Genomic DNA, 90,791 nt, shown 5'->3' with positions numbered 1-90,791 from the left:
TAGTATCTCTTACTGTTATAACTTGAGTATACGAAATTGAATTTCCTCCGCAGTCACTTGTTGTCCATGTACGAGTTAAGGTATATTCTGTACCACATTCGTTTTTAACATCACTTTTAACTTCTTTGAAAACAATTGGCAAGTTTCCATTACAATTGTCAGAAGCTTCCATATTAAATGGTTCTGGAACGGCATCACAAGAAACAGTACTATCTGATGGCAGATCACCAACCAAAGTTGTTATGAAAAAAAGTTTACTTGCATTACTTTGTGTCTTTTCTTTATTAGAAGCAAAAGCACAAGATTCCAGTTGGGTATATAACTTTGGCGTTACCGCCTCAGCACCATATACATCTACAACTTATAGTTCGACCTATTTACCCGCGCCAATGGCAGGCGGCGGCAATGCCAGTGTAAAAGCTTCATCGGCTGCTGAAGGTGCTGTTGAACTCACCTCTTCTAATTTTGCGGGAGGTACAGGAGCCGAACTTAAAATAAATGGCGGCACTACTGTAACAGGTGCTAAATTTGCGCTGGCTCCTTTTACAGCTTCTAACGTTGCTGCTTTTGAATGTAAAATCAATATCAGCTCAGGAACTAATGGCAGGTTCTTATTATATTTTGGTAATGGCAGTAATTTTAATAATAGCAGCGGAATAAGTTTACCGCAAACATTTGCTGCTTTGAGATTATCTCCTGCAGCAACTACTGTCAACCTCGATTGGCTCTCTTCAGCTGCAAGTCCAAATTATACAACAACCGGGCTTTCTCAAACGACAATTAACAAAAACCAAGTTTACATCTTAAAGTTTTTTATGAATAACAGTAATAGTACTGCATCATACGTAACTGGAAGTGGTGCAAACATGGTAACTCATAACCTTCTGGCGGGTACTTATGATATTTGGATTGATACTATAAAAGTACTTACTAATGCAGATCCTGGAACTGGTTTACTTCCTCAGGGAACTAACATCAGCGGAATGAATTTACTGAATGTGGGCGCAGGATCATCGGCTCCTATAATGTATATTGATGATATCAGTTATTCTAACTTTTTAACCGCTGTACCTCCAACACCTCCTGCCACGATTACCAATACGCTTGTTAATGTTGATTACGAAAGTGGTACAGTAAACTCTGGTATTCCAAATTTAACGACAACGCATGCCACTGCTGCTGACGCAGAATACTTAGTAAGCCCTGGTCGTACTGGCAATTATGCTATTGCTCACCGCGTAACGATAGGAGACGAAGGTTATTTTTCTGATAACCATTGGCGCAGTGAAGCAGCTACTGCTCAAATGTTTGCTGATGGAAAATACTACCCTGGAGATGAACGCCGTTTTGAAGTGAGTCTGCAACTAAAAGATTGGGAACCTTATACATCGGGTATGGCTCAAAGCGGGGATATTATTTTTCAAGGTAAACAAAGTGGAGGCGAAAACCCTGCTTGGTATCTAAGTGCGAAACGTAATAGTATTACTTTCCGTATACCTAATGATAATATTGAGCCTTCTATAATAGGTGATTTTCGTCTATACATCAATCAGTGGATCGATTTCAGGGTTGACGCAAAAATGACAACTGATGCGACTGGATATTATAAGGTTTATTACAGGTTACCAGGTCAAACTGAATATACTTTGGCTTGGCAGGTGAGTAATTTTAGAACTTTCAATCAGGATGTTCCCGAGACTAACCCTTCTGGATACTTGAAATGGGGATTATACCGCCCTGGACAGTCTATTACTACTGATCCACCCAATGTAACAACACGTATTATTTATCATGATGATATAAAGATTTTTGAACTTAATAATAACAGTGCACCGATACAAATTTGGGGGAATACTTTTACCAGTACTCCTGTTGACTTTACCGCGCCTATTACCACAGGAAATACAACAAATCCTAATATCGCCAGCAATGGAAATGCAACACCCAATTTTTATTATGGCACTAGTGGCGGACTTAATACTGCAGGTCAAATTGGCGGTCGTGTTTTACTAAATGGATGGACTAATAAAACAACTGCTTCGGATCCTACTACTGCTCTAAATCTTAATCAATATTTTGAGTTCAAACTGCAGCCTAATAGTGGTTACAAAATAGATTTTTCTAACCTTAAATTTACAGCAAGAAAAGGAAATGCAGCTGATCCAAGCACATACGTTATGAGATCCAGCGCAGATGATTTCACGAATGACATCACTGCACCTCAAACTTTTACTGGAACTGCTGCTACATCACTTATCTATGATCTAAGCCCTTTATCTAATATAAAAAGCCCAATCACGTTTCGTTTATACTGGTACGGCTCTAACAAAACTTCTGGAAATCCTTTAGTGGGTATCGACGACTTTTCGTTCAACGGTCAAGTTAAACCAACATTTTATGTTCCTGCAAAGTCCGATATTATCACGAGTACGAATACAGGTGTATCTACATATACCGTTCAAGGGAATGAATTTGATATAACAGCATTGAACAACTGCAATACTATTACTTACAGCTATTTACTTACCGGAGCAACTTCGGCTAGTGGCAGCGGTTCATTAGCAAATAAAGTTTTTAACAAAGGGAATACCACTGTTACTTGGACAGCGACCGATGGATGCAACAGCAGTTCTACTTCTTTTATGATTACAGTTAATGATACAGAAAAGCCAATCTTCACTGTACCGACTGCAATAACAGTGAGCAATGATGAAAATCAATGTAGTGTGGCATTGGTATTAACGCAGCCAATAGTTACTGATAATTGTTCTGTAGCAAGTATTACCAATAATGCGCCGACATTATTTCCTCACGGTACAACAACTGTAGTTTGGACTGCTGTTGATGAAAGCGGCAATACAGCTGTGACTACACAAACTGTTACTGTAATTGATACAAAAAGTCCAACAGTAAATTCAATTGCTACTATTGCTCTTTGCTATGAGTCAAACGGTAACTACACTATTCCATCAGCAACAGCATCTGATAATTGCACTATTAATACGGTTACTTACGAAATTACAGGTGCAACTACAAGAAACGGAAGCGGATTGGATGCAAGTGGAAACTTTAATGTAGGAACATCTGATATAATATGGACAGTTACTGATAATGCAGGAAATAGCAGTACAAATACGTCAACTGTAACCATTAACAGCGCACTCTCTGCTAATATTCTTGATGTTTATGCTGTAAATCCCGGAGGAAATGCTAATACAATTTATTTGGGATATGGTCCTTCTTCATTGACATTGACTGCTGCAGCTTCAAACGGAACAGCGCCTTTTTCTTATTTATGGAGTAATGGAGCAACAACAAATAGTATTTCAATAAGCCCTTCGACAGCAGGAATTCACGATTACAGTTTAACCATTACTGACGCACTAACCTGTCAAACCACCATAACAAAACAAATAATAGTAACTGATGTTCGTTGTGCTGACAAAAAAGTAACAGTATGTCATACCAATAATAAAAGTCTTTGTATTTCGACTAATGCTGTTGCGGCTCATTTAGCACATGGCTGTTCTCTTGGTTCATGTGAAAACGCTTCTACTTTAAGTAATACTTCTTTTAAAATTGCAGAACAGCAGATCGATGATTTTATAGTTAGCGGATCTCCAAATCCAACAAAAACCGAATTCCAAATAAACATCACGGGTGGAGACGACAAACAAAACATTGTTATTAATGTGTTTGATCTTTTAGGAAGAAAAATAGATACTGTAAAATCAAGTTACGCATCAGCCATAGCGTTAAAAAGTAATCTAAGTCCGGGAACATATCTTGTAGAAATACGCAATGGAATGAATGCCAAAACAATTAAGCTTGTAAAGCAATAAGTTAAGAACTAAATCGCAAACTTTATAAAAAGAAAGCCATTCGATTAAATTAAGAAAGGGATAATAGATGTACTAATTTAATACATCCGTTATCCCTTTCTTCTTCCAAAAAACAAAAACAAAACTAAATCTCGATGCCGCTAAATCAAAGAAAATTGCGACACCAACCTTAATCTTATTATTTTATTACGATCGTTTTATTCTCAGTTCCAATACCAATTATCTTTAAAGATTTCCATTTTTCAGGAAGTAAACCTTTGTTGAATTTCAATCCATTATCTGTTTGCTCAACGCCTCCAAAACCATAAATAACAGCTTGCAGCATTGCACCTGCTCCGGTAGCAAAATACGGATTGTTACTATTGGCAGATTCTGAGAATACTCCAAATGGCGGACGACTGTTAGGTAAATACGATTTTACAAAATATTCATATGCCTTCTTTTTATCTCCTAAACGTGAATACAGAACTGAGAACACGCCAAAAGTCATTGCCGGCCCGTCTTTTAAATCAACCTTTGCAGCATAATAATCCAAATCTGCTTTGATTTGTTTTTCATCATTTACAACGTGCAAAGGATAGGCTAACAAATTCACATCAGCCTGTTTTGTCGCCTGACCTTTGTATCCTTTATAATTTTGAGTAATTCCGTTTTCATTATGAATTTTTAGTTTGTTTGAAACTTCAACCCACTTTGGATTAATCGGCTCATTCAATATTTCTGCCGCTTTTATGGTATTTTTTAGTGATTCGATCGCAGCTCCATTTGTAAAAGCATTATCATCAACATTTAAAGCATATTCATCAGCTCCAACCACATTCAAAATAGAATAACTATCATCCGCATTTTTTACAACTCTGCTAATCCAGAAATCAGCGGTTTCTTTTATTACATTCCATTCTTCACGCAACCATTTTTTGTCTTGAGTCATTGTATAATAATTCCAAAAAGCTATCGAAACATCAGCCGTAATATGTTGTTCAAAAATACCCATTGACGCACTTGTTGGAGTAGCTTCTTCGCCTGTATCATCAGACTCCCAAGGATACATTGCTCCTTTGTAACCATAAATAAATGCTTTCAATTTTGCTTTCTGCAATCGATCAGATCTGTAGTCTAAACACGATTTTGCCAATTCTGGCTGTAAAGCTAAAAGCGATGGGTACATCCAAAGTTCTGTGTCCCAAAAAATATGTCCGTTGTATCCTTGAGATGATAATCCCATAGGCGAAATACTTTGTCTGCTTCCTTCGCGAATAAAAGAATATAAATTATATAAGGCAAATCGAACTCTTTGCTGCGCGTCTAAATCTCCTTCTATTTGAATATCTCCTGTCTCCCACAAATCAGCCCATGCTTTTTTATGTTTAAAAAGTAAATTATCTATCCCTTCTGAAAAAGCATAAATAGCTTGACGTTCTGCTTCATTTACGGGATCTAAAATATCTTTAGAATTACAAATCCCTCCAGCAATTACAAAACGATATTTTTTTCCTTTCTGTATTTTTTTCGAAAAACCAACTTCAGATCCCTTTTGTGATACTATTTCTGCGTTACCATCAAAAAGAAAAGTAGTAGAAGCTGAAACCGTCCATTTACCAGTATTTGTCTGAGCAACAGTTCTAAAAAGAGGTATTCCATAGTTCTTTTTCTTCATCACTCTAAACTCGCTTTTGACTGTCTTCATTTCTTCTGGAACATTCATATAGTTTGATGCGCTAATTTCAATATCACGCATTGGTACTATCTCGACAACAGCCATTGCTGAATAAGGCAATACTCTATTAGCCAAAATGGTATACTTAATTTGGGCTAGATCTTTAAATTGAAACGAAGTGGTACTTGTTCCTTCTTTCATAGAAACTTGCTGATTCCAATGATCAATGTTAGTACCATCGACCATTTGATTATCAATTGATAAGTGCAAATTTAAAAACTCAATTCCTCTTACCACTTTACTAATTCCGTTCTTAGGATTAGGCTCGTAAACACCATTTAGGATGATTTCTTTTGTTTTTAGAGGTGTATCATCTGTAACAATTCCAATCTTACCATTTGCCATCGCAACTCCAAAATAATTTTCCCTTGAATTTGCAATCAAGTTCCATTCGTCTCCTTTTATCTGCGCAAAAGCAAAAAAATTCACAAATAATAATACTGTCAAAAATTTTATATTCAAATTCATATTCTTGATTTTTAATTTATTGTTAACCTAGTTCACTGCATGTAATTTAATAATTACTTCTCTTTAAATTTTAGATTAAGTTCTAACTCATCGCTAAAAGAACTTCTAAAATCCTAAACTGCTTTTTACTTTTTGTCTTCAAGTATACTTATCGCATAACCACCTCCGGATGCACTTAATTGAGAAAGTTTTGATTTATTTGTTACGGCTATTTTTCGAATCGTGTAAGCTTGCGGATTTGTTTTGTAATTTGCCTCTTTTCCATCAGCATAAATAGTAGCCGTGTACTTTTTTCCTTTTTCTAAAAAATCAAAATTAATGTTGGAAGTTCGAGGCTCAATTCCATTTACATTCCCCACAAACCAGTTATTGGTTCCTTTGGCTTTGCGGGCAACTGTAATATATTGACCAGGTTCAGCTTCTAGATAATTACTTTCACTCCAATCTACCGCCACATCTTTAATAAACTGGAAAGCATCTGAAAATCGATCATAATTTTCGGGTAAATCAGCAGCCATTTGCAATGGACTGTAAAGAGTTACATATAATGCAAGTTGATTTGATAGTGTACAGTTAGCGTGCGATTTATTACGTGGATTAATTTTACTTATATCCATTTCAAAAATCCCTGGAGTATAATCCATTGGTCCGCCAATTAATCGAGTAAAAGGTATTATTGTTACATGATTTGGTTTTGATCCGCCAAAAGCCTCACACTCTCCTCCTCTCGCAGACTCGTTTCCAATTAAATTTGGATACGTTCTGCAAATACCTGTAGGTCTAACTGCTTCATGAGCATTGACCATGATTTTATATTCTGCCGCTTTTTCTACAGCATATTGATAATGATTTACAATCCATTGATTATAATGGTTTTCTCCTCTTGGAAGAATACTGCCTACATAACCGCTCTTTACAGCATCGTACCCATTATCTTTCATAAACTGATAGGCTTTGTCCATATGACGTTCATAGTTACGAACAGATCCAGATGTTTCATGATGCATCATCATTTTTATTCCTTTTGATTTTGCATATTCGTATATTCCTTTTACATCAAAATCAGGATAGGGAGTTACAAAATCAAAAACATAATCTTTCGAGCGGCCCAACCAGTCTTCCCAGCCTTCATTCCAGCCTTCGACTAAAACGGCATCAAAACCATTTCTTGCGGCAAAATCAATATATTTCTTGACATTCTCATTGTTTGCAGCATGTCTTCCGTTTGGTTTCACTTTAGAATAATCTGTGACACCAAGTTGTACAGATGGTAATTCATCTGTATATCTCCATGAACTTTTTCCAGTAATCATTTCCCACCAAACGCCAACATATTTGATTGGTTTTATCCATGAGGTATCTTCTATTTTACAAGGTTCATTTAAATTCAAAGTCATTTTAGAAGCTAAAATTTCTCTGGCATCATCACTTACAATAATGGTACGCCAAGGTGAATTTGCAGGAGCTTGCATATATCCTTTATCGCCATTTGCATCTGGAGTTAACCAAGATTCAAATACCATATTTTTGTCATCCAAATTCAAGTGCATGCAAGAATAATTAATTAATGCTGCTTCATGTAAGTTGATATACAAACCATCGTTTGTTTTTAGCATCAGAGACGTTTGAACTCCGGTTAAAGAAAAAGGAGGCTGAGATAAATTTCTATTTTTTGCTTTTAGAAAAAGTCCCCTTATTTCAGATAACTTAGAAGTAGTATAATCATATTCTTGAGTATCATAATCGCCCGGCATCCAAAAAGCGGTATGATCTCCTGTCATTGCAAATTGCGTTCTTTCTTCTTTTATGACAAAATAGGTGAGATTTTTTTGGGATGGAAATTCATAACGGAAACCTAACCCATCATTAAACAATCGAAAACGAATGATAATCTCTCTATTGGTTTCATTTTGAATTAATGTTATCTCAAGTTCATTGTATTGATTTCGGATTGATGATGCTTCTCCCCAAACAGGCTGCCAAGTTTCATCAAATGAGGAAGTCTTTTTATCTACTATCGCAAAATCATTCAATAAAGATTTTTTGATATTTTTATCTTCTTTAAGTTCAATTCCTAGCTTACTAGGCTTTACAACTGTTTTTCCTTTGTATATTAAATTATAAGTTGGCGTTCCATCATTTTGTAATGCAAACTCCATAATAAAATTCCCGTTGGGAGATTTCAACTGCTGCGAATTCGTAATTTGGAATCCTATAATAAAAAACAGAACTGTGTAAAGTATGTTTTTCATATTGTAAAATTTGAATTAATATTATTTTATTTGGATAGTTTTCTAGAAATGGCTTTATACGGCAAAAAATAATAACCCCAATTACAAAAAATAAATGGGGTTATTTTTTAGACAAAAACCAAACTTTTTATCTTCTATAATCTTAATAATGAATTAGTCTCCAATCTTCGATTATCAAATTAATTAAGAAAACATAATGTGATCAGGACTAGAATTTATCCCAAAATATTCTAGTGTTCATTAAGTCACCACCAATATCACCAGCCGCTTTATTATAATTGGTTTCATTTTTTGTCTGCTCTGCACTAGGATAAAGATAACGTACAGGAACAGTCAAAATACCTCTGTTTACGGCTGCTTTAGGTGATTTTAAAATTGGAAAATCTAATCTTCTATAAGATGTCCATGCTTCAAATCCTCTGTTATAAAGTGCAAACCAAGCTTGATTACCAATTTTTTCTTTATAAGTTGCTCCACTTTGGCTATTTGTGTAAGCTACTTTAGGACTTGCAAGGTAAGTTGTGATAGCGGTCGCAGCTACTCCCCAATCTAACATTGAAGCGGTTATAGCAGCATCATAATATGTTTTAGCTTTTGTAGAACCTCCTGGAATTAAATTTTTCTCAGCTGCTTCCGCCAATAAAAATTGCAATTCAGAATAATCAAATAAAGTTCCTGGAAACACAGGATTATTTAATGTTGCCGTTATATGTGAATAGGTTGAAAAAACATTGGCTTCACCATAAGTCCCTCCTATAAAAGTTCGTCCTGCAGGAAGCGCAGGTGCTGGAGTTGTTGCATTTACAAAATACTTTGTCATTCTTGGATCACCTCCGGGAACTATAGCATCCATTGCGGCAACAAAAGGTTCAGCTGGAATAAAATCGTTTCTATTGCTGGTTACTAATGTATTGTATAATGGATTTTGATTTCCGGTAGTAGTTAAATAATTTAACTTAGTATTATCTGCATTACTTGCCAATGGACCAGCTGTAAGAGCTGCCTGTACTGTAGTCGCAGCAAAAGCAGGATCAACATCTGAAATATTTACGGCCAATTTAATAATTAATGAATTAGCAAATTTTGCCCATTTAGCAGTACTTGCCGCATTTCCGCCATAAACAATATCAGCACTCCCAAAGTTAGCATTAGCTGAATTTGCTTTCAGTATAGCAGAGTCTTTTATTAATCTTGCTATAAGATCCATATAAATAGTTTTAGCGTCATCATAAGCTGGCAAAGGAAAATTCTTAATATCAAGAGCCTGAGAATAAGGCACATTTCCAAAAGTATCTACCAGCATACTGTAGCTGTAAACTTCTAAAACATCAATAAGTGCTAATTTATTCTGCTTTACAGCAATATCAGCTGCAGCAGTTGAAGTTGGCGTATTTTCAATCATTGTTCTTGCAGCAGAAAAGTCTCTTAGCACATCTCTATAAAACACTGTGAAACGCGCATCTGGAATATCTGGAATAACGTATTGACTCGTTGAAGGAATTGTAGTTGATGCCCATTGCTGTGAAAACAATCTAAAAACCTGGCTAGTTGTAACTATCTGATCAACTAATGCTTTTTGAGCACCCGTAAACAAATATTCTGGTTGTGTACTGCTTGGTTTTTTAGGGTCAGTATTCATATCTGTAATATCTGAGCTGCACGAAAAAGATATGCTTACAATAGATAGTAATAAAAGTATTTTTTTCATCATTAAAATTTTAAAGTAAGGTTAAAACCAATGTTTCTAGTTGAAGGAAGTGAACCTCCAGAATAACCTGAAGATAAGTTACCAGCACTAACTCCGCTCTCTGGATCTGCATCAGGAAGATTTTTACTGATTATCCATAAATTAGAGCCAATTAAAGAAACTCTTAAATCTGTCAATTTCATTTTAGATACAAACTGTGATGGGAATGTATAGCTAAGGCTTACTTCTCTTAATTTAACATAACTTGCATCGTATATATACGCCTTTTCCGGATTGGCTTTATATCCATAAATACTTCCAGCAACTTCTGGGCGTGGTGTTCTTGTCGTATTTGGCGTGCCATCTTTATTAACTCCCGGAAGAATAAGTCCGCCTCCATTTGCAAGTGTATTTCTAATAGGATTACCTAATTCGTTGTATCCTGCCGTCGATTCGTATAAACCTGTATGCTGACCGTATGCTTGATCTAGAGAGTAAAGATCTCCTCCATGCTGTACATCAATTAAGAAACCAAACGAAACTTGCTTGTATGTAAATTTGTTACGAAGTCCACCAATCCAATCAGGGGTGATATTACCAATAACATTATTTGTTGTAGTTGTCATTACATAAAGACCATTCTCTGTAACTTTTTGACCATCTGCGGCATACACATAGTCTTTACCCACTATATCTCCATAAGGATGACCCACTTTTGCCACTATACCTATTCCTTGAAATCCTCCTATTGAAAGAGTTTCAATTCCTGATGCTAATGATACAAGCGTATTCTCATTTTTAGACCAGTTTACAAAAATATCCCAATTGAAATCTTTTGTTTGTATAGGAGTCACATTAAATTGTACCTCGATACCTTTGTTTTCAACTGACCCTGCATTTACATATCTTGAAGAGTTACCAGTTGCAGTAGAATAATCTACAGGAAATATTTGGTCGTTACTTAAACTTTTGTAAACACTTACATCAAATCCAACTCTTTTGCGGAAAAACTGCATTTCTAAACCAAGTTCTTGAGATGTGGTTTTTACAGGGCGCAAATGAGGATTATTACTTCTATTTGGTATTGAATAAATTTGATTTGATCCAAATGGATTAAATTTATCATAAACATCTCTTAAAGAGTACAAATCAATGTTCCCTTGTGGATTCTCTGCATAACTTGCTCTTAATTTCCCGAAAGACAACCAATCTGCGTTGATATGGTTTGTAAAAACATAACTCGCAGAAGTAGAGAATGTATTTAATGAATTATTACCTTTTGGTAAAGTAGAAAAGGCATCATTTCTAACAGTTCCTTCTAAATACAAGAAATCTTTGTATCCTAAAGAAACAGAAGCGTAAGAACTGTTTACTGCTGAATTATTTTCGGTTTCTAACGGAAACGGTGAAGGGTTTACTGAATTTGACAATGCAAAAATATCTGGAATTATAAGTCCTCCATCTGTTGAAGCAAGAGTTGAATTCGTTTTTGTTCTTAAAGTATTTAACCCTGCCAAAGCATTTACAGAAAAGTCCTCTCCAATTTTTTTATTAAAAGTTAGGATAAACTGATAGTTTTGCTCAGAAAACGAACCAACATATTTTTGATATCCTGAAGGAACATTTGCTCTGCTTAAACCAAATGATCCATTGATAGATCCTGTAGCTTTTCTTTCTTCACGTAACTCTGAGTAACTATCAATACTTGCTTTTCCAGAAGCTGATAACCAATCTGTAAATTTATAATCCAATTGACCGTAACCAATAAAACGGTTTCTCTCATCAGATTGGTAGTTTTTATATCGCGTAAAATATGGGTTATCCATAGTTTTTGGAGCTGTGTTTCCATTAGCCGGATCTCCCATAAGCCAAGATATATTTTGTCCTCCTGAATTTTCAAAAACCTCTTTTTGTGATTTAAGATCCGCATTAGTACCCCACCATTGACGAAACCAACCCGTAATGTTATCTCCTGTATATCCAGAACTATTTCTACCAATCGTACTTTGTGTCATGTAATTTGCAAAAACACTCGTAGATAGTTTATCTGTAAACTTGTGATTTAACTTGATACTTGCATTGTTTTTCTTTAATTCACTATTTGGCAAAATACCAGTCTCTTTAAAATTATTGTAATTTAAAATAAAGTTGGTTTTGTCATTAGCATCTTCCAGCGATATAGAATTATTGAATGTTGTAGCAGTTTGAAAAAAGGTAATAGGACCATTTTTAGCGGCTTGCCATGGTGATTTCTGTCCATATTTTGAAGAATATGGACTGTATGATTCCCATGTGTAAACAGAAAGATTTGGATCAAAAGCCACACCATAAGAAGCATCATCAGTTGTGGTTACAACTTGATTACCGTTTTTATCTATCGTAAAAAAGGCTCCTGTTGGTCCTACTGGTATTCCTTTTGGATTACCTGCTGCATCATAACTAGGCCCATAACCTTGTCCGTATTTGTTCTGGTAAACAGGAAAAGTTTTTTTATCGATAGAACCTACACTAAATTCACTTGAAATAGTTATTCCCATTCCTTTCGTCGCTTTACCTTTTTTAGTGCTGATCATAATAACACCATTACCGGCCTGCCATCCATATAAAGCGGCAGCTGCTGCACCTTTTAAAACGTTTATTGACTCGATATCATCAGGATTAATATCCATAGCGGCATTACCATAGTCATAAGTGTTTCTTGCTCCTTGGGAAGCTGTACTTGAATTTACCGTTGAATTATTAATAGGAATACCATCAATTACGATAAGCATTTGATTATTTCCTGTAAGACTTTTTACTCCTCTTGAGATTACATTTGTAGAACCTCCAAAATTTGTATTTTTTCTAATATATACCCCCGCAGCTTTTCCAGAAAGATCATTCAGAAAATTTCCGCTTGCAATACCTGCTGTTAAATCGGTTCCTTTAACTTCTTGCGAAGCATAACCTAAAGCTTTTTTTTCTCTCTTTATGCCTAATGCTGTTACCACAATATTATCAAGCTGAGTGGTATTTTCCTTTAATTGCACATTTACAATTACTGAACTGGCTGGTTTTTCTTGAGATACCATTCCGATATAGCTAAATTCTAATATGGCATTATTATTTGCTACTTCTATAACAAATTTACCATTAAAGTCAGTTTGCGTACTGTTCTTAGTTCCTCTTTCGGTAACATTAGCCCCAGGTATAGGTATTCCGGCAATATCTGTAACTGTTCCTGTTATTTTAATTTTTTGTAAAACTGAAGTAACATTCTTAGGCTTTTCCTTAATAATTACGGTATTATTTTTACCTATTACAATATCTATGTTAGCATTTGCAAGACTTTGTTTTAAAAGATCATTAGTTTTTATAGTGCCTTTTTTTAAAGTTACCATAGGAAGTCCTTTAAAAATCCCTTCTTCATAAAAAAACTTATAATCGGTTTGATCCATAATCAAGTCGAAAACTTCATCGATAGACATTTTTTTATTTTCTTTCACCTCAATTTTTGATTGTTGTGACAAAACATTTTCAGGAGTCAGGGCAAAAAGTGTTGTGCAAAATAAGAAGATGAATGTTCGCATAATATTCATTAATAGCCCCTTTCTAAAGTAAAAATGGGGATGCTTAAAATTAATTTTCATAAATTTGTCATTATTTTTTAGTTAAAAAATTTAATTAATTGATAATTTGATAAGGGGATAGAGTTAGTACTTTGGTCGGTTAAACTCTATCCTTCTTTTTTTACTTCATAGGCGATATTTTTATTTTGGTTATAATTAGTTAGTAATTTTATTTATTATTTTCTTCCTTTATTTTATTTAAAACGAACTTCTTTTAGAAAATTAGTACTACTATTTCAAGCGTTTACTTTATCATTAAAGTTTTATCTTTAATTTCATAACTGTCAATTGTAGTTGATTTCATAATTGAAAGAATCTCTTCAAGCGATTGCTTTTTGTCAAGACTGCCTTTAAACTGTACGTTTTCAAGCTTTTTATTTACAAAAATCACATCAACATCGTACCATCTTGATATTACTTTCATGATTTCTTTTAGTGGTTTTCCTTTAAAACTAAAGACGCCGTCTTTCCACGATATTTCGTTATAGGCATTCACCGTTTTAATGGTAGAAGTATTACTTTTAAGATCTAGATTTAATTGTTGATTTGGAGATAATCTTAATTTCTTGTTTCCTGTTTCAACATTCACTTTTCCGTTTACCAGCGTTGTATACACATTTGATTCGTCGTTATACGCCTTGATATTGAATTCAGTTCCTACAACCTCAACTTTCTGATTTTTATTATAAACCTGAAAATGAGCTCCTTTATGTTCCGTACTTTTTGATACCTCAAAATAGGCTTCACCATACACCAACTCTACATCTCTTGATGCTCCTTCGATAAATGCTACAGGAAATTTTAATTGAGAGGCAGAATTTAACCACACTTTTGTACCATCTGATAGTTTTATAACGAATTGACCGCCTCTAGGGATTGTTAAATAATTATAAACCAGTTTTGATGGATTTTGTTTACTGTCTTTGTAAATAATCTCGCCGCCGTTAATGTGCGCATTTTGAGTTTTAATTGGAGTTCCTTTTTCTAATGCTATCTTCGAACCATCACCTAAAGTTAAAGTTGCTTTATCAGTTCCAGGTTTAATATTTTCAATATCATTCTTTACAACAACTGCAGGAATTTCAGTTGATGTACTAAATATTTTGTCCTTGTATAAAAAAGTTACAGCGAGCAAACTTGTCACCATAGCAGCCGCAGCATATTTAAATAAAGGTTTTTTACTTAATCTAAAAACAGGTTTCTTATTCTTTTCTTGATACTTAGCTTCTAATTTTTCCCATGCTTTTTCTGTATCAATTTCTGAGTAAGAATCAATTTTATCTACTAAATTTTTAATTTTAATTTCCTTTACAAACGAGTTTTTTTTAGCAAAATCTTTCAATTCTATTTTCTCAGAATTGGTTAAGACTTTTAACTTTCGTTTGATTAGTAATTTGGAAATTTGAAAAATATCTATCATCCTATTGTTGATTTATTATAGAACAACTGATATCCCAAAAGGTAGTATTGAAAAATTACTTTTTTTTTCAAAAAATTTAAAAAAAATAATTTTCATTTAATATTCTGATTCATTTGCGCCCTTTAATTAAGAGATTAAATCCCTTTAAGTAAACTAATTAAGACCTAAAAAAACTTTTGAAATAAGTAGTTTTAAAAAACATTAAACCAGTAAAAAATAAATTATTGATTCTAAATCTCTAAATTGATCTCTTAGTATTTTATACGATTGACTTTTTAATGTTTTGACCGTTTGAAGTTGTATTCCTAGTTCTTCTGCTATATCAGCATTTTTAAGTCCCTTAAGACTTAGCTTTATAATTTCTTTTTTTCTATCAGGTAAAATTTCAATTGCCTTATACAATTGACACACTATATCTTCTTCAAGAATTTGTTTTAAGAACAAATCATCATCTTCTAAAGACTTAATAGTATTTTCAGCATATTTATTTTTTACCAGATTATGCTTAATAACATTATAACATTTATTGCGAACGGCCTTGTATAGAAAAACCTTCAGATGCAGTTCGTCTTGAAATGCATTCTCTTTTTCCCATATACCTATAAAAATATCCTGAACCAGATCTTCGCATTCATCAATGCTCAGAAAGCGATTTGCAAACTGAACAAGTGATCTATAGTACTGATCAAATATTTTCCTAATAAAAAGTTCGCTGGTATTATTTTCTTCCGTAACCAATGCTTATTCTTCAATAATTGATTATAATTAGGCAAATTAAATAAATTTAATTTAATTTTTCCTAATTAAATAACGTAATCATATCAAGAGAAGACATTGATTTACATTGATTAGAATGAAACAGCTCTATTTATCTTACAATTAATTTAGAGTTGAAAATGATAGCTGCAGCTGGTACCATATTAATGAAATGGAAAATTTTTGCTTTCTTTTTATTTTTTTACCCGAAAACCATATTATGAATGTTAGATTTCAATACCATAATAGAACTTTTACAAAACACTAGAAAGAGAGATAAAAACTAGAAAAGCACACTCACTTTGTGAAGCACAGTATAAAAACTTTACCTCCTTTTTTTGTTGATCTCTTTATTCTTGCATCCCATTTCACGCTAAAACATTAATATAAAGAATTTTACATCTAAAAATGTCCCTCATTTGTCCCCCCTTTATTTTTCTTAAAAAAACTATTTAAGACTAGTTTTGTTATCTGTATGATGGGCATAAAAACCATAAAGGTTCTTGATTATTATAGAATATATAAATTGGGTTGCAAAGTATTTTTATGTCTGATCAGCTTCCTTTTTTTTGATTATAAAAAATTTACTGCAACAATAAAAACACGTAGAATTACCTGCTATTTAAGAATTTATTTACAATAATTTAGCTTATCATTAAAACTAAACCTGATTTTTAATTTAAACTAAATCTTTAATCACAAACACAAACTGATTTTAATAATAAAACATGAAAACCTCAAACACCGTTATAATATGAAAAAAAACTACTTCCTACTCTTTTTATTATTATTTACGAAGCTGCTTTTTGCGCAAGAGCCATATACGGGAGAAATTAGAATTTTTGCAGGGAGTTACGCCCCTGCAGGATGGGCTATCTGCAATGGCAGCTTACTACCTATTAGTGGTTATAATAACTTATACAGCATAATAGGAAAAACTTATGGGGGCAACGGAACAACTACTTTTGCTTTGCCAGATTTGCAAGGAAGAGTTCCTATAGGTTCCGGGCAAGCACCTGGTTTGTCAAATTATGCTTTAGGCGAAAAGAGCGGACAAGAATCCGTTACTTTAACAAATTCTAATATGCCAATCCATGCACATAATGCGGCGGTATTGGTTAATAGTCAGAACACAACAGCTGTACTCCCAAGTAACAATTCGAGTATCGCTACATCTGGAATGTATTCAGGGAGATCCTTTATTCCTTTTTTAACTTACACAACAGCCGCCCCTGATGTAACTCTTCAAACTATTATTACTAATACAACTGGAAATTCAAGTCAGTTGGAATTAACACCTCCACGATTAGTGTCCAATTACATCATTGCACTTGATGCAATATTTCCACAAAGAAAATAATACCTGCAAAATGAAAAAAATATATCTTATTATAGCTATTCAACTGCTTTTAGCACAATCATTACACGCACAGGATCCATATCTTGGTGAAATTAGACTTTTCCCATTTGGTGTTGTACCAAAGGGCTGGGTAAAATGTGACGGACAAATACTAGGAATAAGTCAAAACTCAGCTTTGTTTTCTCTTTTAGGTGTATTTTATGGAGGCAATGGATCCACCAATTTTGCTTTACCCAACCTAAATGGTAAAATTTTGGTTGGTCAAGGACAAGGTCAAGGGTTGTATCCTGTATCTTTAGGACAAAGTGATGGTGTAACCACTGTAGCCTTAAACCAATCAAATTTACCAATTCATTCACATCAAATCTTTGTTAAAGCAAGTACAAGTGTTGGTACAACCAGTACACCATCAGCAGCAACATCTATTGGAGCTCCTGTACAAATTTTCAACGGAAATTCTCGTAATGCAATGATTTACAATCAAGAAGCACCAAATATAACGCTAAACAGCCAGACTATATTGATGCAGCCTATAGGCAGCTCAGTACCAATTCCAACACGACAACCCGTTCTAGCAGGAAATTACTGTATTGCTATATCAGGGGCATATCCACCTCGTAATTAACAAAAAAATGAAGAAAAAAAATATCTTAATTCTAGTGTTATTTTTGTGTACAAAACTACTTTTTGCACAGGATAACTATTTAGGCGAAATTAGAATTTTTGCTGGTAACTATGCTCCTAGAGGTTGGGAAAAATGTGAAGGACAATTACTTTCTATCAGCGAGAACGAAGCCTTGTATACTCTTATAGGAACAACTTATGGAGGTAATGGCGTAACTACATTTGCATTACCCGATTACAGAGGACGTGCTGCAATAGGGACCTCGCCCCAGATTGCGCTTGGCACAATGTTAGGGCAGGAAAAAATTACTTTAACGCAAGCCAATTTACCAACTCATACCCATACTGCTTCTCTAAGAGTAAGTTCTGCTAAAGCAACTGCAACTACACCATCAAATAATTCCTCACTAGCAGCCCCTGCTATGACAGTCAATTCGATCACACGTGATGCATTAGGTTATAGCACTGCGACACCAAATACCCCTTTGCTCCCGACTGTTTCAACTACAGCAGGATCTAGTCTCCAAAGTCCTATAAGTTTAATGCAGCCTTATTTGGTGATAACATACATTATTGCTACAGAAGGTGTTTATCCTACTGGTAATTAAACCTACAAAAAAATGAAAAAACTATACACAATACTTTTTATTGCATTGCTTTGCACTGGATCTATTTTTGCACAACCAACAATAGAAACCTTTGAAACCGAAACTGCTAATAGTACAAGTTTTATGGATAATGGTCAAAACTTCAATATTAGTTCGCAAGCTGGCGGTACCTTTAAAATAACTGATGAGTCAGGATATGGATGGAGCGGCTCAACTATTGATAATAAATACATTGACAATTCAGGTACAGCTGATATAGGGGTTCCTGTTCAGTTTACGATAAAAACTACAGGCGCTTTTACTTTAAAATCAATTTATTTGTTCTTATCTCAATCTAATTTAGGTTCTGGATCAGGCAACTGTACCATTACAGGAAAACTAAACGGTTCGGTAATTTTTACCGCAAAAGCAGCTGCAGATTTTAATTCAAATGTAACCAATAATGGTTATACCTTAATTGATTTAAGTACTTATGGCACGAGTGACAATTCTAATAAAATCATAAACGAATACACCATAACAACAACTGGAGCTTTTGAATATGTCGCATTAGATGCTATGAAGTGGGAAAAAGTACTATGCCCTACTGTTACAGTATTACCTGTTTCCCAGACTAACCTACGTTGTAATGGAATATCTATAGGTGCAGCATCAGTGACAGCTTCTGGCGGAAGTGGTTTTACTTATAATTGGACATCATTAGAAAATCCTACAGAGAATCCTACAGGCAATGGTACTGCTAGTGTCACTGGATTAAGTGCAGGTTCATGGACATGTACTGTAACGAACTCTTGTGGCTATACAGGTCGTACTACTTTTATTATTACGGAGCCATTAGCTTTAACTCTAACACAAGGAACAACTACACCTGTAAAATGTTATGGAGATACAACCGGATCAGCTACCGTAAATGTAACAGGCGGAGCAGGACCTTATTCCTACTCTTGGTCACCATCGGGCGGAACACAAGCAACAGCTTCCGGATTAAGCGTTGGAACTTATACTGTAACTGTAACTGATAACAATTCCTGCACAAAAGATATTAATATTACTATAGGAGGTCCTACAGTGGCTCTTACTGGAACAATTAGTACAACTCCGGTTTCTTGTTTTGGAGGGAGTAATGGTACTGCTACTGTAACTCCAGTTGGAGGAACAGGAACGAAAACCTATCTATGGTCTAACGGAGCTACGACTGCTACCGCTACAGGGCTTACTGCTGGAACTTATAATGTAACAGTTAAAGATGCAAATTTATGTTCTACCACGATAACCGGAATCTCTGTAGGTACACCTGCGGATGCTCTTGGCGGAAATGTTAGTACTACAGCAGTTTCTTGTTTCGGAGGATCTAATGGTACTGCTACAGTTTCTCCCTCAGGAGGAACAGGAACAAAAACTTTTTCTTGGTCTAACGGAGCTAAAACTGCTACAGCTACTGGGCTTATAGCAGGAACTTATAGTGTTACTATCACTGATCAAAATGGTTGTTCGTCTACTATTGGTGATATTGTTGTTAGCCAGCCACCAGCTGCACTTAATGGTACGCCTGCTGTAACAAACATCGCATGTAATGGAGGATCAACTGGTGTAGCTTCTATAACTCCAATAGGAGGAACCAGCCCCTATACTGTCGAATGGAACAATGGAGCTAAAACACAAACGATTACAGGTCTTCTAGCAGGTACTTACAGCGTAACGATCACTGATGCAAATTCATGCACAAGAACCATAAATAATATTATGGTAACACAGCCTCCTGTATTAAATCTAACATCTGCTCAAACAAATGTTTCCTGTCACGGAGGATCAAATGGTGTTGCTGCTGTAACGGCAACTGGAGGAGCTGGAGGCTATACATATTTATGGAATACTGGTGCAAAAACAGCTGCTATTACAGGTCTAACAGCTGGTACGTACAGCGTAACAGTTACTGATGATAACTCTTGTACTAAAACAATAAATAATATCAACATAACACAGCCAGACGTTATAGATGGAACAACATCTACAACATCCGTTTCATGTTTTGGAGGATCTAATGGAAGTGCTTCTGTAACTGCAATTGGAGGAGCTGGAGGATATAGCTACTCTTGGTCACCATCTGGTGGAACTGCGGCTACAGCAACAGGACTTACTGCTGGAAATTACAGTGTTACCATTACCGATGCTAACTCTTGTACCAAAACTATAAATGATATCTTAGTAGGAGGTCCAACTGCTGTTTTAACAGCCACACCATTTTCACAAACTGATATTTTATGTAATGGCAGTGCAACCGGATCTGCAACGGTTACCGCTGTTGGAGGAACAGGAACTTATACTTACGCATGGTCACCCTCAGGAGGAACTGCTGCTACAGCAACAGGACTTACTGCTGGAACCTATACAGTGACAGTTACAGATAGCAAAAGTTGTTCTACTACTCAAAGTTTTACTATTATCGAGCCTGCTGCTTTAGTCGCTAATCCTGTCGCACAAACTAATATTGCTTGTAATGGCGGTGCAACCGGATCTGCAACAGTTTCAGCTACAGGAGGAACTGGAGGTTATACCTATTCTTGGTCACCTTCTGGAGGAACTGCGGCTACAGCTTCTGGATTAACTGCTGGAACTTATACCGTAACAGTTAAAGACAAAAACCTATGTTTTACGACTCAAAGTTTTACTATTACACAGCCAACTGTTTTATCTGCCAGTACAGCTTCAACAGATGTAAGTTGTTTTGGCGGGGCTAATGGATCTGCAAGTGTAACTGTATCAGGAGGAACCCCATCCTATTCTTATTTATGGGCACCTTCAGGTCGCAAAACATCATCTATTTCAGGCCTGCCTGCCGGAAATTATACTTGTACAATTACTGATTCTAACGGATGTACTTTAGTTAAAACTGTTGAAATTAAAAGTCCTGCAGCATTTTCTGCTACTGTTACCCAAACTGATGTTTCCTGTAACGGAGGAAGTAATGGGTCAGCCACTATCACTCCAACTGGTGGTACGTTTCCTTATACTTATACCTGGTCATCTGGCGGAAGTAATGCAACTGCATCAGGATTATCAGCCGGAGATTATACTGTTCTAGTTCAAGATGCTAATACCTGTGTTTATAATGTAACCGTAAAGATAAAGCAACCTGCCGCCCTAACAACATCAATTACTAAAACTGATGTATTATGTAATGGTGGAGCAACGGGAACAGCAACAGTAGTTCCGTTAGGCGGGACTAAACCATATTCTTATGTATGGTCTTCAGGAGGAGGTAATAAAGAAACTGCAACCGGTCTTAAAACAGGAAATTACACGTGTACAATTACTGATGCCAGGGGTTGTTTTCTATTGGCATCAATCACTGTTGATGAACCCGCAGCTTTATCGGCTACAACAAGTCAAATAAATGCAACCTGTTCAACAAGCGGCCAAGCAAGTGTAAATGTTATTGGCGGTACAACTCCTTATTCTTATGCATGGTCAAATGGCGCCACTACACAAATTGTAACAGGATTATCCGCTGGAAGCTATACTTGCACAATTACAGATGGTAACGGATGTACACTTACTAAAAACTTTCTTGTGACTACAAGCAATACTTTAGTTGCTGCTACATCTCAAACTAATATTTTATGTAATGGTGCCAATACAGGTTCTGCTTCGGTACTTCCATCTGGAGCACCAGGCCCTTTTACTTATGTTTGGGCGCCATCTGGTGGTTCTAGTGACACTGCAAGCAACCTTACAGCAGGTAATTATAGTGTAACAATAACTTCTTCAAATGGTTGTTCTATTATAAAAACCTTTACTCTTACAGAACCTTCTGCTTTAGTAGTTACACCATCTCAAACTAATTTATTATGTCATGGTGCAAGTACAGGAACTGCCTCTGTAAATGTTTCAGGCGGAACTGGTTCTTATACGTATAAATGGGCACCTACAGGAGGTACTGATGCAACTGCAACAGGACTTAGTGCTGGTACTTATACGCTAACTATTACAGATGGTAATTCATGTAAAACTACACAATCATTTACAATTACAGAACCTAACCCTATCAAGATAACTATAAATTCTGAAAATGTTAGTTGTAATGGAGAATCTAACGGATCTGCAACGGCAACCGTAATTGGAGGAACTGGTGCCTATACTTATGCATGGTCACCATCTGGCGGCACTGCTGCAACTGCATCAGGACTTAGTCCAGGAAATTATACTGTAACAGTTACTGATGCTAATAATTGCTCAACAACTGAAAGTGTTTTAATAACAGAGCCAAATATATTAACTGCTTCTATTGGAGCTCAAATAGATGCTTCTTGCAATGGATCTAACAACGGATCGGCAACTGTAGCCGTATTAGGAGGTTTTGGCACCTATACATACTCATGGTCACCATCTGGCGGAACTGCTGCAACTGCAACAGGGCTTAGTCCGGGAACTTATACCGCAACAGTAACTGATGCAAATAATTGTACTGCAAAACAAACTTTTACAATTGGAGAACCTGCAGCATTAAAAGTTACAACTACTCAAAAAAATGTTACTTGTTATAACGGTGATAACGGAGAGGCAGCTGTTACGATTTCAGGAGGAATTGCGCCATATTCTTATAAATGGAGTAACTCTGACAGTACTGGTCCAACTACACGAAATCTAGTAAAAGGCGATTATGTTTGTACCATAACAGATAGTAATAATTGCATTATAAATCAGACTTTTACCATTACTGAACCTGCAGCATTAAAAGTTACAACTACTCAAAAAAATGTTACTTGTTATAACGGTGATAACGGAGAGGCAGCTGTCACGATTTCAGGAGGAATTGCACCATATTCTTATAAATGGAGTAACTCTGACAGTACTGGTCCAAATGCACGAAATCTAGTAAAAGGCGATTATGTTTGTACCATAACAGATAGTAATAATTGCATTATAAATCAGACTTTTACCATTACTGAACCTGCAGCATTAAAAGTTACAACTACTCAAAAAAATGTTACTTGTTATAATGCTGATAACGGCGAAGCAACTGTTACAATTTCAGGAGGAATCGCTCCGTATTCTTATAAATGGAGTAACTCTGACAGTACTACCCAAACTGCGCAAAATCTTGTAAAAGGTGATTATGTCTGCACCATAACAGACAGCAACAATTGTATTATAAATCAAACATTTACAATTACAGAACCTGCAGCATTAAAAGTTACAGGTACTCAAAAAAATGTTACTTGTTATAACGCTGATAACGGAGAGGCAACTGTTACAATTTCAGGAGGAATTGCTCCGTATTCTTATAAATGGAGTAACTCTGACAGTACAACTCAAACCGCACAAAATCTTGTAAAAGGCGATTATGTTTGCACCATAACAGATAGTAATAATTGTAGTGTAAATCAAAGCTTTACTATTACACAGCCTTCAAATCCAATAGGTTTAATTACCTCTATCCCAACTGAGTTTACTGCTTCTAGTGTTACTCTAAACGTAAATGCCAGTCAAAATGGAATTGATGGTGATCTGGGAGAATGTACTTCAGAAATAGGACTTGTATTCGCAACTGCTTCTAATCCTAAAATCTCTGATTCTAAAATTGTTCTAGGCAGTAATCCGGGAACATTTACAAAAATTATAGAAGGCTTGTTAGGAAATACCGTTTACTATGTACGAGCCTATTCTATTGGCAAATTTGGCTATGTAAACTACGGAAATGAAATTAGCTTCACTACTCAAAAAAATATTTTAAAAGTTGTGGCAGCTTCAGATCAAACAAAAGTATATGGAAGCACAGAACCAAAACTAACTTACGTGGCAACTGGATTTGTTAATGGTGATAGCAACTCAATTATTACAGGTTTACTTTCTAGAACTGCTGGTGAGAACGCTGGAACTTATCCTATTACACTTGGAACTTTAAGTGCTGGGGCGAACTATACAATTGATTTTAAAACTTCTGATTTTAAAATTACTAAAGCAAATCAGGTAATTGAGTGGAATCAAGACTTCGCCTTTGGATGTAATACGACAGACCAAGTACAACTTACTGCTTCTTCAAATAGTGGACTTCCAGTATCTTATGTTGTAGAAAATTCATCAATTGCGGCTATTCAAAATGATGTATTAAAAGTTAATCGCGCTGGAGCAACAACTATCAAAGTTTCTCAAGAAGGAGATCAAAACCACAATCCAGCTGTACAAATTACAAAATTGGTTGAAGTTAGTCAGTCTGGAAATATAAGCCAATATTGGGAAGATACTTTGTTATTTGATAACTCAACTAAAAACTACTCATCATTTCAATGGTATAAGAACGGAGTGCTTATTCCAGGAGCAACTAGTCAGTATTATAGTGAGAAACCTTTAAAAGGCACTTATTCAGTACAAGCCAAAGATAAAGATGGAAATGTTATCAAATTCTGTCCAATAACAATTGATACGCAAACTTTTTCAAAAGCTTTAAAACTGTATCCTAATCCAGTTCGAAGCTTAAGCGAATTAACAATTGAATCTGATTATTCTACAGAAGACTTAAAAGACTCGCGTATTAATATTTTTGACTTATCTGGAAAATTAGTAACTACCGTAAATAATGTTAGTCCAAAGGTGATTGTTACTGCACCTTCATCAACAGGAATTTATGTAGTTGTTTTGTCATTGGCAAACGGTCAGCATAAAACAATTAATTTATTGGTACGTTAAAAATTAAATATTTAGAAAATGAAAAATCAATATAAACTAACAATACTGTTTTTAACCTTATTTAGTTGTACTGTAAAAGGACAAGAATTTAATATTAAAATTAATGGCGGTCCATCTGGAATTCTTTACGACAGTGCTTTGGGTGATGCTAAACTTAAAACCGGATTTGGAATAGGTTTAGGCTATACGTATTACTTAAGTAAGCATTGGGGAATTGCAACAGGAATAGAAGGACAATACAGTCAGAATTCTTTTAATTTAAACGAAGGAACAACGTTTACTTCGTATGAAGTAGATGATCAAGGATCAGCTTTTGAATACCGTGTAAGTCCAAAGAATTACGCTGAAGACCAAAGTTTTTTCTCTCTTGTTGTGCCTATCCTTTTGCAATATCGAACGGATATATCGGCTAAAACAGGCTTCTATTTAGGAGTTGGGGCAAAAGCTTTATTTCCAGGAAAATTAAAATCCAAAGCCAGTGCTTCTGAAATTCAGATGTCGGGATATTATCCCGATTTAAATCTAGTAATCGATGATTTACCGCCACATGGATTTGGAAAAATCTCTAATTGGGAAGGCAGTACTCGTACAAGCCTCAAAAGCTCTATTTTATTGAGTGGTGAGACTGGCTTAAGTTTTAAACTAAAAGAGAACTTGAACCTTTATACTGGAGTTTACTTCGATTACGGATTAAGTGAATTAGCCAAAAGTAATTCAGATTCTAATTTGGTAACGTATAGTCCTACCGATGTAAATAGTATTGAACCAAATGGAGTAATCAAGAATGGCAAAGTAGTACAAAAAACCAACTATTTAGCGGCAGGAATTCAGGTTAAATTAGGTTTTTCACTTAAAACGAAAAAACAATTACCTGCACCGCCTGAAAGTACTACGACAGCCGTACAAACTACAGCAGAACCAAAAGTAGAACCAAAAGTAGAACCAAAAACAGAAATTGCCGTAGTTCAAACTGCTCCAGAAAAGAAAGAAGTAATTACTGCCGAAAATATAATTTTAATTGAAGAGCCTGTAGGTTTCACAACCGTTGGAAATACTGATTTGTCTCCTGCTGTAATTCCTCATCTTGACGAGATAGCAGTAATTCTGAAAAAAGACAAAACGGCTGTATTAGAGGTAACAGGCTACACTTGTAACATTGGAAGCAATGAAAGAAATCAAGAAATAGGAATGTTAAGAGCTAAATCTGTTGCAGATTATCTTCAAGGAAAAGGAATTGAAAACAGTCGTATACATTTAAAATCGAAAGGGCAAACAGATCCATTAGTACCCAACACTTCTGAAGAAAATAGAATTAAAAACAGAAGAGTTTCGATGGAAGTAATCCAGAATTGATTTAGAATTTCTTTTCTTATTATAAATAAAATAACGAATCATGCTAAAATAAATATTGCAAAAGTTCCTATTTTACAATAAAATGAAAATTCTATAATTGTTTCGTTTACTGTTTTTTAATCTTTAGTAATTTTTTAAAAAAAATAAAAAAAGTAAAACTCGTATATTTTTTTATACTACATTTGCGCTTTACAAATAAAAAATGAACACGCAAACTAACATCTTTATTATTATCAATTCTATTATTATCATTTGATATTAGTAAAGGGATTTTATATAAAGAAGTATACATAATACAATTTTAAAACCTCCCTAAACCGGGAGGTTTTTTTATTTAAAACAAACATGAAAAATTTAACAGCAATAATTATTATCGCAATTATCATTATTTGTCTCTCATGACGAGTTAGGATTATATTGTGTAATACGAAACCTTTCTCCGTCAAACGAGAAAGGTTTTTTTTTGCGCTAAAAAGAAACAACTCTAAAAATTACTAAATAAAAATTCAACTAAATACAGCAGCTGCACAAACAAAATGGAAGAGAAATATACTTTGACAGTTTATACCGAAAATCAACTAGAGCTAATCAATAGAATTGCCGTAATGTTTTTAAGAAAGAAAATTAATATGGTGAGTATGAATATCTCAGAATGTGAAATTGATAAAATGTATCGGTTTACAATTGTTATTAATGCAGCCTCAGAAATAGTACAAAACTTGGTACATCAAATAGAAAAAATCATCGATGTTTTTAGATGTTATTGTAATACTGAAGAGGAAATTTTTTCTACACAAACAGCATTGTACAAGCTGCCAACAGATAGGATGATAAACAATGAAAGTCTTGATCTTTTATTTAAAAAATATAATACCGCTTTTTTATCTATCGAAAAAAAATACACTGTATTTGAAGTTACGGCACAGGAAAATGAAATAGATAATTTAACAACTATTCTTAATCAATATGAACTTGTTGAATTTATAAAAAGTTCGAAAATTGCTTTGATTAAAGGCAGCGACGGGTTTGCTAAAGAATTATCTGAGATGGAAAACTACTAAGTCGAAAAAGCAACACAACGCAAAGATGAATTTATTTAAAGAAATACAGCTTGCTCAGAAACAATTGGCTGCTGTAATTATTCCTACTCCTTTAATAGAAAACTTGAGTCTCTCTAAGCAATATAGTGCCGCTGTTTTATTAAAACGTGAAGACCTTCAAGCGGGTTATTCTTTTAAAATCAGGGGAGTTTATAATAAAATTAATTCTCTGTCTATTACTGAGAAAGAGCGCGGAATTGTTTGTGCCAGCGACGGAAATCATGCACAGGGAGTTGCCTACTGCTGTGAGTTATTAAAAATAATGGGGAAAATATATCTGCCCAAAAACACCTCTAAACAAATACTAGAACAAATTCAGAAATTTGGAAAAGAGTACATCAAAATAATCCTAACTGGAGATGATTTTGAAGATGCTTATTCAATAGCCTTGGGAGATGCCTCGATACATCGTAAATCTTTTATACATCCTTTTGATGATTTAAAAGTAATTGCTGGTCAGGCCACTGCGGGACTTGAAATTCTTGAGGAATATCAAAATCCTATTGATTACGTTTTTGTTCCTTTAGAAGGAGATGGTTTGGCTGCAGGAATTTCCTCTGCATTTAAGATGTTAAGTCCTAATACAAAAATTATTGGAGTCACAACCCAAGAAAGTCCGTCGCTTGAAATTACAAGTGAAAGTGATCATTCTTTTGCTAATAAGAACTGCAATTTAGATACTGCTTCTATTAAAAAACAAGACGATCTAACTTTTAACATCTGTAAAGAAAACCTAACCGATGTAATAAAAATTCCAGAAGGAAAAATCTGCTCTACTATTTTAAAATTAGCCAATAATAAAGATACGAATATAGAACATGAAGGTATATTAAGTATTGCCGCGCTAGATTTTTATGCTGACAAGATAAAAGGAAAAACCGTGGTTTGTATAATAAACGGTGGTCTAAAAAGTATAGAAAAAGAGTCCGAAATAAAAGAACGCTCTTTATTATATGACGGTTTGGTACATTATTTTATGATTCAATCTCCACAGCGAAGCGAAATATTAAAAGGTTTTATAAGTGACATCCTTGGTCCTGATGATGAAATTACACATTTTCAATTTGTTCAAAAAAACAGCTATGAAACACAATCGGTTTTTATACGATTAGAAATCAAAGCACCCAATAATATTGAAACAATAAAAACCAAAATGCAGGCGAAAGAATTTCAATATCAAAACCTCAACGATCGAAATGATTTATTTAGTTCGAATATTAATTTGGAAAACATTTTATGGGAGGAAAAACAGGATAACAATCAATTTATTCTAAGATAAAATTGACCTCGCATCTATCATGAAAAAACAAAAACCAGTGACGTTAAATTCACTGGTTTTATTTTTTATTACACTATTCTAAACGAAGTTAACAGCAGCTATTTTATACTAAGCGCTTTTATTATTCGGCTGTAAATTTCGGTATTTTGATAAACACCCATAAAATTTTGCGCCCCTGCGCCGTATGCAAAAACGGGAACTGGAACTGCAGTATGATCATTTGTACTGAAACTTCCATGCACATATCCTTTCTCAATACTTCCGTCGATTAACGAAAGTCCGCCGGTTTCATGATCAGCTGTTACAATTAATAGTGTTTCAGGATTATTATCTACAAATTCCATTGCCTGCCCTACTAGTTTATCAAAATCAAGCATTTCGCGAACTACATATTCAACATTGTTTCTGTGTCCACCGTAATCAATCTGTGCTCCTTCTGCCATTATAAAAAATGGATTTTTTGATTTTAATAAAGTGCTTGTCGCTTTTGCAAAAGATTTAGTCAGGAAATCTCCTCGTCCGTCTTTCATCGAAACTACTGCAGCATCATCTAAAACTATAAATTTGTTGCTTTTAATTGTATCTAAACTATTGAATTTGTCTAAAAAAGTATATCCTCTTTCAGTCAATATTTTAGATAAATCTATTCCATCCTTTCTCGATTTGAATTCATTTTTTCCCCCGCCAATTAAAATATCTGAAGGATTTGCTAAAAAATCATTTGCAATAGGTCCGCTGTAACTTCTTTCCGGCTGATGCGCATAAAATGCCGCTGGCGTTGCATCTGTCATATTTCCTGCAGAGATAAGAGCCGTTTTATAATTTCTTGCGGCTAATTGCTGCGTGATTAATTCTAATGGCTTTCCGTTTTCATCAACACTTATAAATCTATTATTGGTTTTATGTCCCGTTGCCATTGCAGTTGCTCCGGCAGCCGAATCTGTAATATAACTATTTGAAGCTTTTGTTATAGAAAGTCCTTGTGTTGAAATATTAAAAAGACTTAACTGCCCTTTATTGGCTGTATAACCCGCATAAATCTGCGTCAAACCCATTCCGTCACCAATTAAAAGAATCACATTTTTAGGTTTCTTTTTAGTAAAAATCGAGGTGTTTTTAGGAACGTAAGCTTGGTGAAATTCGGTATTTTGATAAAATGTCGATTTAATGTTATTGATAAAATGCGTCAATTCTGAAACATTATCTGTACCAATAAAATCAACTTTTAAATTCATTAAAGTCATCCAAGTATTTACATTATCCTGCGTTCCCCAGAATCTTATTTTTTTATTTTGGCTGTGTACTTTTTTAATTGTTGACTGAATTTTTTCTAAATCATCTTTTGTCAAAACACCTTTTCCATTCCAAACTGTAAATTCTTTCAAATCTTCACTGATCATTTCTACACGTGCCAATTGGTCGGCAGTATAATTTTCGTTCAGTCTTCCGTCAAAATAAATAAACTCGGGATAATTGGCATATTGAGATGGCAGCGGTCTGTTCCCTGAAATTACGACTTTTATATTTTTGTTCGAAATGATTTCAGGAAAAGTCTTTAATTGTTGCACGATTAATTTCAAAGTCGAATCGGCATCAGATTTTATATCGATCATTAAAATTAATGGTTTATCGCTTTTATAAACTTTTCCTTCTAAACTTTTTAGTTTTGAAGCCAGTGGTTCTAGATATAAACTTTTAAGTGTATTGTGCACCGCAATTTCTTTTAAAGTATGCGATACAAAAAGTTCATTGTTTACTACAAAAACATCGGCTTCAATAACACCAGTTTCGTTAGAATACGCTCCATAAAATGGCAGGGCACTGGCATAATCATTATGCGAATGTATGTTTGATGAACTGTACTCCTGTGCTTGTGCAAAGAGGAAAAAGGAAAGGCAAAAAAGGGTGAATATTTTTTTCATTGAAAATGTTTTTATTCTTTTAAAGCTGTAGGTAACTTTATTAGAAATTAAGTTATTGTAATTTTAAAGTGCATTTTTATCTGATGGAAATAACAAGCTTTACTTAAATACAAACCAGTCTCTTTGGGAAAAGACTGGTTTATACTATTTAAAATTTGATTGTACTTTTTTACAAACTGCAGACTACACAACAAGCCTGCAGTGTAAAAAAACTAATCAAAATGAAACTACTAATTACCAGCCTTGATTTTGGGTCAATGCGCCTTTACTTACTGCAATTTCATCTGGCGGTATTGGCCAAACATGGTGTATTGCAGGATTAAAATTACGTGCAGGATAAATTACACTTCCGTTATAATGGTGCAGCGGTTTTGCATAAGTTTCTTTTGCATCGCCCCAACGTACTAAATCAAAATGACGATCTGTCCATTCTCCTGCTAATTCACAACGTCTTTCTCTTTTTAAATCGACCATTGTAGCACCAGCAATATCTCCAAGTCCCGCACGATGACGAATCAAGTTGATTTCTGTATCTGCATTTTGCCCTTTCATTAATTTGGCTTCTGCCAGCATCAAAAGCACATCTGCATATCGCAAAAGCGGAACGTTAAGTGCCGTTGAAGGTTTGTCTCCATTTGCATTTACATAACGAATATCAATTCCGCCTGAAGTTGTTTTTGGATAACTAAACGGTTCCATATATTTTTTGAACTGATAACCAGTTCTGTTACTAGAACTTACAATATTCTTTCCTTCATTAAAAGTAACTACTTCTCCAAAATAAGTGAATTTATCTCCTTTTTGTAAAATAGTTGCACTGCGTCTTTTGTCTGTTGGAACATAAGTATCAAACAATTCTTTTGTTGGATAAAAATTTCCCCATCCATTGTAAACTCCCCATCCTTTATCTTCCAAACAAACGCCTGGAAAAATAGAACCTAAAGAAGTATTTTCTGAACTTGAAGTTACTGACCAGATGTATTCTGTAGACCAGTTGTTTTTAATTTTAAATACATCTTCAAAATTATCAAGCAGTTTGTGTTTACCGCTTGCAACAATCATATTGGCATATTTTATGGCGTTATCCCAATCTTTTGCATACAAATATGTACGAACTAAATAACCCCAAGCTGCTGTTTTGTGTGCACGACCATAATTATCTGGTGTTAACTCATTAAAATAAGGCAATAAATCTGCCGCTTTAATAAGATCTGCCGCAATGTAAGCGTAGTTTTCGGCTACGTTTTTAGCGCGCGGCACGTATACATTAGTTGGATTTTCTCTGTCCTGAATTGGTATTCCTGCGCGATCATCTCCATAATGATAAGCGAGTTCTAAATGCATCACGGCATGATTAAAGTAAGCTTCACCTAACATTCCGTTTTTTGTTTTTTCATCCAAAGCAATATTCGGAACATTACGAATTACATCGTTACAACGTTTCATAACTTCATAATGCAGTCTCCAAATGTCTTTTGTGTCAGACTCCGCTCCATCAACAATAAAGTTTTTAATACGTTCTGCGTTTTGTCTTGGTTTTGTTCCTATATCATCACTGGCATTATTTAGCCAGAAAAAACCACGACCATACATATTATCATTAGAATACAAATCATAAATGGCATTTACACCCGCTTTTGCATCTGCAGGAGTTTTCCAAAAATTTCCGCTTGACGGTGCTCCTTGTGGTACAAGATCAAGTTCGCTTTCGCAAGCTGAAGTACTTACTAACAGCACAAAACTTAATAATAAAAGACTTAAATTTTTCATTTTGTTATTTTTATTTTTTTAAAAAGTAGCGTTTAGACCAGTCATGTAAATTCGAGAAAGTGGATATTTCCCTAAGTCCATTCCGAAATTTCTAAGACCAACTTCTGGATCCATTCCTGAATAGTTTGTAATGGTAAATAGGTTTTGTCCTGAAACAAAGAATCTTAATTTTGCTTTTCCGTTTAACCAATTTTCTTTGATTGTATAACCAATCGAAAGGTTTCTTAATCTTAAGAAAGAAGCATCTTCAATATAAAAATCAGAAATACGACCGAAGTTATTGTTATTGTCTGTCGATGACAATACCGGTATATTAGTGTCTGTATTAGTTGGTGACCAAGCATTTTTAGATTCGGCTAATAAATTGTAACCTGGAAAAGAACCGTTTAAACCGGTATGTTTTACGGCATTGAAAACACTATTTCCAGCAGCTCCGCTTAAAAAGATATTCATGTCGAAACCTTTATATCTAAAGTTCGTATTTAAACTGAAAGTAGTTTTAGGAAACGGACTTCCAAGCACTACTCTATCGTTGTTATTTATTACTCCATCGCCGTTTACATCTTTAAATTTCATATCGCCAGCAACAGCATTTGGCTGATAAGCAACATTATTAGAGTTTACATATGCTTTTGCTTCGGCATTACTTTGAAATAATCCGTCTGTAGCATATCCGTAAAATGCACCAACCGGACTTCCTACCTGATAAATATTCGCTAAAGGCAAACTACGAACTCGGCTTAAGTTTAAAGGTTCCAGCGAAGTTAAATCGTCTTTAATAGAAACAATTTTATTGCTTAAAAATGCTGCATTTGCTGTAATATCAAACTTAAATTCTCCTCTTGTTTTTTGATAGGTTAAACTTGCTTCGATACCTTTGTTTTCAACATCTCCAGAGTTTACAATTCTTCCTAACGGAGTTCCTGAAACGCCCGGCAGCTGATCACGAACTAACATGTCTTTGTTTGTTTTTACGTAAGCATCTACAGATCCTAATAAGGTATTATTGAACATGGTGAAATCTAAACCTAAATTGGTTTGCTCTGAGCTTTCCCATCTTAAATTCGGGTTTGATAATTCGCTTTCTGCATAACCATAGTTAATGGTTGGAGTTGCTCCTATTAAAGCTTGAGTCTGCGTTAAAGGCACACTAAACTGATATGGCCCAAGATTTCCTAAATTTCCAATTTGTCCCCAGCTTGCACGTAATTTTAAGTTGCTCACGGTTGAACTGATACCTTTCATAAATCCTTCTTCAGAAATTAACCATCCTGCAGAAACTGATGGATATACTTTCCAACGGTTTTCTGATAATAGTTTTGAAGTTCCGTCACGACGAACGATTCCTGATATTAAGTATTTTTGATTGAAGTCGTAATTAATCCTTCCAACATAAGATGAGATGATTTCATCAGATAAACCTGCTCCTGTTTGTTGAATTAATTTTGCGTTTAGCAAATAACGTTGTGATGGATCTTCACTGTCAAAACCTGTTCCTTCAACCGTGTAAAAATCTCTTTTTGTTTCTTGATACGTATATCCTGCTAAGGCTTTAAGATTGTGTTTTCCAAATGATTTTTCGTAAGAAACAGTTTGCTCACTTAGTAAATCAGTAGTTGTTGCTGATTTTTTTGTCAAACGGTTAAAGTCAAAGATTTTTCCCGGTTCAGTAATTTTTGTTGAAAAATCAGTTGCGTTATCTTGAATTCTAGTATAACCCCAATTCGATTTAACTTTTAAACCTGGTACAATTTCCCATTCTGCATACGGGTTTATCAAAATTGTAGAAACAGGATTTCTGTTGTCTAGTCTTTTTAAATACGCTACAGGGTTTATTACGTCTCCGTAAGAACCAATATATTTTTCTGGAACTCCTCCAAATTGCCCAGAACCGTCTTCTCTATAAATAGTTGCATTTGGCGGATAAAATACTGCTGCCAAAATAGCTCCTGTATAAGCATTTGCAGTATTAGCCGTTTGTCCATCAGTTAATGAATAGGATAAATTTTCTCCAATTGTAAAATTGTCTGCGAGTTTAAAAGATGTATTTGCTCTAACAGTATAACGTTCTCCGTAGGTATTTAATAAAACACCTTCATTTTTTCTATAACTTCCTGAAAGAAAGAAATTTGATTTTTCTGTTTTTCCGTTTATCGAAAGTGACAGATCTTGAATTTCTCCTGTACGGAAAATTTCATCCATCCAGTTTGTTTTTGTAGTTCTTGCTGTTGGTTCAAAAGCCGGATCAAAAGCCGGAATTCTTGGTAAACCAGCATTATCTCTAGCAGTATTCATAGCGTCTGCATATTCTGCGGCATTTAAAACATCTAGTTTTTTAGCCACATTCTGAAAACCTCCCTGATAATTTACATTCACATTAATACGATCTGAAATTCCTTTTTTAGAGGTAATTAAGATTACACCGCCAGATGCCCTTGCTCCATAAATCGCTGCCGAAGCTGCATCTTTTAAAACACTGATCGAAGCAATATCATTTGGATTTAAAGTATTTAATGATCCGCTGTAAATAATTCCGTCTAAAACAATTAAAGGAGTTTCAGCGTTCAAAGAACCAATTCCACGAATATTAATTGTTGGCGAAGCAGTTGGATCACCTCCATCATTAATAACGGTAACACCAGCCACAGTTCCTTGTAATAACTCTGCCGCATTATTGTACGTTCTGCTTGAAGTTTCTTTCATCGAAACTGAACCTACTGCTCCAAGAACTTCTTTCTTTTTAACACTTCCATATCCCATTACAACTACTTCCTGAAGTTGTTTTACATCAGATGCTAATTTTACTGTAATGGTTTCGCTTTTGGTTACTTTAACTTCTTTATTGATATAACCAACGTATGAAAAGACTAATAAAGCTTCAGCTGCATTAATTTCCATTTTAAAAGTTCCATCAAAATCTGTTGTTGCTGCTGCACTTGAATTTTTATCTTTAATTCCAACACCCGGCAACGGCATATTATCGTCACCGCTGAAAACGGTTCCAGATACAATAATTTTATTTTGATCTGCAGCTGCTGTTTTTTGTGTTTTCTTGATAACGATATTGTTATTTACAATTTCATATCGAAGCAAAAAATTACTGCAAATTTTATCTAATGCTTGTTCTAAAGTTACATTCGATAGTTTTAAACTAATTTTTTGATTGGCATTAATTTGATTGGATTCGTACATAAAATGCACATCAATTTGATTTTCAATTTTTTGAAAAACATTTTTTATACTTTCATTTTCTACCTTTAATGTTACTCTCTTATTTGTATTGTTATTGTCTGCATTTGCTGTAAAACCTGCAAAAAACAAAGCAATAAGCAGGATTGCTTTTAACCAAGCGGTTTTTTTAATACTTTGAAACTCTACGACGCATCGCATTCGTTTTTCATTCATGACTTGTTGTTTTAGTTGTTTTTGGATTTTTTGTTTCTACGTAGTTTATTTTTAAATCTGATTATTAGTCAGATATTTTCTTTTTACTCAATCTTATATACTCCAGATTCTACTTTGTATTCGGCATTTATAATATTGCACATCAATGCCATTACTTCATTTGCTGACAGTTCTTTGAAATAACCGTTTATTTTAAGTGCATTTAGATTCTTGTTTTTAACTTCTATCGGAATATTATAATTCCTATTTATGGTTGCGATAACTTCGGGTAAAGGCGTTTCTTCAAAAACCATTATGTTTTTTCGCCATAACGAAATCGTATTTACGGGCACATCTTTAAAAGCTTGCAGTTTGTTGCTTTTGGATTTAAAAATCACTTTTTGTCCCGGAGTTACATAAACATTTTCATCTGTAATAGTCGACTTTACATTTACTCTTCCAGTTAAAACTGCGACTTCCTGCGTAGTGTGATCGGGATATGCCTGAACGTTAAAACTGGTTCCAAGTACTTTTGTATCCATTTTGTTGGTATGAATTATAAATGGATGTTCTTTGTCTTTTGCGACATCAAAAAAAGCTTCGCCAGTTAAGTAAACTTCGCGTGTGTCTCCATTAAATTCTGTTGGATATTTTAAAAGGCTTCCTGCATTCAGCCATATTTGAGTTCCGTCTGCCAAAGTTATTTTAGCACGTTCACCCAATTTTGTCGCATATTGTTTGATTTCACCGTTTGATTTTGAGGTGTAATAAAAAAAACTAGATATACTCATTAATAAGGTTAATGACGCAGCAATTGCCCAGTTTCTATTTTGAAGTGAAATTACTTTTGGTATTTTCTTAATTTGTTTTAATTCTCTTTTTAACTTAGAACGATCTGATACAATAAGTTCATTTTCTTCAGATAAATGCTCTGGATGGTCGTACCAATTGTTCCATAAATCCTCTCCCTTTATAGAAGGTCTTCCTTTTAAAAACTGTTTTATATCTTGATGTAATTTTTCAGGCATTATAATGTCTTTGTCTCTTTAATAGTATGTCTTTGAAATAGAAATTTCGGGTAGGCGCATTAGGTTACGCTTCTGTTAAGAAAATCTAAGTTTGTTAATGGTTAGAAAATCTTCAGTTGAACTCTCCTAAATAGGAACGCATGAATTTCAATGCATACGTAATATGATATTTCACAGTATCAATTGACACGTTGAGTTCGTCGGCAATTTCTTTGTTGGAATAGTGTTTTATTCGGCTTAGAATAAAAACTTCTTTTGATTTTTTTGGAAGCAGTGCCGCGGCTTTATCTACCGCTTGCTGTAATTCGTCATAATAAATCGAATCTTCGGTTGTATTGGTGCTGTTGTACAAAACGGTGCTGCTGTCTGCAACTTCTTTTATATATTGATCTGTTATGGTATGCGATTTTATATAATCTAAAGTCATGTATCGAACTGAAGTATAAATATAAGCGGCAAATTTCTTTTGAATTAATAAGGTTTTGCGGCGTTCCCAAATTGTGGTAAAAACTTCCTGAACGATTTCTTCTGAGATAGGAATTGATTTCATTCTGATATAAACAAATCGAACGAGTAAATCACGATATCGAAAATACAATTCATCAAACGCTTTGTCTTTTCCTTGTTTCAATAAATCAACAAGTTCTTCATCCGTAAACTTTTTATACATAACCATTTGTTTTCGCATTATCAGTCAAATAAAAATGGTTTCTACAGACGCTAAACTGAATTGTTTTTTGGGGAAGTATTCCAATTTTTAAAAATGACATACACTACAGTATTTTGTTTTATAATATGTCTGTAAAATTAGAAATGAGGGTAGGTCGACAAGGTTACGGTTATATTAATAAAACAACCTGATTATAAAACATTGTATTAACATTTGATGTTCTAAATGTTAGTTGAGGAAGAAATGAAAAATATAAAAACATTATAAAAGTGAAGTTGTAGATTTTAAATTCGAATACCGTTCTGTGCATAAAAAAAAGTCCTAATTTTCATTAGGACTTTTCTATATTTATCTCATACAGAGATATTTCAATAAAAAAAACCAGTGAAGTTAATTCACTGGTTTTCTAATTATTCTTTGTAAATCATCAATCTATATAAGATGATTTATTACAATGTCTTATTTTGTAATTCCAAACATCATTACCAATTTATCATTAAGATAAAAATTAAGAGTTTGATCTGCTACATCAAAACGCAGGTCTTTATTGTTTAGGTAAGATAGTATTTTTTGTTCTGTTTTATTACCTTCTTCACCAATACATGCCATAGCTGTAACGGCAACATTATTAAAAGAAACTTGATCGTCATTAGTTTCATAAGTTCCAGAGAAATTATTACAGCCTGTATTTCCGCTCACTTTCTTTTCAGCTGGATTAAATTTAATAGAAGCTCTGCCGTAATCTTGTCCAACATTTTCAAGTGCTATTAATTTCCAATTGTTTTTACCAATAAAACTCCAAAGTTCATTTTGAGTTGGTATCGAAAATTCCATAACAATTTTATTCTTCGAATTTTTGAACTGAACTTTATTGTTTTTCTTTACAATTTTGAACTTCTTATTTGTTATCGCTGCACTGAAATCTTGTTCCAATTTCATACTTTCAGGATCACAAGCCATTAAAGTTCCAAAAGGAGCAGCTGTTTTAATCTGATTTTTTGAAGATAACTTTGTATACTTCACATTGAAGTTATTGCAGCCGTTTTTACCACTGATTGTGCCAGTTTCATTATTGATTGTGATAAATGCTTTGCCGCTGTTTATCTTTTTACCATTTAACTGCGTTAAAATCATTTTTGTATTGTAAATTCCTTTTTCCTTATTTACAGGCGTTTTCGAAATAATCTTTTCCAATTTATACAGGTATGAAGAAGCATCAGCAGGAATAGGTTCTGGTCTTTTTGTTTTCGTAACCATTAGCTCATATCGGTTTCCTTTTTCAAAATTAAAACCTTCAATATGACTATAAAAAAGCTGCCATTCTTTATCATTATCATACCTTACCTGAAGACATTCCATAGGGCCAACGCCTTGACATGGTACTTTATTTTCTTTCACAAACATTTTTAAACTTTCCTGACCGTATGTAAATGTTGATAATAATACTACCACAAAAACATACATACTTTTTAATCTTTTCATCATTTTAATTTTTTAGAATACCAATTAAGCATTCTGATTATTCATGTTTTTTTTGCAGGCATGAATTGTGCCATTTTAAAATACAGAATGCTTTTAACTTTTTTTTATCACCAATTAATCTTCCTTTTTCTTTAACAATCTAACTACTACATACTGATAATCAACTAATTTAATCAATTAGAACAATAATCTTACGTTCTGTTTTATTTAAGATTATTATAATAGTATTTTTATTCCTCTTTTGGCTTAAAACTGCCATCGTCTGGATATTTGAGACTGTCTTTTAATTCTTCGACTCGTTTTGGATCAAATTTAGGAATCTGTAATTCACTGTTTTCTTTCCATTTTTTAACGGTTTCCGAAATTGCTGCTGCTTTTTCGCTTGACATAGGCGTATCTCGAGCCATATAAAGTGTTTGTGAAGGATATGCCAAAGATGTTCCGCTTTGTTCTATTATATCCATCATTCGTAATAATATATCTTCTTGCACTTCTTGCGATATTTCAAAAGTTACTGCTTCTATATAGGCCGTAATTTCAACTTTCAAAGCATCGGCAGTAATACCTGTAAAACGCACTATAGGTGGTGAATTTAGCACTGCAGGATGTGCATACAATAAAGATCTAAGTTCTACCAATAAATAACGCATTTGATCAGGTGTGGTTTCCATCCTAAAAGTAAATATGGGATTAAAGATAAAACGATCACGATGAGCATAATTTTCTATCTTACTTGCTGATAATTGCCCATTAGGAATTGTTACAATTGTACGCGCAGAAGTACGAAGTGTAGTCGAACGCATTCCGATCGATTCTACAGTACCTTTGATATCATCAACTCTACAATAATCCCCTACTCTCAACGGCTGATCTGCAATAAGACTCACACTCCCTACAAAATTTTCTATTGTTTTTTGCGCTCCTAATGCCAATGCGATACCTCCAATACCTAATGCTGCAAGTCCAGCAGTAACATCGACACCAATAATGCCAAGTATCGCAATAATACCTATAATAACGATGGCTACTTTTGTAGTACGACTTAAAAATAAAACAGCGGAAACGGCAGAAATACGACCGCTCCTGCTCATTCTGCTTCGTGTATACATACTTACAAAGTCAGTCATTCTCCAAAGCAGGATCAAAAAAGCAAGAATTCCAATCGTTAATATAATAATACTAAAACGCTGACGTACTACTATAGAAATCCCCATGCGCTGCGTAAATGCGACAAATAAAATTACCGTAAGATACATATGAATTGGCAGTGAAAAAGCATCTATAACGGCAGTACCTTTTTCACTCGCTGCTTTTTTCCAAAATTTTTGCACCAAAAAACCAATTACAAAAACCAGTAATCTAGCAAACAAATAAGAAACTAAAGTCATGATTACTACTACTGCCCAGTGCCCCACGGGAACATTTCCTAATTTTCGTTCTTTTAAAACAGCAGGTAATACTCTATCTAAAAAAGTTTTTTCTCCAGAAATATCTGCTGAAGCAATTGCCTCGACCGTTTCTGCAGAAAAAAGCCATAATGGCGGCTGGCTGTCATCCGATTGGTTTTCTACATAAAGTTGTATTGCTGTTCTGTCTGTAGATATACTTCCCACAAGATCAACACCAGTTGCCAGATCATCGTCTATACGTCCAATTTCTTTACTGCTGATAATGGAAGATGGTGAGAAAGTACCTCCTTGATCTAACAGCTGCTGAAAAGTTTTTGCAATACGCATTCTTTCCGTTGTTTTGCGATAGGAGCGTTTACTCAGCACCAAATATTGACTGGCGCGTAAATAATTTTGATCGCCAAGAGCTTTTATAAATCCGTTAACCGTTCCTTGCGGTGTTCTTCTTCCAAGTGAATCTTCTGGAGTTTTTGCAGGTTCTTCAGTTGCAGCTTTGTTCGTACCTAATAACTGCGCTGTTGCAGTATTTGGTTTTAACAATACTATAAGAAACAACAGAGAATAAGACAATAAACGTTTTACATCTATAATCATGCTTATATTTATTTAACCGATTTAAAATACTAAAAATAAGAAATATAGCAGATAAAAGGACTCTTTTTGATAAGAAAAAAGAAAATGACATTGCAATAATCACGTCTTAAGTATAAATAACATTCAAAATAATACTTTAATCTTTGTTTCAAAATCATGACATCCAAGGGTGTAATTTTTAAAAACGTATATTATTCTTAGATTCTAAATCCCACAAAAAAAGTCCTAATTTTCATTAGGACTTTTACAAATTAATCACATTTGATCAGGATAGTGATCTATTTGATTTTTTTGTATTTCAACAATTAACTTTATTCAATTAATGATTAAAGTTAAATTTTAGTACTCTTTTCGGAGCCAATTTATTTTGCATCAAACCATAATTTTGTTGTAAGCAAATCTTTTCCTTGAGCAGATACCGCTGTTTGATAATTGGATCCGTTAAGCGACTGCTCTGTTCCTGGGTAAAAGAAACGAGATGGAATTTGTCCATCCAAAACTGTAGACGGCCCGGCTTTCAATACAGGATAATCCAACCTTCTCCATTCTGTAAAAGCATCAAGACCTTGTCCGTAAAATGCAATCCATTTTTGTGTACCAATCGATTTAGCATAATTCGATGCATCATACTTTACAGATGCTTGATTAAGATAATTAGAAATAGCTGTCGCATCTGTAATTCCAAATTGATTAAACGATGCTGTAATTGCATTTTTATAAAGCTGTTCTGCATCTCCAGAAATATAACCGCGTGCTGCACCCTCTGCAAGATTAAATAATACTTCTGAATAAGATACAATTACTGCTGGTGATGATGAAGTCAGGAAATAAGTTCCCGGTTTTGATGTCTTCGCAAAACCTTGACTATTGGCATCGCTATTAGTTAATCCATTGCCAGCTCCCACATATTTAACTACACTTTTATCCGTTGGCAGCTGCGCATAAACGGGTAAACGTGGGTCAGATAACTCTGTTAATTTATCAACTAATGTTTTCGAAACACGAAAATCATCACGAGTTTCAAACCAAGCAGAAGCTGGGTTTTGTTGAGGCGAACTCGTATATGTAAATTTAAAAGTATCGTTATTACTGCTCAATACTCCCGCAGCATCTGTAGTTGCATCAATCGCTGCTTGTTTAGCTAAAGCAGGTTCTTTATCTGAAATTCTCAACGCAATACGCAAACGAAGCGAATTTACCAGTTTTTTCCATTTTGAAATATCTCCTTTATATGACAAGTCACCAGTCACAGTACCATTTGTTGCACTTAACAAAGACTGAGCTTGTTTTAAATCTTCAAGTAATCCTGTGTAGACTTCTTTTTGTGTGTTATAAGCAGGAGTTACTTTTAAACCCGCTTCTTTGTACGGAATACTTCCATAAGCGTCTGTCAACAATAAAAATGTCCATGAACGCAAAGTCAAAGCAATCCCTTTATAATTTGAATTTGCCTGTTGATCAGAAAAGTTCAAAATCGTATTCAAATCTGTAATCAAAGTGGCATATCCAGTATTCCATAAAGAAGTAAAAGAAGTATTTGACACATCGTATCTGTCAGGCTCTGTATACTGAATTTTAGCCCAATGCTGTACAAACAACAAAGACGAGTTAAAGTTTGTATTATCGCCCCAATACAAGTCAGCTCCTTGCTTTAATGATCCAGTTAACAAATAAGGTGCTAATGGAGTTTCGGTTGCATTTGGATTTTTATTAATATCATCCAAAGTATCACTGCAAGACACGAACGTCAATGCAAATAGCGTTATATATGATAGTTTTTTTAACATGATTTCGTGTTTTTAGAATTTAAGATTAACATTAAGACTGTAATTTCTTGTTGTTGGTAAAGCTAAACTCTCCAACCCTTGAGCATTTCCAGTATTGAAAGCCGTTTCTGGATCAATATTTGGCGCATCTTTATAGATAAAGAACAGGTTGCGCCCCACAGCAGTTATACTTGCAGCTTCTAATCCCAGCTTCTTAACGAATGATTTATTTAAATTGTAAGCTAGTTTTACTTCTCTTAATTTTACAAAAGTTGAACTGTAAATATAAGCCTCGCTGATATTGTAGGATGCTTTGTAGTATTCCTGTGCACTAATCACTTGATTGTTTGCAGTTCCATCAGCATACACACCTTTAAAAATCATTCCATCATCATATACCGTCACTCCGCTTGGAGCAGTTCCGCCAGCAACTAGTGTTTTCGGATTGGTAGTATTATTGTTTGGATAATAGTAACTTAAACCGCCATTAGCAGCATCACGTCCCGGAAGAGTTTGCGCTAATACACCTGTATAATTTCCCGTTCTATTTGTTCCTGAAAAAAGCTCACCGCCTACACTCGCATCAACAAGAAATGAAAATTCGATATTTTTGTAAGTCAATGTATTTGTCACACCCGCTAAATAGTCTGGAGTATAATGTCCTAATACTTTCTTTTGCGGATCAGCTTTTGGTAATCCGTTTGCTCCTACTACAATATTTCCGCTCGCATCACGCTGATATGCTGTACCGTAAAGTGCCCCATAAGCCTGCCCAACAGATGCTAAAACATCAACACCTCCCGAAGTACCAATCGTATAGTTCTGAATTTGTTTATCATAATCCAGAATCTCAACTTTGCTGATATTCTTAGAATAATTTACACCAACATTCCATTTGAAATCTTGTGTTTGAATAGGACTTCCATCCAATTGAATCTCTATACCACGGTTATTTATTTTTCCTGCATTGATTAATTGTGAATTATAACCGCTTGAAGCTGTTGTTTTTATTTCCAGAATCTGATCAAAACTATTCGTATTATAATAAGCAGCGTCAAAATGCAATCTGTTTTTCCAGAAAGAAGCCTCTAAACCAACTTCAGTTGAACGAGTTGTTTCTGGTTTCAAATTCTCATTCAGTTTTTTCTGTGAAGAGGTTTGAATAGGATTCCCATCAAATGCAGTTTGAAAATTATAAACTGTAGACAATTGATACGGATCTGCATCATTACCAACTTCAGACCAGCCGCCGCGTAACTTTAAGAAATCAAGCGTATTGCTTTTTAAATTCAAAGCCTCAGACAACACTAAACTACCATTGATAGACGGATAAAAATACGAACGGTTGCTGCTTGGCAATGTCGATGACCAATCATTTCGAGCCGTAACATTTAAAAAAGCATAATTTTTATATCCAAATTGCGCCGAAGCATATGCACTATACACTCTTAATTTTGATAATGTATTGTATGATGTTAACGGATCTCTTGAATTGTTTAATGTATATAAATCAGGAACCGCTAAACGTGGCGCTTTTTGATAATTGTTTGCATCACTGTGGTTACGAATATTGAATCCGGCAAGAGCATCCAAACTAAAATCTTCACTCAGTTTTTTAGTATACGTAAAGATACCTTCAGTATTACTTTCGCTTACCGTGTAAGCATCTTCGGCATACGATCCAAAAGGAGTTCCATTTGTACCATACTTTATCGTATATTTTCTACGATCGTTATAATAATCAACTCCTGTACGGAATTTAAAATTAAGTCCATCTGCAAGTTTTGCATCCAAATGAATATCTCCTATTAAACGGTTACGCTGTTGACTAGTCGTATTGTAATAAGCATTCCAATATGGATTACTGTAGTAACTGTTGTTCCAATTTACGTCTCTATTATTTCTAAGCTGATTAATATCAACCTGACGTCCGAACCAAAGAAACTGCAGCATTACACCAGCTGCACGACCACCCGATGGCCCACCTGGTAAAGCAGGAGCATCTGTAACAATGTAATTTCCTGTTACCCCTACTTTTACACTTTTAGATATTTGATAATTGGTGTTAATCGTAAAGTTCGTTTTATTTACTTCACTATTTGGCACCGTACCATTTTGTTTTTGATTGTTTACTCCTAAACGAAAATCTGATTTATCATCTGATCTGGCTACAGAAATACTATTATCAAAAGTAATTCCTGTATTAAAAAAGTCTCTCACATTATCAGGATTAGCCACAAAAGGAACTGCCTGACCATTTGAGTAAAATTGAGGAATAAGGCGTCCGTCTAATTTAGGCCCCCAGCTTTCATCAACACCATCATTAATACCGCCCCCTTTACCGTCTACGTAACTAAATTTTCCGTTTGAACCCTGTCCAAATGAATTTTGAAAACTAGGCAAAGTGGCAACTTGTGAGATTGTTATACCCGAGCTAACACTTATCCCAAGCCCTTTTTGACTTTTTCCAGATTTTGTAGTAATAAGAACAACACCATGCGCAGCACGAGAACCATAAAGCGCTGCCGCGTTAGGTCCTTTCAATACTGTCAATGTCTCAATATCCTGAGGATTTAAATCTGAAATTGCATTTTTAAAATCACGAGTTGCACCTCCAGAGTTCAACTGTGAGTTATCTACAGGAACACCATCTACTACAAATAGTGGCTGATTATTTCCTGCGATAGAAGTTTCTCCACGAATAATAATACGTGAAGATCCCATGTCTCCTTGAGAATTTGTAATACGTACACCTGCCAGTTTTCCAGCAAGGCTGTTCAAAAAGTTCGTTTCTTTTGTATCTGCTATATCCTTGTTCTTAAGTGATTGTGTGGTATATCCTAAAGATTTCTTTTCTTTTGTAATTCCTAGTGCGGTAACTACTACTTCTGATAACACATTTTGTTCTTCAGTAAGATCAATTGTAACTGAATTTTGATTAACTACAACTTCCTTTTTTTTGTAACCCAAATAGCTAACTATTAAAGTATAAGGGAATTTTTGCCCTGTTTGGAAGAAAAATTTTCCATCTAAATCTGTTACAACTCCATGCGTGGTGCCTTTAATGTTTATTGACGCACCAATAACCGGCTCTTTTGTAACAGCATCGATTACTGTTCCTTCGAGTTTAGATTGAATTAGAGGTTTTGTCTCCTGTGCATTAATCCCTATGGAAATCAACAAAATACATAACCATGTATATCTATTTAATATTTTTTTCATTACTTTGTTTTAGTTTAATAAATAAGGTGAGCCAAAAACGGATTTACTCCATTCTTGCTTTCCTTTTAAGAGATGAACAATTTCTTTAAGCTCTGCCATTTCTGCTGCAACAGAAATGGTTTTTTATTAGCTGCATATTCAAAAATGAAATATATTTGATAATCTTTAATCTTTGGGTGCCTCTTGCATTTTAAACTCTACTAATTTGATAGAACAAAAGTATATTTTAATATAGTAAACCCAAAATTTTAATTGCTTTTTTTACAAAATAAATGTTAACTCTAGCAAACAACAATATTTAATAAACTAAATATAAACCACTTAACATATTTCATATCTACTTACTCGGTGTAAGATTTTTTTTAAATCAACAGTCTGAAATTAGAAATAGCAGCAGATCTTTAAAAGAATTATCAAAATAAGAAACCGTATTAAAACAAAAAAACCTCCAAAATGATCATTTTGGAGGTTCAGTATTTCTACAATTCTAATTGGTAAATACGACTTAATAAAAAACGAGTGAGATAAAACTCATTACAAAGAATATAAAATCAGAATAAAAACCGAAAAATATAACTCAAAAAAAAAATCCAAATTCCAATGTAAAATTGGGATTTAGATTTTATATATTGAAATTTTAGAAGTCTTAATCTAAAACAAAACTTACGCTGACATTTGCTGTAACTTCAATTTCTCCAATTGCTAAAGTTTCGTTTGAAGCACCTGCAGAATCCATAGCTTCTGCTGATTTCATTGCTGCATACATTGGTCTTGGGTAATACACCTGAGAGTTATCAGAGATTGTAAAAGCTTTACCCACTTTTTGTCCTAAAACAGAAACATAATCTTCTGCTTTTGCTTTAGCGTCTTTCATCGCTAATTTACGAGCTTCTGATTGAAGTTGCACTAATTTAGAAGTTTCAAAAGAAACTTTGTCTAAACGGTTAATCCCTTGCTGAACCAAACCTTCCATTAATTCATCATATTTTGATAAATCTTTCAATACAATTTCAACAGTTTGTGTTGCATTATAGCTGGTTTTCTTTTTCTCGTAGTCGTATTGTGGATTTAACGCCACTTGTTTTGTTTTGAAATCAGCTGTTGGCACATTCATTTTTTTGATGAATTTTAAAACAGCATCCATTTTTTCGTCATTTTGCTTTTTAACATCTTTAGCATTATTCCCTTTTGTTTCAACTGTAGCTGAAATACAAACCTGATCAGGGGCTACTTTTACTTTTCCTTCACCATTTACATTGATTTGAGGAATCTGTTTTGTTTCTTGAGCGTAAGACATAGTCATAAACATGATTGTTAAAAATAATACTACTTTCTTCATTTTTGTTATATTTAAGTTATTTGAAATTGGTCTTTCAAAAGTTGTGCCAGTCCTTATAACTTGCCCATTTTTGCCATACCAAAAAGTATCAAAATAGGAATTGCCAATAAAATAACCATTAAACTATGATCTACAATTAATGAAGGTTCTTTTATCAATGTAATTACATAACCGCCTATAGCACCGCCAAAATGCGCTGTGTGTCCGATATTGTCATTTTTGGCGCGCATTCCATAAATCGAATACAATAAATATAAAATTCCAAAAAGATAAGCCGGCATTGGTATGACAAAAAATATTCCGAGCATCATATCTGGCTGCAATAAAATTGCCGAATACAAAACTCCAGTAACTGCACCCGAAGCTCCTACGGCTCGATAATTATAATCGTTTTTATGAAATAACATCGTAAGCAGACTGCCAAAAATTAAACTTCCAAAATACACTAAAACAAAAGAAAAGGTTCCAAGCCATTGTAAAACAACGGGTGCAAAAAACCAAAGTGTAAGCATATTAAAAATCAAATGCATCATATCGACGTGCAAAAAACCAGATGATAACATTCGTATCTGCTCTCCTGCTCTAATACTTCCAACATGAAATTCGTATTTTCTAAAAAAAGAAAGATCATTAAATCCTTTATAGCTAATAAGTGCATTGGCTACTATAATTCCAATCAAAATGGTATTCATAAACAATATTTAATATGAAATGTAAATATAGTCATTCTCATAGATAACTCCGTCACAAACCAAAATATCGGTGGTTATTCATTTTTAAATTATATTTGTAAAAAAATATTACATGCAATTTATCGTTTATATACTGGCCTATCCTTTACTTTGGCTTATCTCTATACTTCCTTTTCGATTATTTTATTTACTTTCAGATTGTATCTACTTTTTGATATACTATGTTGTAGGTTACAGACGAAAAGTGGTTAAAGAAAATTTAGCGCTTACTTTGCCGCATTTGAGCGTTGAAGAGCGAAAAAAAATCGAGAAAAAATTCTATCAGCATATGTGTGATATGTTCCTCGAGATGATTAAAACGATGAGTATTTCTCCTGAAGAAATGGAAAAAAGATTCACCGTAACTAATCTTGATCTGGTGCAAGAATATGCCGAAAAAGGTAAAAGTGTCATTCTTGTAGCTTCTCATTATGCCAGCTACGAATGGCTTTTGACTATTAATCGTAAAATTGTTTTTCAAGGCGTTGCGGTTTATAAAAAAGTAGCCAATCCTTATTTTGATAAATTGGTGCGAAAAATACGTTCTAAATACGATACAGAATTAGTTGAAACCAAAAAAGCAATTCCAACGATGGCGCAAAATCAACGTGACGGAATTTTAAGTATGTATGGTTTAGCGAGTGATCAATCGCCAAAATTAGACCGAATCTTTCATTCAATGAAATTTATGGGAATTGAAGTTCCTGTACATACGGGTGCCGAAATGCTGGCTAAAAAGTATGACTTAAGCGTGGTTTTTGTAAAAGTAAATAAAATAGCAAGAGGCTATTATGAAGCTACTTTTGTATCATTAGCAGACAATCCAAACGACTACGAAAACTTCGAAATTACTGAAAAATATTTGAAAGAAGTTGAAAAACAAATATATGAAGCTCCAGAATATTATTTATGGACGCATAAAAGATGGAAACACAGAATTGAGAAATAATTCTAAATACATCTCAAATTAAAGTATAAAAAAACACCTCTTTCATTCATTTAGAAAGAGGTGTTTTTTATTTATACTGTGAAATTAAATTCCAGCGATTTCTTTTATTTCATCAATAATTCGAAGTGCCAAAACATCAGCTTCTTTTTGTGAAGGCGCTTCAGTATAAATTCGGATAATTGGTTCTGTATTCGATTTTCTTAAATGTACCCATTCAGTTGCAAAATCAATCTTTACTCCGTCGATTGTAGAAATATCTTCGTTTTTATATTTCTCAGTCATAGCAGTCAAAATAGCATCAACATCAATCTGCGGTGTTAATTCGATTTTGTTTTTACTCATATAATACTCCGGATAAGAAGCTCTCAATGCCGAAACAGTCATTTTTTTGTTTGCCAAATGAGTTAAGAACAAAGCAACTCCTACCAAACTATCTCTTCCGTAATGCAATTCAGGATAAATAATTCCGCCATTACCTTCACCGCCAATAATAGCGTTATTTTTTTTCATTAATTCAACCACATTCACTTCACCTACAGCGCTTGCCTCATAGTTTCCGTTGTGTGCTTTTGTTACATCGCGTAAAGCACGAGACGATGACATATTCGAAACTGTATTTCCAGGTGTTTTACTCAAAACATAATCAGCACAAGCTACCAAAGTATATTCTTCACCAAACATTTCTCCGTCTTCACTGATAAAAGCCAAACGATCAACATCAGGATCTACAACAACTCCTAAATGCGCTTTTTCTTTTACCACCAATTCTGAAATATCAGTCAAATGTTCTTTTAAAGGCTCAGGATTATGAGGAAAATGTCCGTTTGGTTCACAGTATAATTTTACTACTTCAACACCCATTAATTCTAATAATTTTGGAATAATAATTCCTCCAGATGAATTTACTCCATCAACAACTACTTTAAATTTTGCCGCTTTTACAGCTTCAACATCAACTAAAGGTAAATTTAAAACCTCGTCAATATGAATATCCATATAAGCATCATTTGGTGTAATCTCGCCCAAATTATCAACATCCGAAAAATCGAAAGCTTCAGCCTCAGCAATTTCAAGGATTTTAGCTCCTTCTGCTCCGCTTAAGAATTCTCCTTTTTCGTTTAATAATTTTAAAGCATTCCATTGTTTTGGATTATGAGAAGCCGTTAAAATAATTCCACCATCAGCTTTTTCAAGCGGTACAGCCACTTCAACAGTTGGCGTTGTCGAAAGACCAAGATCAATTACATTGATTCCTAAACCTATTAAAGTGTTTACAACAAGATTATGAATCATTGGTCCAGAAATTCTAGCATCGCGACCAATTACAACGGTTAATTTTTCTTTTGAAGTATTGTTTTTTAGAAAAGTACCGTATGCCGATGCAAATTTTACTGCATCAACAGGAGTCAGGTTATCTCCTACTTTTCCACCAATTGTTCCTCGTATTCCTGAAATAGATTTTATTAAAGTCATTTTTCTGCGTTATGGTTATTTTATTACAAATATAGAAAAGTTACTAAGCTTCCAAGTTGCCAAGGTGCTAAGATTTTTTAAATACTATAAAATTTTAGTAAAATAACATCTCAATTTAATAGGAATCACAAATGTTGTAAGTTCTTAAGAAGTCGAGATTTCTTAAGTGATGTAACCATTTCATAAAATACCAGACAATTTTATAACAAAATCATTTAAAAAAGTTTTTATACTTTTACAAGAGCGAACTTAGCACTTTAGAACCTTAGCACCTCACAAAAAATGAATTTCCTAGCCCATATATATCTTTCTGGTGAAAATGATTTAATCAAAATTGGCAATTTTATGGCCGATGGCATTCGTGGGAAACAATTTGAACATTTCCCTGATGATGTCCAAAAAGGAATACTGCTGCATAGATTCATTGATACTTACACCGATTCGCACGATACGTTCAGACAAAGCACTAAACGTCTTCATGAAAAATACCATCATTATTCTGGGGTAATTGTTGATATTATGTACGATCATTTTTTAGCTAAAAACTGGAAAAAATACTCGGATGAAAAACTCGATCATTTCATTAATCGTTTTTACAGATCATTGCATGAAAATTACCCAATTCTTACTGAAAAAACACAGAACTTAATGCCAACAATGATTCGGGAAAATTGGCTTTGGAGTTATCAAACTATAGACGGTATTCAGCATATTTTAACACAAATGGATCGAAGATCAAAAAATCAGTCCAAAATGCAATTTGCCAGCCAGGAGCTCAAAGAATTCTATCCAGAATTTGAACGTGAATTTGATCTTTTCTTTAAAGATGTTCAAGCGCAATCTAAACAAAAATTACTTTCATTATAAAATCAAATTGATCTTATAAAAACTCTTATTTAATCATGAAAAAAATCACCTTTATATTCTATTTTATTTCCATTTGCAGTTTTGCACAAACTTCAAAACAAACTGGATTGGTTGTATCTAAAGCTATGGTAGTTTCTGCTCGAGAAGAAGCTTCTAAAATTGGTACTGCAATTATGAAAAAGGGAGGAAATGCTTTTGATGCTATGGCCGCAACAGAGCTTGCTCTAGCAGTTGCATACCCATATGCAGGGAATATTGGCGGAGGCGGTTTTATGGTTTACCGCAAAGCAAATGGCGAAGTTGGGAGTTTAGATTACCGTGAAAAAGCACCTTTGGCAGCAACAAAAAATATGTTTCTAGACAAGGATGGAAATGTTATAAAAGGCAAAAGTACCGAAACCGCATTAGCAATTGGTGTACCTGGAACTGTTGCGGGAGTATTTGCTGTGCATAAAAAACTAGGTTCTCTGCCTATGTCTGAAATTTTAAAGCCTGTAATTGCTTTAGCCGAAAGAGGTGTCGTAGTAACTCAAAAACAACAAAAACAACTTGAAAATTACCATGATGCCATAGTAAAAGCAAATGGCCCAAATACGCTTATGGCGAAAGAATTTAAAGAAAAAGACACCATCAAATATCCTGCTCTTGCTAATACTTTAAAACGAATTCTAAAAAATGGAAAAGATGAATTTTATAAAGGAAAAACTGCTCAAATATTAGTAGATTATATTCAAAAAAACGGCGGTATCATCACGCTTAAAGATTTAGCAAGTTATGAAGCCAAATGGAGAAAACCATTGCAGTTTAATTACAAAGAATTAAAAATTACTTCAATGTCACCGCCAAGCAGCGGTGGTATTTGTCTGGCTCAAATTATGAAAATGATTGCTCCTTATGATTTGTCAAAAATGGGACACAATTCAGAGCAGGCAATTCAAGTCATTGTAGAAGCCGAAAGAAGAGCTTATGCAGATAGAAGTCAATTTTTAGGAGATCCTGATTTTGTTAAAATACCAGTAAAAGAACTTTTAGATGCTGCGTACTTAAAAGAACGCATGTCGACTTTTAGTTTTGACAAAGCTAGTTTATCATCAGAAATAAGAGAAGGCGAAATTAAATACAGCGAAAGCACCGAAACAACACATTACTCTATTATAGATCAATTTGGGAATGCTGTTGCTGCAACTACAACCATAAACGATGCCTTTGGATCAAAATACTATTGCGATGAATTAGGCTTTTTCTTAAATAATGAAATGGATGATTTTAGTGCAAAACCCGGCTCGCCAAATATGTTTGGATTAGTTGGAAATGATGCCAACAGTATTGCACCGCAAAAACGAATGCTGAGTTCAATGACTCCAACTATCGTTGAGAAAAACGGAAAATTATTTATGGTTGTAGGTACACCAGGCGGTTCTACTATTATAACTTCTGTATTGCAAACTATTTTAAATGTTTACGAATTTGGTTTAGGAATGCAGGAAGCTGTAAATGCACCTCGTTTTCACCATCAATGGCTTCCAGACATTATTACTTTTGAACCTCACACTTTCAGTACAAAAACATTCGAAAGTTTAACTGCTAAAGGTTATCTGATTAATGAAAAAACAACTCCTGTAATTGGAAAGGTTGATGCTATTTTGGTTTTACCAAATAAAAAACTTGAAGGAGGCGCCGATTTTAGAGGAGATGATAAAGCCGCTGGTTTTTAGTCTGAAAAAGATTTAAGCAGAAAGATTACGCAAATTTGAATGTTTAAAACTAAATTTGCACCTCACCTGAAATTTTAAAAAAAATAATGATAAAAAGACTTTTTCGAAGACTAGAAAGTATAATTGCTTTGTCGCAATCTGTTATGACACCAAAGCAATTCATTTTTTTATCAAGTGTTTTGGTAGGTATTTCATGTGCATTTGCTGTAATTGTTTTAAAGACATTTGCTCACAGTGTTTTTTCATTTGCAACATACATCAACGGAACTTTAAAACTGAGTTTCATCAATAGTATTCTGCCTATAATTGGTATTTTATTAACCGTTTTTGTGATCAACAAAGTTCTAAATGGAACAATCCAAAAAGGAACATCACAAATTTTATACGCAGTTGCCAAAAAAGCAAGTATCATCCCGAAAAAACAAATGTATGCCCAAATTATTACCAGCTCGTTAACAGTTGGTTTAGGAGGTTCTGCAGGTTTAGAAAGCCCAATTGTTGTAACTGGTGCTGCTTTTGGTTCAAATTATGCTCAAAATTATAAATTAGCTTATAAAGACAGAACCTTACTTATTGGCTGTGGCGTTGCGGCGGGAATTGCAGCGGCGTTTAATGCCCCAATTGCCGGTGTTCTTTTTGCTATCGAAGTTTTATTGGTCGATGTAAGTATTTCTGCCTTTACGCCTATTATGATTTCAGCCGCTACAGGAGCTTTAGTTTCGGCAATTGTATTAGATGAAAGCATTTTATTATCCTTTAAAAAACAAGAAACATTCGATTTCCATAATATTCCCTTTTATATCATTTTAGGATTATTAACAGGTTTTATGGCTGTTTATTATTCTCGAAATTTTCAAAAAATAGAACATTATTTTGCCGAATTAAAAATTGGACCTTATAAAAAAGCATTAATAGGTTCCTCAATTTTAGCACTTTTAATCTTTATTTTCCCAACACTATTTGGTGAAGGCTATGAAAGCATCAAAACACTATCTGAAACTGATCCCGGAAAACTGTTAGACAATACTTTGTTCGAAAGTTTTAGAAACAATCAATGGGTTTTTCTTTTATTTGTGGGTTGTACCATGATGGTAAAAGTATTCGCTTCTGGACTTACAATTGGAAGCGGCGGTAATGGAGGAAACTTTGCACCTTCACTATTCTTAGGCTCTTATTTAGGATATTTCTTTTCAAAATTTATAAGTTTAATCGGTTTATCGCATTTACCAATCAGCAACTTTACAATGGTTGGAATGGCAGGTATTTTGAGCGGTTTATTTCATGCACCATTAACTGCAATTTTCTTGATTGCCGAAATAACTGGAGGTTATGGCCTAATGATTCCGCTTATGATTGTTTCCTCTATTAGTTTTGCTATTTCTAAACGTTTTGAAAAATATTCGCTTGACGTAAAAAACTTAGCAAAAAAAGGACATGCCTTTACCAGCAATAAAGATTCTAACATTCTTTCGACTTTAGACATTGATTCTATTATACAATGCGATTATTTAACCGTACATCCTGAAGACCATTTAAGCAAACTAGTTGATCTAATTTCGCATTCAAATCAAGTCGTTTTTGCAGTTGTGAATAATGAAAAAGAACTCCTAGGAATTGTGCATTTTAATGACATTCGCGAAATTATATTTAATGCATATCGTGTAAAATACACTTTGATTAAAGATGTGATGAAAACACCAGCCGCAACAATTTCATCGTACGACAGTATGGAAATTGTAATGAGCAAATTCGAAAAATCAAAATCAGCATTTTTACCCGTTTTACGAAATGACAAATATTTTGGCTTCATCTCCAAATCTATAGCACTCGAAGCCTATAGAACAAAATTAAAATCCATGACAATAGAATAACCTTAATATCGGATACGTTAAAAAAAAATAATATATGAATCCGACAAAACGAAAACGCTAGTTCAAACCAGCGTTTTTTTGTTACTAATTGTAACATAAAGTTTTGCAGTCTAGTACAAAAAGAACAAATCAAAGTGGTAACTTTGCGTTTTGCTCAAAATTATGCTAGATAAAGACAACACTATTGAAGTTCTTGGTGCAAGAGTTCATAATCTAAAAAATATCGATATTTCAATTCCGCGTGAAAAACTTGTTGTTATAACAGGTCTTTCAGGTTCGGGAAAATCTTCTTTGGCATTTGATACCATTTATGCCGAAGGACAGCGTCGTTATGTCGAAACTTTTTCGGCTTATGCCCGTCAATTTCTTGGCGGATTAGAACGTCCAGATGTAGATAAAATTGACGGACTTTCGCCTGTTATTGCAATTGAACAAAAAACAACCAGTAAAAGTCCACGTTCAACCGTTGGGACTATTACTGAAATATACGATTTTCTTAGACTTCTTTATGCTCGTGGTGCTGATGCTTACAGCTACAACACCGGCGAGAAAATGGTTTCTTATTCTGATGAACAAATTAAAGACTTGATTATTCAGGATTTTAGTGGAAAACGAATAAATATTCTCGCACCAATTATTAGAGCTAGAAAAGGACATTATGCCGAGTTATTTCAACAAATTACCAAACAAGGATTCTTAAAAGTTCGTGTAAATGGCGAAGTACAAGATTTAGTTTCTGGAATGAAATTAGATCGTTACAAAACGCACGATATTGAAATTGTTGTAGACCGAATGGTTATCGAGAACACCGAAGACAATCAGAAACGATTGGCTGAAAGTATTAATACTGCCATGCATCATGGCGAAAACGTATTGATGATTTTAGATCAAGATTCTAATGAAGTTCGTTATTTCAGCAGGAATTTAATGTGTCCTTCAACCGGAATTTCTTATCAAAATCCAGAACCGAATTTATTTTCATTTAACTCGCCAAAAGGTGCTTGTCCGCATTGTAACGGATTAGGAACTGTACATGAAATTAATGTTAAAAAAATTATTCCAAATCCAAAATTATCAATTAAAAGTGGTGGTTTTGCTTCGCTTGGCGAATATAAATCTTCTTGGATCTTTAAACAATTAGAGACCATCGGAGAAAAATTTGGATTTAAAATCACCGATCCAATCGAAAAAATTCCCGAAGAAGCCATGACAATGATTCTTTATGGCGGAAAAGATAAATTTACAATAAACTCAAAAGATCTTGGCGTTACGCGAGATTATAAAATTGATTTTGAAGGAATTTCAAACTTCATAAAAAATCAATATGACGAAAGCGCAACGACCAGCATAAAACGTTGGGCAAAAGATTTTATGGACGAAATAAACTGTCCAGTTTGCGAAGGCTCACGTTTAAAAAAAGAAGCACAGTTTTTTAGAGTCAATGAAAAAAATATTACAGAATTATGTAATATGGACATTTCTGATTTAACGGCTTGGTTTCAAGACTTAAACAGTCATTTATCTGAAAAACAGCTTTTAATAGCTTCTGAAGTTGTCAAAGAAATCAAAGATCGTTTAAACTTCTTGATGAATGTTGGCTTAAATTATTTGGCTTTAAGCCGAAGTTCAAAATCTCTTTCTGGCGGAGAAGCACAGCGTATTCGATTAGCAACACAAATAGGTTCACAATTGGTTGGCGTTTTATATATTTTGGATGAACCAAGTATTGGTTTACACCAAAGAGACAATGAAAAACTAATCAAATCTCTAGAGCAATTACGCGATATTGGAAACTCCGTTATTGTAGTAGAGCACGATAAAGACATGATCGAAACTGCTGATTATGTTATTGATATTGGTCCGAAAGCAGGAAAATACGGCGGCGAAATCATCAGCATTGGAACTCCAAAAGAAACTTTGGCCTCTAACACCATTACTGCTCAATATTTGAACGGTAAAATGAAACTGGAAATTCCGAAAAAGCGCCGCGAAGGAAACGGAAAGTTTTTAAAACTAACTGGAGCCACAGGAAATAACCTAAAAAATGTTTCGATAGAAATACCTTTAGGTCAATTAACTTGCGTTACAGGAGTTTCAGGAAGCGGAAAATCGACTTTAATAAATGAGACGCTTTATCCTATTTTGAACGCTTATTATTTTAATGGCGTAAAAAAACCACAACCTTATAAAAAGATTGAAGGCTTAGAACATATTGATAAAGTTATCGATATCGACCAAAGTCCAATTGGAAGAACGCCGCGTTCAAATCCAGCCACTTACACTGAGGTTTTTACAGAAATCAGAAACTTGTTTACCATGACTTCTGAAAGTATGATACGTGGTTACAAAGCAGGACGTTTTAGCTTTAACGTAAAAGGCGGACGTTGTGAAACCTGCGAAGGTTCTGGTGTAAGAACTATCGAAATGAACTTTTTACCAGATGTTTACGTAGAATGCGAAACTTGTCAAGGCAAACGTTTTAATAGAGAAACTTTAGAAATTCGATATAAAGGAAAATCTATTTCGGATGTTTTGGATATGACAGTCGATGAAGCGGTTCCGTTCTTTGAAAACATTCCGAAGATTTACAGAAAAGTAAAAACCATTCAAGATGTTGGTTTAGGATATATCACACTCGGACAGCAAAGCACAACGCTTTCCGGCGGTGAAGCACAACGTATTAAATTAGCTGGAGAATTATCTAAAAAAGATACAGGAAATACCTTATATATTCTAGATGAACCTACAACTGGTTTACACTTTGAAGATATTCGTGTTTTGATGGATGTTATCAATAAATTGGTAGATAAAGGAAATACGATTTTAGTTATCGAGCATAATATGGACGTTATTAAACTTGCGGATTATATTATTGATATTGGTCCTGAAGGAGGAAAAGGCGGCGGTCAATTAGTAGCAAAAGGAACTCCAGAAGAAGTGGCTAAAAATAAAAAAAGTTATACGGCCAAGTTTTTGAAAAAGGAATTAGAGTAATAAACAGATCTTTGTCAAAGTTTGAAACTTTGACAAAGATTCTTACTATTGTTATATTTTAATACTAATTATTTTATATTTTAGTTTTAAAAACATAGAATATGAAATCAATTTTATTATTCATTGCAATATTATTATTCTCATTCACTGGTACTTCACAAACAAAAAAAGACAGCCTCAACAAAATTGTCCGTGAACGAATCAATACTATTCAAGAAACACAATCTGATAATCCTTATTTCACAAAACAAGAAATTGAAGAGGAATATGCAAATGAAAATAATACATTTCAAGCTTTAGCTAAACCCAGTGAGAATAGTGATTTAGCTAACTACTTTAAAATTTACTTAGAATCTAACCTTTTAAAAAAGATTGATTTCTCTACAATTAAATCTTCTTACATGTACAAAAAAATTTCAAATAATAAATTTAATTATACCATTAGATTAACTTTTGAAATAAATAAAAAAAAGAAACCAACTAATTTTCGCATCAATACAGGAAATAAAGAATTAGACAGAAAAGTTATTGAAATTTTTAAAAAATATCCTTTAGAAAAATTAGCACTTTCAGAAGCCGACAAGCATGGAAAAATCAGCATTCAACTATTTGTCAAAGAAAATAAAAACATCATAATAAAAGCAAGTACATTTGCTGTTGTTGATCAATTACCGATTACAAAAGGCTGCGAAAATCTTCAAACAAACTGGGAAGTCAATAACTGTTTGTATGAAAAACTAAACGAATATATTATACAGAATATTTCACTTAAAACCATTAGTGAACAGGATCTGAGAGGCGAAATCATTTTTAGTCCACGATTTTCTATTAATCCTGAAGGAAAGATTGTTAAAGTTAATTGTATAGCCCCCAATCGCATTATAAAAGATGAGATTGATCGCGTAATATCGTCATATGATCAAATATTGACTCCAGGAACTAGAAACAATAAACCTAAAAATATGTATTGCGACACTTACAGAACACTAACTATTAAAGATTTGAATTAAAAACAGCAATCAATAAACTCTTTTTTACTTTTCAGTTGTTTCACGCTTAAAGTTCATATAACTTTAATTCTTTGATAATGACCCAAAAACAAAAAATCAATATTTTTATTATACTTGATTTAGATTATAAACTTCCGTTTTTGTAACAATTCTAAAAAAAAGAGTTAATTTAGTAACCGCTTTTTTTCAAAATTTCAAGTATTTGAAGAAAGATGTTTCGATTAAACTAATTGTTTATTCGGAACCAACTGCCCTAGCCCTGATGGGAGCGGCATCTCCCGATTTAGAAAAGCAAGACTTTTTAGCCGTAGTTTTTGTTTATCGGAAATATAGTGGACAGCAGGACACGAGCAATAGCGAACTGACGAAGTAAATAGCTCTTTCCTTCGTCCACGCAAAAAAACAAATAGAATAATAAATTAAAATACCTAAAATGAGATTAGAAGATTTTGATAATGACGAGGACAAAGTAATTCAAGACCGTTTGAAACAAAAAACGTGGAATGAAATTAGAACAAATGACAGCTGGGCGATTTTTAAAATCATGGCCGAATTTGTAAATGGTTACGAAAGCATGGGACGTATTGGTCCGTGTGTATCTATTTTTGGTTCTGCGAGAACAAAACCAGACGATAAATATTATTTATTGGCTGAAAAAATTGCTTATAAAATCAGCAAGGCCGGATATGGCGTAATTACCGGTGGAGGGCCTGGAATTATGGAAGCTGGAAACAAAGGTGCGCATTTAGGAGGCGGAACTTCTGTTGGACTAAATATTGAATTGCCTTTTGAGCAGCACTTTAATCCCTATATCGACCACGACAAAAACCTGAATTTCGATTATTTCTTTGTGAGAAAAGTAATGTTCGTAAAATATTCGCAAGGTTTTGTGGTTATGCCTGGAGGTTTTGGAACTTTGGACGAAATGTTTGAAGCAATTACCTTGATTCAGACTAAAAAAATTGGAAAATTCCCAATTATTCTAGTTGGAGTTGAATTTTGGTCTGGTTTGATCGACTGGGTAAAGACTGTTTTAGTTGAAAAAATGCATACTGTAAGCCCTGAAGATTTGAACTTATTTAAAATCGTAGACACTGAAGATGAAGTTGTTGACGTTTTAGATAAATTCTACAAGAAATATGATTTGAGTCCAAACTTCTAATGTTTGAATTCTATATTAGTATAAAAAAGAGAAGCTGTTTTTTAAAACAGCTTTTTTTATGCTATTTTTACATAAAACCAAAATAACAGAACACACGTACATTAAAGATACAGTCCAAAATTTTACGCCAAATTCTTGAAATCATTATCTAAAATTATAATCCTTATTTTTGTTTTATTCAGTTCAGTAAAACAATACGGCCAACATCAATCTAAGATGGAAGTTGCGGTAAATCTTGAACTTAAAACACTAAATATCAAGCAGGATATTACGTATCGCAATACTTCTAACGATACTTTAGTTTCTATAGTTTTGAATGACTGGAACAATGCATTTTCAGATAAAAACACACCGCTTGCCAGACGTTTTTCGGATGAATTTTACAGAGGTTTTCACGTGGCTAAAACAACAGAAAGGGGAAATACAACGATTTTAAACCTGACTGATACTGATTTTATGGCACTTGAATGGGAACGAACTGTCAAAAATCCTGATTTTATTGTGGTCAGATTAAACCGAAAGCTGCGTCCAGGAGAACAAATTGATCTTCATATTACCTATATTGCCAAAATTCCGAGTGACAAATTTACGCACTACGGTTTTGATCAAAATGGAGGAATGAACTTAAAAAATTGGTTCTTAAGCCCTGCCCGTTTTGAAAATCACCGTTTTACAAAATACAATAATTTTAATCTTGATGACATTGCAAACGCCGTTACAAATTATCAAGTTGAAATAAAAGTACCAGTCAACTATTCGATTACTACCGATTTAAACTCGGTTTCAAAAGATGTTTCAAATCCTTTGTTCAGCACGTATTCTTATTCTGGAAATAATAGAATCGATTTTAATTTAATTATCGAAAAGCAAAATAATTTTAAAAGTTACAGCAATGGTTCTTTGGAAGTTCTTTCAGATTTAAGCAATAAAAAAATCAGCGAAACTCAAAAAGCAATTGTTATTAATAGAGTTACCGCTTTTGCTAACGAGTTCATAGGAAAATATCCACATGAAAAAATCACTGTTTCGCAAGCTGATTACAATCGAAATCCGTTTTACGGACTCAATCAGCTTCCTTCCTTTATAAGTCCGTTTACAGATGAGTTTATGTTCGAAATTACTTTTTTCAAAACCTATCTTAACAATTATCTAAAAAATAGTCTTCGTCTTGATCCTAGAAAAGACAACTGGATTTTTGATGGAATTCAGATTTACGCCATGATAAAATACATGGAAGAGAATCATTTAGATCAAAAAATGCTGGGCAATCTTTCTAAAATGAAACTCTTTAACAGCTACAACATTACCAATTTAACTTTTAATGAGCAATACAGCTATTATTATATGCTGATGGCTCGTAAAAACTTGGATCAACCTCTTGGAGATCCCAAAAACACTTTAATAAAGTTTAACGAACAAATTGCGAGTAAATACAGAGCTGGTCTAAGTTTAAGTTATTTAGATGATTATTTAAACCATAACATTGTACCTGAAAGTGTACAGGAATTTTACAATCTGAACAAAGAAGAACAAACAAATCGATATGATTTTGAAAAAATATTAATTAATAAAAGCCCTAAAAAAATCGATTGGTTTTTTAAAACAATTATCGATTCTCGTGATATTATTGATTACAAATTTTCGAGCGTTTCTAGAACAGCAGACAGCATTGCTTTTTCGGTTAAAAACAGAACGGGTATTTATGCTCCAATTCCTATTTTTGGACTTAAAAAAAATGAAGTTGTTTTTAAACAGTGGATTGAACCTCAAAAAAACGATTCGGTTTATCATTTTGATCGTAAAAATGCCGACAAAATTGTCATAAACTACGACAACGAAGTTCCTGAGTTTAACCAGAGAAACAACTGGAAGTCGTTAAAAACGCTTGCCATTACCAATCGTCCGATAAAATTTAATTTTGCAAAAGATCTAGAAGATCCGTACTACAATCAGATCTTATATATCCCTACGCTATCGTACAACTTATACGATGGCTTTACGCCTGGAATGCGTTTTCATAATAAAACCATTCTTGACAAACCGTTTACATTTGATATTACTCCTGCCTATTCGATTAAAGCCGGAACTCTCTCAGGGTCATCGGCTTTTGTTTGGAGCGAAAATTATCGTCACAGCACCTTGTACAATGTTCGTTACTCTATTAGTCAAAACTATTATCATTACGCTCCAGACGCCACTTATTTGCGTTTGAATCCAATGGTTCAATTTAGAATTCGTGAAGAAAATTTTAGAGACAATAGAAAACAGCTGTTTATGTTTAGACAAGTAATTGTAAATCGAGAAGCAAGTACTTACATAACAGACAATTCTAAACCAAACTACTCTATTTTTAATGCCAGGTATTCTAATACAAAAACAGAACTGATTAATCATTTTAGTTATATGAATGATATTCAGTTTTCAGGAGATTTTGGAAAACTTTCTGGAGAGGTAGAATACAGACGTTTATTTGAAAACAATCATAAATTAAATTTAAGGTTATACGCCGGAACTTTTATTTACAACACAACAAATTCGGATTATTTTAGTTTTGGTTTAGACAGACCTACAGATTACCTTTTTGACTATAACTTTTTCGGAAGATCAGAAACCACAGGATTTTTCAGTCAGCAGTATGTTATGGCCGAAGGAGGTTTTAAGTCTAAACTTGCACCTGCATATGCTAACCAATGGATGACAACTCTAAACGCCAGCTATGCAATCTGGAATTGGATTGAAGTTTATGGCGATATAGGTTTATTAAAAAACAAACACCAAAGTGAATATTTTGCTTATGACAGCGGTATTCGGTTAAATTTAGTTCCAGACTATTTTGAATTATATTTTCCAGTTTATTCTAATAATGGCTGGGAAATCACCCAAAATAAATACAATGAAAAAATTCGATTCGTAATTACCTTCTCGCCAAAAACATTAGTTAATCTTTTCACCCGAAAATGGTTTTAATTGAATTAATTTTAAACAAAAACATAAATAATTATCATTAAAATAACGAAAACAATAAAAATAACATAAATAAAATACGTAGTTTTTTGAATTTAAATACAAATAATTAAATTATATTTATTTTAAAGAATTATGATTATTAATTGTTTTTAAGTAATTTCGCAGTCTCAACATGACCCACAAGATTATGATAAAAGAAAAAAGCAATACTACTTTAACCTTTGAAGATTTCAAAACTGAAGTATTGAACGACTACAGAATTGCAGTTACAAGTCGTGAATGTAGCCTTTTAGGTCGTAAGGAAGTTTTAACAGGAAAAGCCAAATTTGGAATTTTTGGCGACGGAAAAGAAGTGCCGCAGCTAGCAATGGCAAAAGCCTTTAAAAATGGAGATTTCCGTTCTGGTTATTACCGCGATCAAACTTTTATGATGGCCATTGGAGAATTAACTCCACAACAGTTTTTTGCTGGTTTATATGGTCATACTGATTTAAATTTTGATCCAATGTCTGCAGGAAGACAAATGGGCGGACACTTTGTTACGCACAGTTTAAATGAAGATGGATCCTGGAAAAACCTGACTAAACAAAAAAATTCAAGCTCAGACATATCACCTACAGCTGGACAAATGCCAAGATTATTGGGATTAGCACAAGCTTCAAAAATTTACAGAAACGTTGACGGTATTACTATCAAAGACAATTTCTCGGTAAATGGAAACGAAGTGGCTTGGGGTACTATTGGAAATGCAAGTACATCTGAAGGTTTGTTTTTTGAAACCATAAATGCTGCAGGAGTATTACAAGTTCCTATGGTAATGAGTGTTTGGGATGATGAATATGGTATTTCTGTTCACGCGAGACATCAAACTACAAAAGAAAACATCTCTGAAATCTTAAAAGGATATCAACGTGATGAAGATTCTAAAGGATATGAAATTTTTAGAGTAAAAGGCTGGGATTATGCTGAATTAGTTTCTACATATGAAAGAGCCGGCGCTATTGCTCGTGAAGAACATATTCCAGTTTTAATTCACGTTAACGAATTAACGCAGCCACAAGGACACTCTACATCAGGTTCTCACGAACGTTATAAAAATGGTGAACGATTAGCTTGGGAAAGAGATTTCGATTGTATTCGTCAGATGCGTTTATGGATGATTGCAATCAATATTGCATCTCCAGAAGAACTAGCAGAGATTGATTTTGAATTGAAAAAAGAAGTTCTAGAAGCCAAAAAAGAAGCTTGGAACTCTTTCATCAATCCAATTATTGAAGATCAAAAAAATCTTTTGGCTTTATTGGAACAAATTGCTGAAGCAAGCATCAACCATAAAGACAGAATTAAAAAATACATTTCAGAATTAAGTGCGATAAAAGCACCTTTAAAAAAGGAAATTTTAGTTTTTGCTAGAAAAATTCTTCGTTTTGTTGAAGTCCCAAACAGCAAAATGCTTTTATCAAACTGGATTACTAATTATATAGCAGTTACTCAAGAAAAATTCAGCAGTAATTTACATTCTGAATCTGAGCAAAATGTATATTCAGTAAAAAAAGTTTTACCTGAATATGGAGAAAATGCAAAAGCAGATTCTGACGGTCGAATGATTCTACGTGATAATTTCGACGCATTATTCTCTAAATACCCAGAAACTTTGATTTTTGGTGAAGATGTTGGAAACATTGGTGATGTTAACCAAGGTCTTGAAGGAATGCAGGAAAAATACGGAGAACTTCGTGTTGCCGATGTCGGGATTCGTGAAGCAACTATCCTTGGACAAGGAATTGGTATGGCTTTAAGAGGTTTACGTCCAATTGCTGAAATTCAGTATTTAGATTATCTATTATATGCTATACAAATCATGAGTGATGATTTGGCTACATTACAATATAGAACCGTTGGAAAACAAAAAGCGCCATTAATTATCAGAACCCGCGGACACCGTTTAGAAGGTATCTGGCATTCTGGTTCTCCTATGGGAATGATCATTAATGCGATTCGTGGAATTCACGTTTTAGTTCCAAGAGACATGACACAAGCTGCAGGATTCTATAATACTCTTTTAGAGTGCGACGAACCGGCTTTAGTAATTGAATGTCTTAATGGTTACCGTTTAAAAGAAAAAACACCTTTAAACTTTGGTGAATTCAAAACACCAATTGGTGTTGTCGAAACCTTAAAGGAAGGTTCTGATATTACATTAGTTTCTTATGGATCAACTTTAAGATTGGTACAGCAAGTTGCAACAGAATTATTAGATTTAGGAATTGATTGTGAAGTAATTGATATTCAATCGTTACTTCCGTTTGATATAAACAAAGACATTGTAAAAAGTATTGCCAAAACAAACCGTCTATTAATAATCGACGAAGATGTTCCAGGTGGAGCTTCGGCCTTTATCCTGCAACAAATTTTAGAAGAACAAGACGCTTACAATTATCTTGACAGCAAACCACAAACACTTGCTGCAAAAGCACACAGACCTGCTTACGGAACTGATGGCGATTATTTCTCTAAACCTTCAGCCGAAGATATTTTTGAGAAAGTATACAGCATGATGAACGAAGTTAATCCTTCTAAATACCCTAGTTTGTACTAAGGATTTTTAGAATGTTTTAGATAAAAAAAAGCTCCAAATATTTTGGAGCTTTTTTGTGTTTTAAAAAGTGAGCATAAAGTTTGTCATTTCGACCGAAGAGAGAAATCACACTCGGAATTCGACAAAGATTGGAGAAATTCTGTTCGGAGTTACTAATGCGATTTCTCCCTTCGGTCGAAATGACATAAAATGAGAAAAAGCATCTTAAACTAGTAAAATCCGTTTTAAATCCGCGCTTTCGCGAAAGCGAATATGTTCAATCAACGTTCAAACTACGAGTAATTAAATATCACGCAGCATCGCTCTGGCTCTTTCTAAATCTTCTGCTGTATCAATTCCAATTCCAACATGTGTTGTTTCTACCATTTTAATGCGTTTTCCGAATTCTAAATAACGTAATTGCTCCAACTTCTCAGAAGCTTCTAAAGATTTCATAGGAAGACTGTAAAAGTCTAATAACGCTTGCTTTCTAAACGCATAAATTCCAATATGCTGAAAATAACGAACTCCAGCCTCTTTATCTCTTGGGTACGGAATTACTGATCTAGAAAAATATAATGCAAACTGTGATTGATCTACCACCACTTTTACATTATTTGGGTTATTGATTTCATCTTCATCTGTAATTTCACGCATTAACGAAGCCAAATCAATTTTCTTATTTGCATCATTCTTAAATACAGACAAAACCTGCTCTAATGGCGCGGCTTCTGTAAAAGGCTCATCACCTTGTACATTTACAACAATATCGACATCTAGATTGACAACAGCTTCTGCAATTCGGTCACTTCCAGACTCATGTTCTTTGATGCTCATAATTGCTTTTCCGCCGTGAGAAACGATTTCATCAAATATCAAATCAGAATCGGTTACCACAAAAACATCATCAAACAACTTTGTCGAAACCGCAGCTTCATAGGTTCTTAAAATTACTGTTTTACCTCCTAAATCCTGCATAAGTTTTGCAGGAAAACGTGTCGAAGCATATCGTGCCGGAATTACCGCTATTATTTTCATTGTAAATCTTTTTTAAGTAAAACAAATGTAACTATTCAAACCTAAGATAAAAAACATAATTACTGCATATCGTTATAAAACTGACTGCCAGTGTTTTAAAAAATAAAGTATATTTATCAGAAAAAAAATATGAGAAAATCGTCGATTCTGGTTCTGTTTTTATTGAATTTAACTTTTATTAATTCGGCTTTAAGCCAAAAAAATAATGCTGCTCCATTAAATGCATTTGCAAATCACATTTTTGACGGCGATGGTTATCAGCCGTTAACAACTTTAAAATGGAAATTTAAAACCGAAGGTAAAATCTTCTCCTCACCCATTACCAAAAGAGGAATTGTTTATATTGGCAGCGAAGACGGGTTTTTATATGCAATTGAAGAAAAATCTGGAAATCTAAAATGGAAATTCAAAACAGATGGAGCCATTCACAGCTCACCAAGCATTTTTGAAGATGCTGTTTTCTTTGGAAGTTTTGACGGTAATTATTACGCGGTAAATACTAAAACAGGAAAACAAATTTGGAAATTTAAAACGGGAGGAGAACACTGCATGGGAGAAAAAGGCGGCGGAGGAATGAAACCTGAAACGCAATACATGGAGGATTTATGGAGTTTTTACCTATCATCACCAGTCGTATATCAAAATAAAAAAACAGCTCAAGTTATCTTTGGAAGCAGCGACGGAAACATCTATTCGCTTGATACAAAAACTGGAAATGTAAACTGGAAGTTTAAAACTAATGGTCCCGTTCATGGAACTCCTGTTATAGATAAAAACAAAGTTTTTGTTGGCGGATGGGACGCTGTTTTATATGCATTGAATGCAGAAACTGGAAAAGAAATATGGCATTTTGCTACTTCAACCAAAATAGGTTTTAAAGGCATACAATCGTCTGTAACGGTTTCTGAAGGAAAAGTATATTTTGGAGCGCGTGATCCTCACTTTTTTTCGCTTGATGCCGAAACAGGAAAACTAATATGGAAATACGATGCTGAAAATTCCTGGATTCTAAGCACAGCTGTCATTACAAATGGAACTATTTATGTAGGAACTTCTGACACCTATGTTTTATTGGCACTTGACGCAAAAACGGGCGCTGAAAAATACCGATTCAAGACAAATGGTTATGTTTATAACTCACCTGTAATAGCAGGAAATACGATTTATTTTGGCGATTTCACTGGAAATTTCTTCTCTCTGGATTTACTTTCTGACGGAAAAAAATCAAATACTATAAGCACTGATAATCGTAAACAATACGCCAATTCTATTTTGAAAAATGATCTTTTAGATTTTGGATATGCTGGTCAAAACGAAGATCTGTCTTATTACGATAACAACAAAAAAGTAATGGATCAATTTTACAAATTAGGCTCAATCCTTTCTTCTCCTTTTGTAAATAATAACACTATTTATTTTGGAAGTGCTGATGGATATTTATATGCTTATAATTTAGAAAAATAGAAAATTCCATCAATCTACTTACTTTTTAACCTGATCTGAGAAACGCATTTTACCGCAAAGGGCGCAAAGATTTTTATTATGGATTACGTTTATTAAACACAAAGTTCGCGAAGCTTTATCAATATAGCTTTGCGAACTTTGCGTTTTTATAAGCTTTGTACATAAAAACCTTTGCGCCCTTTGCGGTAAAATTTCTACATAATTTTTACTGAGGTCATACTCAATGAACCTGCTAAAAGTTTATCATTGAACAAACTCAGTTCTTCTGATTTTTCTTTTAATCCTAAAGTATACAATAACGGTAAATAATGTTCTGGTGTTGGAACTGCCAATTGAACTGCTTTGTTCATTTTTTCGAAATCTATTAACGGCTGAAAATTACCGTCTAATAAATAACTATTTACCGTTTCTCGAGCTTCAATTGCCCAATCGTAACCGTAATTATCTTTATCAAAATTTCTAAAATCTACCATTCTAAGATTATGCACAATATTGCCGCTCCCAATAATCAAAACCCCTTTACGACGCAGTGATTGTAGTTTTTGCGCCAATTCAAAATGAAATTGACCAGATTTAGTGTAATCAATGCTCAACTGAATTACAGGAACATTTGCTTCTGGATATAAGTGCTTTATTACACTCCAAGCGCCGTGATCCAAACCCCAATGCTCATCTAAATCTACCTGAACGGGGTCTAAGATTCTTTTAGTTTCTAATGCTAATTCAGGACTTCCTTTTGCGGGATATTGTACATCAAATAATGCTTGCGGAAAACCTCCAAAATCATGAATCGTTCTTGGCATTTGCATCGAAGTAACTTTAGTTCCCTTAGTAAACCAGTGCGCCGAAACGCATAAAATAGCATTGGGCTGCGGTAATGTCTTAGCTAAGTTTCGAAAACCTGTAACAAACTGATTTTCTTCAATAGCATTCATAGGACTTCCATGTCCTAAAAACAAAACCGGCATTTTATCTGTATTCGAAAACGTTGACGAAATCGAATGTAAGTCGTTTAGTGTTGTCATTGTAAAATATTATTTTGCCACAGATTAAAAGGATTGAAATGATTTCAAAAAAAACTTTAGCACATCATTTATCACAAAAAAACTGTGAAAATCATTTTAATCTGTGGCTAAAAAATTATTCTTCAAAACTCTCGTCTTTAAATCCTATCAAATATAACTTATTTTTAGCACGTGTCATAGCGGTATAAAGCCATCTTATGTAATCCCGGTCGATGCCATTTGGCAGATAGGGCTGTTCGATAAAAACCGTATTCCATTGCCCACCCTGCGATTTGTGACACGTTATGGCATAGGAAAATTTTACCTGTAAAGCATTAAAATATTCGTTTTCTTTTACTCTTTGAAACCTTTTATACTTAGTCGTTTCATCTTCGTAATCTTTCATCACCTCTTCATACAAACGATTTGATTCCTCGTAAGTCAATGATGGAGATTCACTTTTTATAGTATCCAAAAGCAATACTGTTTCAAAAGGTTTTTGATCTGGATAATCGACCATTCTTATTTTTACCCTTACAAAAGTAAAACCGTACAATTCCTTGATTCCAAACATTTCCAGAACCTCAATAATATCACCATTGGCAATAAAACCAGCTTCATCTGTTTCTTTAAGCCAGAAATAATTATTCTTAACTACCATCAAAAAATCACCTACAGAAAGCTCACTTTCTTTAAACAAAATCCTAGTTCGAATTTGTTCATTATATTGATTTGCTCTTTTATTAGATCGTACAATAAAAGCGGTATCTTCAATACTATAATTACTATAAGCGGTATTAATTGCATCTTGAATATCATAACCATCTGTAAGACGCACGATGTCCTTAAACTTTTTTACGTTGAATCTAAATTCCGTAATAAAACTTTCCTTCAATAACTCGCGTAATTCTGTTGCGTTGAACAAAATTCCCGAGCTTTCTTCTTGACGCATTACCTCATCTAGTTCAATATGCTCAATTTCTTTATCGTAATGAATTCCTAGAGTTTGAATATCTAACGCTGGACTAATATCTAAATTTACCGGTGGCAGCTGTGCTGTATCTCCTAAAAGAATCATTTTACAATTCGTACCAGAATAAACATAATTAATCAAATCATCCAAAAGCGAACCGCTGTCTAAAGTGCTGTCTGAAATCATCGAAGCTTCATCGACTATAAAAATGGTGTTTTTATGTTTATTGACTTGTTTTGTAAAAGCAACTCCTCCGCCCGACGACTTTTTAGGAAAATATATTTTTTTATGAATCGTAAAAGCAGGCGTATTCGAATAATTAGCAATTACTTTTGCCGCACGTCCAGTTGGTGCAAGCAAAACGAACTTTTTATTAATATCGCCAAGATTATTTACAATTGTCGAGATCACCGTTGTTTTTCCAGTTCCCGCATATCCTTTTAATACAAAAATGGTATCATTAACTGGTTCGGTTAAAAAAATAGCTATTTTTTGAAAAAAAATATCCTGTTTGTATGTCGGTGCAAATGGAAATCTTTTTTGTAAAATGCCGTAAAACAATGCTGAATTCATAGAGAAAATTTGAAATACAAAGGTCGCTTTTTTTAATGGCAATGGCAATAATTTGAAACCATATAAGTAATGAAAGTAAACTTAAGATTATGCTCAAAATCTTAACCATTTATTGTTGACATTACTTAAATGATCTTAAAAATTAAAACAAACATACTCTAGGCTTAAATCCTGATCTTGCTTATATGATAAAGAAAACTTAACCTTACTTTAAAATGTTTTTGAAATTGTTTTTTGAAATTGCAATTATAATTGTTCCTTTTTAATTTGTAAGTTTGTAGTCGCCTTAAATTCTTTCTTGTAAAACAGGTAACGAATTGTAAATCAATATGTCATTACAAAACACTAACATTATTTCCAAAAATTATAAAAAACTTTCGATTCAGGTTTCACTGAATGGATTTTCCTTTTGCTGTTTTGATACTTTAAATAATACCATTACTTCGTTTAACGAAGTTCAATTTGATACTACTCAAAAACAAAATAAAATCGAGGACTTGTTTTCAGCTTCATTTAAAAATTATCCTGAATTAAAAGAAACCTACGACGATATTCTAGTCATTCATAACAACAATCTTTCGACTTTTGTACCAACTGCTTTATTTGATGAAAATTATCTAGGCAGTTACTTACAGTACAGTACAAAAGTATTTGAGTCTGATTTTTTTACTTTTGATAAAATCTCAAATTACGAAATGAACTCGGTTTATATACCGTACATAAATATCAATAATTTTCTAATTGATAATGTAGGATCTTTTGAGTACAAACACGTAAATAGTATTCTAGTCGAAAAAATTCTTGAAGGTTCAAGAAATAATGATGAGAAAAAAATGGTGGTAAACTTTAATCCAAATCATTTTGAGATTATCGTAGTTCAAAATCAAAAACTATTATTATTTAACTCTTTTGAATATCAAACTCCAGAAGATTTTATTTATTATTTGCTTTTTACAGCTGAACAAACCAATTTAAATCCGGAGCTTTTTCAACTGGAATTATTGGGTGCCATAACCCAAAACGATCCATTTTATGCGATTGCATACAAATATATTCGTAATGTATCTTTCTTAGACGTGAGTGCATTACAAGAAAAAAACAATTATACAACTGCTCAGAATCAAAAACATTATATCTTATTTCAATCATGAGAATCATTTCAGGAAAATACAAAGGACGCCGCATTTTTCCGCCAAAAAACCTTCCTGTAAGACCTACGACTGATATGAGTAAAGAAGCATTATTTAATGTTTTGAATAATCATTTTAGTTTTGACGGCTTAAAGGTTTTAGATTTATTTTCGGGAACCGGAAATATCAGCTACGAATTTGCATCACGCGGAAGCGCACCAATTACCTCTATTGATGGCGATTTTGGATGCGTTAAATTTATTAAACAAGTTTCATCAGAATATGATTTTGACATTGCGGCTACAAAAAGCGATGTTTTTAAATTTCTGGAGAATTGTAAAACATCATACGACATTATTTTTGCCGATCCTCCTTACGGATTAGATCAAAACACTTTTGAAAAAATTGTTTTAACGGTTTTCGAAAGAGATTTACTTCACGACGATGGTATGATGATTATCGAACATTCTAAATACACAAAACTAGATCACTTAAGTAATTTTTCATTTCAAAAAAGCTACGGAGGTTCGTTCTTTAGTTTCTTCGAATTAAATTCAACAGATGACGATGAGGAATTACCAGGTGATACTCCAATAAAAATTACGGAAGAAGACGAAGGATAGTTTTTCTTTTACAGCACAAAAAACCTTGAAATTTCAAGGTTTTTTCTTTTTAAAGCTGGAATTAGATCCAAGGTAATTATTAAACTGTTTTTTTTTTAAGATGCTGTTTCAGAAACATCAGTTCTAAAACTGTCTTTTTTACTAAACTTTCTTGTAATCAAAATTACAGATCTTCCTTCTGCTTCATATTTTGCAGATGGATTTTGAATAATTTCAATAGTTTTAATATCGGCTGAAGCCAAAGCATTCAAAGCATTCATTCCTGCTTTTTGATTGTCAATATAAATCAACGGATTTCCTTTTCCCACAACCGTAATACTTTCTTTATCTGGGCTCACTAAAACAGTTGGTAATTTCGCCAGCAAATCGACTGTATTTTGAATTGAATTGTAAATAGAATTAGCAACATCAACTTTTATATTTCCGTTCGAGTTTGTAAAAATCTATTTATTCTGATTAACAACAACTTCATTCAATTGATTTGAAATCGAGTCTTTGGGAGTTTCATTTTGTGCATTTGCAATAAACGAAAGAACAAAAAGTAAAAGTGCTAAAAGGAGTTTTAATGGCATACAAAGTTTTTTTGTTTTGAGATGATGCAAAAATGCTTCTAAAAAAGAGCTGCGAAGGTTAATTGAAGGTTAATGCGGAGTTAATGTCTAGAATATCTTGTAAAAGCACTATTTTTGAAATGAATTTTACATTTATGAAACAAAGAATCAATTTATTAATAACACTTTCGGTTGTCGCATTACTTGTTTTGTCGACCGTACAATGTTATTTGGTAAAAACTGCTTACGATTATAAAGTGGCTCAGTTTCATACGCAGATTAAGAATGAAATTGCAGCAATTACAAATAATTACAGCGATATTGACGCCGCTTTAGTTTCTAAAAAAGAAGCGCTTTACAAGAATTTATCGGAACAATATATTAAAGGCAAAAAATCTAAAATTGATATTAAAAAAGGCATTCTAGAAAGCGAGTCTAATGATGCGTTAACGCAAAAAATTCGACAAAAATTCGAAAGAGATTTACCCAATTTCAAAATTGACTTTGCTATTGTTCTAAACAAATTTATTCTTTACAAAAACGCTAAAAAAAGAGATACAGTTTTCTCTGAAAAGCCTTTTATACAAAATAAATTATACGGAAACCTAAATTCGCTGAATAACGCTTTTTTAGTTCGAAATTATGTTAGAACTACAAACGGAATTTTTGAAAATCAAGACTATAAATTACTTACCGAAGATTCAATGTATGTTTCGATTATCGATTGGGAATTGATTATTTTAAAACGAATGACTTTTATTCTTGCTTTGTCATTATTATCAATTCTTACACTCATTTCGCTTTTTGTAATCGCACTTAAAGCTTTAATTAAGCAAAAAAAAGTAAGTGATGTAAAAACAGATTTTATCAATAATATTACACATGAACTTAAAACTCCTTTAGCAACATTGGGCATTTCGACCAAAATTTTAGAGCAGAAAAACATTCGTGACAACGACGAAAATTTCAATTCAATTGTCAATACAATTTCACGTCAGAACAATCGTCTTCAAAGTTTGATTGATCAAGTTATGGCAAATTCTTTGGCCGAAAATGAAATCGAATTGCAAAAGGAAAAAATTGAAACTGAGCATTTCCTGCAGATAATTGTTGATGATTTTAAAATTGCTTTTCCAAAAATCAATCTTAAAACTGATTTTCAAACTCAGAAAACTATTTTAGTTCTAGATAAATTCCATTTAACTACAGCTCTCTTAAATGTTTTAGAAAACGCCGTAAAATATGGCTCGAACACAATTACCGTAAAAACAAAAATCGTAGAAAATCAGTTTTCTATTTGTTTTGAAGATGACGGAATTGGAATTGCAAAAAACAAACAATCACTTCTTTTTGATAAATTTTATCGTGTAGAACAAGGAAATCTTCACAATACAAAAGGTTTGGGTTTAGGATTATATTATGTTGATCAAATCGTAAAAGCGCATCAGGGTTCTGTTAACGTTATTAGCGATTTAGGAAAAGGAACTCAGTTTACTATTTTATTAAAAGTTTAATTATCCTATTTTGAAAAAATTACTTTTGGCTGAAGACGATTTTGACTTTGCAGCAATTTTAAAACAATATTTAGAGCTTCACCAATTTGAAGTAACTTGGGCAGAAAATGGCGAAATAGCTTTAGACCATTTTAAAAACCAAACTTTTGATATTTGTATTTTGGATGTAATGATGCCCAAATTGGACGGATTTTCATTGGCTGAAAAAATGATTACAATCAATCCTGAAACTCCATTTATTTTTCTAACTGCAAGAAAGCTGCAAGAAGACAAAATCATTGGATTAAAACTAGGCGCTGACGACTATATAGCGAAACCTTTTGAAGTCGACGAACTGGTTCTGCGTTTGCAGAACATACTTAAGAGAATCGAGCAAAAGAGAAGTTTAGACGGAAATAATACAATTGTAATAGGTTCGTATATTTTTGATAACGAGCGTTTAACTCTAAATAATAGAAATCACGTTCAGCAGCTCACAGAGAAAGAAGCTTCGCTTATTGAATATTTATATCTGAACCATAATCAGTTATTAAAAAGAGAACAAATTTTAATGTCTGTTTGGAAAAAAGATGATTATTTCTCGGGGCGCAGCATGGATGTTTTTATCAGCAGGCTTAGAAAATATTTTAATTCAGATCCAAAAATCAGCATTGAAAGCGTTCGAAGTATTGGCTTAGAATTTAAAATAGAAAAACCTTGACGAATCAAGGTTTTTCTATTTTAAACGAGTTTTATTTTCCAATTACCCAGCCCAAAGTAAAATTTATAATTGGAACAAATTCTGTATCATATTCATCAAAATTCACTCCTGGTCCAGCATTAAATTCTAGATTAAACCTTCCTTTATAAGTACGCTGCAATCCCCAAAGAGCACCCAGCGTAAACGAAGAAGAAGCCTCTCTGTAATTATCATTTGTAGAAATAGAACCAAAGCTGTAAACTGCATTTGCAGCTAAATAATTTCCTGAATTTCTTGCTGTTCTTTTTCCTTTTCCTGCTCTTTTTTCAAGATTATAATAATGACGAAACTGTTCATTAATAGTAGGATAAATTGCAAAATTAGAATTGCTTGAATTGGCTTGAAAACCTAATCCTAAACTTGCTTCAGAATACAAAGTATTCTTAGAATTAAAACCGTGCTCATAAACAAATCCGGGCAGCAATAAATTTATTTTAAATTGATGTTTTACTACTGCAATTGGTGCATCGTCTTGCGCATTGATCACGTTTATAAAAAGAACAGAAAGTAATAGAAATAGGTAATTTTTCTTCATTGATTGTTTTTAAATTGGTTTGAGCAAAAATAGCATTAAAAACATACTACAACTTAAAAAAACAAATTATTTTCTTACAGATATTATGCGTTATTTAATTAAAACAGCGGCAATCTTTTCATAAAGAGGCGTTTTTACTCCGTATTTCTTTCCTTCGTTTACAACAAATTGTGTGAGCGAAACTGCTTCAGTATTTTTACCTGCAAGTAAATCTCTGTGCATCGATGATGTTGCTTCTTTTGGAGATTTCTCTAACTTTATAATAGTTTGCGCCACAATATCTTCTGGAAGTTTTAAACCTTTTGCCTGCGCCACATCCTCGATTTCATGAAGCAGTTCGATATAAATTACTTTAGATTCTAAATGATGCAGTATTTCGCCAATATTCTGATTTAAATAAGAAGTCACAGAAGCTAATGCCGAAATAAAAATAAACTTCTCCCAAACTGTTTCTTCAATATTTGTAACTAAGTAACTTTCTATTTTTGCTTTTTTGAAGATATTTTGCAGCTCTTCCAATTTTGAAAATGGTGCAGTTTTAGAACCAAAAAATAACTTTTCGTAAAAGCCAATTTTACGAATTGTTCCAGGCGAAAAAATCATTGAAATAATATAAACACAACCTTGTAAAACTTCATTTTCAGGAAATATTCTTTGAATCCTTTCTTGTGCGTCAACGCCATTGTATAAAGGTAAAATTACAGTTTCGTTCTTAACCGATTTTTTCAAAGACATTAAACTTTCTTCAATATCATAGGTTTTAGTTGCACAAATTAAATAGTCTAACTTACCAATTTCGTCAGGATTATTAGAAACTAAACTAGGAAAAACAGTTGTTTCAGCATCATCAGTTACAATTTTTAATCCGTTTTCGGCAATCGCTTTTTGAGTTTCACCGCGCGCAATAAAGATCACTTCAACATCATCAGACTTATAATACGCTTTCGCTAAAAGTCCGCCAAAATAGCCGCCAACGCCGCCAAGTCCTAAAATTCCAATTCTTTTCATAATCTTTTTTTGTCGCTAATTACACCAATTATCACGCATGATTTTGTCATTTCGAGGAACGAGAAATGACAAAGAAAACCGTTTCTCACCCGTGCACGAATATTACTCCTCCAAAATAGGATTCAAATCAAGTTCTGTAAAATCCCTTTCGGTTTTCGAAATTATAATTGTCGCCACCGTGTTTCCAATTAAGTTGGTAATGGCTCTGGCTTCACTCATAAATTTGTCTACTCCTAATAGAAACGCTAAACCTTCAACTGGTATTTTATGAAGTGCTGTTAAAGTAGAAGCTAAAACAATAAATCCGCTTCCCGTAACACCTGCGGCACCTTTTGAAGTAATCATTAAAATACCAATAACGGTAAGAATTTCGAAAAAACTCAAATGCACATCATACAACTGTGCCAAAAATATCACCGACATCGATAAGTAAATTGAGGTTCCGTCGAGGTTAAAAGAATATCCTGTTGGAATCACCAATCCTACAACTGATTTACTGCAGCCCATTCGCTCAAGTTTCACCATAATACTTGGCAAAGCAGCTTCTGAAGATGATGTACCAAGAACCAATAAAAGTTCTTCTTTAATATATTTTAAAATCGAAAGAATACTTATTTTATAATAACGCAGAATGCTGCCTAAAATTAGAAAAACAAACAATGCCATGGTTAAATAAACACAAAGCATTAATTTCCCAAGCGGAATTAAAGTTCCTAATCCAAATTTTCCAATTGTGTATGCCATTCCGCCAAAAGCTCCTATTGGCGCTAGATACATAACATATTTTAAACCAAAGAAAACTACATTTGAAAAACGCTCTAAAACTAAAATGGTTTGTTCTCTCTTTTTATAAAAGTTTAAAGCGATTCCGCATACAATTGCCGCTAGTAAAACCTGAAGCGTAAAATTGGAAAGAAAAAACTCCAGCCACGAAAAATCTTTTGCTGCACCATTTGTATATTGACTTGCATCGCCTAAAGTTAATCCCGATTTATCAATTTTTCCAGGTTTAAAAATATAAGCAACCGCAACACCAATCGCTAAAGCTACAGTAGAAACAACTTCAAAATAAGCTAAGGCTTTCACGCCAATTCGTCCTACTTTCTTTAAATTACCCATTCCAGAAATTCCCAAAACAATCGTCAAGAAAATAATGGGGCCAATAAACAACTTGATAAGACTTATAAATTTCGCACCTAAAATTTCCATTTTCACACCATTTTCAGGTGAAAAATGCCCAAGTAAAATACCCGCAATTATGGCTATTAAAACCCAAAAAGTAAGATTTGTGATTATGGTATTAAAAAGACTTTTTTTTGCCTTTGAAGAAGATTTTGGAGTGGTTATATTCATGAAAGCAAGTTAGTAGAGTTTCACAAATATATAAAAAAAGCAGACCTATAAGCCGGATTCTGTCCTTGATAAATCAAGGCCTTATCATTTATCTAGATTCCGAATTACTTCGGAACTCGAGCTACCTACCCTTCAACAACGAACGAGAAGCCCTTAAATGTTGATATACTTGGTATTTCACCGCATAGAGTTTACCTGGTTTCACTACAGCATTACCTGTACATACTTTCTGCTGCACTTGTCCTAATTCCTCCCGATAGCTATCGGGAGAGACCGACGGGCGTTACCCGCTATGCTTCTCTGTGGTGTCCGGACTTTCCTCCCCTCCGATAAAATCGGAGCGGCGATAAGGCGGTCTGCGCTGCAAAAGTAACGATTTATGAACTAAGAATAATGATTTTAAATTTCCGTTTTTATGAGTTTTATCATAACTTTTTAATTTTAAAATAGTTATCTTTAAAATTCGATAATTTTAAATTCAAATATTATGATTAGGATGTATCACTACGCAACTGTTTCAAAAGCTTTAGATCAATTGCATGAAAAAGGGTTTACGTGCGATTTTAATCTCAACTCAGACATTCTTAAAAAAAATCCTGAGAAATTTGAAATTGTACATGTGTATCGATACGAAGGGGAATCAGACCCAGGCGATGAGGCAGTTGTATACGGAATTAAGTCCAGTAATGGCAAAAAAGGTGTTTTTGTAGCAGGTTTTTCTGCCGATGCAGATCAGGAAACTGCCAAACTTTTATTTGATTTAAGTATTAAAGGAAGGTAATTTTCAGGACTCAATCCTGTTATAACTTTTCATTTCATTAAAGTAATCACAATCTATGTCATCTTGAAGAATTAAGAAATTTTCATTAGCAGCTCGCCGAAAAATTGATTATTTACATTGCTGAGTTTCTTGCGAAAATTATTCGTTCCTCGAGATGACATAAAAAAGAAGGTAATTGTTTATTCATGCTGAGTTACATCATTATACTGCCAAAGTACATTTATAATTTTCCATTCGCCATTTGTTTTTACAATGTGCATATAATCTATCCATGCATCAGCCAATAATTTTACCGACGCTGTTTTTGCAGAAACATCTAACAATTTGATTTCTTTTCTTGGATTTTTTGGGAACTTATCGCCTTTTACATTGTAAGTTTCTGCCAGTATAACCATGTTTTCAGCAAAAAACTCCGAGATATAATCTTTCTGTGCCGCTTTATTTCTAAAAACTGATCTTTTTACCATTCTAGGATGCAAGGCACTTTCCATCAATTTTGGATTTGGAGTATGCTGTGCTTCAATGTAAGCCAAAGCAACTCGTTTAATCTCTAACGAATCTTGTTTAGTTTGTGCTTGAATTTTAAAAGAACTAATTATAATTACTATAAGTATTAAATATTTTTTCATGCAAAATGGGATTAGGATTTATTATTTAAAACGTTCTAAAATTGTTATCAATAGAAATTAACTTCCAAGTTTTCCATAACGTTGTTGTTCAGAAAAATACAGAATTACTTTCTTTCCGTTTTTTTCGTATGGATAAAATAATTCATAATAACCATTATGCGAACTGTAACGCAATTCGTTGCTTCCTTTCTCAAAAACACTTTTCAAATAATCTCTCTCTTCTTTTGTAGTTTTATAAATAAACCGCTGTTTTTGTGGATGAATAGTGTCTTTCAAATTTCCTTCATAATAATCACTAAAGCCCAAATAAACCTGAGAGCCTTTAACTGAATCTTTTACAATCACAGTAACATTGGGAAAATTTTTATCTGTCTTAGACAAAATATCCAAAATATCAGCAGTCTCTTTTATATAGCTTTCAGAAAAACTATAATTTACTAATTTATCGCTATTTGCTTTATTAATTGCAATAATTGATTCAGCCGATTTAATCAATCGCTCTTCTTTTTTAGCCGAGGTTAAATAATCTCCGCCAAATAAAATGACAGCAATAAGAGGAAAAATCAAAATCAAAGTCAAAAACCGCAATCTATTTGATTTATTATTTACTGCATCTAGATTATGTTTTTCAGCAATTCTAGTCAAATTGAACATTAAATTGATAATCAGAGACCCTACCATCAAAGCAAGAATTCCTAAAATGCTTAGATAAAATGTTTCAGTCATATTCTCTTTAAACACTTTTAAACCAAAAACCTGAATGGTTATAAAAGTAAATACCCAATACACTAATAAGAGTATAGACGTAATCCCGATAATGTTGCTTAATCTAACTATTTGTTTTGCGTTCATGAATTATCAAATTAATATTTTTGTTAATTGGTCATTTTAGTTTTGGATTAAAAATAGTACATTTTTTATTACAAAAAATTAATTATTATTGTATTCAAAATCAACTTTATGAAGTTTAGATACATTTTTGTTTTTGCATTCTTTTTTATTTGCACCAATTCTTTTTCATGTGATTGTAAGCCAATTGACCGAGAAAATATGATAGAAATAGGATTAAAGTATGAAATTGTGTTTTATGGAGAAGTTACAAAAGTAGATTCAATAAACAGAATATATACTTTTAGAATCATAGAACTCTTTAAAGGAAAATACAATTCTCTATTCATTACGCAAAAGTATTCTGGTAATTGTTCTATTATTCCATCTCTAAAACAACTTTGGATTGTTTATGCCAATTTTAATGACGATAAAACTATCGAAGTGAGTAGTTGTTCTCCAAGTACTGGATTTAAACCCTATGGGAGTGACTCCATGCCATCTCCACCAGAAATCGAAATGTCACAAAAGACAGATAATCAAATAAAATCATTGTCTTTTTATGTCTGGGATCTGAAATTTGAAAATCGAAATTTACAAGATTGGATTTATCAAATAGAGAAATTAAGAGTATATAAAAAATCTCAAAAAGAAATTTCTGATAAAGAAAAAAACGAGGCTAAACTTGAAACATGCAACAGATACATCATCATATCTTTGATAGTCAACATCGTATTATTTCTAAGTTTGATCTTTGTAATTTTAAAGAAAAAGAATTTCGTCAAATAAGCAAAATCGACTTTAAACAACGAAACAAAAGTCATATATTTGCTATCGAATAAAAAAGAATATGGAACAATTTGTAGTATCGGCTCGTAAGTATCGCCCGCAGACCTTTAAGGATGTTGTGGGACAAAAAGCCATTACAAACACTTTGTTGAATGCTATTGACAGCAATCACCTTGCTTCTGCTCTTTTATTCACAGGACCGCGTGGAGTTGGAAAAACTACTTGCGCACGTATTTTGGCTCGAAAAATAAATCAGCCTGGATATGACGATCCTAATGAAGATTTTGCATTTAACGTTTTTGAGTTAGATGCCGCTTCAAACAACTCGGTTGATGATATTCGTAATCTTATTGATCAGGTCCGAATTCCACCGCAAACCGGGCAATATAAAGTTTATATTATTGACGAGGTGCATATGTTGTCTTCGGCTGCTTTTAATGCTTTTTTGAAAACATTAGAAGAACCGCCAAAACATGCTATTTTTATTTTAGCTACAACAGAAAAGCACAAAATCATCCCAACGATTTTATCTCGTTGCCAGATATTTGATTTTAAAAGAATAACGGTAAAAGATGCTAAAGAACATTTAGCAGATGTTGCTCAAAGTCAAGGAATCAATTTTGAAGATGATGCTTTGCACATTATTGCTCAAAAGGCTGATGGCGCAATGCGTGACGCTTTATCTATTTTTGACCGTGTGGTTTCGTATTGCGGAACTAACTTAACTCGTCAAGCTGTAACCGAAAATCTAAACGTTTTAGATTACGAAACGTATATTTCAATCACAGATTTGATTCTGGAAAACAAAATTCCAGATCTCTTAATAGCTTACAACGATATTCTATCAAAAGGTTTTGACGGGCATCATTTTATTGCTGGATTAGCGTCTCATTTTAGAGACTTGTTAGTCAGTAAAACTCCTGCAACTATTTCTTTATTAGAAGTTGGAGAACAAGCGCAGCAAATGTATGGTGTTCAATCTCAAAAATGCTCTCAAGAATTTTTATTAAAAGGAATTGATATTGCAAATGACTGCGATTTAAAATATAAACTGAGTCAAAATCAACGCCTTTTAGTTGAATTATGCTTGATGCAGTTAGCCTCTATCAACTTTGATGGAGAAAAAAAAAAGTTGAGCAATACATAATACCACCTACATATTATAAAAACGGGAGTTTTTCTATTGTTGAAGTTCAAAGTCCAAAATCGAAAGTTGAAAGTCAAAATGAACCTTTAAAAACAGAAGAAAAAGTCAATACTAATTCTGTTGTTAGTAATACTGCTGCTCTAGAAACGCCAAAAGTTCAAACTCCGAAAATTGAAACTCCAAGAAATGAAACTGGAGCCGAACCAAAAGTTTCTGCCTTCTCTTTGGCTAGTATTCGCAAGAAAAAAGAATTAGAGCAAAGTGGTAAAACTTACGTTAAACCCACATCTATTCTACCTATTGAAGACTTTACTGAAACTGAAATGCTTGTGCAATGGAATAAATATGCAGAGCGTTTAGGTCAAAAAGGCTTGAAGATTATGGAGTCGATCTTATTAATCAACGATCCTGTTTTAAATGGAACCAACATCACTTACGAACTTCCAAACGAAGGTTCTAAGCTAGAATTCGAAAGCCAAATGAATGCGCTTTTAGGACATTTAAGAGGTCACCTGCACAATCACGATATCACAATTGAAGTAATTGTAAATGAAAAACTGGAAACTAAAAGAAGTTTTAACGATCAAGATAAATACAATCGTTTGCATGAAATAAACCCAAACATAGAGCTTTTACGTTCTACATTTGGATTGGATTTACCTGGATAATTTTATATTCTTTTCGTTGCGAATTTGTACAAAATTGTTTTTTCAAAAAAAACAGTAACTAACTTCTACAGCATTATTTATTTAGAAGTCCTAAATTATAAACTTTTTCGAGCCATTTTTTTCTTTGACTTTCCTTTGCTGTTTTTATGATTCCAATGTAACTTACCTTTACTGGTTTTACTCCGCAGAATTCTAAAGTTGATTTCTTTAATTGATTGACGCTTGGTCTTCCAAAAAATAACCTATAATACCACCCGGGCTGATCTAAAGTTGTAATAATATGAGCTGTTTTTCCTTTTAATAATTTATCCCACCAAACTGAATTTTCTCTGTACTGAAATGCCATTCCAGGTAAAAATAATCGATCGATAAATCCTTTTGTAATTGCAGGAAGTCCACCCCACCAAACTGGATGTATCCAAACTAAATGATCGGCTCTTTTGATTTTTTCCCACGATTCTACTAAATCTGGCTCTAGTTCGGTTCGTTTTTGATACCCGAATTTTAAATTTGGACTAAAATTCAGAGCTGCAATTGTAATTGTTTCCACAACTGCCCCAGAAGCCGATGCTCCTTTCTCATATTCCGCAGCAATAGCAAAATTAAAACTCTCCGGATTTGGATGTCCATTTATAATCAGTATTTTTTTCATGCTTTTCTTTTTTCAAAAATACTTTTTGCCCGTTTTCTTTTACTAGACAAATGTCCTAAAAAAGACTAAATGTAAATTTAAATTCAAGCTGATTATTTATACTTTGATAAAGAACCTCGTAGGACTTCTTAAAAACAATTAAAAGACTGCTTTTCTAATTCGGCTTAAATGTCTAGGTGTAACTCCTAAATAGGATGCTAAATATTGTAACGGAATCAACTGAAGGTATTTTTGATGATTCCTAAAAAGCGCTTCATAACGTTCTGCGCCAGATAATTTTTGAAAATCTACCATTCGTTTTTGAAGATTTACAAACTCCATTTCAGTCAATTTCCTTCCTATTTCCTGCCAGTTATAACTTGATCTATAGAGCTCTTCTAATGCATTTCTATCTAAAACCTGCAATTCTGTATCGACCAATGCTTGAATATTTTCTTCGGCTTTTTGTTGTGTTATGAAGCTGGCAAATGACGCCATAAAATCGTTTTCAAAAGCAAAACAATTGGTAATTTCATCGCCTTTATGATTCATAAAAAAGGAACGAAGAATTCCTTTTTTTATAAATACTATTTCATCACAAACCTGATTTTCTTCCAGTAAAAAATCCCCTTTTTTAAGCTTTCTAAAAGTGATTAAATCATCTAAATGAGATAACTCTTCATTAGATAATTTCTGAATTGATTGAAAAACAGTTTTCATTTATACTATTAAAGTTACTCTTTTAAGAAAAAACTCTTTCAATTCTTTTATCTGGAATAAGCCATAACATAGCAACTATAAAATAAGCGGCTCCAGAAATAAAAACATTATAAAACGAAGCTGCGATACCAATAACATACAAAACTGCTGAAGCTTTTCCTTTCAAATCTCTTCCCAAAGCTTTGGCTAAAGCTGAATTTTTTCCCTCAACATCAAGAACAGTTTTTTGAAGGATCACATAAGAGATTGCGCAAAGCAGTAGAATAATACCATACAAAGCCATTGCCGCTTTTTCAAAATTATGTTCTCCCATCCAGCCTGTTGAAACTGGAATTAAAGAAAGCCAAAATAATAAATGCAGATTGCTCCAAAGAATTTTTCCGTTTACTTTTGATAAACCATGAAGTAAATAGTGATGATTATTCCAGTAAATTCCAACGTAAATAAAACTCAAAATATAGCTTAGAAACTTTGGAATAAGTGGTTTCAAGTCTGCAAACTCATGGCCTTGAGGTACTTTAATTTCTAAAATCATAATAGTGATAATAATTGCTAAAACACCATCACTAAAGGCTTCGAGTCTAGTCTTGTTCATTTAAATAAGTTTAAAATAATCTAAGTATCTTTTAAAAAGTCTGCCACGAATTACACAAATTTACACGAATTACATTTTACAATGTAAATAAAAAAACTCGTGCAAATTTGAATAACTTGTGACGAAAAAATAATTCTATTTATATTTTACCGTAGTACATCGCTTTTACGATACCATCCGAAAGTCCAATTTTAGGAACGTATATCTGACGTGCTCCACTCCATTTCATCGCATTAAGATAAATTCTTGTTGCATGAATAATTACGTCGGCACGATCTGAATTTAATCCTAATTCGGCTATTCGTTGTTCGTAAGTAAGCGAATTTAAAAACGCATATTGCGAATTTATGTAGATATATGAAAGCGGTTTTTCTTGCTGTTTGCCAGACATTTTAAACAACTTATTGATGTTTCCGCCGGAACCTATAAGGGTTACTTCATCATAATCTGCGGTATTGCTTTTAATCCATTTTTCAATTTCATCCCAAACTACATCGTGCACCATATTATTTAATAAACGAACGGTTCCCGCTTTAAAAGATCTGGAATTAATCAATTTCCCGTCAGAGAATAAAGTAAACTCGGTGCTCCCGCCTCCAACATCAACAAACAAATAGGTTTCATCTGTTTTTAATAAATGATGCAAATCTGTTGAAGCTATAATAGCAGCTTCTTTTTTACCATCAATAATCTCGATTTTAATGTCGGCTTTTTTCTTAATTAGAGCTACAACTTCTTTTGCATTGTATGCCTCTCGCATTGCCGAAGTTGCAAACGCCATATAGCGCTCTACTTTATGTACTTTCATCAAAAGATTGAATGCTTTCATCGCATCAACCATTCGATCGATATTTTCTTCTGAAATCTCACCTACTGTAAAGGCATCTTGTCCCAAACGAATTGGCACACGAACAAGTGAACTTTTGTTAAACTGCGGTTCTTTGCCATCTTGCTCTACAACATTCGATATCAGAAGCCTCATGGCATTTGATCCAATATCTATTGCTGCAAATTTCCTTATATTAATCATGCTCACTTTATGATTTGAAATTGTTTTCTATTATTATTGATTTATTTTCTGCGGAACTTCTTCGAACTTTTTAATTTTATTCTGATAATACTTATAAGTTTCAAATTGCGCTCTAAACGATGCATGATGATTTCGAGGTTTATACTTATTGTCTAATTTATAAGAATGGTATCTTACTTTAACGTTTCCTTTCCAAGCAATATTAAAGTTATCGATTAATTCTTTTTTAATTTCAAGATCATAGATTGGGCAGGTAACTTCAACTCTTCCATCAAGATTACGTGTCATAAAATCAGCCGAAGAAATATAAACTTCATTAAGACCTGCGTTTCCAAAAATATAAACTCTAGAGTGTTCTAGGTAATTATCGACAATACTAATAGCTTCAATGTTTTCGCTCATTCCTGGAATTCCTGGAATCAGAGAACAAATTCCTCTTACTTGCAGCTGAATTTTTACGCCTGCATTACTTGCTTCGTATAATTTATCGATCATTTTAAAATCAGACAAACTATTCATTTTTAACTTAATATGTGTTTTTCTGCCCGCTAAAGCGTGAAGAATTTCGCGATCTATAAGTTTCACAAATTTTGACCTTGTATAATGCGGCGATACTATTAAATGTTTGTATCTGTGTACTCTATAATTTATATCGAAAAATTCGAATATCTTGGTAATATCTTTCAGAATACCTTGATTACAAGTAAACAAAGTAACATCTGTATAAATTTTTGCCGTCGCTTCGTTAAAATTTCCTGTAGAAATAAATCCGTAACGGCGTGTTTTTCCTTCTTCGAGTCTTTCTATAACACATATTTTACTGTGTACTTTAAGACCTTTAATTCCAAAAATAAGCTCAATTCCTTCGGTCTGCATTTGCTCTGCATACGAAATATTACTTGCTTCATCAAAACGTGCTTGAAGTTCAATTTGAACCACTACTTTTTTTCCGTTTTTTGCAGCATTAATTAAAGAACTTATAATCTGTGAATTTTTAGCTAAACGATATAAAGTAATCTTAATACTGCTTACTTTTGGGTCTAAAGCTGCTTCACGCAAAAACTTGGTTAAATATGAAAATGACTGATAAGGAGCATGTAATAAATAGTCTTTTTTACTAATTTTTTCTAATATGCTTCCGCCAAGGCTTAAACCTGGAATTGGCAGAGGCTCGTTTGGTTTGTACAACAAATCGTAGCGCCCTAAATTAGGAAAACTCATATAATCACGTCGATTATGATATCTTCCGCCGGGAATTATACTATCTGTTTCAACAATTTTCATCTTATCTAAAAAGAACTGCAGCGTATCATCTTCAATTAAATTATCATAGATAAAACGAACTGGCTCACCAATTCGGCGGTCTTTTACAGATGTTGCGATTTTTTCAAGCATACTTTTACTCAAATCGCTGTCGATATCTAACTGTGCATCACGAGTAATCTTGATCATGTGTGCTGAAACACTTTTATAATCAAAGATGTTAAAGATGTTTTTAAGGTTGTAACGAATAACATCGTCAATTAAAATTACATATTGTTTTTCATCTTCAGACGGAAGAACAACGAATCTGTTTATCGTTTTTGGAATTTCTATAACAGCGTAACGTACTTCATTGTTTGTCATTTCTAAACGAACGGCTAAATATCCTAAAGTGTCTTTTAAAACAGGAAATTCTGCCAAATCATTCAAAATAATAGTTACCAATTCTGGACTTAATTTTTGCATAAAAAAGTCTTTCAGAAAACTTTCCTGATTTTTGGTAATTTGATCTTCGTTTATAATAAAAATATTTTCCGTTTCAAGTTCAGCTTCAATATTTCCGAGAATACGTAAGCTTTCTGATTGCTGCTGAATTACAATTTCGGTAATATCCTTAATTAATTGATGTGCCGAAACTCCGCCTAAGTATTTTTCGCCAGAAATTCCAGAGAGACTTAATCTTCTAATTGCGGCATAACGAACTCTAAAAAATTCATCTAAATTGTTTGAAAAAATTCCAACAAAACGCAGTCTGTCTAAAAGCGGAACCGTATTATCACCCGCTTCCTGAAGTACTCTTGCGTTAAACGCTAACCAGCTTTTTTCTCTATCGATATATTTTTGTTCGTACACTATATTTATTTTAAATCTTTGGGGAAAATTGTTTTATGGGTTTTGCCTTTATTTATAGTATCCCAGCTTTCTGAATCAAACTGTAAAGATACAAAGCCTGAGGTTGGAACATTTTCTATAAAAACATCCCCAAATTTATTAACAAAATTTGTAATAGCCTCGTTATGTCCAAAAAGAATAACGCTTTCAAAACTATTATCACATGATTTAATAACCTTTTCGAGTTGTTTATCATCAAAAGTATAAAGGTCGTCTTTATAAACAATACTTTCTATAGGATATGAAATGTTTTGTGCAAAAATTAATGCCGTTTCCGAAGCTCGTGCCGCAGTACTGCTCCAAATAATATATGTTTTTGGAAGATATTTCGAAATAGTAACAGAAACATCATGCGCATCTATAATTCCTCTCTTCATCAGTGGCCGATCAAAATCTTTTAGAGGAGCTTCCCAACTTGACTTTGCATGACGTATTAAAATTAAATTTTTCATAATCAGAAGTTTTGAAACCTCAAAAAGAGGTCATTATTTTTTTTAAGTTCTAATTTACAAAAGATATTTTAAACCTTCTCAATTTTTTATTCTTGTTAACATTTTAAGTAAATTTTAACAAGAATAATTGATCTTCATAACTTTCAAAACTCACAAAAGCATCTTTAGAATTTTATCTTAAAAAATGTACTTCACCTATTAAACAATACAGTTCGTCGATATTTTACAAATCAGTAAAATTTTAACTAAATAACTGACTATTAATCATTTACACAACGTCTAAAAAATGATTTTAAGTCAAAAAGAGAAAAAATCTCACTATTAAATTTACCAGTATTTGGCAAAAAATATATTTTTTTAATGCCTTTTTTGATAAAAAAAGAGCACTTAAACGAGTTTTTAGGTTAGTTACAGAGAAAAAAAAACAAATCCAAAAACTCTACTATAATTTTGATTGTGTTAACATTTTACAAAAACCACAAAAACAAAATCCTAATATATGAGAACTAAATCTACTCTACAAAAAGTGGGAAAATTGATTGAATGTTGTAAGTATATTTTCCCCTTTCAAAAAAGAACTCAGAACGGAGATGTTCCTAAAATTAATTTAAAATCTATTTTTATAATGATTTTAGGTATCGTGTTCTATTCTTCGACTGTCTCCGCACAGGAACTTCCAGTGCGAATTGGGAATACCCTGTCTACAAACAAGTCCGCATCAAAAACCACTGCAAAAACTGCTGCCGTCAGCGCATTAGCCGCAGCTGGTTCAATAGATGTTGCCAATGCAGCAGCAGGTTACAACGGTTACAATGCCGATCAACTAGTTCGAAATGTTTTAACGTCTGGTTGCTTAACCATTAGTAATGTTCGTTTTGGTTATTATGAAAAGAGCGGAAGCAACTGGAACTGGAATAACCATTCTTGGTCATCTACAGCTGGAAATCGACAATTAGGATATTATAGTAAAGCAACCTCGACATTTCCTATTGATGAAGGTATTCTTTTATCGACAGGAAAAATAAGCTCCGCAATGGGTCCTAATAACTATTCCAACAAAACGGATGAAATGGTAGATAACGCCAGCGATCCCGATTTGACAACAATCTCTGGTAAAACAATGCATGATGCCGCAATATTAGAATTTAACTTTATTCCTGATGGAAATCTAGTTGAATTCAAATTTGTTTTTGCATCAGAAGAGTATCTGGAATATGTTCATACTGCTTATAATGATGCCTTTGGTTTTTTCTTAAGTGGATTTGGAATAACTGGTCCTTATACCAACAATGCCATAAATCTTGCACAGCTCCCAAATGGTGACGCAGTAACAATTAATAATATACACTCTGCAGGATCAAATGAAGACGGCAATTCTTTTCCAGATCATAATGTCGCTTATTATGTAAACAACCCATCAGGTTCTGCCACTATGGAATTTGATGGATCAACAGTAGTTTTAACTGCCACGTATGCCGTTACACCAGGAAAAAACTACAAAATAAAAATGGCAATTGCTGATGCCTCTGACCAAAAATGGGACGCGGGTGTATTTTTAAAAGCAAAAAGTTTTGCAACAAATACATTAGTTATTACCAATCCTTCACCAGTTTGCGTTAACGGAACTGCTAATCTTACCTTGCCGGCAATTACTGCAGGAAGTACTGCTGGTTTGACTTATACGTATTGGACAGACTCTGCTGCAACTATTCCTTATAACACACCAACAGCAGCTCCCGTAGGAACTTATTATATCAAAGGAACTAATACCCAATCAGGATGTTCTGACATTAAACCTGTGGTTGTCAGTCAAACCAATATCGTTATTACTGAAACTACAGCATCTCACGTCGATGTTAAATGTAAAGGAGCTGCGACTGGAGCTGCGACTGTAACAGCTTCTGGCGGAACAGGTTCTTATACTTATTCTTGGAACACAATACCTGTTCAAACTAGTGCAACAGCAACAAACCTAGCTGCAGGTACCTATACCGTAACTGTAACCGATTCAAAAGGATGCAGTAATACTAAACAAATAACTATTGTACAACCAACTCAAGGTATTACTATCACAGTGTCTTCTAAAACGGATGTAAAATGTTTCGGACAATTAACTGGAGCCATTGATCTGACTGTAGCAGGAGGAACTGGAGCTTATACTTATTCTTGGAAAAAAGGAGGAATTGCTATTGCTAATA

63 protein-coding genes and 1 other RNA gene are annotated in these 90,791 nt (G+C 33.6%); 28 read left to right on the top strand and 36 right to left on the bottom strand.

Annotated features, from left to right (window positions below):
• A partial coding sequence (locus tag ACHRVL_RS22485; protein ID WP_395415509.1) for a hypothetical protein occupies nt 1-235 on the bottom strand: 235 nt, incomplete at its 3' end.
• Nucleotides 236-242: 7 nt separating this feature from the next.
• Between ACHRVL_RS22485 and ACHRVL_RS22480 the strand changes: the two genes are divergently transcribed.
• Nucleotides 243-3,842 carry a heparin lyase I family protein gene (locus tag ACHRVL_RS22480; protein WP_395415508.1) on the top strand — a complete coding sequence of 1,200 codons (3,600 nt, stop codon included), beginning with the start codon at nt 243-245 and terminating at the stop codon, nt 3,840-3,842.
• Between the two features lie 178 nt (nt 3,843-4,020).
• Here the strand turns inward: ACHRVL_RS22480 and ACHRVL_RS22475 are convergent, their stop codons facing one another.
• The 6 genes from ACHRVL_RS22475 to ACHRVL_RS22450 all read right to left on the bottom strand — a co-directional run bounded on the left by ACHRVL_RS22475 (nt 4,021) and on the right by ACHRVL_RS22450 (nt 15,732).
• Nucleotides 4,021-6,027, bottom strand: a complete 2,007-nt coding sequence (locus tag ACHRVL_RS22475; protein ID WP_395415506.1) for a glycosyl hydrolase family 95 catalytic domain-containing protein — start codon at nt 6,025-6,027, stop codon at nt 4,021-4,023.
• Between the two features lie 125 nt (nt 6,028-6,152).
• Nucleotides 6,153-8,279 (bottom strand): glycoside hydrolase family 97 protein, encoded by a 2,127-nt coding sequence (locus ACHRVL_RS22470; protein ID WP_395415505.1) that lies wholly within the window; start codon nt 8,277-8,279, stop codon nt 6,153-6,155.
• A 208-nt stretch (nt 8,280-8,487) separates the two neighbouring features.
• Nucleotides 8,488-9,987 carry a SusD/RagB family nutrient-binding outer membrane lipoprotein gene (locus ACHRVL_RS22465; RefSeq protein ID WP_395415504.1) on the bottom strand — a complete coding sequence of 500 codons (1,500 nt, stop codon included), beginning with the start codon at nt 9,985-9,987 and terminating at the stop codon, nt 8,488-8,490.
• A 2-nt stretch (nt 9,988-9,989) separates the two neighbouring features.
• On the bottom strand, nt 9,990-13,544 hold the full coding sequence (locus ACHRVL_RS22460) for a SusC/RagA family TonB-linked outer membrane protein (RefSeq protein ID WP_395415503.1): 3,555 nt from the start codon (nt 13,542-13,544) through the stop codon (nt 9,990-9,992).
• A 274-nt stretch (nt 13,545-13,818) separates the two neighbouring features.
• Nucleotides 13,819-14,994 carry a FecR family protein gene (locus tag ACHRVL_RS22455; RefSeq protein WP_395415501.1) on the bottom strand — a complete coding sequence of 392 codons (1,176 nt, stop codon included), beginning with the start codon at nt 14,992-14,994 and terminating at the stop codon, nt 13,819-13,821.
• A gap of 201 nt (nt 14,995-15,195) precedes the next feature.
• Nucleotides 15,196-15,732 (bottom strand): sigma-70 family RNA polymerase sigma factor, encoded by a 537-nt coding sequence (locus ACHRVL_RS22450; protein WP_395415499.1) that lies wholly within the window; start codon nt 15,730-15,732, stop codon nt 15,196-15,198.
• Between the two features lie 772 nt (nt 15,733-16,504).
• Between ACHRVL_RS22450 and ACHRVL_RS22445 the strand changes: the two genes are divergently transcribed.
• The 7 genes from ACHRVL_RS22445 (at nt 16,505) to ilvA (ending at nt 28,761) form a co-directional block, all read left to right on the top strand.
• Nucleotides 16,505-17,110 carry a phage tail protein gene (locus ACHRVL_RS22445; RefSeq protein WP_395415498.1) on the top strand — a complete coding sequence of 202 codons (606 nt, stop codon included), beginning with the start codon at nt 16,505-16,507 and terminating at the stop codon, nt 17,108-17,110.
• Between the two features lie 10 nt (nt 17,111-17,120).
• Entirely contained in the window at nt 17,121-17,735 is a 615-nt protein-coding gene (locus ACHRVL_RS22440; protein ID WP_395415496.1) for a phage tail protein, read from the top strand.
• A 7-nt stretch (nt 17,736-17,742) separates the two neighbouring features.
• The gene (locus tag ACHRVL_RS22435; RefSeq protein ID WP_395415495.1) at nt 17,743-18,342 is read left to right on the top strand and encodes a phage tail protein; all 600 of its coding nucleotides are present in this window, start codon (nt 17,743-17,745) and stop codon (nt 18,340-18,342) included.
• 12 nt (nt 18,343-18,354) lie between these two features.
• A complete protein-coding gene (locus ACHRVL_RS22430; RefSeq protein ID WP_395415494.1) occupies nt 18,355-25,029 on the top strand; it encodes an MBG domain-containing protein in 6,675 nt (2,224 codons plus the stop codon).
• 18 nt (nt 25,030-25,047) lie between these two features.
• Nucleotides 25,048-26,382, top strand: coding sequence for an OmpA family protein (locus ACHRVL_RS22425; RefSeq protein ID WP_395415493.1), 1,335 nt, complete (start codon nt 25,048-25,050; stop codon nt 26,380-26,382).
• A gap of 536 nt (nt 26,383-26,918) precedes the next feature.
• A complete protein-coding gene (gene ilvN, locus ACHRVL_RS22420; RefSeq protein ID WP_395415491.1) occupies nt 26,919-27,443 on the top strand; it encodes an acetolactate synthase small subunit in 525 nt (174 codons plus the stop codon).
• Nucleotides 27,444-27,468: 25 nt separating this feature from the next.
• Entirely contained in the window at nt 27,469-28,761 is a 1,293-nt protein-coding gene (ilvA, locus tag ACHRVL_RS22415; RefSeq protein ID WP_395415490.1) for a threonine ammonia-lyase IlvA, read from the top strand.
• Between the two features lie 98 nt (nt 28,762-28,859).
• On the opposite strand, the gene ACHRVL_RS22410 is transcribed toward ilvA, so the two are convergent.
• The 11 genes from ACHRVL_RS22410 to ACHRVL_RS22360 form a co-directional block, all read right to left on the bottom strand.
• A complete protein-coding gene (locus tag ACHRVL_RS22410; RefSeq protein WP_395415488.1) occupies nt 28,860-30,683 on the bottom strand; it encodes an alkaline phosphatase in 1,824 nt (607 codons plus the stop codon).
• A 234-nt stretch (nt 30,684-30,917) separates the two neighbouring features.
• Complete coding sequence (locus ACHRVL_RS22405; protein ID WP_395415487.1) at nt 30,918-32,453, bottom strand: RagB/SusD family nutrient uptake outer membrane protein; 1,536 nt, start codon at nt 32,451-32,453, stop codon at nt 30,918-30,920.
• Nucleotides 32,454-32,471: 18 nt separating this feature from the next.
• Nucleotides 32,472-35,858, bottom strand: a complete 3,387-nt coding sequence (locus ACHRVL_RS22400) for a SusC/RagA family TonB-linked outer membrane protein (RefSeq protein ID WP_395415485.1) — start codon at nt 35,856-35,858, stop codon at nt 32,472-32,474.
• An 83-nt stretch (nt 35,859-35,941) separates the two neighbouring features.
• Nucleotides 35,942-36,865: a FecR family protein gene (locus ACHRVL_RS22395; protein ID WP_395415484.1), complete on the bottom strand. Its 924-nt coding sequence runs from the start codon at nt 36,863-36,865 to the stop codon at nt 35,942-35,944.
• Between the two features lie 112 nt (nt 36,866-36,977).
• The gene (locus ACHRVL_RS22390) at nt 36,978-37,535 is read right to left on the bottom strand and encodes an RNA polymerase sigma-70 factor (protein WP_089054418.1); all 558 of its coding nucleotides are present in this window, start codon (nt 37,533-37,535) and stop codon (nt 36,978-36,980) included.
• Nucleotides 37,536-37,994: 459 nt separating this feature from the next.
• Nucleotides 37,995-39,020 carry an META domain-containing protein gene (locus ACHRVL_RS22385; RefSeq protein WP_395415483.1) on the bottom strand — a complete coding sequence of 342 codons (1,026 nt, stop codon included), beginning with the start codon at nt 39,018-39,020 and terminating at the stop codon, nt 37,995-37,997.
• 227 nt (nt 39,021-39,247) lie between these two features.
• Nucleotides 39,248-41,020, bottom strand: a complete 1,773-nt coding sequence (locus ACHRVL_RS22380; protein WP_395415481.1) for a mechanosensitive ion channel family protein — start codon at nt 41,018-41,020, stop codon at nt 39,248-39,250.
• A 362-nt stretch (nt 41,021-41,382) separates the two neighbouring features.
• Nucleotides 41,383-42,807 (bottom strand): SusD/RagB family nutrient-binding outer membrane lipoprotein, encoded by a 1,425-nt coding sequence (locus ACHRVL_RS22375; RefSeq protein ID WP_395415480.1) that lies wholly within the window; start codon nt 42,805-42,807, stop codon nt 41,383-41,385.
• A gap of 12 nt (nt 42,808-42,819) precedes the next feature.
• Nucleotides 42,820-46,008, bottom strand: coding sequence for a SusC/RagA family TonB-linked outer membrane protein (locus ACHRVL_RS22370; protein ID WP_395415478.1), 3,189 nt, complete (start codon nt 46,006-46,008; stop codon nt 42,820-42,822).
• Between the two features lie 646 nt (nt 46,009-46,654).
• Nucleotides 46,655-47,347, bottom strand: coding sequence for an SIMPL domain-containing protein (locus ACHRVL_RS22365; protein ID WP_089056121.1), 693 nt, complete (start codon nt 47,345-47,347; stop codon nt 46,655-46,657).
• Nucleotides 47,348-47,400: 53 nt separating this feature from the next.
• Nucleotides 47,401-48,039: a rhomboid family intramembrane serine protease gene (locus tag ACHRVL_RS22360; protein WP_395415476.1), complete on the bottom strand. Its 639-nt coding sequence runs from the start codon at nt 48,037-48,039 to the stop codon at nt 47,401-47,403.
• A gap of 112 nt (nt 48,040-48,151) precedes the next feature.
• Here ACHRVL_RS22360 and ACHRVL_RS22355 point away from each other — a divergent pair, with 112 nt between their 5' ends.
• Nucleotides 48,152-49,027, top strand: a complete 876-nt coding sequence (locus ACHRVL_RS22355; protein ID WP_395415475.1) for a lysophospholipid acyltransferase family protein — start codon at nt 48,152-48,154, stop codon at nt 49,025-49,027.
• Between the two features lie 84 nt (nt 49,028-49,111).
• On the opposite strand, the gene glmM is transcribed toward ACHRVL_RS22355, so the two are convergent.
• Nucleotides 49,112-50,500 carry a phosphoglucosamine mutase gene (glmM, locus tag ACHRVL_RS22350; protein WP_089054399.1) on the bottom strand — a complete coding sequence of 463 codons (1,389 nt, stop codon included), beginning with the start codon at nt 50,498-50,500 and terminating at the stop codon, nt 49,112-49,114.
• 282 nt (nt 50,501-50,782) lie between these two features.
• Here glmM and ACHRVL_RS22345 point away from each other — a divergent pair, with 282 nt between their 5' ends.
• From ACHRVL_RS22345 to ACHRVL_RS22305, 9 genes are all read left to right on the top strand, one after another.
• Nucleotides 50,783-51,367 (top strand): ACP phosphodiesterase, encoded by a 585-nt coding sequence (locus tag ACHRVL_RS22345; RefSeq protein ID WP_395415473.1) that lies wholly within the window; start codon nt 50,783-50,785, stop codon nt 51,365-51,367.
• 35 nt (nt 51,368-51,402) lie between these two features.
• Complete coding sequence (ggt, locus tag ACHRVL_RS22340) at nt 51,403-53,082, top strand: gamma-glutamyltransferase (protein ID WP_395415471.1); 1,680 nt, start codon at nt 51,403-51,405, stop codon at nt 53,080-53,082.
• An 86-nt stretch (nt 53,083-53,168) separates the two neighbouring features.
• Complete coding sequence (locus ACHRVL_RS22335) at nt 53,169-54,953, top strand: chloride channel protein (RefSeq protein WP_395415470.1); 1,785 nt, start codon at nt 53,169-53,171, stop codon at nt 54,951-54,953.
• A gap of 162 nt (nt 54,954-55,115) precedes the next feature.
• Nucleotides 55,116-57,947, top strand: a complete 2,832-nt coding sequence (gene uvrA / locus ACHRVL_RS22330; RefSeq protein WP_395415468.1) for an excinuclease ABC subunit UvrA — start codon at nt 55,116-55,118, stop codon at nt 57,945-57,947.
• 101 nt (nt 57,948-58,048) lie between these two features.
• Nucleotides 58,049-58,957, top strand: coding sequence for a hypothetical protein (locus ACHRVL_RS22325; RefSeq protein WP_395415467.1), 909 nt, complete (start codon nt 58,049-58,051; stop codon nt 58,955-58,957).
• A 202-nt stretch (nt 58,958-59,159) separates the two neighbouring features.
• Nucleotides 59,160-59,330 (top strand): hypothetical protein, encoded by a 171-nt coding sequence (locus tag ACHRVL_RS22320; RefSeq protein WP_395415466.1) that lies wholly within the window; start codon nt 59,160-59,162, stop codon nt 59,328-59,330.
• Nucleotides 59,331-59,390: 60 nt separating this feature from the next.
• Nucleotides 59,391-60,119 (top strand): TIGR00730 family Rossman fold protein, encoded by a 729-nt coding sequence (locus ACHRVL_RS22315; RefSeq protein WP_089054389.1) that lies wholly within the window; start codon nt 59,391-59,393, stop codon nt 60,117-60,119.
• A 216-nt stretch (nt 60,120-60,335) separates the two neighbouring features.
• Nucleotides 60,336-63,086 carry an aminopeptidase gene (locus tag ACHRVL_RS22310; RefSeq protein WP_395415465.1) on the top strand — a complete coding sequence of 917 codons (2,751 nt, stop codon included), beginning with the start codon at nt 60,336-60,338 and terminating at the stop codon, nt 63,084-63,086.
• A gap of 187 nt (nt 63,087-63,273) precedes the next feature.
• Nucleotides 63,274-65,685, top strand: a complete 2,412-nt coding sequence (locus ACHRVL_RS22305) for a thiamine pyrophosphate-dependent enzyme (protein WP_395415464.1) — start codon at nt 63,274-63,276, stop codon at nt 65,683-65,685.
• Nucleotides 65,686-65,967: 282 nt separating this feature from the next.
• Here the strand turns inward: ACHRVL_RS22305 and kdsB are convergent, their stop codons facing one another.
• Nucleotides 65,968-66,702, bottom strand: a complete 735-nt coding sequence (gene kdsB / locus ACHRVL_RS22300; RefSeq protein WP_395415463.1) for a 3-deoxy-manno-octulosonate cytidylyltransferase — start codon at nt 66,700-66,702, stop codon at nt 65,968-65,970.
• 129 nt (nt 66,703-66,831) lie between these two features.
• Between kdsB and ACHRVL_RS22295 the strand changes: the two genes are divergently transcribed.
• A complete protein-coding gene (locus ACHRVL_RS22295; protein WP_395415461.1) occupies nt 66,832-68,166 on the top strand; it encodes a PQQ-binding-like beta-propeller repeat protein in 1,335 nt (444 codons plus the stop codon).
• Between the two features lie 194 nt (nt 68,167-68,360).
• Here ACHRVL_RS22295 and ygiD read toward each other — a convergent pair whose 3' ends face one another.
• Nucleotides 68,361-69,191 (bottom strand): 4,5-DOPA dioxygenase extradiol, encoded by an 831-nt coding sequence (gene ygiD / locus ACHRVL_RS22290; RefSeq protein WP_395415460.1) that lies wholly within the window; start codon nt 69,189-69,191, stop codon nt 68,361-68,363.
• Nucleotides 69,192-69,306: 115 nt separating this feature from the next.
• Nucleotides 69,307-70,716, bottom strand: a complete 1,410-nt coding sequence (locus tag ACHRVL_RS22285; RefSeq protein WP_395415459.1) for an ATP-dependent RecD-like DNA helicase — start codon at nt 70,714-70,716, stop codon at nt 69,307-69,309.
• A 329-nt stretch (nt 70,717-71,045) separates the two neighbouring features.
• Here ACHRVL_RS22285 and ACHRVL_RS22280 point away from each other — a divergent pair, with 329 nt between their 5' ends.
• Both ACHRVL_RS22280 and ACHRVL_RS22275 read left to right on the top strand, forming a co-directional pair.
• Nucleotides 71,046-71,867, top strand: coding sequence for a DUF3822 family protein (locus tag ACHRVL_RS22280; RefSeq protein ID WP_395415457.1), 822 nt, complete (start codon nt 71,046-71,048; stop codon nt 71,865-71,867).
• Nucleotides 71,864-72,469, top strand: coding sequence for an RsmD family RNA methyltransferase (locus ACHRVL_RS22275; RefSeq protein WP_089054381.1), 606 nt, complete (start codon nt 71,864-71,866; stop codon nt 72,467-72,469). The genes ACHRVL_RS22280 and ACHRVL_RS22275 overlap by 4 nt, the downstream gene beginning before the upstream one ends.
• A 95-nt stretch (nt 72,470-72,564) precedes the next feature.
• On the opposite strand, the gene ACHRVL_RS22270 is transcribed toward ACHRVL_RS22275, so the two are convergent.
• Entirely contained in the window at nt 72,565-72,834 is a 270-nt protein-coding gene (locus ACHRVL_RS22270) for a hypothetical protein (protein ID WP_395415455.1), read from the bottom strand.
• A gap of 78 nt (nt 72,835-72,912) precedes the next feature.
• The gene (locus ACHRVL_RS22265) at nt 72,913-73,041 is read right to left on the bottom strand and encodes a hypothetical protein (RefSeq protein ID WP_395415454.1); all 129 of its coding nucleotides are present in this window, start codon (nt 73,039-73,041) and stop codon (nt 72,913-72,915) included.
• A 134-nt stretch (nt 73,042-73,175) separates the two neighbouring features.
• Here ACHRVL_RS22265 and ACHRVL_RS22260 point away from each other — a divergent pair, with 134 nt between their 5' ends.
• Together ACHRVL_RS22260 and ACHRVL_RS22255 are read left to right on the top strand one after the other, a co-directional pair.
• Nucleotides 73,176-74,534 (top strand): sensor histidine kinase, encoded by a 1,359-nt coding sequence (locus ACHRVL_RS22260; protein WP_395415452.1) that lies wholly within the window; start codon nt 73,176-73,178, stop codon nt 74,532-74,534.
• Nucleotides 74,535-74,544: 10 nt separating this feature from the next.
• Nucleotides 74,545-75,234, top strand: a complete 690-nt coding sequence (locus ACHRVL_RS22255; protein ID WP_089054379.1) for a response regulator transcription factor — start codon at nt 74,545-74,547, stop codon at nt 75,232-75,234.
• Nucleotides 75,235-75,265: 31 nt separating this feature from the next.
• Here the strand turns inward: ACHRVL_RS22255 and ACHRVL_RS22250 are convergent, their stop codons facing one another.
• The 4 genes from ACHRVL_RS22250 to rnpB all read right to left on the bottom strand — a co-directional run bounded on the left by ACHRVL_RS22250 (nt 75,266) and on the right by rnpB (nt 78,532).
• The gene (locus ACHRVL_RS22250; protein WP_395415450.1) at nt 75,266-75,808 is read right to left on the bottom strand and encodes a hypothetical protein; all 543 of its coding nucleotides are present in this window, start codon (nt 75,806-75,808) and stop codon (nt 75,266-75,268) included.
• Between the two features lie 90 nt (nt 75,809-75,898).
• Nucleotides 75,899-76,816 (bottom strand): ketopantoate reductase family protein, encoded by a 918-nt coding sequence (locus ACHRVL_RS22245; protein WP_395415448.1) that lies wholly within the window; start codon nt 76,814-76,816, stop codon nt 75,899-75,901.
• Between the two features lie 102 nt (nt 76,817-76,918).
• Entirely contained in the window at nt 76,919-78,169 is a 1,251-nt protein-coding gene (locus ACHRVL_RS22240; protein WP_395415447.1) for a cation:dicarboxylate symporter family transporter, read from the bottom strand.
• A gap of 32 nt (nt 78,170-78,201) precedes the next feature.
• An RNA gene (gene rnpB / locus ACHRVL_RS22235) (RNase P RNA component class A) lies at nt 78,202-78,532 on the bottom strand.
• 124 nt (nt 78,533-78,656) lie between these two features.
• Here rnpB and ACHRVL_RS22230 point away from each other — a divergent pair.
• Entirely contained in the window at nt 78,657-78,950 is a 294-nt protein-coding gene (locus ACHRVL_RS22230) for a hypothetical protein (RefSeq protein ID WP_089056090.1), read from the top strand.
• 179 nt (nt 78,951-79,129) lie between these two features.
• Here ACHRVL_RS22230 and ACHRVL_RS22225 read toward each other — a convergent pair whose 3' ends face one another.
• Nucleotides 79,130-79,579 (bottom strand): nuclear transport factor 2 family protein, encoded by a 450-nt coding sequence (locus tag ACHRVL_RS22225; protein WP_395415446.1) that lies wholly within the window; start codon nt 79,577-79,579, stop codon nt 79,130-79,132.
• A gap of 57 nt (nt 79,580-79,636) precedes the next feature.
• Nucleotides 79,637-80,431 (bottom strand): hypothetical protein, encoded by a 795-nt coding sequence (locus tag ACHRVL_RS22220; RefSeq protein ID WP_395415445.1) that lies wholly within the window; start codon nt 80,429-80,431, stop codon nt 79,637-79,639.
• 108 nt (nt 80,432-80,539) lie between these two features.
• Here ACHRVL_RS22220 and ACHRVL_RS22215 point away from each other — a divergent pair, with 108 nt between their 5' ends.
• The 3 genes from ACHRVL_RS22215 (at nt 80,540) to ACHRVL_RS22205 (ending at nt 83,011) form a co-directional block, all read left to right on the top strand.
• Entirely contained in the window at nt 80,540-81,196 is a 657-nt protein-coding gene (locus ACHRVL_RS22215; RefSeq protein ID WP_395415444.1) for a hypothetical protein, read from the top strand.
• Between the two features lie 61 nt (nt 81,197-81,257).
• Nucleotides 81,258-82,343, top strand: coding sequence for a DNA polymerase III subunit gamma/tau (gene dnaX / locus ACHRVL_RS22210; protein WP_395415443.1), 1,086 nt, complete (start codon nt 81,258-81,260; stop codon nt 82,341-82,343).
• A gap of 224 nt (nt 82,344-82,567) precedes the next feature.
• Nucleotides 82,568-83,011, top strand: a complete 444-nt coding sequence (locus ACHRVL_RS22205; protein WP_164973727.1) for a DNA polymerase III subunit gamma/tau — start codon at nt 82,568-82,570, stop codon at nt 83,009-83,011.
• 73 nt (nt 83,012-83,084) lie between these two features.
• Here the strand turns inward: ACHRVL_RS22205 and ACHRVL_RS22200 are convergent, their stop codons facing one another.
• The 6 genes from ACHRVL_RS22200 to ACHRVL_RS22175 form a co-directional block, all read right to left on the bottom strand.
• A complete protein-coding gene (locus ACHRVL_RS22200; protein ID WP_395415442.1) occupies nt 83,085-83,663 on the bottom strand; it encodes an NAD(P)H-dependent oxidoreductase in 579 nt (192 codons plus the stop codon).
• Between the two features lie 138 nt (nt 83,664-83,801).
• Nucleotides 83,802-84,362: a Crp/Fnr family transcriptional regulator gene (locus tag ACHRVL_RS22195; RefSeq protein WP_395415441.1), complete on the bottom strand. Its 561-nt coding sequence runs from the start codon at nt 84,360-84,362 to the stop codon at nt 83,802-83,804.
• Between the two features lie 22 nt (nt 84,363-84,384).
• Complete coding sequence (locus tag ACHRVL_RS22190) at nt 84,385-84,957, bottom strand: TMEM175 family protein (protein ID WP_395415440.1); 573 nt, start codon at nt 84,955-84,957, stop codon at nt 84,385-84,387.
• Nucleotides 84,958-85,096: 139 nt separating this feature from the next.
• The gene (locus tag ACHRVL_RS22185; RefSeq protein WP_395415439.1) at nt 85,097-85,987 is read right to left on the bottom strand and encodes a Ppx/GppA phosphatase family protein; all 891 of its coding nucleotides are present in this window, start codon (nt 85,985-85,987) and stop codon (nt 85,097-85,099) included.
• Nucleotides 85,988-86,020: 33 nt separating this feature from the next.
• The gene (ppk1, locus tag ACHRVL_RS22180; RefSeq protein WP_395415438.1) at nt 86,021-88,102 is read right to left on the bottom strand and encodes a polyphosphate kinase 1; all 2,082 of its coding nucleotides are present in this window, start codon (nt 88,100-88,102) and stop codon (nt 86,021-86,023) included.
• Between the two features lie 5 nt (nt 88,103-88,107).
• On the bottom strand, nt 88,108-88,593 hold the full coding sequence (locus ACHRVL_RS22175; protein WP_395415437.1) for a SixA phosphatase family protein: 486 nt from the start codon (nt 88,591-88,593) through the stop codon (nt 88,108-88,110).
• A gap of 499 nt (nt 88,594-89,092) precedes the next feature.
• Here ACHRVL_RS22175 and ACHRVL_RS22170 point away from each other — a divergent pair.
• Nucleotides 89,093-90,791, top strand: a 1,699-nt coding sequence (locus ACHRVL_RS22170) for a choice-of-anchor L domain-containing protein (RefSeq protein WP_395415436.1), incomplete at its 3' end; no start/stop codon positions are given.

Origin of the sequence: Flavobacterium sp. FlaQc-28, assembly GCF_044007415.1 — a bacterium.
Lineage (GTDB): Bacteria > Bacteroidota > Bacteroidia > Flavobacteriales > Flavobacteriaceae > Flavobacterium.
Note: the sequence above shows the minus strand (reverse complement) of the source record. Positions and strands in the feature narration are given on the sequence as shown.

What these genes read in the sequence shown, in the direction of transcription:
- ACHRVL_RS22305 (WP_395415464.1), top strand. Translation starts at nt 63,274, where the DNA reads ATGATAAAAGAAAAAAGCAATACTACTTTAACCTTTGAAGATTTCAAA.
- ACHRVL_RS22395 (WP_395415484.1), bottom strand. Translation starts at nt 36,865, where the DNA reads ATGCCTGAAAAATTACATCAAGATATAAAACAGTTTTTAAAAGGAAGA.
- glmM (WP_089054399.1), bottom strand. Translation starts at nt 50,500, where the DNA reads ATGACTTTAATAAAATCTATTTCAGGAATACGAGGAACAATTGGTGGA.
- ACHRVL_RS22230 (WP_089056090.1), top strand. Translation starts at nt 78,657, where the DNA reads ATGATTAGGATGTATCACTACGCAACTGTTTCAAAAGCTTTAGATCAA.
- ACHRVL_RS22445 (WP_395415498.1), top strand. Translation starts at nt 16,505, where the DNA reads ATGAAAAAAAACTACTTCCTACTCTTTTTATTATTATTTACGAAGCTG.
- ACHRVL_RS22385 (WP_395415483.1), bottom strand. Translation starts at nt 39,020, where the DNA reads ATGATGAAAAGATTAAAAAGTATGTATGTTTTTGTGGTAGTATTATTA.
- kdsB (WP_395415463.1), bottom strand. Translation starts at nt 66,702, where the DNA reads ATGAAAATAATAGCGGTAATTCCGGCACGATATGCTTCGACACGTTTT.
- ACHRVL_RS22220 (WP_395415445.1), bottom strand. Translation starts at nt 80,431, where the DNA reads ATGAACGCAAAACAAATAGTTAGATTAAGCAACATTATCGGGATTACG.
- ACHRVL_RS22310 (WP_395415465.1), top strand. Translation starts at nt 60,336, where the DNA reads ATGGAAGTTGCGGTAAATCTTGAACTTAAAACACTAAATATCAAGCAG.
- ACHRVL_RS22240 (WP_395415447.1), bottom strand. Translation starts at nt 78,169, where the DNA reads ATGAATATAACCACTCCAAAATCTTCTTCAAAGGCAAAAAAAAGTCTT.
- ACHRVL_RS22455 (WP_395415501.1), bottom strand. Translation starts at nt 14,994, where the DNA reads ATGATAGATATTTTTCAAATTTCCAAATTACTAATCAAACGAAAGTTA.
- ACHRVL_RS22260 (WP_395415452.1), top strand. Translation starts at nt 73,176, where the DNA reads ATGAAACAAAGAATCAATTTATTAATAACACTTTCGGTTGTCGCATTA.
- ACHRVL_RS22280 (WP_395415457.1), top strand. Translation starts at nt 71,046, where the DNA reads ATGTCATTACAAAACACTAACATTATTTCCAAAAATTATAAAAAACTT.
- ACHRVL_RS22370 (WP_395415478.1), bottom strand. Translation starts at nt 46,008, where the DNA reads ATGAAAAAAATATTAAATAGATATACATGGTTATGTATTTTGTTGATT.
- ACHRVL_RS22185 (WP_395415439.1), bottom strand. Translation starts at nt 85,987, where the DNA reads ATGATTAATATAAGGAAATTTGCAGCAATAGATATTGGATCAAATGCC.
- ygiD (WP_395415460.1), bottom strand. Translation starts at nt 69,191, where the DNA reads ATGACAACACTAAACGACTTACATTCGATTTCGTCAACGTTTTCGAAT.
- ACHRVL_RS22365 (WP_089056121.1), bottom strand. Translation starts at nt 47,347, where the DNA reads ATGAAGAAAGTAGTATTATTTTTAACAATCATGTTTATGACTATGTCT.
- ACHRVL_RS22215 (WP_395415444.1), top strand. Translation starts at nt 80,540, where the DNA reads ATGAAGTTTAGATACATTTTTGTTTTTGCATTCTTTTTTATTTGCACC.
- ACHRVL_RS22190 (WP_395415440.1), bottom strand. Translation starts at nt 84,957, where the DNA reads ATGAACAAGACTAGACTCGAAGCCTTTAGTGATGGTGTTTTAGCAATT.
- ACHRVL_RS22475 (WP_395415506.1), bottom strand. Translation starts at nt 6,027, where the DNA reads ATGAATTTGAATATAAAATTTTTGACAGTATTATTATTTGTGAATTTT.
- ACHRVL_RS22440 (WP_395415496.1), top strand. Translation starts at nt 17,121, where the DNA reads ATGAAAAAAATATATCTTATTATAGCTATTCAACTGCTTTTAGCACAA.
- ACHRVL_RS22435 (WP_395415495.1), top strand. Translation starts at nt 17,743, where the DNA reads ATGAAGAAAAAAAATATCTTAATTCTAGTGTTATTTTTGTGTACAAAA.
- ACHRVL_RS22325 (WP_395415467.1), top strand. Translation starts at nt 58,049, where the DNA reads ATGAAATCAATTTTATTATTCATTGCAATATTATTATTCTCATTCACT.
- ACHRVL_RS22250 (WP_395415450.1), bottom strand. Translation starts at nt 75,808, where the DNA reads ATGAAGAAAAATTACCTATTTCTATTACTTTCTGTTCTTTTTATAAAC.
- ACHRVL_RS22380 (WP_395415481.1), bottom strand. Translation starts at nt 41,020, where the DNA reads ATGATTATAGATGTAAAACGTTTATTGTCTTATTCTCTGTTGTTTCTT.
- ACHRVL_RS22375 (WP_395415480.1), bottom strand. Translation starts at nt 42,807, where the DNA reads ATGTTAAAAAAACTATCATATATAACGCTATTTGCATTGACGTTCGTG.
- uvrA (WP_395415468.1), top strand. Translation starts at nt 55,116, where the DNA reads ATGCTAGATAAAGACAACACTATTGAAGTTCTTGGTGCAAGAGTTCAT.
- ACHRVL_RS22425 (WP_395415493.1), top strand. Translation starts at nt 25,048, where the DNA reads ATGAAAAATCAATATAAACTAACAATACTGTTTTTAACCTTATTTAGT.
- ggt (WP_395415471.1), top strand. Translation starts at nt 51,403, where the DNA reads ATGAAAAAAATCACCTTTATATTCTATTTTATTTCCATTTGCAGTTTT.
- ACHRVL_RS22400 (WP_395415485.1), bottom strand. Translation starts at nt 35,858, where the DNA reads ATGAATGAAAAACGAATGCGATGCGTCGTAGAGTTTCAAAGTATTAAA.
- ACHRVL_RS22345 (WP_395415473.1), top strand. Translation starts at nt 50,783, where the DNA reads ATGAATTTCCTAGCCCATATATATCTTTCTGGTGAAAATGATTTAATC.
- ilvA (WP_395415490.1), top strand. Translation starts at nt 27,469, where the DNA reads ATGAATTTATTTAAAGAAATACAGCTTGCTCAGAAACAATTGGCTGCT.
- ACHRVL_RS22315 (WP_089054389.1), top strand. Translation starts at nt 59,391, where the DNA reads ATGAGATTAGAAGATTTTGATAATGACGAGGACAAAGTAATTCAAGAC.
- ACHRVL_RS22390 (WP_089054418.1), bottom strand. Translation starts at nt 37,535, where the DNA reads ATGTATAAAAAGTTTACGGATGAAGAACTTGTTGATTTATTGAAACAA.
- ACHRVL_RS22335 (WP_395415470.1), top strand. Translation starts at nt 53,169, where the DNA reads ATGATAAAAAGACTTTTTCGAAGACTAGAAAGTATAATTGCTTTGTCG.
- dnaX (WP_395415443.1), top strand. Translation starts at nt 81,258, where the DNA reads ATGGAACAATTTGTAGTATCGGCTCGTAAGTATCGCCCGCAGACCTTT.
- ACHRVL_RS22225 (WP_395415446.1), bottom strand. Translation starts at nt 79,579, where the DNA reads ATGAAAAAATATTTAATACTTATAGTAATTATAATTAGTTCTTTTAAA.
- ACHRVL_RS22295 (WP_395415461.1), top strand. Translation starts at nt 66,832, where the DNA reads ATGAGAAAATCGTCGATTCTGGTTCTGTTTTTATTGAATTTAACTTTT.
- ACHRVL_RS22175 (WP_395415437.1), bottom strand. Translation starts at nt 88,593, where the DNA reads ATGAAAAATTTAATTTTAATACGTCATGCAAAGTCAAGTTGGGAAGCT.
- ACHRVL_RS22470 (WP_395415505.1), bottom strand. Translation starts at nt 8,279, where the DNA reads ATGAAAAACATACTTTACACAGTTCTGTTTTTTATTATAGGATTCCAA.
- ACHRVL_RS22195 (WP_395415441.1), bottom strand. Translation starts at nt 84,362, where the DNA reads ATGAAAACTGTTTTTCAATCAATTCAGAAATTATCTAATGAAGAGTTA.
- ACHRVL_RS22275 (WP_089054381.1), top strand. Translation starts at nt 71,864, where the DNA reads ATGAGAATCATTTCAGGAAAATACAAAGGACGCCGCATTTTTCCGCCA.
- ACHRVL_RS22285 (WP_395415459.1), bottom strand. Translation starts at nt 70,716, where the DNA reads ATGAATTCAGCATTGTTTTACGGCATTTTACAAAAAAGATTTCCATTT.
- ACHRVL_RS22245 (WP_395415448.1), bottom strand. Translation starts at nt 76,816, where the DNA reads ATGAAAAGAATTGGAATTTTAGGACTTGGCGGCGTTGGCGGCTATTTT.
- ACHRVL_RS22460 (WP_395415503.1), bottom strand. Translation starts at nt 13,544, where the DNA reads ATGAATATTATGCGAACATTCATCTTCTTATTTTGCACAACACTTTTT.
- ACHRVL_RS22480 (WP_395415508.1), top strand. Translation starts at nt 243, where the DNA reads ATGAAAAAAAGTTTACTTGCATTACTTTGTGTCTTTTCTTTATTAGAA.
- ACHRVL_RS22200 (WP_395415442.1), bottom strand. Translation starts at nt 83,663, where the DNA reads ATGAAAAAAATACTGATTATAAATGGACATCCAAATCCGGAGAGTTTT.
- ACHRVL_RS22465 (WP_395415504.1), bottom strand. Translation starts at nt 9,987, where the DNA reads ATGAAAAAAATACTTTTATTACTATCTATTGTAAGCATATCTTTTTCG.
- ACHRVL_RS22430 (WP_395415494.1), top strand. Translation starts at nt 18,355, where the DNA reads ATGAAAAAACTATACACAATACTTTTTATTGCATTGCTTTGCACTGGA.
- ACHRVL_RS22265 (WP_395415454.1), bottom strand. Translation starts at nt 73,041, where the DNA reads ATGCCATTAAAACTCCTTTTAGCACTTTTACTTTTTGTTCTTTCGTTT.
- ilvN (WP_395415491.1), top strand. Translation starts at nt 26,919, where the DNA reads ATGGAAGAGAAATATACTTTGACAGTTTATACCGAAAATCAACTAGAG.
- ACHRVL_RS22405 (WP_395415487.1), bottom strand. Translation starts at nt 32,453, where the DNA reads ATGAAAAATTTAAGTCTTTTATTATTAAGTTTTGTGCTGTTAGTAAGT.
- ACHRVL_RS22355 (WP_395415475.1), top strand. Translation starts at nt 48,152, where the DNA reads ATGCAATTTATCGTTTATATACTGGCCTATCCTTTACTTTGGCTTATC.
- ACHRVL_RS22410 (WP_395415488.1), bottom strand. Translation starts at nt 30,683, where the DNA reads ATGAAAAAAATATTCACCCTTTTTTGCCTTTCCTTTTTCCTCTTTGCA.
- ACHRVL_RS22360 (WP_395415476.1), bottom strand. Translation starts at nt 48,039, where the DNA reads ATGAATACCATTTTGATTGGAATTATAGTAGCCAATGCACTTATTAGC.